Here is a 113,422-nt window from a genome sequence, read left to right on the forward strand (position 1 = left end):
AACCGGGGTGATGGCGCCTGCCACCTGGCTGACGCCGGCGTAGTCCACATCGCCGCAAAGCTTGCCAGCGTCATTGCGGTTCATGCCCACGTCGAGCACGATGGCGCCGGGCTTGACCATGTCAGCCGTCAGCACATTGCGCTTGCCCACAGCCGCCACAATCACGTCGGCCTGCAGCGTCATGGCCTTGAGGTCCGCCGTGGCACTGTGGCAGATGGTGACGGTGGCGTTTTGCGCCAGCAGCATCATGGCCATGGGCTTGCCCACGATGTTGCTGCGGCCGATCACCACGGCGTGCTTGCCGCGCAGGTTATAGCCAATGGACTCCAGCATCTTCATGCAGCCATACGGCGTGCAAGGCCAGAAGCCTGGCTGGCCGACCATCAGCGCACCGGCGCTGGAGACATGGAAGCCGTCCACATCCTTGGCAGGCGAAATGGCTTCAATCACCTTGTGCGCGTCAATGTGGGCGGGCACCGGCAGCTGCACCAGGATGCCGTGGATGCTTTTGTCATTGTTGAGGGCATCAATGCGGGCCAGCAGCTCGGCTTCCGTCATGGTGGCGGGGTAGCGCTCCAGCACCGAGTGCAGACCCGCATCGCCACAGGCCTTGACCTTGTTGCGCACATACACCTCGGAGGCCGGGTTCTCGCCCACCAGCACCACGGCCAGGCCGGGGGTGAGGCCGCGGGCGCTCAGCAGCGCAGTGCGACGTGCCACATCCGCACGGGTGTGGGCGGCCAGGGCGTTGCCGTCGATGATGGTTGCGGGGTGCGTTGTTGCAGGCATGCTGTGGATCTCCGGTAATGAAAATGCCCGCAGCTTCGCAGGTGCGGGCAAGGGGCTTAAATGAGGTTGAGATTCAAACTTTGGGAGCGTTTTGCCCAAGGGCAATCTTGAGCAGATCGGCCACGGTGTTGGCGCTGAGCTTTTCCATGATGTTGGCGCGGTGCGCTTCCACGGTCTTGATGCTGATGCCCAGATCGTCGGCAATCTGCTTGTTCAGGCGACCGGCCACGATGCGCTCGAGCACCTGCGACTCGCGCAGCGTCAGTTTGGAGAGCAGGGCGTCGCGGTTGATGGCGAGCTGGTAATCAGAGAAAGAATCCTTGGCGTGGTCCAGCATGCGCTCCACCAGGCTGACCAGTTGGTCTTCCTTGAAGGGCTTCTGGATGAAGTCCATGGCGCCCTTCTTCATGGTGTCCACCGCCATGGGCACGTCGCCGTGGCCGGTGATGAAGACGATGGGGAGGGGCGAGCGGCCTTCGATCAGGCGGTTTTGCAGCTCCAGCCCTGTCATGCCGCCCATGCGGATATCGGCAATCAGGCAGGCGACTTCGCGGGCGTCGTAGCGGCTGAGAAAAGACTCGGCAGAATCGAAGCAGCGCACCCGGTAGCCCTTGCCTTCCAGCAGCCACTGCAGGGAATCACGCACGGCCTCGTCGTCATCGACGACGTAGACCGTCCCTTTTTTTGGTATCAGGCTCATTCAATTATCCAGACGATTATGTGCTTGGGGATGGCGCTTCAAGTGCGAGTGTGCCGATGTCAGCGACAGGAATCCAGAAGGAAAACCGGCAACCTGCCACCTCGGCGCCATTGTAGATGTTCTCGGCAGTCATCCGTCCCAGGTGCGATTCGACGATGGACCGGCACAAAGACAGGCCAATGCCCATGCCGTCTGCTTTGGTGGAGAAGAAGGCCTCATACAGGCGCGCCATGACCTCGGGTGCCAGCCCCTTGCCGGAGTCGCGCACCGAGAAGTCGATGGCTGACTGGCCTTCGATGCGGGTGGGCACCACGCGCAGTTCCACCAGCCGCTGCGCCGTGGGGCGCTGTGCGGTGTCGATGGACTCGGCCGCATTGCGCAGCAGGTTGACCAGCACCTGTTCGATCAGGATGGGGTCTACCAGCATGGTGGGCAGTCGCGCGGCCACATAGTGGTTGAGCCGCACATTGCGCCGGCGCAGTTCGATGTCGGCCAGCTCGATGGCTTCGCTGACCATGACACTGACGTCCGAGGGCGTGCGGTTGGGTTCGCTGCGTTTTACAAAGGAGCGTATGCGCTGGATGATCTGGCCGGCGCGCTGGGCCTGGCGCGCGGTCTTGTCCAGGGCGCCCAGCAGGTCTTCCTCGGTGATCTGCTTGGACTTGATGCGCGAGACCATGCCGTTGCAATAGTTGTTGATGGCGGTGAGCGGCTGGTTGAGCTCATGGGCCACGCTGGAGGCCATCTCGCCCATGGTGATCAGGCGGCTGGAGTTGGCTGCGCGCTCGGACTGGGTGGCGGCCTGCTCTTCGGCCAGGCGCCGGCTGGTGATGTCGGTGGCAATCACCATTTGCGCCAGGCGCCCGTCCACCCAGCTCAGGTAGCGGGTGCGCACCTCGAGCCACTTGCCCAGGGCGCTGTCATAGATTTCGCCACTCTCGGTTTCGGTGTCGGCAATGGCGTCGGTGGGCAGGCCGGCCAGCGAGTCCACGCTGTCGTCAGAGTCGTCGGTGGTGGGGCTGCTGGGCACACCGGCCTCGGCCACGAGTTGCAGGTGGCCATTGGCCTGGGTGCCAAACCACTGGCGGTAGAGTTTGTTGGCAAACAGCAGTTCGTCGCTGCCCAGGGGCGCCACCGAGATGGAGGCGTCCAGCGCCTCCAGCACGGCGGTAAAGCGCTGGTGCGAGGCCGAGAGCTGTTCGCGCACACGGTTGGGCTCGGTGATGTCGGTCATGGAGGTGACCCAGCCGGTTTGCGTGCCCATGGCGTCAATCAGGGGGGCCACATACAGGCGTGCATCAAAGGTGCTGCCATCGCGGCGCTTGACGCGCACCTGAAAGCCGCCCGGCGTGAATTTGCCGGAGAGCTCTTCCTCCAGCTTGGAGGCCAACAGTTCGCGATCCGACTCGGGCCAGTAGGGGAAGGGCGCAGAGCTGCCGATCAGCTCGGACTCGTGCCAGCCCGTCATCTGGCAGAAGGCCGCGTTCACATAGGTGATGCGGCCCTGCAAGTCCATGGCACGCATGCCGGTGAGCATGGAGTTTTCCATGGCGCGGCGGAAGTTGGTTTCGGCCACCAGCGCCTGCTGCGCCTGCAGCCGCCTGCGCGTATGGCGCCAGTTGGCGATCAGCATCCAGGCAGTCATCACGCTCAGGGTGCCCACCAGCCAGAACAGGCCGCTGCCAATCACGCCCAGCGAGGCGCGGTAGGCCTGGCCACGCACCAGCAGGCCGCTGCCCACAGGAGACACCGGCATGGAGTAGGCGTTGTTGCGGGTGGTCCAGGGCAACCAGTAGCTCGACACTTTGCGGGTTGGGATGACGGTGCCGGCCAGCAGCGCGCCATTGGCGTCCAGCAGCGAGATGGCATAGCGGGCAGTGACTTCGTCGGGCACGCCGTAACGGTACAGGCCATCCACCGACAGTTCAGCCAACAGCACGCCAGAGAAGCGGTTGCGCTCGTTGAGGGGAAAGTAGATTTGCATCAGTGGCGCAAATTCACTGTCGCGCAGGCGCTGCAGATAGATCGGCTGGTTGCTGAGTTTGGCGCTGGCATAGGCCCTGTCATTTTCCAGATGCGGTGACTGGTCAGCCGGTGCGCGGGAGACAGCTGCCGGATGAATCGCCGTGCCGGTACCTACACGCACGCGGTGCCGCTCGTCGATCCAGGCCAGGCCCTGAATCTCCGGGTACTGGTTGAGCATGGACGCAGCGCGCGACCGAAAGTCTTCGATGTCCAGCTCGCGGTTGGAGACTTCGCGGGCCAGGCGGGTGAGTTGTTCCTGGCGTTCCAGCAGGCGCAGGCGCTGTTGGGTGTACTCCACATCGCGCTGCACCGCCTCTTGCTCGCGGTCGAATTCCTCAGCACGCAGGTAGCCGAAAGCGGTCACGATGGCTGCAAAAAACAGCAGCACAGCGACCAGCGGCGCCAACATGGCCAGCCGGTCCTGGCGGTGCGGGTGCTGGCGCTTCCACCAGTGCTTGGCTTGCTCAACCGGGGGCAGCGACAGGGCACTGGGCAGGGAAATCAGGTCGGTCAGGGGCATGCCTTGAGTGTAGGCCACGGCCTATGCTGCACTGCGCTAAAATTTCATAATATGAATTCAATAAGCACTACTTGAAATTCCAAATAAAATATGAGAAACTTCGTCGGTCGAATGCGAGGCGTACTAAATTACGTTCGCGACACCCCTATAAGTAACCAGGAGACAAGAATGTCAGCAGTTCCCCAAAGCCCCGCGAGCAGCCAAGACGCAGACAGCCAGGAGACCCGTGAATGGATGGATGCGTTGTCCGCTGTGATAGAAAAAGAAGGCCCTGAGCGCGCGCACTACCTGCTGGAGCAACTGCTCTCGCATGCGCGCCAGAACAGCCTGGACATGCCGTTTTCGGCCAACACCGCCTACGTCAACACGATCGAGAAAGACCAGGAAGAAATCTGTCCCGGCAACATCGAGATTGAAGAACGTTTGCGCGCCTACATGCGCTGGAACGCCATGGCCATGGTGGTCAAGGCCAACCGCCACCACCCCATTGACGGCGGTGACCTGGGCGGCCACATCGGCTCGTTTGCCTCGCTGGCCCATATGTTTGGTGCCGGCTTCAACCACTTCTGGCATGCCGAGAGTGAGAACCACGGCGGCGACTGCCTCTACATCCAGGGCCACGTGTCGCCCGGCGTGTATGCCCGCGCCTACATGGAAGGCCGCCTGACGGAAGAGCAGTTGCTCAACTTCCGCCAGGAAACCGGTGGCAAGGGCCTGTCGAGCTACCCGCACCCCAAGCTGATGCCCGAGTTCTGGCAGTTCCCCACGGTGTCCATGGGTCTGGGCCCGTTGATGGCCATCTACCAGGCACGCTTCCTGAAGTACCTGCACGCCCGTGGCATTGCCAACACCGAGAACCGCAAGGTCTGGGTGTTCTGCGGCGACGGTGAGATGGACGAGGTGGAGTCGCTGGGCGCCATCGGCCTGGCCGCACGCGAGAAGCTGGACAACCTGGTGTTTGTCATCAACTGCAACCTGCAGCGCCTGGACGGCCCGGTGCGCGGTAACGGCAAGATTGTCCAGGAACTCGAAGGCGAGTTCCGTGGCTCCGGTTGGAACGTTATCAAGCTGCTGTGGGGCAGCGAGTGGGATCCCCTGCTGGCGCGCGACAAGGACGGTGCCCTGCGCAAGGTCATGATGGACACGCTGGACGGCGACTACCAGGCCTTCAAGGCCAATGACGGCGCCTTCGTGCGCAAGAACTTCTTCGGCCGCACGCCCGAGACCCTGGAAATGGTGTCCAAGATGAGCGACGAAGCCATCTGGGAACTGCGCCGCGGTGGCCATGACCCACAAAAGGTCTATGCGGCTTACGCTGCGGCTGTGAAGCACAAGGGCCAGCCCACCGTGCTGCTGATCAAGACCGTCAAGGGCTTTGGCATGGGCAAGTCCGGCGAAGGCAAGAACAATGTGCACCAGACCAAGAAGCTGACTGACGAGGACATCAAGGCCTTCCGCGACCGCTTCAACATTCCTGTGCCGGACAGCCAGATTGCCGACATTCCCTTCTACAAGCCGGCCGATGACACCCCGGAAATGAAGTACCTGCACGAGCGCCGCAAGGCCCTGGGCGGCTACCTGCCTCACCGCCGCACCAAGGCCGACGAGAGCTTTACCGTGCCTTCGCTGGACACCTTCAAGTCGGTCATGGAAGCCACGGCCGAAGGCCGTGAAATCTCCACCACCCAGGCCTATGTGCGTTTCCTGACGCAGCTGCTGCGTGACCAGGCCCTGGGCCCACGCGTGGTGCCCATTCTGGTGGACGAGGCGCGTACCTTTGGTATGGAAGGCCTGTTCCGCCAGATCGGTATCTACAACCCCGCAGGCCAGCAGTACACCCCGGTCGACAAAGACCAGGTGATGTACTACAAGGAAGACACCAAGGGCCAGATCCTGCAGGAAGGCATCAACGAAGCCGGCGGCATGGCCAGCTGGATTGCAGCAGCCACCAGCTACTCCACCAGCAACCGCATCATGGTGCCCTTCTATGTGTACTACTCGATGTTCGGCTTTCAGCGCATTGGCGATCTGGCCTGGGCTGCGGGCGACATGCAGGCACGCGGCTTCTTGCTCGGCGGCACCTCGGGGCGCACCACGCTCAATGGCGAAGGCCTGCAGCACGAAGACGGCCACAGCCACATCATGGCCGGCACCATTCCCAACTGCATCAGCTACGACCCGACCTTTGCCCATGAAGTGGGCGTAATCCTGCACCATGGCCTGAAGCGCATGGTCGAAAAGCAGGAAAACGTTTTCTACTACCTGACCCTGCTGAACGAAAACTACGCCATGCCCGGCCTGACCGCCGGCACCGAAGAGCAGATCATCAAGGGCATGTACCTGTGCAAGCCCGGTGACGCCAAGGCCAAGCAGCGTGTACAACTGCTGGGCTCAGGCACCATCCTGCGCGAAAGCATTGCTGCGCAAGAGTTGCTGGAAAAAGACTGGGGCATTGCTGCCGACGTCTGGAGCTGCCCGAGCTTCAACGAGCTCACCCGCGACGGCCAGGACGCCGAGCGTTGGAACCTGCTGCACCCGCTGGAGACAGCGCGCGTGTCGTTTGTGGGCCAGCAGCTCGCAGCCCACGCCGGCCCGGTGGTGGCGTCGACCGACTACATGAAGGCCTATGCCGAACAGATTCGCCCCTTCATCCCTGCAGGACGCGTCTACAAGGTGCTGGGTACCGACGGCTTTGGCCGCAGCGATTTCCGTAGCAAGCTGCGCGAGCACTTCGAGGTGAACCGCCACTACATCGTGCTGGCCGCGCTCAAAGCATTGAGCGAAGACGGCAGCGTGCCGGTTGCCAAGGTGGCAGAGGCTATCAAGAAATACGGTATCAATACCGACAAGATCAATCCCCTGTACGCCTAAGCGCTGGAGACAAACAATATGGCACTCGTAGAAGTAAAAGTCCCGGATATCGGCGACTTTGATGAAGTCGCGGTTATCGAAGTCATGGTCAAGGTGGGTGACACCGTCAAGGCCGAACAAAGCCTGATAACCGTGGAGTCCGACAAGGCCTCCATGGAAATCCCCTCCAGCCATGCTGGTGTGGTCAAGGAGATCAAGGTTGCTGTGGGCAACAAGGTCAAGCAAGGTTCCACCGTGTTGATGCTGGAAGTGGAGGGCGCTGCTGCATGCGCTCCCGCTGCTGCAGCGCCTGCACCGGCTGCTGCTGCACCTGCAGCCGCTCCCGTGGTTGCAGCAGCGCCCGCTGCTGCCCCCGCAGCCTCTGGCCCGGTAGAAGTGCGCGTACCTGACATCGGCGATTTCAAGGACGTCACCGTCATTGAAATGCTGGTCAAGGTGGGCGACAGCATCAAGCTCGAGCAGGGTCTGATCACTGTGGAGTCCGACAAGGCCTCCATGGAAATCCCGTCCAGCGTGGCGGGTGTGGTCAAGGAACTCAAGGTCAAGCTGGGTGACAAAGTCAACATCGGCGATCTGGTGGCGATTCTGGAAGGCTCGGCACCTGCTGCAGCCTCTGCTCCTTCCGCTGCTCCCGCAGCAGCTGCCAGCGCACCGGCTGCGGCACCCGTGGCTGCTTTGGCCTCCGCTCCCGCTGCCCCGGCCGCTGTGGCAGCGCCGGCCCATGTGCCTGGCGCAGCGCCCGTGGGCTTGCCCCACGCCTCGCCCTCGGTGCGCAAGTTCGCCCGCGAACTCGGTGTGCCACTGGGTGAAGTCAAGGGCAGTGGCCTCAAGGGCCGCATCACCGACTTGGACGTGCAAGCCTTTACCCGTTCGGTCATGAGCGGCGCGGTGCAGACCATGGCTGCTGCAGCACAGGCCAAACCCGCATCGGGTGGCGACGGTGCTGGCCTGGGCCTGATCCCCTGGCCCAAGGTGGACTTTGCCAAGTTCGGCCCGGTGGAACGCAAGGAGATGAGCCGCATCAAGAAGATCAGCGGCGCCAACCTGCTGCGCAATGCCATCATGATTCCGGCCGTCACCAACCACGACGACTGCGACATTACTGACCTGGAAGCCTTCCGCGTCTCCACCAACAAGGAGAACGAGAAGAGCGGCGTCAAGGTGACCATGCTGGCCTTCCTGATCAAGGCCTGCGTGGCCGCGCTCAAGAAATACCCCGAGTTCAACAGCAGCCTGGACGGCGACGCCCTGGTCTACAAGAACTACTGGCACATCGGCTTTGCTGCCGACACCCCCAATGGACTGATGGTGCCTGTCATCAAGGACGCCGACAAAAAAGGCATCTTCCAGATCTCGCAAGAGATGGGTGAGTTGGCCAAGAAGGCGCGTGACGGCAAGTTGAGCCCGGCAGAAATGTCGGGTGCGACCTTCACTATTTCCAGCCTGGGTGGCATTGGTGGGCGTTACTTCACGCCCATCATCAACGCACCTGAAGTGGCGATTCTGGGCGTCTGCCGCTCCACCATCGAGCCCAAGTGGGACGGCAAGGCCTTCCAGCCGCGCCTGACCCTGCCGCTCTCGTTGACTTGGGACCACCGCGTCATCGACGGTGCCGCTGCCGCACGTTTCAATGTGTACCTCGGCCAAATCCTCGGCGACTTCCGCCGTGTGCTGCTTTAAGGAATCAAGATGGCAAACATAGACATCCAGGTTCCCGATATTGGTGACTTCGACGAAGTCACCGTGATTGAGCTGATGGTCAAGGTGGGCGATACCGTCAAACCCGAGCAAAGCCTGATCACCGTGGAGAGCGACAAAGCCTCCATGGAAATCCCCTCCAGCCACGGCGGCGTGGTGAAGGAAATGAAGGTCAAGCTGGGCGACAAGGTGAAGCAAGGGACCGTGGTGCTGGTGCTCGAAGGCGAGGGCGGTGCTGCTGCACCCGCATCGGCGCCTGCACAAGCTGCTGCGGCCCCCGCTGCAGCGCCGGTTGCTTCCGCTCCTGCGGCTCCCGCACCCACAGCGTCGAGCTTCGCCGGCACGGTCGATCTGGACTGCGATCTGGTGGTGCTGGGCGGTGGCCCTGGCGGCTACTCGGCTGCTTTCCGCGCCGCCGATCTGGGCCTGAAGGTCGTCATCGTGGAGCGCTACGCGACCTTGGGCGGCGTCTGCCTGAACGTGGGTTGCATTCCTTCCAAGGCGCTGCTGCACGTGGCTGCCGTCATGGACGAGGTGAGCCACATGGCAGCTCTGGGCGTGGACTTCGGCGCGCCCGTGGTCAACATTGACAAGCTGCGTGGGCACAAGGAAAAGGTCATCGGCAAGCTGACCGGCGGCCTGGCCGCCATGGCCAAGATGCGCAAGGTCACCACCGTGCGTGGCTATGGCTCCTTTGTGGGTGCCAACCACATTGAAGTGGAAGAAACCAGCGGTACGGCGCAGGAGAAGACCGGCACCAAGAAGGTCATCGCGTTCAAGAAGGCCATCATCGCGGCCGGCTCCCAAGCCGTGCGCCTGCCCTTCATGCCCGAAGACCCGCGCGTGGTGGACTCCACCGGTGCTTTGGCGCTGAAGGAAGTTCCCAAGCGCATGCTGATTTTGGGTGGCGGCATCATCGGCCTGGAAATGGGCACGGTGTACAGCACCCTGGGCGCCCGCCTGGACGTGGTGGAGATGCTGGACGGCCTGATGCAAGGCGCAGACCGTGACCTGGTGAAGATCTGGCAGAAGATGAACGCACCGCGCTTTGACAACATCATGCTCAAGACCAAGACCGTCTCCGCACGCGCCTTGCCTGAAGGCATTGAGGTGACGTTTGCGTCCGCTGAAGAAGGTGGCACCGCCCCCGCGCCGCAGGTCTATGACCTGGTGCTGCAGGCTGTGGGCCGCACGCCCAATGGCAAGAAGATTGCCGCCGACAAGGCCGGCGTGGCCGTGACCGACCGCGGCTTCATCAATGTGGACATCCAGATGCGCACCAACGTGCCCCACATCTTCGCCATTGGCGACGTGGTGGGTCAGCCCATGCTGGCGCACAAGGCGGTGCACGAGGCGCATGTGGCAGCGGAGGTCATTGCCGGGGAACTGCTGGGCAACAAGGAGTTGGCATCTGCCGCCTTCAACGCCCGCGTGATCCCCAGCGTGGCGTACACCGACCCCGAGGTGGCCTGGGTGGGCCTCACCGAAGACCAGGCCAAGGCGCAGGGCATCAAGGTCAAGAAGGGCCTGTTCCCCTGGAACGCCTCTGGCCGCGCCATCGCCAATGGCCGCGACGAAGGCGTCACCAAGCTGCTGTTCGATGATTCCCCCGAGGCCCACGGCCACGGCAAGATCCTGGGCGGCGGCATGGTCGGCACGCACGCTGGCGACATGATTGGTGAAGTGGCACTCGCTATCGAGATGGGTGCCGACTGCATCGACATCGGCAAGACGATTCACCCGCACCCCACGCTGGGTGAGTCCATCGGCATGGCAGCGGAGATTGCCCACGGCAGTTGCACCGACGTGCCTCCGGCGCGCAAGTAAGAGTGGAAAAACGCTGAACCTCTGATGGTTCAGCAGAAGGCCGCGCGGTTTTTGAGAAGACTGCGCGGTTTTTTTTACATTTTCCAGTGCTTGCCCGGCATGGGCTTTCCATCTCAGCAGGGCCGAGGCGTCGAACTCGAACGTCCTGCGCGATCTTATCTGCGGATTTCGTAGATGACTTCACCCTGCTCAGTCCCGGGGAAGGCCGCTGCATAGTGCGGGAAAACCGTTCGGGCCAGGTGAAGGCCAGCCTTTTCCAACACCCGGCGCGAGGCCTGGTTGGCGGCCATCGTTTCGGCCTGAACCCGGTCAAAGCCCAAGGTATCGAACGCCGCCTGTATCAGGCCGCTGACCCCTTCGGTGGCATAGCCCTTGCCCCAGGATGCACTGGACAGGCGATAGCCGATCTCCGCCGTGCGAAGTTCGTCCACCAAGCCATCGTCAAACAATGCAAACCAGCCGATGAAGGTGCCGCAGTTGCGGCCGTGGGCAGCCAAAACGTCGGGCTCGTTGCCACGAGGTGTCAGGAAATCCGCATCGGACAAGCCCGCCTCGGGCACGGGCTGTCCGCCGTTCAGATAGCGCATGACCTGTGCGTCCGCTTCCAGCGCTATCAGATCCGCGCGGTCTGCGATGCAGACCGGTCGCAGACACAGGCGCGTGGTGGTGAGGTAAAGGTCGGGAGGCACGGGCAGAGTTTGCATACCGGCCACCCATAGGTCAAACAAAAGGTGATCAACCCATGGCTTGGCGAAGCCGCTTGGCGCATTGCCGTTCGGGCAACTGCGCTACCAACTTCCAATTATTTCGCCACCACCTCAACGCGGCGTGCTTCGCTGGCAGGGCCTTCGGCCATGGTTTGTTCTGGCTTCTTCAGTTCCACTTTGTCCTCGGCCACTCCAAGGGCCTTGAGGGTGTCGCGCACGCTCAGTGCGCGTTGTTTGGCCAGTTCGGCATTCATTGCGGGGTCGCCCGATGCGTCATGGAAGCCACTGACTACCAGGGTCTTTCCCGCTGCGGCGGCTTTCACCACTTCGCCCAGCGCTTCGTTGGCGCCGGCTGCCAGTTCAGCCTTGCCGGAACCAAAGTAGAACTTCACCACACCGTCCACCACTTTGACGCTGGCACCATCCTCGGCTGCCATGGGAGCCGTAGCGGCCGCGGGAGTGGCGGTCAGGTTGGTCTGGTAAATGCTCACGCCAATCACCAGGGCGATCACCAAGGCGATCAGGCCAAACACCACACCCAACACCAGACCCTGGTTGTCATCATCCTGAGAAAACATCGTAAGCACTCCAAATAGTTAGTGGATTTGATTATAAGGACCCGATTTTTCGGGGCACTGTGCAGCCGTGGCCACCTTGCATGGTGCAAGTTCTCGGGAGTGCGTTATTGCTCCTGTCTTGCGGCCATTGCCCTGAGCTTGTCTTTTTTGCTGGGGCGCTTGCCTTTGACGCCGCCGTTGTTCAGTGGGTCCAGATTGGCTGGCGCAGCAGAAGGGCCTTGCGTTGGATCGATTGGGTCCACTGGCGCTTCCGGCTCAAAACCCTCCACCACCTCCATCGGCACTTCCAGGCCGTGGCGCTTTTCAATCAGGCGGAAATGGGCCTCGGTGTCGTGGCTGACAAAGCTCACAGCCAGGCCGGCTTCGCCCGCACGGCCGGTGCGGCCGATGCGGTGGGTGTATTCGGTGGCCGAGCGCGGCAGGTCGTAGTTGACCACCACCGGCAGCTGCGTGATGTCCAGGCCGCGCGAGGCCATGTCGGTGGCAATCACCACCTTGAGGCGTGAGGCCTTGAAGTCCGACAGCACTTGGCTGCGCTTGCCCTGGCTGAGTTCACCGTGAAAAGGCTCGGCGTAAATGCGCGCCTTGCGCAGCTTGTCCGCCACGATTTCGGCTGCATGCTTGGTGGCTACAAACACCAGCACGCGTTTCCACTTCTGGGTGGTGATCAGGTGGCGCAGCAACTGGGTGCGTCGGGGCGCGTCCACCAGAATGGCCTGTTGGGCAATGTCGGGCTTTTCCTGGTCGGTGGCGCCGATGTCAATCTGCACTGGCTCTTGCAACATGGACTGCGCCAGTGCGGAAACCGCAGGCGCGAAGGTGGCCGAGAAAAACAGGCTTTGGCGCTCTTGTGGCAGAAGGGCCAGCAGCCGGTTCAGCTCGGCCTCGAAGCCCAGGTCCAGAAGGCGGTCGGCTTCGTCCAGCACCAGTATTTGGGTTGCTGAGAGGCTCAGGGCGTTGTGCTGCACCAGGTCCAGCAAGCGGCCGGGCGTGGCCACCACCACGTCGGTGCCGCCGCGCATGGCCAGCATTTGCGGGTTGATGGAAACGCCGCCAAACACCACGCTGATGCGTATGGCCTGGGGCAGCTGGTTGGCCAGGGCGCGCAGGGTTTCGCCCACCTGCACCGCCAGTTCGCGCGTGGGCACCAGCACCAGGGCGCGCACCTGGCGCGGGTTGTTGGCAGCCTCAAGGGCCAGCTTGTGCAGCAGGGGCAGGCCATAGGCCAAGGTTTTGCCGGAGCCGGTTTGGGCCCGCACCATGGCGTCATGGCCGGTCAGTACGGCTGGAATGGCCTGGAGTTGAACCTTGGTGGGGGCGAGGAGTTGCTGGCGCTCAAGGGCGCGCAGCAGTGCGGGCGACAAGCCCAGCGAAGAAAATTGCATGCAGCAGTTTACTGCTGCTGGGGAACGCTGGCGCTGGCATCTGCCGGTACACGGCGTGCGCCATCAAATCGCTTGGCCCAGTAAGAGGCGCCCATGTCTTCCACGCGGACCTCGCCACCGGGTTTGGGCGCATGGATGAACTTGCCGTTACCCACGTAGATGCCCACATGGCTGAAGGCGCGACGCATGGTGTTGAAGAAGACCAGATCGCCCGGCTTGAGCTCGTTCTTGTCAATCGTCTCTGTGGCGGCAGCCTGTTCGGCGGCGCGCCGTGGCAGAAGCAGGCCAGCGGTTTGCTGGTAGATGGCGCGCACAAAGCCGCTGCAATCAAAGCCGGATTCGGCGGTATTGCCGCCACGGCGGTAGGGCACACCCAGAAAGCCCAGGGCCCCCACCACCAGCGCCGAGGCCTTGGCTTCCACCCGGTTGCTCACGTCGCCAATCCGGTCCAGCAGGTTGCCATCCGTGAGTAAACGGCCCACTTCATCGGTCGACTCCAGCGGCCCGGCATGGGACACCGTCACGGTAAACAAGGACCAAAGCAGAGCCAACAGAGTCAAAAAACGCATAGGGGCAGAGCATAGCGTGGCAATGGCCAGCAAGTCAAACCAGGTAATGCATGAACAAAGCCTTGTAACTATATGAATTTAAACAAATTTATTCCCATATCACGATGCGGCATGTAAAGTTCTTACACTTTGCCGCCCGATGTGCACGTCAAGGCTTGGTACTGCTGCGCAGGGTTGGCCCAGGCTGGTTATGCTTGCAGCCACGAAAAACGAAAGCCATCCATGCTGCTAGAACTTGAATCCTCCCAATTGGTACTGGTCGACTACCAGATCCGCCTGATGCCCGCCCTGTTGGAGTCCGACGCCGTGCTGCAAAACGCCGTACGCCTGGCGCACATGGCGGCAGCCTTGTCGGTCCCCTGCTTTTATACCGAGCAAAACCCTTCCAAGCTGGGCGAAACCGTGCCGGTCTTGTTGGACGCCCTGAAGACTGCCCGCGCCCGCTCGCTGGCCAAGATGCAGTTCAGTGCAGTAGAGGAGGGTCTGGGCGACATGCTGCGTCCGCCCCCGAAGCCGGTACAAGGCAATGCCCGCAGTCTGCCCAAGCATCTGCAAAAGTCGTCTGCCGGTGAAGAGCGCGACACCATCGTGCTGGCTGGCTGCGAAGCCCATGTGTGCCTGCTGCAAACCGCTCTGGATTTGCTGGAGGACGAGTTCGATGTCTGGGTGGTGACCGACGCCTGCAGCTCGCGCAGCGAGCGCAACCGCGACGCCGCTTTTGACCGCCTGGCCGGTGCCGGTGTGGAACTGGTGACCACCGAGATGGTTGCTTTCGAGTGGCTGCGCAGTGCGGAACATCCAGCGTTCCGGCAGGTGCAGGGGCTGATTAAGTAGGGCGTCAGGCTGGCCCTTGGTGGGCTTGCGGGGTTCCGGAATTGTGTCGGTGGCTGGGCCAAAGTCAGCTTGCAGCAAGTTGCTTGCTCATAATTATGAATTCAGTTTCAGCCCCACAAACTACAAGGTTCCGGAGACCCGCCCATGACTTCTTACGCAGACTTTCATCGCCGTTCCATTGAAGACCGCGACGGCTTCTGGACCGAGCAGGCCCAGCTGATTGACTGGCAAACCCCGTTCAACCAGGTCTGCGACTACAGCAAGCCCCCTTTTGCCAACTGGTTTGCCGGTGGCAAGACCAATCTTTGCTACAACGCGGTGGACCGCCATCTGGCGACCCGCCCCGACCAGAACGCGCTGATCTTCGTCTCCACCGAGACCGATATCGAGAAGGCCTACAGCTTCCGTGAACTGCATTCTGAGGTGCAGCGCATGGCCGCCATCCTGAAAGACCTGGGTGTGTCCAAGGGCGACCGGGTACTGATTTACATGCCCATGGTGGCCGAAGCCTGTTTTGCCATGCTGGCCTGCGCCCGCATAGGCGCCATCCACTCGGTGGTGTTCGGCGGCTTTGCCAGCCACAGCCTGGCCAGCCGCATTGAAGACGCCAAGCCCGTGGCCATCATCAGCTCGGATGCCGGCATGCGCGGCGGCAAGGTCGTGCCCTACAAGCATCTGCTGGATGAAGCGGTTTCACTCAGCGCCCACAAGCCTTCCAAGGTCTTGATGGTGGACCGCGCTTTAAGCGACTTCCCCAAGGTGGCCGGCCGTGACGAAGACTACGCCACTCTGCGCGCCAAGCACATGGACACCCTGGTGCCCTGCGAGTGGGTGGACTCTAGCCACCCCAGCTACATCCTCTACACCAGCGGCACCACCGGCAAACCCAAGGGCGTGCAGCGCGACACCGCAGGCTACGCCGTGGCCCTGGCAGCGAGCATGAAGCACATCTACATGGGCGTGCCCGGCGAGACCTATTTCTCCACCTCCGACATCGGCTGGGTGGTGGGCCACAGCTACATCATTTATGGCCCGCTGATTGCCGGCATGGCCACCATCATGTACGAGGGCCTGCCCATTCGTCCGGACGCTGGTATCTGGTGGAAGCTGGTCGAGAAGTACCAGGTGAGCGTGATGTTCAGCGCGCCCACGGCGGCGCGCGTGCTGCGCAAGCAGGACGAGTCTTTCCTCACCAAGTACGACCTCTCCAGCTTGAAGGCCTTGTTCCTGGCCGGTGAGCCGCTGGACGAGCCCACCGCCACCTGGATTTCGGGTGCCATCAACAAGCCCATCATCGACAACTACTGGCAGACCGAAACCGGCTGGCCCATCATGGCCATCTGCAACGGCGTGGAGCCGGCAGCCACCAAATTTGGCTCACCCGGCAAGGCGGTCTATGGCTTCGACGTGCGCCTGATCGACGAGACCACGGGCGAAGAAATCCATGAGGCCAACAAAAAGGGCGTGATCGCCGTGGAAGGCCCGCTGCCTCCCGGCTGCCTGCAAACCATCTGGGGCGATGACGAGCGCTTTGTCAAAACCTACTGGTCCAGTATCCACAACCGCGTCATGTACAGCACCTTTGACTGGGGCGTGAAGGACGAAGACGGCTACTTCTTCATCCTGGGTCGCACCGATGACGTGATCAACGTGGCCGGCCACCGCCTGGGCACCCGCGAAATCGAAGAGAGCATCAGCAGCCACACCAATGTGGCCGAGGTGGCCGTGGTCGGTGTGGCCGACCAGCTCAAGGGCCAGGTGGCTGTGGCCTTTGTGGTCCTGAAAGACCCGAGCGTGGCCAACACCGAAGCCGATGCCAAGAAGGTGGAAGCCGCCATCATGAAGGTGGTGGACGAACAGCTCGGCGCCGTGGCCCGACCGGCCCGTGTGCGCTTTGTGCACGTGCTGCCCAAGACGCGCAGCGGCAAGTTGCTGCGCCGTGCCATCCAGGCGGTGTGCGAAGGGCGTGACCCTGGCGATCTGACCACCATGGAAGACCCGGGCGCCTTGCAACAAATCAAGGACTCGGTCGTCAGCTAGCTGTCAGACGTTTTAGAAGGGCTGGATTAGTGCCAATGAACCTCCAATTCAGTGGCACAATCCAGTCCGCAACGAAGGTCCTTCCCATGCCACAGTCGCATCCGCCAATCGGTTCAGCCGTGTCGCGGAAGGTTAATCAATCCAGCTTTAACCAGCTAATGTTCCCTGAAGGGGAACGGAGGTCAGCGCTTTATGAGTGATTCCGTGTCGTCTGTTTACCAGGCGTACCAAAACAATACCTACCTGTTTGGTGGCAATGCCCCGTATGTCGAAGAGATGTACGAGAACTATTTGGCCAACCCGGGAAGCGTTCCCGATTCCTGGCGTGAGTATTTCGATGCCCTGAGCCATGTGCCCGCAGTCGACGGCAGCAATGCCAAGGACGTGCCCCACATGCCGGTCATCAACGCCTTCGCCGAGCGCGCCAAGGCCGGTGGCACCAAGGTCGTTATGGCCAGTGCCGACGCCGAAATGGGCCGCAAGCGCACAGCAGCCCAGCAGCTCATCGCCGCCTACCGCAATGTCGGTCAGCGCTGGGCCGATCTGGATCCGCTCAAGCGCACCGAGCGCCCCGCCATCCCCGATCTGGACCCGGCCTACTTCGGTTTTACCGACGCCGACCAGGAAACCGTGTTTGACACCAGCAACACCTTCTTCGGCAAGAACAGCATGTCGCTGCGCGAGCTGCTCAATGCGCTGCGCGAAACCTACTGCGGCACCCTGGGCGCCGAGTACATGTACACCACCGACCAGGCCGAAAAGCGCTGGTGGCAGCAAAAGCTGGAAGCCATTCGCAGCAAGCCCAATTTCACCTCCGACAAGAAGAAGGCCATCCTCGAGCGCCTGACCGCAGCCGAAGGCCTGGAGCGCTTTTTGCACACCAAATTCGTCGGCCAGAAGCGCTTCTCCCTGGAAGGCGGCGAAAGCTTTATCGCCGCCATGGACGAGCTGATCCAGGGTGCTGGCGCCAAGGGCGTGCAGGAAGTGGTGATCGGCATGGCCCACCGCGGCCGCCTCAATGTGCTGGTCAACACCATGGGCAAGATGCCCAAGGATTTGTTTGCCGAGTTCGACCACACCGCCCCCGAAGACCTGCCCGCTGGTGACGTGAAATACCACCAGGGCTTCAGCTCGGACCTGTCGACTGCAGGCGGCCCGGTGCACCTGTCGCTGGCCTTCAACCCCTCGCACCTGGAAATTGTGAACCCGGTGGTGGAGGGCTCGGTGCGTGCCCGCATGGACCGCCGCGGCGACATCAAAGGCGCGCAAGTGCTGCCCGTGCTGGTGCATGGCGACTCCGCTTTTGGCGGCCAGGGCGTGAACCAGGAAACCCTGGCACTGGCCCAGACCCGTGGTTACACCACGGGCGGCACGGTGCACATCATCATCAACAACCAAATCGGCTTCACCACCTCGGACCCGCGCGACATGCGCTCCAGCGTGTACTGCACCGACATCGTCAAGATGGTGGAAGCCCCGGTGCTGCACGTCAACGGCGATGATCCGGAAGCCGTGGTGCTGGCCACCCAGCTGGCGCTGGAATACCGCATGACCTTCCAAAAGGACGTTGTGCTGGACATCGTCTGCTACCGCAAGCTCGGCCACAACGAGCAGGACACCCCCGCTCTGACCCAGCCGCTGATGTACAAGAAGATTGCCCAGCACCCCGGCACCCGCAAGCTCTACGCAGACCGCCTGGCCTCGCAAGGTCTGGGCGAGGCCCTGGGCGACGACATGGTGAAAGCCTACCGTGCCGCCATGGATGCGGGCAAGCACACGGCCGACCCGGTGCTGACCAACTTCAAGAGCAAGTTCGCTGTGGACTGGGCTCCGTTCCTGGGCAAGAAGTGGACCGACGCCGGCGACACCGCCGTGCCCATGGCCGAGTGGAAACGCCTGGCCGAGCGCATCACCAGCATCCCCGCCAGCGTGACGCCGCACAACCTGGTCAAGAAGGTGCTGGACGACCGTGCCGCCATGGGACGTGGCGACATTCCGGTGGACTGGGGCATGGGCGAATCCATGGCCTTCGCCTCGCTGGTGGCTAGCGGCTACCCCGTGCGCCTGTCGGGTGAAGACAGCGGACGCGGCACCTTTACCCACCGCCATGCCGTGATCCACGACCAGAACCGCGAGAAGTGGGACACCGGGACCTATGTGCCCCTGTCCAACGCGGCCGACAACCAGGCCCCGTTCGTGGTCATCGACTCCATCCTGTCTGAAGAAGCCGTGCTGGCCTTTGAGTACGGCTACGCCTCCAACGACCCTAACACCCTGGTGATCTGGGAAGCGCAGTTTGGCGACTTCGCCAACGGCGCCCAGGTGGTGATCGACCAGTTCATCGCCTCCGGCGAAGTCAAGTGGGGCCGCGTCAACGGCATCACCCTGATGCTGCCGCACGGCTACGAAGGCCAGGGCCCCGAGCACAGCTCGGCTCGCCTGGAGCGCTTCATGCAGTTGGCGGCCGACACCAACATGCAGATCGTGCAACCGACGACTGCCAGCCAGATCTTCCACGTGCTGCGTCGCCAGATGGTGCGTAACCTGCGCAAGCCGCTGGTCATCATGACGCCCAAGTCGCTCTTACGGAACAAGGACGCCACCTCCACGCTGGCCGAGTTCACCAAGGGCGGCTTCCAGACCATCATCCCCGAGCAAAAAGAGCTCAAGGCTGACAAGGTCAAGCGCCTGGTGGCCTGCTCCGGCAAGGTCTATTACGACCTGGTCAAGAAACGTGAAGAGAAGGGCCATGACGACGTCGCCATCGTGCGCGTCGAGCAGCTCTACCCCTTCCCGCACAAGGCCTTCTCCACCGAGCTGAAGAAGTACCCGAATGTGAGCGAAGTGGTGTGGTGCCAGGACGAGCCACAAAACCAGGGCGCCTGGTTCTTTGTGCAGCACTATTTGCACGAGAACATGATCGAAGGCCAGCGTCTGGGTTACTCCGGCCGCGCCGCCTCGGCATCCCCTGCAGTGGGCTATGCCCACCTGCACCAGGAACAGCAAAAGGCGCTGGTCGAAGGTGCATTCGGCAAGCTCAAGGGCTTTGTCCTCACTAAATAAAAACGGAAAGAATTGATATGGCTATCGTAGAAGTTAAAGTCCCCCAGCTCTCGGAATCCGTCGCTGAGGCCACCTTGTTGCAGTGGAAGAAGAAGGTCGGTGACCTGGTCACTGCCGATGAAACCCTGATCGAAATCGAGACCGACAAGGTCGTGATGGAAGTCCCCGCGCCGGCCTCCGGCGTGCTGATGGAATTGGTCCAGGCCGACGGCGCCACGGTGGTAGCCGAACAGCTGATCGCCCGCATCGACACCGACGGCAAGGTGGGCGCAGTCGCTCCCGCCGCTGCTGCGGCAGCACCTGCAGCCGCCGCTGCCCCCGCTGCGGCCCCCGCTGCAGCCGCTTCCAGCAACAGCAAGGCCGGTGTGGCCATGCCCGCTGCCGCCAAGCTGATGGCCGACAACAACCTGGCCTCCGGCTCGGTGGGCGGCACCGGTAAAGACGGCCGCGTCACCAAGGGTGATGTGCTGGCCGCCGTTGCGGGTGGTGTTGCGGGTGGTGTGCAATCCACCGCTGCTGTCATCCCCACCGGCGTGCCCACCAAGGTGCTGCCGCAAGTGGCAACACCCAAGGCACCCAGCCTGGGTGACCGCCCGGAACAGCGCGTGCCCATGACGCGTCTGCGCGCCCGCGTGGCCGAGCGTCTGCTGCAATCGCAATCCACCAACGCCATCCTGACGACCTTCAACGAAATCAACATGGCCCCGGTCATGGACATGCGCAAGCGCATGCAAGAGCGATTCGAGAAGGAACACGGATGCAAGCTGGGCTTCATGAGCTTCTTCGTCAAGGCCGCAGTGCATGCCCTGAAGAAATTCCCGGTGCTCAACGCGTCGGTGGACGGCAATGACATCGTCTACCACGGCTACTTCGACATCGGTATCGCTGTCGGCTCGCCCCGTGGCCTGGTGGTGCCCATTCTGCGCAATGCCGACCAGATGAGCTTTGCCGAGATTGAAAAGAAGATTGCCGAGTTCGGCGTCAAGGCCCGTGACGGCAAGCTGGGCATGGAAGAAATGACCGGTGGCACCTTCTCCATCTCCAATGGCGGCACCTTCGGCTCCATGATGTCCACCCCCATCATCAACCCGCCCCAAAGCGCCATCCTGGGCGTGCACGCCACCAAGGACCGCGCCATGGTGGAAAACGGCCAGGTGGTGGTTCGCCCCATGAACTACTTCGCCATGTCCTACGACCACCGCATCATTGACGGCCGCGAAGCCGTTCTCGGATTGGTGGCGATGAAAGAAGCGCTGGAAGATCCAGCCCGCCTGCTGTTTGATATCTAAGCGCCTGCGCTATTGAACCTGTCTGTCCGGTCTGACTTATGGTCTTGCTGGACGGCAGGTTTTCTTCCATTCACCGTTAGGAATTCCCATGACAAAACAATTTGACGTCGTCGTGATCGGCGCCGGCCCCGGCGGCTATATCGCCGCCATCCGCGCAGCCCAGCTGGGCTTTAACACCGCTTGCATCGACGAGTGGAAAAACGAAAAAGGCGGCCCCGCACCTGGCGGCACCTGCACCAACGTCGGCTGCATCCCGTCCAAGGCGCTGCTGCAGTCCAGCGAGCACTTCGACCAGGCCAACCACCACTTTGCCGAGCACGGCATTGAGGTCAAGGGTGTGAGCATGGACGTGGCCAAAATGGTTGCGCGCAAGAACACCGTGGTCAAGCAAAACAACGACGGTATCCTGTACCTGCTGAAGAAAAACAAGATCACCTTCCTGCACGGCCGTGGCTCCTTCGTGAAGTCGACGGATGCAGGTTACGAGATCAAAGTGGCCGGTGCCGCCGAAGAAACCATCGTTGGCAAGCACATCATCATCGCCACCGGCTCCAACGCCCGTTCGCTGCCCGGCGTGCCTTTCGATGAAGCCAATATCCTGTCGAACGACGGTGCCCTGAAGATGGGCGCTGTGCCCAAGAAGCTGGGCCTGATCGGCTCCGGCGTGATCGGTCTGGAAATGGGTTCCGTGTGGCGCCGCCTGGGCTCTGAAGTCACCATCCTGGAAGGTCTGCCGACCTTCCTGGGCGCGGTGGACGAGCAGGTCGCCAAAGAGGCTCACAAGGCCTTCACCAAGCAGGGCCTGAAAATCGAACTCGGCGTCAAGGTCGGCGAGATCAAGTCCGGCAAGAAGGGTGTTTCGGTGGCCTACACCAACGCCAAGGGTGAGGCTGTTTCGCTGGACGTGGACAAGCTCATCGTCTCTGTGGGCCGTGTGCCCAACACCATCGGCCTGGCAGCGGACGCCGTCGGCCTGGCGCTCGACGAGCGCGGTGCCATTGTGGTGGACGGCGACTGCAAGACCAGCCTGCCCAACGTGTGGGCCGTGGGTGACGTGGTGCGCGGCCCCATGCTGGCGCACAAGGCCGAGGAAGAGGGCGTGGCTGTGGCCGAACGCATTGCGGGCCAGCACGGCCACGTGAACTTCAACACCATCCCTTGGGTGATCTACACCAGCCCCGAAATCGCCTGGGTGGGCCGCACCGAGCAGCAACTCAAGGTCGACGGCGTGGCCTACAAGGCGGGATCCTTCCCCTTCCTGGCCAATGGCCGCGCGCGTGCCCTGGGTGACACCACTGGATTTGTGAAGTTCCTGGCTGATGCCAAGACCGACGAAATCCTGGGCGTGCACATCGTGGGACCGCAGGCCAGCGAGCTCATTGCCGAAGCCGTGGTAGCCATGGAATTCAAGGCCAGCGCCGAAGACATCGCCCGCATCTGCCACGCGCATCCGTCCTTGAGCGAAGCCACCAAGGAAGCGGCACTGGCCGTGGACAAGCGCACTTTGAACTTCTAATAACGGTTCATACCAATAGTGCAACTGAGCGTCAAACAGACCTACGAAGCGGAACTGGCCGCCCGTGGGTACCAGGCCGACCCGGCACAGCTGCGCGCCGTGGACGCACTGGAGCGCTGTGCCAAGGAGTGGGCGGCCTACAAGGGCAAGCGCTCCAACACCTTCAAGAAGCTGATCAACCATCCGGACATTCCGCGCGGCGTGTATATGCACGGCGGAGTAGGGCGTGGCAAGAGCTTCCTGATGGACTGCTTTTTCAACGCCGTGCCCTTGAAGCGCAAGACGCGCCTGCACTTTCACGAGTTCATGCGCGAGGTGCACCGCGAGCTGGCTGACCTGCAGGGCACGGTCAACCCGCTGGACGAACTGGCCCGGCGCATGGCGCTGCGCTACAAGCTGGTGTGCTTTGATGAATTCCATGTGGCCGACATCACCGATGCCATGATCCTGCACCGCCTGCTCTCGGCCATGTTCGAGAACGGCGTGGGCTTTGTCACCACCTCCAACTTCAAGCCCGACGATCTGTACCCCGGCGGCCTGCACCGCAACCGCATCCTGCCTGCCATCGATCTGCTCAACAGCAGCATGGAAGTGCTCAGCGTGGACAACGGCACCGACTACCGCCAGCGCACGCTCGAAGCCCTCAAGCTCTACCACTGTCCGCTGGGCCCTGAGGCCGACGCAGCCATGATGGAGGCCTTCAATGCACTGGCTGAACAGGCCGATGAAGACCCGGTGCTGCATATCGAGTCGCGCCAGATCCATGCCTGGCGCAAGGCCGGCGGCATTGTCTGGTTCAACTTCAAGACCCTGTGCGGCGGCCCGCGTTCGCAGAATGACTACCTGGAAATTGCCTCGCGTTTCCACACCGTGTTTCTGAGCGATGTGCCGCGCATGTCGGTGCGCCTGGCGTCTGAAGCGCGCCGCTTCACCTGGCTGGTGGACGTGCTGTATGACAGGCGTGTCAAGCTGGTGCTGTCGGCCGAGTGCCAGCCCGAGGAGCTGTACACCGAAGGCCCCATGTCGCATGAGTTTCCACGCACCGTGTCGCGCCTCAATGAGATGCAATCCAAGGAGTACCTGGCGCTGGAGCGGCGCGTGGTGGACACGGGGCTGACATGAGGTCGCTGCTGCCATGCCTGCTGGCTCTGCTTTGCGTCTATCCCGTGTGGGCACAAGACGATGGGCCTCAGGGCGCGAAGGCAGTTGAATGGGAAACAGCGGAGTTCCAGCGCATTGAGGCCACCCGCGTGCGCGAAACAGCGGCCATGGATGCCGAAGAGGCCGCTTGTTACAAGCGCTTTGCCGTGAGCAGCTGCCTGAACGGGGTGCAGTCCAGACGCCGCGCCATGCTCGCCAACCTGCGACGCCAGGAGGCCACGCTGCACGAGAGACAGTTTGCCGCTCAGGGTGCGGAACAACTGCGACGCAACCAACAGAAGGCCAGGGAAAGAGCGCAGCAGGAAGCCGACCAGCGCGCTGAAACAGCAGACGGCAGCCGTGCCGACAGGCTCCAGGCACAGCGGGACAAACAGGCGGAACATACGGCCAGGAAGTCGACATCCGCAGCCAGCGCCCCAGCCCTGCGTGCCCCACTTGCAGGCCCCACACCGGCAGAGCAGGCCACCAACCGCGAGAATTTCGCGCGCAAGCAGGCAGAGGCGCAAAAGAAACGGGAAGACAACGCCAGGCGCCAGGCTGAAAAAGGCGGCAAGCCTGCAGCCCCCTTGCCGATACCCCGGTAGGTTCAGTCCAACGCTTCGAGTTTGACAACCACGATGGACAGGTTGTCGCCGCCGCCACGCGCACGGGAACGGGCTTTTTCAATCAGGAATTCGGTGGCTTCGCGGGCCGACAAGGTGGACAACACGGAGCCGATTTCGCTGTTCTTGAAGTAGTGCCAGACGCCGTCACTGCAGACCATGAGTGAATCACCGGCCCGCAGTTTGCTGATGTAGTGGCGCTCCACCGGTGGATCACTCTCGGTGCCCAGACAGCCCATCAAAATGTTGGACTGGGGATGCACGGCTGCCTGCTCTTCGGTGATCTCACCTTTGTTGACCAGGGCCTGCACGTAGGAGTGGTCGGTGGTGCGCTTGACGAAGGTGGCTCCGCGATAGTGGTAAATACGAGAGTCGCCAGTGTGTGCCCAATGGCAGTCACCGCCGGCGTTGATGATGAAGGCCGCCAGGGTGCTGTGCGGTTCCTGCTCGGATGAAATGGCCGTGAGCTTGATGACCAGGTGCGCTTCCTTGATGATTTGCGCCAGGATGGCCGATGCCTCTTCGGTGGACGGGTCATAGCGGTCAAACAGCTGTTTGGCCGTCATCATGACCTGGTCTGATGCCTTGCGCCCACCGCTGCGCCCGCCCATGCCGTCGGCCACCACGGCGAGCACGCAGCCATTGATGCGCGGGTGCTGCAGCAGCGCTACCTGGTCCTGCTGGTATTCACGATCACCCTTGTGGATGCCAGTGGATGCGGTGAGTCGGTAACCGGTTGTTGCCATGTTCGTTGCGCGGTGAAGCGATACTTGTCTTGAAGTCCCTGATCAGCCGTATTATCGAGCCAGCGGACGCGATTTGCCCGCCCGCCTTCTGCAAACTTTTACCAAATCCCTTTGACACTCAATTTGAATTCCCCGCAGTGGCGCCTGATCGCCCTGCGCATGGAACATGGTGATCTGGACGCTCTGATCGACCAGGCCTCTGAAAAGTCCCCGCAGGACGAACTGATGATGCGACGCCTCAAGAAAAAGCGCCTGGCCCTGCGCGATGAAATCGCCCGGGTCGAGCTTGAGCTCTCACCCGACGAGCCTGCGTAAATGCCGTTGACGCAAGCGGTTGCTGCGGCGTTTGCCCCCACAGGGCTACTTTCCCAGGCGGTGCAGGAGTACCGCGGCCGCCCCGGCCAACTGCAAATGGCCCAAGCCGTGGCCGAGGTGATAGAGCAGGGTGGCATGCTGGTGGTGGAGGCCGGAACCGGTGTTGGCAAGACCTATGCCTACCTGGTGCCTGCCCTGCTGTCCGGTAAAAGGGTGCTGATATCCACCGCCACCAAGGCCTTGCAAGACCAGTTGTTTGGCCGCGATATTCCGCATTTGCGCGAGCTCCTGGGCCTGCCCCTGCGTGTGGCCCTGCTCAAGGGGCGCGCCAGTTACCTGTGCCTGAACCGCCTGGAGTCGGCGCGCCAGGACTGGCGCATGGACGAGCGCCTGGCAGCGCTGCACCTGGCGCGCATTGAAAGCTGGGCGCACTCCACCCAGAGTGGCGACATGGCCGAGGTGGAGGCACTGGATGACAGCTCCCCCTTGATGCCCCTGGTGACCTCCACCCGTGAGAACTGCCTGGGTGCGCGCTGCCCGCAAGCCTCCAGCTGCTTCGTCAACCGGGCACGGCGTGAGGCCCTGTCCGCCGATCTGGTGGTGATCAACCACCACCTGTTTTTTGCCGACCTGAATGTGCGCGAATCCGGCGTGGCCGAGCTGCTGCCTTCGGTGCACGCAGTGGTGTTTGATGAGGCCCACCAGCTCAACGAAATTGGCGTGCAGTTTTTAGGGCGGCAGCTTGGCACCGGGCAACTCAGCAACTTTGCGCGCGATCTGGAGCAGACGGCCCAGGCCCACGCGCGCGGCCTGGCGCCCTGGGCTGAGCTGGCGGCCAGCCTGGAGCACAGTGCCGAAGCCATGCGCGCACGCTTTCCCGAAAGCGAACGTGTGGAGCGCCTGGACTGGGCTGCAGCCGGTTCGCGCTGGCCCCAGTTGATCGAGGCGGCCTTGCTGGCGCTTGGCAACACGCAGGCGGCACTGGTGCTGGTGGCCGAAATGGCGCCGGAGTTGCAGTCGCTGCAAAGCCGTGCGCAGGATTTGATGGAATTGCTGAACCTGTTTTTGCTGCCAGTGCCCGATGACGCGGTGCGCTGGCTGGAACTGGGCCGTCAGGTGCGCATGTTGCAGTCGCCGCTGGATGTGTCGCAGGCCATGCAGACGCGCGTCTTGCCACCACAGGGCGAGGCTGGTGGCGGCAAGTCCTGGGTCTTTACCTCGGCCACGCTGGGGCACGATGCGCAGTTGAGCTGGATGGTGGAGAGTTGCGGCCTGGAAGGTGCCCGCATCCTGAAAGTCCCCAGCCCCTTTGACTACGCGCAGCAGGCCGCGCTCTACGTCCCCAAGGTCTTTCCCAAACCGTCAGAGGCCAGCCACAGCGACGCCGTGGCGGCGCTGGCCTTGCAAGGCGCCTTGGTGCTGGGTGGCCGCACCCTGGTGCTGACCACCACCTTGCGCGCCATGCGCAGTATTGGTGACCGCCTGGCCATGGAACTTCAGGGTCGGGACGATATCCAGGTGCTGGTACAGGGCGCCATGCCAAAGCGGGAATTGCTCGCACGCTTTTTGCAGGCGGGCGATGCACAGGACGGTGGTGCCATCCTGGTGGCCTCGGTCACCTTTTGGGAGGGCATCGACATGCCGGGTGCGGCTTTGCAATTGCTGGTGATTGACAAGCTGCCCTTCACACCGCCGGATGACCCGGTGCTGCAGGCGCGCTCCAAAGCGCTGGAGGGTGCTGGCAAAAGCCCCTTCAAGCATTTGCATCTGCCGCAGGCCGCCGTGGCCCTGCGGCAGGGGGCAGGGCGTTTGATACGCCGCGAGTCCGACGAAGGGGTGCTGGTGATTTGCGATGTACGGCTCAACCAGATGGGCTACGGCCGCCAGCTGCTGGCAGCCTTGCCGGCCATGCGCAGGCTGGGCAGCGAACAGGAGTTCGCTCAGGCGCTGGAGGCGCTTACCAGACCTGCCACCAGGGATCGTTCTTCGAACGTGCTCCCTTGGTGAGAAATTCGGACTGCGGATAGCTGGTTTCCAGAACGCGCTTGGCGTCATCGCGCAGCTGTGTCATGCCCAGTGCGTCATAGGATTTGTAAATGATGAAGAGGGCCTCTTCAAGAGCCGGCACATTGCGGTAATCGGAGATCGCGGCCTGTGCCCGGTTGATAGCGGCCAGGTAGGCTGCGCGCTTGTAGTAATAGCGGGCCACGTGCACTTCGTATTGCGCCAGGGAACTCACGATGTAGTTCATGCGCTGCGCGGCGTCCGCCGCATAGCGTGAGTCCGGAAAGCGTGCCACCAATTCCTTGAAGGACTCAAAGGCTTCCTTGGACGCCTTCTGGTCCCGTTCTGACAGGTCCTGACGGGAAATGCCCGAAAAAAGGCCCAGGTCGTCATTGAAGTTCACGATGCCCTTGAGGTAGAGCGCGTAGTCCAGGGCGGGGCTGGCCGGGTGCAGCTTCATGAAACGGTCCAGTGTGGCGATGGCCTGGGCAGGCTCCGACGTCTTGTACTGGGCGTAGGCCTTGTCGAGCTGTGCCTGCTGGGCCAGCGGTGTTCCGGCAGCGCGCGCTTCCAGTTTTTCAAACAGGGGAATGGCTTTGTCGTACTGGCCGGCATCCATGGAGTCCTTGGCGTCCGCATAAATGGCGTTGGGGCTCATGCCAATGGTCTTGTCCACCGGGGCGGTAGAAGCGCATCCCGCCAACCCTAAGGCCACGGTTATCAGCCCCAGGGCACAAACAACCGATAATTTGACTCGCAACATTGTGGGAAACCTTCTTGAAACAGACCGACGCGATTATATCGGCCACCCCCTTGGGACTTCTTGCCGAAGAGGGAGAGGAACCTGGCCCCGAATCGGACATCCGCGTTCTGGAGGTGCAGGCAGACCAGCATGGTGAGCGATTGGACAAGGCACTGGCCAGTGGCGTGAGCGAATTCTCACGCAGCTATTTGCAGCAATTGCTGGAAACCGGCCTGGTTACGCTCAACGGCAAGCTCTGCACCAAGGTCTCGCAAAAGGTCAAGGCGGGCGACCGCATCAGCCTGGAACTTCGGCCCACGCCGCAAAGCCAGGCCTTCAAGCCCGAGGCCGTGGCCTTCGGTATTGCCTTTGAGGACGCGCACCTGCTGGTGGTCAACAAGCCCGCCGGCCTGGTGGTGCACCCGGCTCCGGGCAACTGGAGCGGCACCCTGCTCAACGGCCTGCTGGCGCACGACCCGTGTTTTCTGCTGGTGCCGCGCGCGGGCATCGTGCACCGCCTGGACAAGGACACCAGCGGCCTGATGGTGGTAGCCAAGACCCGCGAAGTGATGGACGCCCTGGTCAAGGCGATTGCCGCGCGCGAAGTCAGTCGCCAATACCTGGCACTCGCGCACGGCGCCTGGGTCGGCTCCAGGAGCCGCACCGTGGATGCACCCATAGGACGCGACCCGCGCAACCGCCTGCGCATGGCCGTGGTGGATCTGGCCAGCCAGTCCGGCAAGACTGCGCGCACGGACTTTGAGCTGCAGGCCAGCGATGCCAGCAGCTGCTTTGTGCGCTGCATTCTGCACACCGGCCGCACCCATCAGATCAGGGTGCACATGGCCTCCATAGGCCATCCCCTGGTGGGCGACAGCGTGTATGGCGGCACGGCGCAGTTTGGCCTGAGCCGACAGGCACTGCATGCCACGCGTCTGGCTTTCGTGCATCCGGTGACAGGGAAGCAGTTGCAATTCGATGCGCCGCTTGCGCCCGACATACAGCAGGCGATTGCCCATTTGGGGCCTGCGGTACAATCCGCCAAAGCCTGAAGGGCTGTTGACCTCCCGCTGAGTTGAGGTCGCCACGGGGTCTGCTCCCCGTTGGATATCCGAAGAAACCCCATTGATGTGTCGCCGTGAGGGCGATGTTTTCCGGAAAATGCCTGACTATGAATTTGGCGGACGCAAAGCGGGTCCTTGAGACCGCGCTAATTTGCACTCAACAACCGATGCCCGTGCGTGATATGCGTGCCCTGTTTGGCGACGCGTTGGGTGTCGACACGCTCAAAACTTTGTTGGCTGAATTGCATGACGACTGGGCGGGCAAGGGCGTGGAACTGGTGAACGTGGCCAGTGGCTGGCGCTTCCAGAGCCGCCCTGAAATGCGCGAATACCTGGACCGCCTGCACCCCGAGAAGCCCCCGCGTTACACCCGGGCGACGCTGGAAACGCTGGCCATCATCGCCTACCGCCAACCGGTCACGCGTGGCGATATGGAAGACATTCGCGGCGTGACCATCAACTCGCTGCTGATCAAGCAACTCGAAGACCGCGGCTGGGTGGAAGTCATTGGCCACCGCGAAGCCGCCGGCCGACCGGCCCTGTTTGCCACGACCAAGCAGTTTCTGGATGACCTGGGGCTGGCGTCGCTGGACCAGTTGCCCTTGCTGGACAGCCCGGAGCAGGCCTCGCAGGCCTTTGAGTCGCTGGTGTCGCTGGAAGAAGAATTGCCGGTGCCGCTGCCGACTGAACCCAACCCGGCCGAGCCGGAACTGCAAATGAACATGCCCCTGGACGCCCCTGATACGGACGCCACCCCACCAATGGACGGAAACCTGATATGAATGAAAACGGCGCAACGCCTTCCCCGGACGATGAAGAGTCCCCTCGGGACGTGGCCCCCGTCGTCTTTACGGTCGCACCGGCTGAAGAGACCCAGCCCGCAGCCAGCGGCGCAGCCACCCGCTTTGACGACATCCTCTCGGGCCAGTTTGATGCCGATGAAGAAATCATCGAACTGGCACCGCCCAAGCGGGTGCTGGCACCCATGGCCGAGACGCCCAAGCTGCACAAGGTGCTGGCCCAGGCCGGCATGGGCTCGCGCCTGGAGATGGAGCAACTGATTCTGGAAGGCCGCATCTCGGTCAACAACGAACCAGCCCACATCGGCCAGCGCATCCAGTTCGGCGACAGCCTCAAGGTCAACGGCAAGCCGATCCGTGTACGCATAGACCCGCCTCCGGCGCGCGTCATCGCCTACCACAAGCCCATTGGCGAAGTGGTGACCCATGACGACCCGCAAAATCGCCCCACCGTGTTTCGCAAGCTGCCCAAGCTGCCGCAGGGCAAGTGGCAGTCGGTGGGTCGCCTGGACTTGAATACCGAAGGCCTGTTGCTGTTCACCAGCTCGGGTGAGCTGGCCAACAACCTGATGCATCCGCGCTTTGGCCTGGAGCGCGAGTACGCTGTGCGCGTGCTCGGCGCCCTGACCAAGGATGAAAAGCAGCTGCTGCTCAGCGGCGTCAAGCTGGATGACGGCATGGCCCAGTTCGGCTCGATTGAAGACGGCGGCGGCGAAGGCTCCAACTGCTGGTACCGCGTCACCATCTCTGAAGGCCGCAACCGCGAAGTGCGCCGCATGATGGAGGCCGTGGGCCACGCGGTCAGCCGCCTGATCCGCATCCGCTACGGCGCCATGCTGCTGCCCCGCGGACTCAAGCGCGGCGCCTGGATGGAGCTTGATGATGCCGACATCCGGGGCCTGATGCAGGCTGCCGGCGGTGTGCGCCCGCCTGGTGAACGCAATGAACAGTCCCAGCGCGAAGGCGGTGGTGGTGGGAATGGCCCGGGCAACCGTGGTCCCCGTGGCAACCGGGGTCGCTCCGGCGGCCCACGTGGCAACACCGATACAGGTCCTGGCCGCAATGCCCAGGGACCCAATGGCGCCGGTCGTGGTGCTCGCCCGGCGCGCTCCAATGATCGCCCCGCAGCCAACGCCCAGCCCGATCCGATGAAGACTTCAGTGGGATATATCGGTGCCGACAGCCTGAGCCGCCAGCGCCAGGAACGCGGTCAGCGCCCCGGTGGCAATGGCGGTCCGCGCCGTGGTGGTCGAGGCCGCCCGGGCTGATGTCCCAATGCTAAAATGACAGGCTTTGCTCCATTGGGCAAATTAATCAACCCAGATCAGGAATTTCCATGACTATCGAACGCACTCTCTCCATCATCAAGCCTGACGCCGTTGCCAAAAACGTGATCGGTCAAATCTACGCCCGCTTCGAAGCTGCTGGCCTCAAGGTGGTTGCCTCCAAGATGGCCCACCTGTCGCGCGGCGAAGCCGAAGCGTTTTACGCCGTGCACGCAGCCCGTCCTTTCTTCAAGGATCTGGTCGACTTCATGATCTCCGGCCCGGTGATGATCCAGGCCCTGGAAGGCGAAAACGCCATCCTCAAGAACCGTGACCTGATGGGCGCTACCGACCCCAAGAAGGCGGCTCCCGGCACCATCCGCGCTGACTTCGCTGACAGCATTGATGCCAACGCAGTACACGGCTCGGATGCTGCTGAGACGGCTGCGAATGAAATCGCATTCTTCTTTGCCGGCATGAACGTGTATTCCCGCTAAGTTCTATCCGAACAAGCATGCAATGACGGCCAACCTGCTCGAGTACGACCTTGACGGATTGGCCGCATTCTGCGAGCGGCTGGGTGAGAAGCGTTTTCGCGCCACCCAGCTGTTTCGCTGGATCCATCAAAAAGGCGCTGCCCAATTTGATGACATGAGTGACCTGGCCAAGTCTTTGCGCGAAAAGCTCAAGACCACGGCACACATCCAGGCACCGACCGTTCTCTCCCAACATATTTCCTCGGACGGCACCATCAAGTGGCTGTTCGACGTCGGCGGTGGCAATGCCATCGAGACGGTATTCATCCCGGAAGACGACCGCGGCACGCTCTGCGTGTCCTCGCAAGCCGGTTGCGCCGTGGGCTGCCGCTTTTGCTCCACCGGACACCAGGGCTTTAGCCGCAACCTGACAGCAGGCGAAATCGTTGGTCAACTTTGGTTTGCAGAACATTTCCTTCGAAAACATCTGGGCGTGTCGGAGCGCGTCATCTCCAATGTGGTGATGATGGGCATGGGCGAGCCCCTGCAAAATTACCAACCCCTGGTGCAAAGCCTGCGCGTGATGCTGGACGACCATGGCTACGGCCTGTCGCGCCGCCGTGTGACGGTGTCCACCTCGGGTGTGGTGCCCATGATCGACCGTCTGGGCCAGGATTGCCCCGTGGCACTTGCCGTGTCCCTGCATGCCTCCAATGACGCTCTGCGCGACAACCTGGTGCCGCTGAACCGCAAGTACCCGCTGGCCGAACTGCTGCAGGCCTGCCAGCGCTATCTGGAATTTGCGCCGCGCGACTTCATCACCTTTGAATACTGCATGCTCGACGGTGTGAACGACACGCCTGCCCACGCCGAAGAGCTGGTGCGTCTGGTCAAGGCCCAGTCGGCCAAGGCCTGGTGCAAGTTCAACCTGATTCCCTTTAACCCGTTTCCTGCGTCCGGCCTCAAACGCTCCAACCACGCGGTGGTGCAGGCGTTTGCCAAAATGCTCACCGATGCGGGCATCGTCACGACGGTGCGCAAGACCCGGGGCGACGATATTGACGCTGCCTGTGGGCAACTGGCCGGTGATGTGCAGGACCGCACATCCGTGGACAAGCGCATAGCCAAGCAACGCACGATCATGTTGACCCAAGAGAAGTTGAATCATGAATAAAACGCAGTCTTTGCGAGTGGCTTCATTTCTTTACTTGGGCAGCGTCTGTGCGGCCTTGCTGCTGGCCGGCAGCCTTGCGGGTTGCGCAGGCGGCGGGTCGGCCGCCACAGCAACACCGCAAACGTTTACCGATTCGGATGAGCCCGAGTCGCGCAAGCGTGCCACCAACCGGCTCAAGCTGGCGGTGCTGTATTTTCAGGATGCCAAGTACAACTTTGCGCTGGACGAGGTCAAGCAGGCCATCGTCACCGACCCCAACTGGTTTGAGCCCTATGCCATGCGCGGTCTGATCTTCCTGCAAACTGGCGATTACGCACAGGCAGAAGCCAGCTTGCAAAAGGCGCTGGCCATCAACCCCAATGCGTCTGACGTCAAGCACAACTACGGTTTCCTGTTGTGCAAAATGAAGCGCCCGGTGGAGGCGACCAAGTACTTCCGGGCCGCACTGTCAGATCCAACGTATGCCCAGCGCGCCAAGACCTGGGCAGAGCAGGGCAATTGCCAACTGGCCAACGGCCGCAAGGGCGATGCCGAGGCCAGTTTCATGCACGCTTACGAACTCGATGCGGGCAATGCGGATACCGGCTACAAGCTCAGCAACCTGTTGTTTCAGCGCGGGGAACTGGTCAAAGCGCAGTTCTATACGCGGCGTATCAACAACAGTGAACGCGCCTCGGCCGAATCCCTGTGGTTGGGCATCAAGATCGAACGCAGTCTGGAAAACCAGGACGCGCAATTGCAGCTCGAAGCACAGTTGCGCCGGCGTTTTGCGCAGTCCCCTGAGGCAATGGCATTAGAGCGTGGAGCATTCAATGAGTGATGAAGCGGTTGTGGTCCCCAGTACGGTCTCAGGCGGTCTGACGGCCGGCATGTTGTTGCGCCAGGCCCGCGAAGCTACTGGCTTGCATATTGCTGCCTTGGCTGTTTCGATGAAGGTGCCGGTAAAGAAGCTGGAAGCGTTGGAGGCTGATCGCCTGGAAGAATTGCCGGATGCTGTGTTTATCCGTGCATTGGCCAGCAGCGTGTGCCGCACGCTCAAGGTGGATCCGGCACCGGTGCTCAGCAAGTTGCCGCAATCTGCAGTGCCGAAGCTGGACAAAAGCGACCGGGGTATCAGCATGCCCACCCACGGCTCACAGTTTTTGACGGGCAATTCCCTGATGTCTGTTGCCACCAAGCCCGCGGTGTTGGCGGTGGTGGCCTTGTTGCTGGCCGCATTGGCTGTCGTTTTGTTTCCGGAAGCCCGCAACACGGTAGGTACTGCAGAGCCGGGCAAGCCGGTGCCGGATGAAGCCGTGGCAGCAGCGCTTGCCAAGGATGTGGCACCGGTGGCTGCGCCTGCAGTTGCGCCAGTAGTTGCCGAGAAGCCGCCCGCGGCTGCGCCCGGTCCGGAGCTGCCTGTGCAAGCTGCCGCCGCCGTGACCGAACAGGTGCAGGTCACTGCTTTGGCACCTGTTCCTGCTGCAAACAAAGCCGTCTTGGCTGCCTCGGAGGCGGGTGCCGCAACTTCCGGCCTGCTGGTGTTCAAGGCCTCAGCCACATCCTGGGTCCGCGTGAGCGATAGCAAAGGCTCAGTGAAGTTTGAAAAGACCCTGGCGGCCGGTGAGACCGCCGTGGCCACGGGGGTGCCGCCCCTGTCCGTGGTGGTGGGCAATGTGGCCGCCACCGAGGTGCTGCTGCGCGGCCAGCCATTCACGATGCAAGACCTGAACCAGAACAATGTGGCCCGTTTTGAGGTGAAGTGATGCAAGAACCAAAACCGATTGAATTGGCGCTGCCGCGCGTACGCGAGTCCCTGCGTTCTGAAGTGGTGTGGGGTAGCCGTGTAGTGGCTGTGGGCGGCGGTGCGCCGGTGGTGGTGCAGTCCATGACCAACACCGACACCGAGCAGGCCGTGGAAACCGCACTGCAGGTGAAGGAGCTGGCGTTGGCCGGCTCCGAGATGGTGCGCATCACCGTCAACACACCAGAAGCCGCCAAGGCCGTACCGTATATCCGCGAGCAGCTAGACCGCATGGGCATTGACGTGCCCCTGATTGGCGACTTTCACTTCAACGGCCACCGCCTGCTCACCGAGTTTCCGGACTGCGCCCAGGCCCTCTCTAAATACCGCATCAACCCCGGCAACGTGGGCAAGGGTGACAAGCACGACCGCCAGTTCGGCCAGATGATTGAAGCAGCAGTGCGCTGGAACAAGGCCATCCGCATCGGCGTGAACTGGGGCAGCCTGGACCAGGAGTTGCTGGCCTCCATGATGGACGAAAACAGCCGCCGCGCGGTGCCCTGGGATGCCAAGCCGGTGATGTACGAGGCGCTGATTGCCTCGGCCATAGGCTCGGCCAAGCTGGCGGAATCCATGGGAATGCCCGCTAGGCAAATTGCGCTGTCCTGCAAGGTCAGCGGCGTGCGTGACCTGATTGCGGTGTACCGCGAACTGGGCCGGCGCTGCAACTACCCGCTGCACCTGGGCCTGACCGAAGCCGGCATGGGCACCAAGGGCACCGTGGCCTCCAGCACCGCCCTGGGCGTGCTGCTGCAAGAAGGCATTGGCGACACCATCCGTGTGTCGCTCACCCCCGCACCGGGCGAGTCGCGCACCCAAGAGGTGGTGATTGCCTCCGAGATCCTGCAGTCCCTGGGCCTGCGCACCTTTGTGCCCAGCGTCACCGCCTGCCCGGGGTGCGGCCGCACCACCAGCACCACCTTCCAGGAACTCACCCAGCAGATTGACGACTTCCTGCGCGCGCAGATGCCGGTCTGGCGTGTGCGCTACCCCGGCGTGGAGCACCTCAAGGTGGCCGTGATGGGTTGCATCGTCAACGGCCCCGGCGAGAGCAAGCATGCCGACATCGGCATCAGCCTGCCCGGCACCGGCGAGGCGCCCGCAGCGCCGGTATTCATCGACGGTGAAAAGCGCATGACCCTGCGCGGCGAAAACATCGCCACCGATTTCCAGAAAGTGGTGGAAGACTACATCGCGCAGCGCTTCACCGCTGCCCCTTCCGCTGCCATCTCCGCATAAAAATACAGCAGGCATGAACGAGAAAATTGCGCCACGCAAAGTGGAAAAACTGGTTGCCGTCAAAGGCATGAATGACATCCTGCCGCCGGACTCGGCACGCTGGGAAGCCCTGGAAGACAAGGTGCGCAGCCTGATGCAGCGCTTTGCCTATGAGAACGTGCGCACCCCCATCGTCGAGCCCACCGCGCTGTTTGTGCGTGGCCTGGGCGAGGTGACCGATATTGTCGAAAAAGAGATGTACTCCTTTGAGGACAGGCTCAACGGCGAGCAGCTCACCCTGCGTCCGGAAAACACCGCCGGTGTGGTGCGCGCGGCCATTGAGCATTCGCTGCTCTACAACGGTGGCAAGCGCCTGTACTACATGGGCCCCATGTTCCGCCATGAGCGCCCGCAGCGCGGCCGTTACCGCCAGTTCCACCAGATTGGCGCCGAGGCCCTGGGCTTTAGCGGCGGCGAGGTGGATGCCGAACTCATTTTGATGGCCAGTGCGCTGTGGAAGGAACTGGGCCTGGATGACGTGGCCCTGCAACTCAACAGCTTGGGCCAGCCCGAAGAGCGCAACCAGCACCGTGCCGCACTGATTGCCCACTTTGAGGCGCACCACGACGCGCTCGACGAAGAGGCCAAGCGCCGCCTGCACCTCAATCCCTTGCGCCTGCTCGACAGCAAGAACCCGGCCATGCAGCCGGTGATCGAAGCCGCACCGCGCCTGCTGGACTTTCTGGGCGAGGCCTCCAGGCGCCACCTGCAAAGCGTGACCGACGTGCTGGACGCCAACGGGGTGGCTTACACCATCAACCCGCGCCTGGTGCGCGGCATGGACTACTACAACCTCACCGTGTTCGAGTTTGTGACCACCCGGCTGGGCTCGCAGGGCACGATCTGCGCCGGTGGCCGCTATGACTACCTGTTCGAGCAAGTGGGCGGCAAGCCGACCCCGGCGGTAGGCTGGGCCATTGGCATCGAGCGCGTGCTGGAGTTGCTCAAGGAGCAGGGCGCTTTGCCCGTGGCCCCGGCCGTGGATGCCTATGCCGTCGTGCCGGATGTGGCGTCACTGCCCGCCGTCATGGCCTGCCTGCAAACCCTGCGCGCCTCTGGCACCTCGGTGCTGATGCACGCCAGCACAGCCGAAGGCATGGCCAGCATGAAGTCGCAGTTCAAGCGCGCTGACGCCTCGGGCGCCCGCTTTGCCCTGGTCTTTGGCGCCGATGAAATGGCCCAGGGCCAGGTCACCGTCAAGGCCTTGCGTGACGCCAGCATCCCGCAGCAGACCCTGGCATTGCCAGAGGCGGCCCAATGGGCCAAGAGCCTACAATCCACCGCTTAACTCCCAAGTCCCATGGCAAAACATCTAGACCTCGAAGAACAAGAACAGCTTGATGAAATCAAGCATTTTTGGAAGCAATACGGCAACGCCATCACCTGGGTTCTGATCGCTGTGCTGGGCGCGTACGCCGCCTGGAATGGCTACCAGTACTGGCAGCGCAGCCAGGCGTCCCAGGCGGCTGCGATGTACGATGAAGTCGAGAAAGTGTCCCGTGAGGGCGATGCCGACAAGCTGCAGCGCGCCTTTGACGACATGAAGTCGCGCTTTGCCTCTACCGCCTATGCACCGCAAGCCGGCCTGCTGGTGGCCAAGACCCTGTACGAGTCGGGCAAGGTCGACGGCGCCAAGGCAGCCCTGACCTGGGTAGCAGAAAAATCCGCGGACGCCGGTTACGCCTCGGTAGGCCGTCTGCGTCTGGCGGGCTTGCTGATGGACAGCAAGGCCTATGACGAAGCCCTGAAGGTGCTGGACACCGGCATGACCGAAGAATTCGCCGCGCTGCAGGCCGACCGTCGGGGCGACATCCTGTTGGCGCAGGGCAAGAAGCCCGAGGCCAAGGAACAATATCTCAAAGCCTTCAAGGCCTTTGACGATCGCACAGATTACCGCCGTCTGGTGATGGTCAAGCTCAACAGCCTGGGTGTGGACCCGCTGGCCGATGCCGCTGCACCCGTGGCTGCAGACAAAGGCGCTGCGTCCAAGTGAGTGATTTAACCGTTCGGAGCAAGCCGGTCATGCGCAGTCTTTTTGCAATGCTGTTGGTCTCCCTGTTGGCAGCTTGTGCCGGAGTCGACAGGCCCAAGCCAGCCCCCTTGCCGGAAAACGTTCCCCTGCTGGGCGTGCGCGCAGTCTGGTCTGTGGCGATTGGCTCGGTCGACTTTCCCCTGGATGTGCGGGTGGTGGACGGACGCGCCTACCTGGCTTCTACCGACGGCACCGTGGCGGTGCTGGACGCGCAAACCGGTGCCGACGTCTGGCGCACCAAGCTCGATACCCCCTTGAGTGCCGGGGTGGGTAGTGATGGCCGCTACGCCGCTGTGGTCAGCCGCACCAGTGAACTGCTGGTGCTGGACGCAGGCAAGCTGGTGTGGAAGCAAAAGCTCAAGGCGCTGACCCTGACCGCACCCCTGGTTGCGGGTGGCCGGGTCTTTACGCTGTCGGCCGACCGAACCGTCGTGGCCTTTGATGCCGCCAGTGGCCAACGCCTGTGGCAGCAACAAAAAGCGGGCGACGCCCTGGTGCTGGGACAGTCCGGCCTGTTGACTGCTGTGGGTGACACGTTGGTGGTGGGCTATGGCGGCCGGGTGGCCGGCCTGAACCCTCTGACCGGTGCCACGCGGTGGGAAACAGCGGTTGTGAGCGCGCGCGGGACCAATGAAGTCGAACGCTTGGTGGATGTGGTCTCCGGCTACAGCCGTGAAGGCAACCAAATCTGTGTACGGGCCTTCCAATATGCCGTGGCCTGCCTGGATGCTTCCACCGGAAAATCGCTCTGGAGCAAACCGGCCAACGGCAGCACGGGTGTGGCGGGCGACGCCAGCATGGTGTACGGCACAGAGGCCGACGGCAAGCTTTCAGCCTGGAATCGCAAGGACGGCGAGAAAGCCTGGACGCTGGACCGCTACCGTTTCCGTGTGCTGAGCGCACCGCTGGTGGCGGGCCGCTCCCTGCTCTTTGGCGATGACGCCGGCAATCTGCATGTGCTGTCCAAGACCGATGGTGCCCCCTTGAACCGGATCAAGACCGATGATTCCGGCCTTTCCGTGGCACCTGTACTGGCTGGCAAGACTTTGCTGGTGGTGAGTCGCCGCGGCACTGTTTACGCGTTCCGGCCTGAGTAGGCCCTTTTAAGCATTCATGAAACCCGTAATAGCGCTGGTGGGCCGACCCAATGTCGGCAAGTCCACCCTTTTCAACCGCCTGACCAAAACGCGTGATGCCATTGTGGCGGACTACGCCGGGCTGACGCGGGACCGCCACTATGGCAATGGTGCCCAGGGCAAACACGAGTACATCGTGATTGACACCGGCGGTTTCGAGCCCGATGCCCTGACCGGCATCTACAAGGAAATGGCCAAGCAAACCCGCCAGGCTGTCGCCGAAGCCGATGTGGTGGTGTTTGTGGTGGACGCTCGCGCTGGCGTGTCGGCACAAGACCACGACATTGCCAAGTACCTGCGCAAACTGGGCAAGCCCTGCCTGCTGGTGGCCAACAAGGCCGAGGGTATGACGCAGGGCATTCAGTTGGGCGAGTTCTTTGAGTTGGGCCTGGGTGAGGTGGTGCCTGTATCTGCCTCGCACGGCCAGGGCATCAAGGCCCTGGTGGACATGGCACTGGCACCCCTGCACCTGCCCGAAGACGGCGAGCCCGAGCCCGAGCAAGACCCCGGCGTCATCAAGCTGGCCGTGGCGGGCCGCCCCAATGTGGGCAAGTCCACGCTGATCAACACCTGGCTGGGTGAAGAGCGCCTGGTGGCCTTTGACATGCCGGGCACAACGCGTGACGCCATCTCGGTGCCGTTTGAGCGCAATGGCCAACGTTTCGAGTTGGTGGACACGGCTGGCTTGCGTCGCAAGGGCCAGGTGTTTGAGGCCATTGAAAAATTCTCGGTGGTCAAGACCCTGCAGGCCATTGAATCTGCCAGCGTCGTGCTGCTGTTGATCGATGCCACGCAGAGCGTGACCGATCAGGATGCCCACATTGCGGGCTACATCCTGGAGTCGGGCCGCGCCGTGGTGATTGCCATCAACAAGTGGGACGCCGTGGACGAATACCAGCGCGAGTTGGTCAAGCGCGCCATGGAAACCCGCATGGGCTTCCTGAAATTTGCCACCGTGCACTACATCTCGGCCCAGAAGCGCCAAGGCCTGGGGCCGGTGTGGGACTCGATTGCCCAAGCCCACCGCTCGGCCAACTGCAAGATGCCCACGCCGATGCTCACCCGCCTGCTGCTCGAAGCCGTGCAGTTCCAGACGCCCAAGAAGACCGGCATGTACCGCCCCAAGATGCGTTACGCCCACCAGGGTGGCATGAATCCGCCCATCATCGTGATTCATGGCAACTCGCTGGAGCATGTGACCGAGACCTACAAGCGCTTTCTGGAAGGGCGCTTCCGCAAGGAGTTCGATCTAGTGGGCACACCCCTGCGCATCCAGATGAAGAGTGCGTCCAACCCCTACGCCGACAAGGATTAGCCGGCGCTTTTCTTTACAGCTAATTTATGACCGCCTTGCGGCGGTTCTCTTTAACTGTGCTATCTTCAGCGCTTATCAATTTTTTCGAACACGGAAAATATCGTGAATAATAAAGGCCAACTCCTTCAAGACCCCTTCCTGAACGCATTGCGTCGGGAGCATGTGCCGGTGTCCATTTACCTGGTCAACGGTATCAAATTGCAGGGTCAAATCGAATCGTTTGATCAATACGTGGTCTTGCTGCGCAACACCGTCACCCAGATGGTTTACAAGCATGCCATCTCCACCATCGTCCCCGGCCGTGCTGTGTCATTCAGTGCAGGCGGTGAAGAGCAAGCCCCTGCGGCCTGATCTGACGGCCCATTCAGGGGTGGGCGCTCTGGCGCTCTGGTTGTCCCATTGACCGCGCACGCACAAGCCAAGGCCAACACCATCCTGGTCGGTGTGGATTTGGGCCTTCCCCATTTCGACGGCGAACTCGAAGAGCTGGGCCTCTTGGCCCAGACGGCTGGCATGCATCCTGTGGCCAGGGTCACCTGCAAGCGCCGCGCGCCTGACGCCGCCCTGTTCATAGGCTCGGGCAAGGCCGACGAAATCAAGATGCTTGCAGCCCAGGTGGGTGCCACCGAGGTGCTGTTTGACCAGTCGCTCAGCCCCGGCCAGCAGCGCAATCTGGAGCGGCATCTGGAGATGCCGGTCAATGACCGCACCTTCCTGATCCTGGAAATCTTTGCCCAGCGCGCCCGCAGCCACGAGGGCAAGTTGCAGGTGGAGCTCGCCCGTCTGCAATACCTCAGCACACGCTTGGTGCGGCGCTGGTCGCACTTGGAGCGCCAGAGTGGCGGCATCGGCATGCGTGGCGGCCCGGGCGAGGCACAGATCGAGCTGGACCGGCGCATGATCGGCGAGACCATCAAGCGCACCAAGGAGCGCCTGTCCAAGGTCAAGAAGCAGCGCCAGACCCAGCGGCGCCAGCGCGAGCGGCGCGACGCCTTCAACATCTCGCTGATTGGCTACACCAACGCGGGCAAATCCACGCTGTTCAATGCGCTGGTCAAGGCCCGCGCCTATGCGGCCGACCAGCTGTTTGCCACGCTGGACACCACGACCCGACAACTTTACCTGGGAGACGCGGCGCGCTCTGTGTCTCTCTCTGACACCGTGGGTTTCATCCGCGACCTGCCGCACGGACTGGTGGATGCCTTCCAGGCCACACTGCAGGAAGCCGTTGACGCCGATCTGCTGCTTCATGTGGTGGACGCCTCCAATGCCGACTACGTGGAGCAGATCGCCCAGGTGCAGCGCGTGCTGACAGAAATCGGTGCCCAAGACATTCCGCAACTGCTGGTGTTCAACAAGACCGATGCTTTGTCCCCGGACCAGCAACCGCTGCGGCTGGTGGATGAGTATGAAATCGATGGTGTGCAAACACCACGGGTCTTTGTAAGTGCCAGGAACGCGCAAGGCCTGGCCGAGTTGCGGCAGACCCTGTCAGCTTTGGTAGCCGCCGCGAAGCCTGCGGACAATCTGACGGACTATGCCCCTGAGAATGGCGGGGCTGCAACGTGATTGGGCACAATCGGTTCAAAGCCATATAAGTTGAAACAATGAAATCACTACCTACCCGGTTCGACTGGAGCATGCCCATGCAGGGACTCAAGCGCGTCTTCAATTTGAATGATTCCCGCTGGGGTCGCAGTGGCGAGAAGTCTGATGAGGCTGGCAAGCCGGCGGACGGAACTCCTGACAGCGAGCCTCCCAAGCAGCCCGCGCCAGACCGGCGCCCCCAGAACACCAATTCCGGCCCGCCGGATCTGGATGAGCTGTGGCGCGATTTCAACCGCAAGCTCGGCAGCCTGTTTGGCAACAAGCCCGCGGGCTCTCAGGGCGGTGGCACGGGCGGTGCAGGCGGCAACGGTGGATTCCAGCCCGACATGAAGACGGCCGGTGTGGGCATTGGCCTGATTCTGGGTGTGCTGCTGTTGATCTGGTTGGGCACCGGCTTCTTCATCGTTCAGGAAGGCCAACAGGCCGTTATCACCCAGTTTGGCCGCTACAAGTCCACAGTGAACGCCGGTTTCAACTGGCGCCTGCCGTACCCCATACAGCGCCACGAACTGGTGTTTGTGACGCAGATCCGCTCGGTGGACATAGGCCGCGACACGGTGCTCAAGGCCACCGGCCTGAAAGAGTCGGCCATGCTGACCCAGGATGAAAACATTCTGGACATCAAGTTCGCGGTGCAATACCGCCTGAACGATGCGCGCGCCTTCTTGTTTGAGAGCAAGAACCCCACCGACGCCGTGGTGCAGGCGGCTGAGACTGCTGTGCGCGAAGTCATAGGCCGCATGCGCATGGATGCTGCCCTGTCTGAAGAGCGCGACCAGATCGCCCCCCAGGTCCGCACTCTGATGCAGGCGATTCTGGACCGTTACAACGTGGGTATTGAAGTGGTGGGCATTAACCTGCAGCAGGGCGGCGTGCGTCCGCCTGAGCAGGTGCAGGCCTCGTTTGACGATGTGCTCAAGGCCGGGCAAGAGCGTGAGCGTGCCAAGAACGAAGCGCAAGCCTATGCCAACGATGTGATTCCCCGCGCCGTGGGTTCCGCCTCGCGCCTGAAGGAAGAGGCCGACGCTTACAAGGCACGGGTGGTAGCCCAGGCCCAGGGTGATGCCCAGCGTTTCCGCTCGGTGTTTGCCGAATACCAGAAGGCACCCCAGGTAACCCGTGACCGCATGTACCTGGACACCATGCAGCAGATCTACACCAACGTGACCAAGGTGGTGGTGGAGTCCAAGCAGGGCTCCAACATGCTGTATCTGCCGCTGGACAAGGTTTTGCAGATGAATGGTGCCTCTGCCGGATCGGCCGATGCCGCCACCAGTGCGGCTGCCAGCACCACGGTGTTGCCTGCCGTGCCTGCCGCCAACAACAATGCCTCGGACGCCCGGGCCCGCGACGCTGCTCGCACCCGTGACCGTGACGTTCGCTAGGAGCACGCTATGAACCGTATTGGACTTATTCTTTCCTCCCTGCTGGTGCTGTTGGTGCTGGCCAGTTCCACCTTGTTTGTGGTCGACCAGCGCCAGTTTGGCGTGGTCTATGCCCTGGGTCAGATCAAGGAAGTGATCACCGAGCCTGGCCTCAACTTCAAGCTGCCGCCGCCGTTCCAGAACGTTTCCTACATCGACAAGCGCCTGCTCACGCTCGACAGCTCCGACTCCGAGCCCATGCTCACGGCCGAGAAGCAGCGCGTGGTGATTGACTGGTATGTGCGCTGGCGTATTACCGGCCCCACCGAGTACATCCGCAACGTGGGCCTGAATGAGGGCGCTGGTGCCCTGCAGCTCAACCGCGTGGTGCGCAATGCCTTTCAGGAAGAGATCAACAAACGCACGGTGAAGGAGTTGCTGTCCCTCAAGCGCGAAGCCCTGATGGAGGATGTGAAGGCCGAGGTGCTGGACAAGGTGCGCGGTGCTAAACCCTGGGGCGTGGACGTGGTGGATGTGCGTATCACCCGTGTGGACTATGTGGAAGCCATTACCGAGTCGGTCTATCGCCGCATGGAGGCCGAGCGCAAGCGTGTGGCCAACGAGCTGCGTTCCACCGGTGCGGCCGAAGGTGAAAAAATCCGCGCTGATGCCGACCGCCAGCGCGAAGTGACGATTGCCAATGCCTACCGCGACGCCCAGAAGATCAAGGGCGAGGGTGATGCCGAAGCCGCGCGCATTTACGGCGAATCCTTTGGAAAGGACCCGCAGTTTGCCCAGTTCTACCGCAGCCTGGATGCCTACAAGGCCAGCTTTGCCAACAAGAGCGACGTGATGGTGCTGGACCCGACCAGCAGCGAGTTCTTCAAGGTGTTCCGCAATGGCGGCGCGGGTGGCAACAGCGCGCCCGCCAAAAAGTAGCCGCGGGTCTCACAAAGTGGATAGCGATACCCTGTGGATGGCGTTGGCCCTGGTGCTGGTTATTGAAGGGCTGTTCCCCTTTATCTCACCGGCCAACTGGCGCCGCACCTTCGCCCAGCTGCTGCAGCTCTCGGACGGGCAAATCCGGACCTTCGCCATGGCCAGCATTTCGGTGGGCTTATTGTTGATTTGGATGCTGGCGCCCTGAAATACGGCCCCGAGGCCGGTAAAATCCCTGTTTTAACAGCCTCCCTCAAATCCATGTCTGCTTGGGTCCTGCCGGATCACATTGCCGATGTGCTGCCTTCCGAGGCCCGCCACATCGAAGAAATACGTCGAGACTTGCTGGACATGGCGCGTTGCTATGGCTACGAGCTCGTCATGCCCCCGCTTCTGGAACACCTGGAGTCGCTGTTGTCTGGCACTGGCGAGGCGCTGGACCTGCAAACCTTCAAACTGGTCGATCAACTCTCGGGCCGCATGATGGGTCTGCGTGCTGACAGCACACCCCAGGTTGCCCGCATTGATGCCCACTTGCTCAACCGCCGCGGCGTGGCGCGCCTGTGCTACTGCGGCCCGGTGCTGCATACCCGCCCGGGTGGCCCACACGCCAGCCGCGAGCCACTGCAGTTTGGCGCCGAAATCTATGGCCATGCCGGGCTGGAAGCCGATCTTGAAATCCTGACTCTGGCACTCGATGCCCTGCGTTCAGCCAATGTCGGGCCCCTCACGGTGGACCTGGCCAACGCCCGCATCGTCAGTGCCCTGCTCAAGGCGTCGGGTCTGACCGCTGCCGAGCAGGACTTGGTGCATGCAGCACTGGCTGGCAAGGACGCCTCCGAGTTGCGCGTGCTGACCCGCCAATGCCCGCCCGACATTGCCATCGCCATCCAGAGCCTGGTAGAGCTGTATGGTGACGCCCGGGTGCTGGATAAAGCCGCACAACGGCTGCCGGCCCTGCCCGAAGTGCAGCAGGCCCTGTCTGAGCTGCAGTGGCTGGGCAAACACATCGCCAGCGCGTTTGATGATGTGTCGGTCAGCTTTGACCTGGCCGACCTGCGTGGCTACGCCTACTACACCGGCACCCGTTTCTCCATCTACGCGCCGGCCGCGCACGACGCCCTGGCGCGTGGTGGCCGCTACGACGAGGTGGGCTCGGTGTTCGGGCGCAAGCGCCCGGCCGTGGGCTTCAGCCTGGACGTGAAGGAACTGGCCAGTGCGGCCCAGCTGCGGCCCCTGCGCGCTGCCATCCGCGCCCCTTGGGGTGAGGATGCGGCCCTGCGCTTGGCCATCGCCGCGCTGCGTCAACAGGGCGAAACAGTGGTCTGCGTGCTGCCAGGGCACGAGAGCGAAGTAGACGAATTCCAGTGTGACCGCGAGCTCAAGGAGCAAAGCGGTCAGTGGTCTGTGACAGCAATTTAAGAGACATTCATGAATACAACCAAAGGTCGAAATGTAGTGGTGGTCGGTACCCAATGGGGCGACGAAGGCAAGGGCAAGCTGGTCGACTGGCTCACCGAGAGCGCCCAGGGCGTGGTGCGCTTCCAAGGCGGCCACAACGCAGGCCACACCCTGGTCATCAATGGCGTGAAAACCGCCTTGCACCTGATCCCCAGCGGCATCATGCGCCCGGGCGTGAAGTGCTACATCGGCAACGGTGTGGTGCTGTCAGCGGCCAAGCTGTTTGAAGAAATTGAGGGCCTGGAAAAAGCCGGTGTTGAAGTGCGCTCGCGCCTGCGCGTGAGCGAAGCCTGCCCGCTGATCCTGGCCTTCCACGTGGCCCTTGACCTGGCCCGCGAAGTGGCGCGCGAAAAAGGCAGTGGCGCCAAGATCGGCACCACGGGCCGTGGCATTGGCCCGGCCTATGAAGACAAGATTGCCCGGCGCGCCCTGCGCGTGCAAGACCTCAAGCACCCCGAGCGTTTTGCCACCAAGCTGCGCGAGCTGCTGGACCTGCATAACCACGTGCTCACGTCCTACCTGGGTTCCGAGGCCTTTGACTTTGGCCCCCAACTCGCACCCTTTATGGAAAATGGCCGCGTGCTGTTCGAGCCGGTGTTTGCCCAAGCCATGCAGCATGCCGAGTTGCTCAAGCCCATGATTGCCGACGTCTCGCGCGAACTCAACGAAGCCAACCTGCACGGTGCCAATTTGCTGTTTGAAGGCGCGCAGGGCACCCTGCTGGACGTGGACCACGGCACCTATCCGTATGTCACCTCCAGCAACTGCGTGGCCGGCAATGCCGCGGCCGGCTCCGGCGTGGGCCCGGGCATGCTGCACTACATCCTGGGCATTACCAAGGCCTATTGCACCCGCGTGGGCGGCGGCCCGTTCCCCACCGAACTCGAGTGGGAAAAAGAAGGCACCCCCGGCTACCACATGAGCACCGTGGGCGCCGAGAAGGGTGTGACCACCGGTCGCTCGCGCCGCTGCGGCTGGTTTGATGCGGCCCTGCTCAAGCGCTCGGCCCAGGTGAACGGCCTCTCGGGCCTGTGCATTACCAAACTCGACGTGCTCGATGGCCTGAAAGAACTCATGCTCTGCACTGGCTACGAGATGGACGGCCAGACCATTGACATCCTGCCCATGGGCGCGGACGACATTGAGCGCTGCACGCCCATTTATGAGGTGATGGACGGCTGGAGCGACAGCACCGTGGGTGTGACGCAATACGACAAGCTGCCGGTGGCCGCGCGCCTGTATTTGCAGCGCATTGAGCAGGTGACCGGTGTGCCCATCCACATGGTGTCCACCAGCCCGGACCGCGACCACACCATCATGATGCGCCACCCCTATCTGGCTGACTGAACTGCATTGACCCCCCACGAATACACAGGAGCACACCCATGTTGACTGAAGACGGCAAGCACCTTTATGTGAGCTACGACGAGTACCACAACCTGATTGAAAAACTGGCCATCAAGATTTTTCAGTCGGGCTGGGAGTTCGACACCATCCTGTGTCTGGCGCGCGGCGGCATGCGCCCCGGTGACATCCTGTCCCGCGTCTTCGACAAGCCGCTGGCCATCATGTCCACCAGCTCCTACCGGGCCAACGCGGGGCTCACGCAGGAGAACCTGGACATTGCCCACTACATCACCACTCCCAAGGGCGAGATCGCCGGGCGCGTGCTGCTGGTGGATGATCTGGCCGATTCCGGCGTCACCCTCGAGGCGGTGATCAAGCAGCTCAAGACCAACTACAAGCCCATCACCGAGCTGCGCAGCGCGGTGATCTGGACCAAGGCCCTGTCCAAGTTCACGCCCGATTACCAGGTGGAGTTTTTGCCGACCAACCCCTGGATCCACCAGCCTTTCGAGAGCTACGACGCACTGCGTCCCCAGCAGCTCATCGAAAAGTGGAGCGTCTAGAAGTAAAAAAGCATGGCACATCCCGTCACCGACCTGATCCACCACAGCTACATACCGCCTACGGGGTTTGAGGCGCCGCAGCCCGGCGTGTTCAAGGCCTCCACGGTGATCTTTCCGAGCGTGGCTGCCATGCGCAGCCGCGAGTGGAAGGACAAGTCGGCCTACACCTACGGCCTGCACGGCACGCCCACTTCCTACCAGTTGGAAGAGCGCCTGTGCACGCTGGAGGGTGGCCAGCAGTGCCTGCTGGTGCCCAGCGGTCTGGCGGCTCTGGCGCTGGTGTCGCTGTCGCTGCTGAAGGCGGGCGATGAGGTGCTGCTGCCTGACAACGTCTATGGCCCCAACAAGAGCCTGGTGGAGGGCGAGCTCATGCACTGGGGCATTTCCCACCAGTACTACGACCCGATGGACCCGCAGGACCTGGAAGCGCAGATCTCCAGCCGTACCAAGCTCGTCTGGTTGGAAGCTGCCGGTTCGGTCACGCTGGAGTTCCCCGATCTGTTGTCCCTGCTGCGCATCTGCAAGCAGCGCAAGGTGCTCACTGCGCTGGACAACACCTGGGGCGCGGGCCTGGCGTTCAAGCCCTTTGACCTGGTGCCCGATGAGTCACCCGCGCTGGGCGTGGACATCACCGCGCACGCCCTGACCAAATACCCCAGCGGCGGTGGCGATGTGCTCATGGGCAGCGTCATCACACGCGATGCCGGTCTGCACATGCGCCTCAAGCTCACCCACATGCGCCTGGGCCTGGGTGTGGGCATGAACGATGTGGAAGCCATCCTGCGTGGCCTGCCCAGCATGGCCTTGCGTTACCGCGCGCATGACGAAGCCACGCGCGCATTGGCCCTGTGGGCCGACAGCCAGGCCGAGTTTGTGCAGGTGCTGCATCCTGCACTTCCCGGCTCACCCGGCCACGCGCACTGGAAGGAGCTGTGCGTGCACACCTTTGGCGGCGCTGCCGGCCTGTTCAGCGTGATGCTGGACGAGCGCTTCACGCGTGACCAGACCGACGCCTTTTGCGACGCCCTCAAGCTCTTCAAGCTGGGCTACAGCTGGGGCGGCCCCATGAGCCTGGTGGTGCCCTACGAGCTGGCCCAGATCCGCAGCAACTGGCCCAGCTATTTGGAGAAGGGCACCTTGGTGCGTTTCTCCATTGGCCTGGAAGCCGTGCAGGATTTGCAGGCAGACATCCACCAGGCCTTGGGCGTCCTGCGCTAGCACCCTGGCCTGGCAGCGCTTTGTGCGCCAGGGTGTTCTGGTTTACCTGAGTAGTCAGGCGGCTTGACACGCGGTAGTCTGGCGGAATGAGTTCCTTGCCCGATTACGAAGCCCCACCGCCCTACATTCCTCCCCCCTCAGACGCACCTGCCAAGACCATCCGGGTGCTGGGTTTTGGCGCACCCTTCCAGTGGTTGCGCGCCGGTTGGGCCGACATGCGCGCCCACCCCGGCATCAGCGGTTTTTATGGCGTAGCCTTCTGGCTGATGGCCGTGATCTTGGGGGCGGTGTTCCGCTCCAGCCCCGAATACACCATGACCATTGCCTCGGGCTGCCTGCTGGTCGGTCCGTTTTTGGCCATGGGCCTGTATGAGGTGAGCCGCAGGCGCGAGGCCGGGCTGGTGCCCGACCTATCCTCGTCCATCACCTGCTGGGACAGCCACATCAAAAGCATGGGCATGCTGGTGCTGGTGCTTATCGTCATGGAGCTGCTGTGGGGCAGGGCCTCGCTGGTGGTGTTTGCGGTGTTCTTCAATACCGGCATGCCGTCCACCAGCGGGGTGATGCAGGCCATCTTCAACCCGCAGAACTGGGAGTTTGTGGCAGCCTATGCGGTGGTGGGGGGGGCGTTTGCCATGCTGGTGTTTTCCATCTCGGCGGTCTCCATCCCCATGATCCTGGATCGCGACACCGATGCCATCTCGGCCGCCATCACCAGCCTGGAGGTGATGTTCCACAACACCGCCGTCATGCTCCTCTGGGGTGCGCTGATTGCCGCCCTGATAGGCGCCTCCCTGGCCCTGCCCTGGGGTGTGGGCCTGCTGCTGACCGGGCCCCTGCTGGGTCACGGCACCTGGTACGCCTACCGGGGCGCGGTGCAATGGCCGCAGGATGTTACAGTCCCATGAATTAACGAAAGCATATCTTGGCAACTCCCAACTACGGTTACGAAAAGCGTCAGAAAGAACTGGCCAAAAAGAAGAAGAAAGAAGAGAAGCTCAAGGCCAAGTCCGAGCGCAAGGTGGGCGATACCGGCACTGACGATTCCGGCCAACCGGAAACCGATGCCACCGACACACCTGCACCTGATTCCGGTACCCCAGCCTGACCTTCCGGGCATCCAAGGCTTTAGCTACAGCAGCTTCTTCACCGAAGGCCACAGCGTATTGAGAATCAAAGGGTGCGCTGCGGCCACCGGGTGGATGCGGTCAGCCTGAAACCACTTCATGGCATCCGGCGCATCTGCCACTCCCTTGAGCATGAACGGCACCAGTGCCACCTGCTGCGCTTTGGCTACCTGGCCAAAGGTGTCGGCAAACTGTTTGCCATAGCTTTGCCCGTAATTGGGCGGCAGCTGCATGCCCACCAGCAGCACCCGGGAGCCCGCGGCCTTGGCGGCTTGCACCATGGCCTGCAGGTTGTCCTGCGTCATCGCCACCGGCAGGCCACGCAGCGCGTCATTGGCGCCCAACTCCACAATCACCACGCTAGGCTTGTGCTGGGCCAGCAGGGCGGGCAGGCGGCTACGCCCGCCGGAGGTGGTGTCGCCGCTGATGCTGGCATTGATGACGGTGGCCACCATCTTTTCCTGCACCAGGCGCGCCTGCATCAGCGCCACCCAGCCCTGGCCGCGCTGCAAACCGTATTCGGCACTCAGCGAATCACCCAGCACCAGGATGGTGGCCGGGCGTTTGGGTGCGCTGTCTTGCGCCAGACTTGGCCCCGCAAAAAGAGCTGTTAACACAAGCAGGCTAAAGTGGCGTCGTACCAAAGAGAGATTCATGTCAGATTCAATTATTTCCGTAGAGCATGTTTTCAAGGCCGTGACCGATTCCACCGGCACGCTGGAGATCCTGTCCGATATCGATTTTGCGCTCAAGCGCCAAGAGACCGTGGCCATTGTGGGTGCTTCCGGTTCTGGCAAGAGCACGCTGCTGTCCATCATGGCCGGTCTGGACACACCCAGCAGCGGCACCGTGCGCCTGGCAGGGCAGGATCTGTTTGCCATTGATGAGGATGCCCGCGCCGCCCTGCGCGCACGCCAGGTGGGCTTTGTGTTCCAGAGCTTTCAGTTGCTGGGCAGCCTCACCGCCCTGGAAAACGTGATGTTGCCGCTCGAATTGGACGGGCGCAAGGACGCGCGCAGTGCTGCCACCGAGATGCTGGGCCGTGTGGGCCTGTCGCAGCGCCTCAACGCCTACCCCAAGGTGCTCAGTGGCGGCGAGCAACAGCGCGTGGCCCTGGCGCGGGCCTTTGTGGTCCACCCGGCCGTGCTGTTGGCCGACGAGCCCACCGGCAGCCTGGACTTTGCCACCGGCGAAAAAATCATGGAGCTGATGTTTGACCTGAACCGTGAGCAGGGCACCACACTTGTATTGGTGACCCACGACCGCGCCATTGCCGCACGCTGCAGCCGCAGCATCACTATTGAGGCCGGGCGCGTGCTGATGGAAGCCCTGGTGGAGTCGTAAGTCGTGACTCGGGCAGTGGCTTGGCGTTTCTGCCTGGCGCAGAGGCCTTAAGCAGCAGGTGGTGTGTACGGCACGTGTGGCTTGGCATGCCGCGCGCGGGTGTCGGCGTCCAACAATGCGCGTATCTGCTGCAGCAAGGGGTGTGCGCCCATGTACTTCTGGCCATAGTCCAGGTTGAAGCCGTAGTCAAAACCGGGCGGGTTGATGCCTTGGTTGTGCTGCAGAATCGTCTCCAGCTTGTCCAGCCCCTTGACGATAAGCGCCTCCGGGCTGGTGGCGTTTTCGTACTCTTCCCACAGCGCCATAAACTCCGCCGCCAGCGCGCGGGGCAGGGTCTGCATGAGGGTTTGCAGGTCGGCACGTTCAATGGCGGACTTGTTGGGGTTTTGCTCCAGTGCCACCGCAGGCACGTCGCCATGCAAGGCTTCGCCCAGGTCATGCAGCACGCACAGCTTGAGCAGCCGGGCCATATCCAGGCGGGCAAATTCCGATTCGAACACCATGGCCATCAGGCACAGGCGCCAGCTGTGCTCGGCCGTGCTCTCCTGCTTGCCGGTGGTGGTGTAGGCGCTGCGCAGCACGTTTTTCAGACGCTCGGCCTCGCGCAAAAAGGTCAGGCAGCCTTGCAGGTTCTCGGGTGTCATGTGGCCATTTTGCCAGTGCCATCTGCCCATGCCTGGGGTGGGGGCGTGGGGCTTTGCGTTTTATCGTGCGGCGCGTGCAACCTGGCGGAAGTGCGCTGCCACCTCGCCAACAGATGTCCGGAAGTCGCGGCCGTTGTAGGCCACCCCGGCTTTTGCCAGCGTGTGCTGCACCACAGGCTGCACCTGGGCGAGGCGGATGGAAGGCACCTGGGGGAACAGGTGGTGCTCAATCTGGTAGTTCAGCCCGCCAAAAAACCAGTCCATGGCGCGCGGGCTGAGCACGGTGCGTGAGGTAGCGGTCTGGTGCTCCAGAAAGCTGATGGATTGCCCCGGGCGCACCAGCGGCATGCCGATGTGGTTGAGCCAAAAGATGGTGGCTAAATAAGGACCCAGGACAAACAGCGGCACGGCATAGACCAGCAAAGCCCGGCTGGCATCCACCTGCAGCACCCAGCAGGGCAGGCCAAACCACAACAAGCCGTGCAGCACCAGCACGGCCAGATCGCGCCGGTAGTGCAGTGGCTGCTTGAGCACGCCCCACTGCGACAAATGCCGCTGGCTGTGGGCAAACAGCAGCGACAAAAACCACACATGCCAGTGCTGCAGCCGCGCGCACAGGCGCGCCAGGCCCGTGCGGCCTTTCAGTGCGCCTTCGGTAAGCGACACCACCACGCTGACCTCCATGTCCGGGTCTTTTTGTTCGTTCTGGCAGTGGCTGTGGTGGGCGGCATGCCGCTCAAACCATTCTTCAAAGGCCATGCCGGTTGCCACCGTCATGCAGGCCTGTCCCAGCAAGCCGCGCCACAGGCCGCTGCGGTGCACGGCGCGGTGTCCGGCGTCGTGGCCCAGAAAGGCAAACTGGGCCAGCACCAGCGCAATCGGCAGGCTGCAAAGCAGGGCGTAGGTAGTGGAGGGCGTCTGCCAGGCAAAGCCCAGGCACAGGGCCAGGGCCGCTGATAATGCCAGCAGCCGCAGCCAGGCCCACGCCGGGTGCAGCACCGTGCGGCCCTGGGCCGCGAGTTGCGCCTGCATCTGCTGCCACAGCGCACGGGAGTGCGCATCGTTGAGCGTGGGTGTGTGAAAGGTCTGCACGTTCTGGAACTCCCTTGGGAAATCTTCTGTGTTGATGAATCGCATTGTCACCGTGTTGGAAGCGCTGGGCATGCTGGCCTGCCTGGGCCTGTTGCTGCGCGGCTTTCAGGAGCTGGGTTTTGCACAGGGTTGGTGGGGCCTGTTCTGGTGTCTGCTGGCACTGCCCATGGGCTACTACTGTGCCGACCTGTTGTCCGGCCTGATCCACTGGGTGTGCGATTCGTTTGGCGATTCCCATACGCCGCTGTGGGGACCCATGCTGGTGGCGCCCTTTCGGCGTCATCACAAGTCGCCGGGGGACATCACCCAGATCAGCCTGACAGAAAACCTGGGCTCCTCGGCCATTGCCGGTGCCGTCGTGCTGTGGCTGTGGTCACCAGACTTTGCCCGGCCGGCTTCCAATGGGGTTCTGCTGGCGCGACTGGTAGGCCTGTGGTGCGTGGCCTTTGCCGTGCTCTCCAACCGCTTTCACCGCTGGGCCCATTTGCCCACGGCGCGCAGGCCGCGCTGGATGCAGCGCCTGCAGCACTGGCGCATCATCCTGCGGCCGCAAACCCATGCGCTGCACCACCGCAAACCGCACCGCGGCAACTACTGCATTCTGAGTGGCTGGGCCAACCCGCTGTGCAACCGCGTGCCCTGGGCGCGCGTGGAGGCAGGGCTGCTACGGCTGGGCATCCGCACCAACTTTGACTGAAGGCCGGGCTTTGCCAAACGGAAAAATAAACTGCTTCCAGAAGCCCTGCGGCACATAGTCGCCACGCACGCCGTAGCGCTGGGGCCAGGCCTTGTCAGAGCGCACGGCGGTGCCAAACAGGTGGTCCAGAAAGGCAAACTGCCCGGCGTAGTTGCGGTCCAGGGCCTCGCTGTCCTGGGAGTGGTGCCAGTGGTGGAAGTTGGGCGTCACCAGCACATAGCGCAGCGGCCCCAGACGGATGTTGACATTGGCATGGTTGAGCACCGCCTGCGTGCCCACAATGACGATGTAAATGTCGATGGCCTCCTTGGAGAAGCCCAGCACGTAGATGGGTGCCAGCACCAGGGTACGCATCAGTAGCACCTCCACAATATGCAGGCGCGAGCCGGCCAGCCAGTCCACCGTGGTGATGCTGTGGTGCACCGCATGCACCCGCCACAGGAGCGGCACCTCATGCAGGGCACGGTGCACCCCGTACTGGATCAGGTCGGCCACCAGCATCAGCAGCAAGACTGCGGCCACCAGCGGCAACTGCTGCACCCACAGCTGCACGCCGCCCTGCACGGCCCAGCCAAAGAAGCGGTGCACCATCAGGTTGGTGGCCAGCAGCACAAAGCCCACACCCAGGTGGTTGACGATGAAGTACTGCAAGTCGGTCTGCCACTGGTCGCGAAACACCGGCTGCTCGCGGCGCAAGGGGAACAGCTTCTCAATGCAGATGAAGACCAGCGTGGAGCCCAGCAGGTCCAGCACCAGCCAGTCCAGCCCGACATAGAGCTGGGGCTGCGCAAAGTCTTTCACAGGCACCTTGTGGCCACCCAGCAGGGCCGCGGCCGTCACGCACACGAAGGTCACGCCCGACAGCCAGCGCGCCCGGTTGAGCAGGGTGTTGGCCAGGGCCAGCGCGCCGCTCAGCACCAGGGACCAGAACAGCAGCTGGCGCAGCACCGCCACGTCATACGACTGGCGCAATTGCGGAGTGGTGAGGTACTGCGGAAAGTGAAACGCCAGTACCGCCATCAGGCACAGCACGCCCAGGGCCAGCGCAATCACCCCGCTGACCAGGCCGGTGCCGCGGCGCAGCGGGCCTGTGGAGGCGGTGAGGTGGTGCAGTTTTTTCAGCATGGGGGGTGGCTTGCCGGTGTGGCCCCATTATGTCGGGAAGGGTGGCTATGGCGGGGAGGTCGCCAGCACCGATAATCGCTGCATGTCATCACCCAAAGTTCTGTTCGGCTTCCATGCCGTGGGCGTGCGCCTGAAAACCGCGCCGCAATCGATTGTTGAAATCTACTACGAGCCCACCCGGCGCGACGCGCGCATGCGCCAGTTCCTGGACAAGGTAGCCGAGCACGGTGTGCGCCTGATCGAGGCCGACGGCATGCGCCTGGCCAAGCTCGCCGGCAGCCACGGCCACCAGGGCGTGGCCGCGCGTGTGCAAGAGATCAAGCAGGTGCATTCGCTCGACGAGCTGCTGGAAAACCTGGAAGCCAGCAATGCCGAGCTGCCGCCTGCCGAGCGCATACAGCCGCTGATCCTGGTGCTCGATGGCGTGACCGATCCGCACAACCTGGGCGCCTGCCTGCGCGTGGCCGACGGTGCCGGGGCCCATGCGGTGATCGCCCCCAAGGACCATGCGGCCGGCATCAATGCCACCGTGGCCAAGGTGGCCAGCGGTGCGGCCGAGACCGTGCCCTACTTTATGGTGACTAACCTGGCGCGCACCCTGGGGGAGCTCAAGGAGCGCAACATCTGGGTCATTGGCACCAGCGACCAGGCCACCCAGACCCTGTACCAGGCCGACCTCAAGGGTCCGGTGGCCCTGGTGCTGGGCGCCGAGGGCGACGGCATGCGCCAGCTCACCGCCAAGACCTGCGACCAACTGGTCAGCATCCCCATGCTGGGTGCGGTGGAGAGCCTGAATGTGTCGGTGGCCAGCGGCATCTGCCTGTACGAGGCGGTGCGCCAGCGCAGTTGAGCGATCGGGTATATGAAATCCCCGCTTCAGCACAGCAAAGGCGCACAAGTGGCGGTCGCCGTGATGGTTGTGCTCGGCTTGCTGGGTGGCTGCCTGATCGTGGCGCATTCAGGTTTCGGCACATCGCCGCGCCGAGGAGGGCCGTCCATATTCGTGCCAGTACCCCAAGCCTATGTGCTCGCATTCACCATGTTTGGCATGTCCATGCTGGGTCTGCTTGCCCTCTTGCAGGGCCGAAGGGTCTCACGCACGGCAAGCGCGCTTGCTGTGGTCCTTTATGCGGTCGTTGTGACGTTTCTCACCACAGCGCTTGCGCCATCGGCTCTTTAAACCAAGCCCCACCACCCCAGCAGCCCACCCGCCGCCAGCAGCCACAGCAGGTGGATGCGGGTACGCCAGACCAGCACGGTCACCACGGCGGTGAGCAGCCACAGGCGCCAGTTATCGGTGGCGCTGCCCTGGCTGGCGGAGAGTATCCAGCCTGTGGCCCCCAACAGGGCAATGACAATGGGCGCCATGCCGGTCTTGAAGGCTCGCACGCCCAGCCGCTCGCGGTTTTTGTGGCCCCAGCGCGCGGCCGCCAGGGTCAGCGTGGTGCTGGGAATCAGGATGCCCGCCATGGTGACACAGGCACCCAGCACGCCCCAGCCCCAGGCAACTGCGCCCGCGGCCAGGCCGCCGGCTGCATTCAGGCCCACATTCCAGCCCAGCAGGGCGATGAACAGCACGTTGGGGCCAGGGGCTGCCTGGGCCAAGGCGATGCTGGCGGTGAACTGGCTGTCTGTTAGCCAGTGCTGCTCCACCACCAGGTAGCGGTGCATATCGGGCGCGGTGGTGATGGCGCCGCCAATGGCCAGCAGCGACAGGGTCAGGAAATGCCCCAGCAGGTGCAGCCAGTCCAGCACGGCCATGGTGATGCTCATGGGTTATTTTCCTGCTGGGCCTTGCGCTCTGCCTTGGCTTGCAGGGTCCGGTAGGCGTAGACGCAGGCTGCACCCCCCACTCCCAGCAGCACCCAGGCCAGCGGCAGTCGCAGGATGGCGATGGCCACAAAGGTGAGGGCGGCCAACACCCAGCAAACGTCCAGCCCCATGGGATTGCTGCGCAGGGCGGTGATCAACTGGAGCCCGGTGGCCGTGATCAGGCCCGCCGCGACCGCACCCATACCACGCAGGGCGCCTTGCACCTGGGGCAGATCGGCCACACCCGAGAAGGCTGCCGCCAGCGCCAGCACAAGCAGCAGGGGAAACAGCAGCATGCCCGCCAGCGCCAGCAGCGCGCCAGGAAACCCGTAGTAGCGGTCGCCCAGCATCAGCGACAGGTTCACCACATTCGGGCCGGGCAGAATTTGCGCCACCGCCCAGTCTTCCACAAACTCCTCGCGCGTGAGCCACTGCTTTTTCTCGACCAGCTCGCGCTGCACAACCGCCAGCACGCCGCCAAAGCCCTGCAGGGCCAGCCAGGAAAAAGAACAGAACAGATCCGACTTGGAAGTAGGGCGCATGGCCGACCAGCTTACCCCAGCGCCAACTGTGCGCAGACCCATTGGCGTACGTCTGCATCGGTGCACAACTGCAGGTGGCCGCGGCCTTCAAACACTGTGGGTGTGATGCCCTGCAAGGTCTGCGCGCGCTGCGGGTAGACGATGTTGTCCTGCGGCGTGAGGGCAATGCGCAGCAGGCTGCGGGTGGCATCCGTTTCTGACGCTGCAAGTTCCTTGAGCCAGTCGCTTTGCCAGCCCATTTGCACGCCGTTGGCGGTGCTGACCATGGCCTTGGCCTGTGTGCCCGCATGCGGTGTGCCCAGCGTGATGGCGCGTGCCACCTGCGCCGTGCCGAAGCGGCGCATCCATGCGCGTATGGCCAGGCCACCCATGCTGTGGCCCACCAGCGCCACCTGGTTTTGGCCAGTCTGCTGGCGCAGCGTTTGCACGGCCTGTTCGATCTGCGCTGCGTAGTCGTCAATCGAGCAGAACAGCGGCTCCAGGTTGATCGCAAGCACCGTGTGGCCCTGTGCTTGCAGGGTCGGCGTCAGCGCCTTCCATACGCGGTGGTTGCAGACAAAGCCGTGCACCAGCAGAACAGGTATGCGCGCCTGGCTGCCCGTAGCGGGCCGCAGCACCGGTGGCGCAAAAGCCCAGGGCTGGCGCAGCAGAAAGAATCGGGCGCTGGCCATGGTTTCACCCAGCAGGGCACGGCCCCACAGAGCCGCAGGTTCCTTTGCGCGGGACTTGAAAAAGCTCAGCACGATGGTGATGGTGTTGCCAACCAGAGGCGCAGCCATGGCCACCAGCAACATGCCGGGCAGCTTTCCGACGAGGCCCGCATTGCCGTCCGTCAGCCAGTAACCCAGTGCTGCGCCAAACAGCATTTGCATGGCAATGGTGATTCTCAGCATGCGGGCAAGCATCAGTGGCTCCTTGTGGGTTTGGCTGCGGCCAGCAACTCCGCAATCTGCGCATCCTTGTCCCGCCACACCTGCTGCACCCAGGCCGAGAAGGCTTCGCGGAAGGCCGGGTCGTTGCCATAGTCGCCTTGCAGCAGCGCGCTCGGAATGGGCAGGCTGCGCACGCGCACGATCACGCGGCGCATGCCCCCGCACAGAAAAGTCCAGAAGCCGGGGATGCCGTCGGGGTAGACGATGGTCACAGCCAGGATGGAGTGGAACTTGTCGCCCATGGCGTTCAGGGCCAGGGCCACGCCGCCGGCCTTGGGCTTGAGCAGGTAGCGGTAGGGGGACAGCTGGCGCGCATGTTTGGCCGGCGTGAAGCGGGTGCCCTCCATGAAGTTGGTCACGCTGGTGGGGATGAGGGCGAACTTGGCGCAGGCGCGGCGCGTGGACTCCTGGTCTTTGGCACGCATCTCGGGATGCTTCTTCAGGTAGGCCTCGCTGTGGCGGCGCATGAAGGGAAAGTCCAGCGCCCACCAGGCCAGGCCAATGACGGGCATCCAGATCAGCTGCTGCTTGATGAAAAACTTCAACAACGGGATGCGGCGGTTGAGCAGGTGCTGCAGCACAAAGATATCGGCGGCGCACTGGTGGTTGCTGTTGACCAGGTACCAGTCATCGGGCCGCAGGCCTTCAATGCCCTGCACATCCCACTGCGTGCGATGCAAGTGGGTCATCCAGGCGCTGTTGCTGGCAATCCAGGTCTCGGCTATCCAGACCAGCACAGGGTCCAGCGCTTGGCGCACGCCACGCATCGGCAAGACCAGTTTGATGGCCGCAAACACCAGCAGGATGGGCACCCAGAACAGGGTGTTGGCCAGCAGCAGGGCAAAGGTCACGAAGCCCAGAAGCGGCGCTGGAAAAGCTTTCAACATAAAGGCAATGGCTGGCAGTGCAGGCTTGGAAAATTCCACCGGCTCGGCAGGACAGGCAGGTTCGGCACGTTTTCGCTGACCTGGGCCGTTACTTCAAGCTGCCTGAGAGAAACTGTGCCAGCCTCTCACTCTTGGGATTGGCCAGCACGGTTTGCGGGTTGCCTTCTTCTTCCACCAGGCCCTTGTGCAGAAAGATCAGGTGGTTGGCCACCTCGCGGGCAAAACCCATTTCGTGCGTCACCACCACCATGGTGCGGCCTTCCTGGGCCAGGGTCTTCATCACCTTGAGCACTTCGGACACCAGCTCGGGGTCCAGCGCGCTGGTGGGTTCGTCAAACAGCATCACCTCGGGCTCTACGGCCAGCGCGCGGGCAATGGCCACGCGCTGCTGCTGGCCGCCACTCATGTGCGCGGGGTAGCGGTCTTCCACGCCCGAGAGGCCCACCTTGGCCAGGTACTTGCGCGCGGTCTCTACTGCCTCGTCCTTGGGCACGCCCAGGATGTGCACCGGTGTTTCGATGATGTTCTGCAGCACCGTCATATGGGCCCACAGGTTGAAGTGCTGGAACACCATGGCCAGCTTGGTGCGCAGGCGCTGCAGCTGCTTGGGGTCGGCGGCTTCGAGCTCGCCGCTCTTGCCCTTGACCAGCAGCAGCTTTTCACCGGCCACTTCAATGCGGCCCTGGTTGGGCTTTTCCAGCAGGTTGATGCAGCGCAGAAACGTGCTCTTGCCCGAGCCGGAGCTGCCGATGATGCTGATCACATCGCCCGCATGCGCGGTGAGGGACACGCCCTTGAGCACCTCGTTGGGCCCGAAGCTTTTGTGGATGTTCTCGACCTGGAGTTTGAGTGCGGTGTTGGACATGGTGTGTGCAATAAAAAGGTCAGTTGCCCAGCAGCGAGCCGGTTCTGAAAGGGGTGGCGCCCGCAATCTTGCCGACTTCGCAACCGGCAGTCACGTAGCGGTTGAGGATGCGGGCATAGAACACGCCGTCCACCCCGGCCAGCACGCGCTCGGCCACGCCATCCAGGGGGTTGATGACCTCGGCCACCAGCTCGCCGGTCTTCATGGTCTGGCCCGGCTGTGCGGCATAGACCACCACGCCAGAGCCTGTGGCGCGCAGTGTCTCGGAGCCGGCCAGCGGCGTGGGCTGGCACAGGGCTGCAGGCACGGCTGGCGTGTTGCCAGTGGCCAGCACGCCCAGGTGCTCCAGGTAGCTGAAGATGGAGCGCGCGTCCTGCATGGCATAGGCATGCGTCACATCCAACTCGCCGCGCAGCTCGATGGTGGTGGTGCAGCAGCCCTGGGGCAGGGGATGGTCCAGGCCTTGGTGCTTCAAGGCCTCGGCCAGGCGCCACCAGGTGCCCGACAGGGCTTCGTCAATTGGGCCGCCACCCGAATCCTTGGCCAGCAAGATGGCCTGGCTGCCCATGAAGTGGGCAATGGGGGCGAGTTGCGGCCAGCAGCTTTCTTCGCAATAGAAATGCATCACGCCTTCGCAGTCGCAATGCAGGTCCAGCACGATGTCGGCATCAAAGGCCAGGCCCAGCAGCGTCTGGCGCAGGCTTTGCAATTCGGTGGCAGGTTTCAAACTGGCCAGGTGTGCGGCCATGGCCTGGCGCACCATGCGCACATTGGCGGCAGGGTCCGCGCCCAGCTTGTCTGTCAGTGCAGGCAGCACGGCCTTCGCAAAGTCGGGGTAGTTGCGGTTGAAGTTTTCCGAGCTGTCGAGCTCAAAGCGCCCCATGGGCTTGTGGTCCAGGCGCTGTGACAGGCCAATGGGGTTGCTCACCGGCACCAGCACCACTTCACCCACCACCTGGCCTGCGGCCTCGGCGGCTTCGAGCAGGGGGCGCAGGTGGTAGGCCACCAGCATGCCGGGTAGCTCTTCGGCGTGCAGGCTGGCCTGGATATAAATTTTCAAGCCACTGCCAGCTTTTCCAAAGTGAAAGCTGGTCAGCGTCTTGTGGCTGCCCAGGCTGGGTGACAACAGGGGGTGGTCTATGCGTTGCATGGCATTCAGTTTTTGCGCGGTGCCAGATGGGCCAGGAAGTGCCGCTCGGCCAACCGGAACACCGCAATCAGGCAGAAGGAGGCCACCAGATAAATGGCAGCTGCGGCAATGTAGGCCTCAAAGGGCAAATAGAAGTCGGAGTAAACGCGGCTGGCCGCAGCGGTGACGTCCAGCATGCTGGGCACGGCACTGGCCAGGCTGGTGCTTTGCAGCATCATCACCACCTCGTTGCTGTAGGCGGGCAGGGCGCGGCGCATGGCGCTGGGCAGCACGATGCGCAGCATCACCTTGAAGCGGCTCATGCCAAAGGCCTGGGCGGCCTCGATCTCTCCGGCATTGGTTTCGCGGATGGCACCGGCCAGCATCTCGGCGGTGTAGCCCGCAGTGTTCAGGCTGAAGGCCAGCAGGGCGCAGAAGAAAGGTTCCTTGAAGTGCGTCCAGGGCCAGACGTCATCCCAGCGCGCCTGTATCCATTCCAGCTGGCCCAGGCCGTAGTAAATCAGGTAGACCTGAATCAGCAGCGGTGTGCCGCGAATCACATAGGTATAGGCGCCCACCACCCAGCGCAGCGGCGCCCAGGGGCCGGTGAGGGCCAGGGCAAAGAGCAGCGCCAGCACCGCGCCAATGCCCAGGGAAGAAAACAGCAGACCCAGCGTGGTGAGAATGCCTTCGCCATACAGCGCCAGGTTTTCTGGCTGGAAAATGACAGACCATTTCATAGCGTTCCCCGTTTGGCGCCCAGGCTGTAGCGGTCATTGAGCTTGCGCAGCGCATACAGGGAGACCGATGTGTAGACCAGAAACAGGGCGGCCGTAAACAGAAAGAAGGCAAAGGGCGAACGCGTGGCGGCACTGGCCTGCTTGGCCAGATACGTCATTTCCTTCAGGCCAATCAGGCTGACCAGGGCCGTGGCCTTGATCAGCACCAGCCAGTTGTTGGTAAAGCTGGGCAGGGCGTAGCGCACCATTTGCGGCGCGGTAATGCGCACAAAGGTCTGCGTGCGGCCCATGCCAAAAGCCCAGGCCGCTTCCATCTGCCCTTTGGGAATACTCAGGATGGCGCCGCGGAAGGACTCGGTCATGTAGGCGCCGTAAATAAAGCCGATGGTCAGCACCCCGGCAAAGAAGGGGTTGATGTCAATATTGCCCTTGCTGCCCATGGCGGTCAGCAAATGGTTCAGGCCAATCGTGCCGCCGTAAAACACCAGCAGCATCACCACCAGGTCGGGGATGCCGCGTATCACCGTGGTGTAGGCCGTGCCTATTGCCACCAGAATCTTGTTGCCCGAGAGCTTGGCCGCAGCGCCCAGTAGCCCCAGCACAATCGACACCAGCAGCGCAAGCAGGGACACGCCCACCGTCAGCAGTGCGCCGTGCAGTATCGAAAAGTAGTAACCGTTCATAGTGCGCCCGATTGTCTGTGAAGCTGACAAACAAAAACGACAGCGGGCATTGTCTGCACGCTGTCGTTCTGTTGTGGGACCGGCTTATTGGCCGTAGACGTCGATGTTGTACTTGGCGAAGTACTTGTCGGCAATGGTCTTGTAAGCGCCCGATGCACGGATGGCCTTGATGCCTTCGTTCAACTCGCCCTTGAGCTTGTCTTCACCCTTGCGCAGGGCAATGCCGGCGCCGTAGCCGTAGTACTTGGGTTCCTTCAGGTCTTCGCCCACCAGTTGGTAGTTGGCGCCTTCGGGCTTGGAGAGGAAGCCGCCGGTGACTTCCATGAAGTCAGCCACGGTGCCGTCCAGACGGCCGGACTTGATGTCCAGGTAGACCTGGTCCTGGGCTTCGTAAGAGTTCACCACCACACCGGCGGTCTTGAGTTCACCCATGGCGTACTTCTCTTGCGTGCTGCCCTTCAGAACGCCGATTTTCTTGCCCTTGATGGACTTGATGTCGGTGAACTTGATGCTCTTCTTCAGCACGATGCGGCTGGGGGTGTTGTAGTACTTGTCGGTGAAGTCCACTTCCTTCATGCGGTCATCGGTGATGGACATGGAGGAGATGATGACGTCGTACTTCTTGGCGTTCAGGCCGGGGATCATGCTGTCCCAGACTTGTTCGACAAACTCGCACTTGCGCTTGATCTGCTCGCACAGGGCGTTGGCGATGTCCACGTCAAAGCCGGTGGGCTTGCCGTCGGCGGTCTTGAAGGTGAAGGGCTCGTAGGTGGGGTCGATGGCGACCATCAGCGGAGCTGCTTCGGCTGCGGGTGCGGGTGCAGAGGCAACCGGTGCCGCAGCAGGGGCAGCCGCAGGCGCGGGCTCTTCCTTTTTGCCGCATGCAGCGAGCAGGGAGACAGCAGCCAGCGTCAAAAGCAGTTTCTTCATGTTGGGTTTCCTAAGGGGTGCCTGCAGCGTGCTGCAAGGCGGGTTGATCGGGTTGAAATTTCATTCTACGGCTCAAAGCACGCAATATTGGTGCCTGTTTCAACTAAGGCCTTGGGGTTTGTACGGTGCCACTGGCCTGCCGAAGTAGCCTTGTTTGGGGGCTGGACATGCGCAAAACCTTACACTCAGTGCTTATCTCCCCCCGGTATCCCTGATGAACGCCCCCCTAGACGTCTCTTTTTTCGCGCGCGCCGCAAAACCGCTTTCCAGCTACCGCAAGTACTGGGCGAGCCGCTTTGGCACGGCCCCCTTCCTGCCCATGAGCCGCGCCGAGATGGACAAGCTGGGCTGGGACAGCTGCGATGTGATCCTGGTCACGGGCGACGCCTATGTGGACCACCCCAGCTTTGGCATGGCCGTGATCGGCCGCATGTTGGAGGCGCAAGGCTTTCGCGTGGGCATCATCGCCCAGCCCGACTGGACCAGCGCCGAGGCTTTCAAGGCATTGGGCAAACCCAATCTGTTCTGGGGTGTGACCGCCGGCAACATGGATTCCATGATCAACCGCTACACGGCTGACCGCAAAATCCGCACCGATGACGCCTACACCCCCGGCGACGTGGCCGGAAAGCGCCCGGACCGCGCAGCCATCGTCTACAGCCAGCGCTGCCGCGAGGCCTACAAGGACGTGCCGCTGATTCTGGGCGGCATCGAAGGCAGCCTGCGCCGCATTGCCCACTACGACTACTGGAGCGACAAGGTGCGCCGCTCGATTGTGGTGGACGCCAAGTGCGACCTGCTGCTGTACGGCAACGCCGAGCGCGCCCTGGTGGAAATTGCGCACCGTTTGGCGGCACGCGAGCCCGTGCTGTCCATTACCGACGTGCGGGGCACCGCCTTTGTGCGTAGGCCCGATGACGAGACCGGGCGCGACTGGTTTGAAATCGACTCCCGCAGCGTGGACGAGATCGGCCGCGTGGAAGCCCACGTCAACCCCTACATGACCACCAGCGAGCAGGCGGCAGAGCAGGGCGCCACCTGCGCCAAGGAAGACGAGGCCAAAGCCGTGGCACAGGCTGCAGAGAGCGCAGGCGCGTCTTCGGCCAGCGTGGCGGCCAAGCCCCAAGCGCCTGCCGCCCCTGCGGTGTCGCCCATTACCTTCCACGCCAACCCCGCGCTCAAGGGCAAGCTCAAGGTGCCGCCGCGTGACCGCTCGGTGATCCGCCTGCCCAGCTACGAGCAGGTCAAGAGCGACCCGGTGCTGTACGCCCACGCCAACCGCATCCTGCACCTGGAGACCAACCCCGGCAACGCCCGCGCCCTGGTGCAGGCGCATGGCGAAGGCGTCACAGCGCGTGACGTGTGGATTACCCCGCCCCCCATCCCGCTCACCACCGCCGAGATGGACCTGGTGTTTGACCTGCCCTACGCACGCAGCCCGCACCCCAGCTACGCGGACGAGAACGGCAGCCATGACGGCGCCACCAAAATCCCGGCCTGGGAGATGATCCGCTTCTCCATCAACATCATGCGCGGCTGCTTTGGTGGCTGCACCTTCTGCTCCATCACCGAGCACGAGGGCCGCATCATCCAGAGCCGCTCGGAAGACTCGGTCATCAAAGAGATCGAGGACATCCGCGACAAGGTCAAGGGCTTTACCGGCACCATCTCGGATCTTGGCGGGCCCACCGCCAACATGTACCGCCTGGGCTGCAAGAGCCCCGAGATCGAGGCGGCCTGCCGCAAGCCCAGCTGCGTCTACCCCGGCATCTGCTCGAACCTGGGTACCGACCACGGCCCGCTGATCAAGATGTACCGCCGTGGCCGCGCGCTCAAGGGCATCAAGAAAATTCTGATTGGTTCGGGCCTGCGCTACGACCTGGCCGTCAAAAGCCCCGAGTATGTGAAAGAGCTGGTGCAGCACCATGTGGGCGGCTACCTGAAGATTGCGCCCGAGCATACCGAGCAGGGGCCACTCACCAAGATGATGAAGCCCGGCATCGGCTCGTACGACAAGTTCAAGCAGCTGTTCGAAAAGTTCTCACTGGAAGCCGGCAAGAAGCAATTTCTGGTGCCATACTTCATCGCCGCCCACCCCGGCACCACCGATGAAGACATGATGAACCTGGCCATCTGGCTCAAGAAGAATGGCTTTAGAGCCGACCAGGTGCAGACCTTCTATCCCAGCCCCATGGCCACGGCCACGGCCATGTACCACAGCGGGCGCAATACCCTGCGCAAGATCCACCGCACCGCCGAGAGCGACGACGAAACCGTGGACATCGTCCGCGGCGAGAAACGCCGCCGCCTGCACAAGGCTTTTCTGCGCTACCACGACCCCAAGAACTGGCCGCTGCTGCGCGAAACCCTCAAGGCCATGGGCCGTGCCGACCTGGTGGGCAATGGCAAGCACCACCTCATTCCCACCTTCCAGCCGCTCAACGACGGCGCGTATGAGAGTGCGCGCAAGAAGAACTCGACGCCAGTGGCGGCCAAGACGGGTATTGCTAGCAAGGCTTCGGGTCAGCCGGTTAAAGGGCGCATGTTGACCCAGCACACCGGGCTGCCGCCCAGGGTGACGGGGGCTGCAGGGTCTGCCGCTGCGGGCAAGGGTGCTGGGCGCAAGGCGCGTTGAGTAGGGCTTGCTTTAACGCTGCGGCCGTCTTCGTGCGCTGCGGGGGTCGGGTGGCCACTATTTGAACGCTACGGCTCCGGGTGGCTGTGCGGGGTTTCCCGGCCAACCCGTTCTAGTCGAAAGAAAGTGGCCGCGTGAACTGCTAGCCCCTTATTGCCTGCATAAGGGCACCAAAATATTCCGCCTTCCCTGTCTTGTAAAGACCGTACCACGCGTCAAGCACCTGAGAAGAGTACAGATTTAGTTTTTTAAATATGTGCTGGGCAAAGTCGATCGGTGCCAGACCTGATGCAGTTATCAGGTCGCCATCGGTGACTGCCAGTGAATCGTCGCAGACGTAGAACGCTTTTCCTTGGTATTGGGTAGCCGCCAAATACTCACGCGCGTTGCTTGTGTGCCGCCGTGTGTCGAGTAGTCCACCTCGGGCAAGCGCTGCAGTTGCACCACATATTGCGGCCACCGGTAAACCCGCCTTCAGGAAGGCTTCGGCCACATCAACTGCCTCTCTATTTGCGCCTGCATCCCAGGACTCTCCGCCGGGCAATATCAACATCGCGCTCTGTGCTGGATTCATGTTGTCCAGTGACATGTCTGGCTCAATGCGCACACCGCCCATGGTGACAACGGATGAACGTTGAAGCGCAACAGTCCTTATGCGAAAGCCTCCGGGGTTCAGTTGAAACCTTGGATTGTTGATTCCAGCAACGGCATAACCAGGTTCCCAATCCGCCAAGCCATCAAAAACGAATAAGTGCACATCCTGTTGCTTCATTTGATGCTCCTTGCCTGGAATATTCACTTTGAATAGTGAAAACCTATGCATATGAAAGGCAATGAGCGGAGCTTCATCGTTGTGTCTGTTTTGTAGATGAACCCGCTCTTCGTCTCAGTGTGATTGACTGCAAGCTGACCACATTGAGGTACCTCAAAAAGTGGGACTGTCTTGGCCAAGTTTTCTCAGTTTTTTTGAATCCCATCGCTGGTTATCGCCTTCGTTCGCAGCAACCGATCCGGGTGGTAACCAGGGCTCGAGTGTGGTGCGGCGGCAAGACAAATATCAAACCCCCCAGCCCAGCACCCTGGCCAAATGCGGCTCTGCAAGCTGGCCTGCGCGGCTTGCAACGCTTGCGTTCAGTCCAAGCCCTCATCACAAGAAAAGGAGCACCACGTGAACCCCTTGCAAAACCCCTTGCGCAGGTCTGCGAGCCTGCTGCTTGGTGCCCTGCTGGTACTTGCCGCGTGGCTGGTCACGGCCTGCGGTGGCGGTGAAAAATTGGATGTAGGCGGTACCGTTTCCGGCCTGGGGACGGGGCAATACGTCGTCCTCCAAAACAATGCCAACAGCGCGCAGGACGCCATCACCATCAAACGCAACGGCAGCGCGGTATGGTTTGAAGTGGCCAGGAAGGGCAGCTTCGCGGTCACGGTGGCCAGCCAGTCCAGCGACTTGGTGTGCAGCGTTGTCAATGGCACAGGCAGCAATGTCAAAGCCAAGGTAAGCGACATCACGGTTACCTGCGCGCCGGTTCCCGTTTATGTGGCGGTGGGCGGCAGCGTCAGCGGTCTGGCAACGGGTGCCACGCTGGGCCTGGTGAACAATGGGGACACGGCCAACGCGCTCAGTGTCAGCGCCAACGGCAGCTTCAGCTTTGCGCAGAAAGTTCTAGCTGGCAGTGGCTATGCGGTCACCATCAGCCAGCAGCCCAGTGGCCAGTTGTGCACGCTGGCCGATGCTTCTGGCACGGCCAGCGCAGATGTGAGTACGGTGAGCGTGGTGTGTGCGGCCACCCCGGTCAGCAACAGCGGCTTTACCATCAGCGGCACGGTGGCGGGCCTGTCTGCAGGCAAGAGGTTGACGCTGCTGAACAATGGCGACACCAAGAGTCCTGCCACGGTTTCTGCCAACGGCAGCTTCAGCTTTCCTGCGGCCGTGGCGGATGGCGGCAGCTACGCTGTCACGGTGTCTGCGCAACCCTCCGGGCAAGTGTGTGGCACCAACTCGGCTGGCAGCAATGTGCACGCCAATGTGACCAGCATCCAGGTGAACTGCATAGGCTTGGGTGGCATTGCCGTGGCGCCCATTCCCCTGTCAGCGCCGCTGTCGGGTGCCGGTACACCCGCTGCCGTGTCAGGCGTGGGCGTGACCACGATAGCGGGTGGCGGCAGCGTGACGGGTGATACGCCTGTGGGCACCGACGCGCTGTTTGTCAGCCTGATCGCCACCATGACCAGTGACGGCGCCAACCTGTATTTCCCCGATATCTATTCCGCGCACGTTGTGATGCGCAAGGTGTCGCTGACGCCGCCCTATGCGGTGACCACGCTGGCCGGTACTTCCAAGCCTGGCAGCAATGGCGCGGTGATCCCCACCGACGCGCCCAATGGTGCCGATGCCGTGTTTGGTGCCATACGCGGCATCACCACCGACGGTGCCTACCTGTACTTCAGCGACAAGACAGCGCACGCCATTCGCAAGATGTCGCTCACGCCGCCCTATGCGGTCAGCACCATTGTCAGCGACAGCACGGCTTTCCCCGAGCCCTATGGTGTGGCCATCAGCCCCGATGGCAGCACCCTGTATGTGTGCGATGCCACGGCGTCCGTCATTCGCAAGGTGGTCATCGCCACCGGTGCTGTAAGCACCTTTGCCGGTGACGGAACCGGCGTGGAGAAAGAGGGCGTGGGGACTGCTGCGGGCTTCATGCAGCCTGCCTACATTGTGATGAACCCCGCTGGCACCACGCTCTACCATGTGGGGTTTTCGGGTGACATCATCAGCGCCATCGATGTGGCCAGCGCCAAGGTCAGCACCATTGCCGGGGTGATCGGCAAGAACAGCGGCAGCTATCCGGCAGCTGGCAGCCAGCAACCCGCAAGCCCCTTGCCGGCCAAGCTGTTTGGCATCACCACCGATGGCAGCAACCTGTACTTCATGGCAGGGGAGGACACCACCCTCAGGGCCCAGTCACTCATGCAGATGTCGCTGGCAAGCGGCGTGGTGACCAATCTGGTGGGCAGCAAGATCGGCTCTGCACAGATCAGCAACACCACCGCGCCCAGCACCACCAGCACGCCCAATGCGGGGCTGCACTTCAATTTCGTATTTGGTGCTCTGGCTTCAGACGGTACCAGCTTGTATGTGATGGATGGGCTTGCCGATGTGTTTGTCAAGGTGCATTGAGGCGCAGCCTGTGCCGCGCAGCATGTCCCCTGACGGGGCTATGTTTCGCGCGGCCGGTCTGGCAACCACGGTGCCTCGGCCGGGCGGCCCACGCCGTTGACCATGAGGACTGGCTCGGCCCGGTAGTCCAGGCCCAGCTTGTCTTCAAACAGTTCGTCCCGCAGCGCAGCCGTGGTGAAGGGGGCCAGGCCCAGCCAGGTGGATACCAGTGCGAAGCTTTGCCCCAGGTGCCCGGTGTCGAGCAACGTGGCGCGAAAGCCGCGGCTGAAGGCGTATTTCCAGGCCAGGCGTTTGACGTTGTAGGTAGAGAGAAAGACCGCTGCGGCATCGGCAATCCAGGTCTGGTCGCCGCAGGCGGCGGCTATCCAGGGGCGGGGATCTTCTTGTGACAACAGCACCAGGCCGTGGCGCCTTACCGAGTAGTGGTACAGGCCCGGCGCATAGCCCTCCACGTTCATCAGGATGGGGTACACCTCGGCCCCTTGCAGCGAGCCACCGGCCGGTGCTGTCTTGTGCAGGAACACATCACCCAGGTGGTTGCGTTGCACGCAGGTGGCGCCCCACACGTAGTACAGCAGCGCCGAGAGTTCGTTGGCACGCAGCGGCTCCGTGGTGAAGGCCCGCAGGGAGCGCCTGCGCAGCAGCACGTCCAGAAAGCCCGATGCGGCCTCGGGCGTGGGGGTGTCTTGCAGCGGGTTGGGCAGCGCAAAAAAGGGGTGCGCGTTGTAGTCCTTGTAGGCAGAGGGCTGCGGGCGGTCATGGGCCTTCTCGGTCAGCGCCTCGTCCATCTCGGTCAGCGAGTTGAAGACGGTTTGCTTGCGTGTGCGGGTGGCCAGATAGAAGTCCAAAGCCGAGTCCCACTGGCTCCAGACTTCGTTGGTACTGGCGTCCGGGTTGCTGGCCTGGTCTGGCTGCGTGGATTGCACGGGGGCGAGCACACCCAGGTCAATAAGCTCGCGCGCTGTGGCGGCGGCTTGCAGCATGGCCTGGGGTTCTTCCAGTCCGGGGGCGAGCAGGGCGCTGGCCAGCGTTTGGGGCGTGGCAAAGTGGCCCAGCAGGGGCAGGCTGTGCGGGGCCGCTTCCAGCAGCAGGCCCGCCGTGCCGCCAGTGACCTTGACGCAGCCATCCCGCAAGGTCACAGCCACGCCGGGCGCCAGGCAGAACAGGGGCTCTTGCAGTTGGGGCGCGGCACCGATGTGCACGCTGCGCACGGGCTTGTGCTGCAGGTGGTCTTTGAGTTCGCGCACCATCTTTTCCAATGCTTTGCTGTGCAGCTTGCGCGCGCCCCAGCCCAGGGTGATGGCGCGCACCGGTGCATCGCACAGCACCTGCCAATACAGCGCGCGGTCGGCCACCGGGTTGTGCACATGGATTTCCACCGTGCGCTCCAGGGGCAGGCTGTCTATGTAGCTGCGCAGGTCCACCCCTTTGGCGCGTGCCGTCGCGCGTGCGTTGTCTATGTCGAGGATGAAGCCCGCGTCGGCCCCGTTCACCACATCGCGCATGAAGTCGGCCTCGGGCGCGTCGCCGGGCAGTTCCACCACCAGGGTTCGGGGCGCGTTTTCCAGCAGCACGGGCAGGCCGCTGCGCTGGTGCAGGGTGCGCGCGTTGGCGATGATGGTGTCGCGCACTTCGTCCCCCAAAAACGGCAGCACGAAGTGGCGGGTGTCGCCGCCCGAAAATCGGTTCCACGAAATATGTTCGCCAAACCACGGGGTCTGGGTCTGCCGCAGGAGGCGGCAGGTCAGCGCCAGAAACTCCGGGTCCATGGGGATGCCGATGCTGCCCAAGGACAAGTCGGAGGAGTGCAGCAGCGGCCGCGCATGGCCCAATGCGCCCAACAGACCCGGATCAAAAATCAGATGCGGCGGCTGGATTTCCACATAGTCAAACAGCGCGGGCACGGCCAGCTGGTCGGTGCGCGGGTTGTGGGTGTCGGCGTGGTATTCCAGCCCCACGCCTAGCGGGGCGATGGCACTCGGGTCAAACATGTCAGGCCATGTCTGCGCTGTGGCGCGCGGCTATGGCAAAGATCTCGGCCTTGAGTTGTTCAAACAGGGTGCGCCCTTGCGCGGTCAGCCCGGTGTCGGCTTCAAAGTCTGGCACGGCCGCCACCAGCCCGCGCACGATGTGGTGCAGCCGGTCTGTGGCACGCCGCGCTTCGTCTTCCTTGCGCGATGCCGCCACCCGCTCCAGGTAGCGCGCCAGAATCACATAGATAAACAGGGCATGAAAGTAGCCGTAGATGTCACGCACCTGGGTGGACCACGGCAGTTTGTAGTTGCCTTGGGCGTCTTCCTTGCAGACCGGTGCGATTTCAACCATGGCGTACAGCAGCTGGTGCCCGGCTTCATGCACGATGGATTCTTCCAGGTCCAGGATGGAGCCGTCGCGGGCGGACAGCAGTATCAGCCCGGTGTAGCGTGAGGCCGAGCAACTGCGAAAGTTGCCATCCGGCAAATACGCAATGCTGCCCACCAGCTCTGCCACCAGACTGCGGGCCACGGGCCAGCAGGCCTCTATGCGTTGCAGCGCCACAGCCACTACGTTCCTGAAAAATCCCAAGGGGTGTCCGGCCTGCCGTGCGGCCTCCAGGGCTGCGGGTTCGGTCGGCATGTCATAGCTGGGTGGCAGCACGCGCACCAGCAAAGGGTCCAGGTCAAGCCGGTAAAAGGTGGGCCTAGGGCCGCGCGCCAGGTCGGCGCGCACGCGGTCCACCATGCGGGGGAACTCCAGCAACAGGTCCGTCAATGCTTGTGTGTCTGCGGTGCGGCCTATGAAGAGCAGGTTCATTTCACGCAGCGTCAGCGCCACCCAGGCCCGGAACACGGGATGGTTCACGATCAGACCGCGCGTGTCGTCCTCCAGGCAGGCTACATCGCTTGCGTGGTACAGAAAATTGCTGTGCCTGCAGGGCTCGGAGTGTAGTGAGAGCAGCTCGGCCTGCAACGCCAAAAAGGTGGTGAAGCGCAGCGTGGCAGTGCGCTCCAATATGTTCTGCATGTGCAGGCGGGAATTCCATGGCAGTGCCTCTGCCTGTTCCTGTTCCGGGCTGTGTACAGAGATGGTTGGCGTGGAAGTTGTCACGGAATTCACTCCTGCGTGGCGTTGCGAAATCAGTCCATGCGGGCTTGTTGTTGCTGCTGGTCCAGCAGGGCCTGGGGGCCGAGCTTGTTTCTGATCAGGCTTCCAGTTTGCTGGAGCTGCGTCATGTCGACGTGCTTGAGCGCCGTAACCTGGGCGGTGCTCAAATGGATTCCAATGGACTTGGCCGCAGCCGCCGGATCCGCCTTGAGCTGATCCGAAAAATGGGCGTCCACCATGGCGTGGCCCAGCACGCGCGCAATTGCATCACGGTTCATAACGAGTACTCCAAAAAGTTGATGAGCAAAGGGTCTACATGGCCGGTGCACGGTGCCTGCGTATCACGCAAGCAACCACGCTGATCAGCCATGTGATCGCATTCTTTCAGTCGGGCTTTGGAGGGGATTGCGAATTCGCAATCGATGAAATGGCGGCCCAAGCAGCGTGGGCAAGTGCAGTGTTCGCAGTGGCTGTCGCCGGGCTTACTTCAGCGTATGTAGCGGTATGTCTTTGGCCAGCGCCAGCGCATCGAGCTGCTTGCGCGTCTTGCCTGCCACAAAGGCGGCCACGGCTACTTGCGTCTCGGGCCGCAGCATGGCTTGCAGCGAGGCATCGGCCAGACCCATGGCGGCGCCCAGGGCGGCCGCAAAATGCGGCTCCAGCGCGGCCAGGGCCACGCGGCCGTCTTTGCAGGGGTAGATGCGGTAGCCGGCGTGGCCGCCGCCCACCATGGACGTGGGCGCCATCAGGCCCCAGCTGCGGGGCAGGCCCAGCCAGGCAGCCGCGTCCGAGAGCGAGACCTCCAGGCGCACGGCGCGTCCTTTTTGCAGCTGCTGCAGGCGCGCTTGCAGCACGGCTTCGCTGACCAGGAGCGAGCCACCCATGTCGGCATACAGCGTGGCCGGCAGGTCCAGGCCGGTGAGCAAATCGTTTTCGGCCTGGTAGGTCAGGTCATGGCCGGGCTCTTCGGCCAACGCGCCGCTGCCGCCAAAAACCGCCACCACATTGAGTTGCGGGTAGGCCTTGTGCAGCGCCTTCCAATCCAGGCCCAGCTTGGTCAGGGCCGAGGGGCGAAACGAGGTGATCAGCACATCGCTGCGTTGCAGTTCGCGGTGCAGCGCGGCGCGGCCCCGGTCGGTCTTCAGGTCGGCCACCAGCATCTTCACACCCTGGTGCATGGCGTCGTAGGCGGTGCGCATATAGACGGACATGGGGTCGCCGGTGGTGCCCTGGGGGGCAGCGGGGTGGGGCGGCGGCTCCAGCTTGACGCACCGGGCACCCATGGCGCGGCAGCGCATCAGGCCCGCGGGGCCGGGGAGATTAAGCGCCAGGCTTAGGATGCGAACGCCCTTGAGGGGTTGCAGGGGTTTTGCTGGAGTGGCTGGCATCGGGTTCCTGGTGGGCTGTGTGGGGAGTGGTGAAGATGATAGAGGCAATAATGTGGTCCACCGCGCGCCACAGCGCTGCGCCCTGGCGCGCCAACCCGAAGAGGTTTCCTTGATCACACCACCTGTCGCACTCGAACTGTTCCCTGAGTTGCCGCCCGGCGCACCGGCACCGCGTGCGCGCAATCGGCGCGTGGAGCGGCCCCAGGCCGCACCGCAGCCCACGCAACCTGCACTGCCAGTGGTCGAAGAGGCAGCACTTGTCAGCGCAACCGTCGCCACACCAGCCGCGCAAGTGCCACCCCTTGCTGTCGATGCAGAAGCCATGGCGCAGGCGCTGGAAGTACATGGCGACTACCGGGTGCAGCGCCGCCTCAAGCCCACGCTGCAGTGGCCTGGCACTGCAAGTGGCGCCATCACCCGCGTCATCGTGCTCGATACCGAAACCACCGGCCTGGACCAGAGCAAAGAACTGATCATCGAGCTGGCCCTGCTGCGTGTGGACATCGACAACGCCACCGGCCTGCCCGTGGGTGAGGTGCAGGTGTATGACGGCCTGGAAGACCCGGGCAAACCCATCCCGCGCGAGGTGGTGGCGCTCACCGGCATTCAGGATGCCGACGTCAAAGGCCAGACCCTGGACGCCGCGCGCGTGGCCGAGTTGCTGGACGGCGTGGACCTGGTGATTGCCCACAACGCCGGCTTTGACCGCCCCTTTGTGGAAGGCCGCTTCAAGCAGTTTGCCCAGCTCACCTGGGCCTGCTCCTTTGCCGATATTGACTGGAAGGCCCAGGGGCGCGGCTCGGCCAAGCTGGAGAGCCTGGCGCATGCCAATGGCTGGTTCTATGACGCCCACCGCGCCGAGATGGACTGCCACGCCCTCTTGGCCGTGCTGGCGCAAAAGCTGCCCGAAGCCGCCCACACCGGCCTGGCCCAGCTGCTGCTGGCCGCAAGCCAACCCAGCTACGCGCTGCAGGCCACCAATGCGCCGTTTGAAGCCAAGGACAAGCTCAAGGCCCGTGGCTACCGCTGGCATGCCGAGCAGCGCGTCTGGCACACCCGCCTGAAGAGCGATACCGAGCTCAACGCCGAATGCGAGTGGCTCAAGGAAAACGTCTACGGCCAGCGCCGCGCCATGGTGCAGATTGAGAAGCAGGACGCCCGCGTGCGCTTTTCCAGCCGGGCCGGTGTGGTGACACAACAGCAGCTATGAGCAGCACAAAAGTTCTTCAGCTGCTGGGCGTGCAGGTGGGCCAGGCGCGCAAGGCCCTGATTGGTGGGCGCGCTGTGCTCACCGCCATCCGCAAGACGGCTGTGCAGGGCGCGGTCACCGTCAAGCCTTTGGGCCTGGAAGGCGACGAGCAGGCCGACCTCAGTGTGCATGGCGGTCTGGAAAAAGCCATCTATGCCTACCCCAGCGAGCACTACGCCTTCTGGCGCGCGCAGCGGGCCCAGGCCGGGCTGGATGGCATTGATGACCAGCTGGCCTTCGGCGCCATGGGCGAAAACCTCACCCTCTCGGGGCTGCTGGAGAGCGATGTCTGGGTGGGCGACGTGCTGGAGTTTGCCCACTGCACCCTGCGGGTGGACCAGCCGCGCGAACCCTGCTTCAAGTTCAACGCCGCCATGGGCTACAAGACGGCGGTCAAGGACATGGCGCAAAGCGGCTTCTGCGGCTTTTACCTGAGCGTGGACACGCCTGGACAGCTGCAGGCAGGCGAGCCCTTTGTGCTGCACCCTGGTCCACGCAGAATCGGCATCCCCGAGCGTTTTAACGCCAAGATGTTCAAGCATTTGCGCTAAAGGCCGGTCTGCCTCCGTTATGCTGTGCCATAACAACAATCCATTCAGGGGTTTGGGGACATGGCATCTATGAAAACCGCGGAACAGGAAATTGAAGAGCGCAGCAAGCTCGCCGGTAGCAACCAGTTCGAGCTGCTCCTGTTCCGCTTGGGCGAGTCCCGCAACAACGGCCAGCGCGAGCTGTTTGGCATCAACGTCTTCAAGGTGCGCGAGGTGCTGGTGCTGCCGCACATCACCGAGCTGGCGCAGGCCCATGAGCACATGCTGGGTGTGGCCAACATCCGCGGCCAGATCATTCCGGTCATCGACCTGCCCGCCGTGGTGGGCTGCAACCCCAAGAAGGGCCGCACCATCCTGATGGTGACCGAGTACGCCCGTACCGTGCAGGCCTTTGCGGTGGAAGAGGTCAACGAAATCGTGCGCCTGGAGTGGAACCAGGTGCTGCCCGCCGATGCCAGCCAGGGCGGCGCCCTGATCACCGGCATCGCCCGCCTGGACGGCGAGCGTGCCGACACCCGTCTGGCCCAGGTGCTGGATGTGGAGCAAATCCTCAAGAACGTCATGCCCAGCACCGCGCAGGAAATCAACCGCGAAGCCGTGGGCCCGGAAGTGGTGCTGCCCGAAGGCACCTGCCTGCTGGTGGCTGACGATTCGGCTGTTGCCCGCTCGGTCATCGAGCTCGGCCTCAAGGCCATGGGCGTGCCCTACATCATGACCAAGTCCGGCAAGGAAGCCTGGGACAAGCTGGGCGAATTTGCCGCTGACGCCAAGGCCCAGGGCAAACACGTCAAGGAAAAGATCTGCCTGGTGCTCACCGACGTGGAAATGCCCGAGATGGACGGCTTCACGCTCACCCGCAACATCAAGGCCAGCCGCCAGTTTGACGGCATCCCGGTGGTCATCCACAGCTCGCTCACGGGTGCGACCAACGAGAACCTGGTCAAAAGCGTGGGCGCCGATGCCTACGTGGCCAAGTTCCAGCCGCGCGAGTTTGCGGCGGCGATTCGCGGGGTGATGGAGAAGGTGCGGGGCTGACAACAGGGCGCATAACCCTTGGCACCCCGCCAAGCTGCAATTCCCTACCAGCCCGAGCTGCCCGGCCCACCCTTGAACGGCCCGGCCAAGTCCGGCGTGATCCAGCCGCCATAAAAGCTGCCCGCTTGGGGCACGACCTCGGCACCGCCCACGGTGCAATGCAGATCGTGGGCATAGAAAGCAATGCATTCAGCCAGAGGCTCGGCTCCGGCCAGGGGCTGCGGGTAGCTCCAGGCTACTTGCGCCAGGCCTTGGTCACCCTGCACCAGGTCCCAGTAGCGGGCCGGGCCCTTCCATTCGCAGACGGAGCCGCCGCCCACAGGGCGCAACAGGACTTGCTGCACATCGCACAGCGGCAGGTAAAAGGTGGGCGGGTGGGCCGTCTCCCGCACGGCCCAGGCGCCGCGCGTGCGTGCCACCTCAAGTACACCCCAACGGACCACGATCTCCCGCTCTTCACGCACCAGCTCCGGGGGCCGGGGAAAGTCCCACACCGAGACCTGGCCGGGCGCGGTGGGCTCGGCGAAAGCCGGCCGGTCATTGCCGCGCCAACGCCACTGCGAGCGCGCCATTTCCAATTGATCCCATTCGTCTTGTGTCATGTGGGCGATGGTAATCATGCCGCCCCATGCCCCTCACAGCGGAGCGGGCTTTAGGTCATGGCCGTCCAAAGACTCCTGAAGTTTCAGAAAATACTGAAAATTCAGAAAGACCGAAACAATGAACCTGCCACCCTTGAGCCAACGCTTCGTGCTGCACTTCGGAGAAATGGGCAGCCGCTGGGGCATCAACCGCACCGTAGGCCAGATTTACGCCCTGTTGTATGTCTCGCCCAAGCCCCTGAATGCGGATGAAGTGGGGGATGCGCTGGGCTTCTCCCGCTCCAACGTGAGCATGGGCCTCAAGGAGCTGCAATCCTGGAGCCTGGTCCGGCTGATCCACCAGCCCAATGACCGGCGCGAGTACTTTCAGGCGCCGGAAGACGTGTGGGCGATTTTCCGGACACTGGCAGCGGAGCGGCGCAAGCGCGAGATTGACCCCACGCTGTCCATGCTGCGCGACGCCCTGATGGAGCAGCCCAGTGTGGAGGCCGACATCCACGCGCAGCAGCGCATGAAGCAGATGCATGGCTTCATCGAGCTGATGACCGACTGGCTGGATGACGTGCAACACATGGACTCGGCCACGCTCACCAGCCTGATGCAAATGGGCTCCAAGGTGCAAAAGCTGCTGCTGATCAAAGACCGGGTGAAACAGGTATTCACCGGCAAGCCAAACGCCGCAGCGGCGGAACCGGCCGCCTTGCCATCCGACGGAGAAGACCATGGAAAACTTTGACCCGGTGGTTCTGGCGCGCATCCAGTTTGCCGCCAACATGAGCTTCCACATTCTGTTTCCCACCATCAGCATCGGCATGGGCTGGGTGTTGCTGTTCTTCAAAACCCGTTTCATCGCCACCAAGCAGCCGCATTGGATGGACGCCTACCAGTTCTGGGTCAAGGTGTTTGCACTGACCTTTGCCCTGGGCGTGGTGAGCGGCATCACCATGAGTTTCCAGTTCGGCACCAACTGGCCGGGCTTCATGAACACGGTGGGCAATGTGGCTGGGCCTCTGCTGGCGTACGAGGTGCTCACAGCCTTCTTTCTGGAGGCCACCATGCTGGGCATCATGCTGTTTGGCCGGGGGCGCGTGAGCGAACGGGTGCACACCACGGCCACGTTCCTGGTGGCCTTTGGCACGACCATGTCGGCCTTCTGGATACTGGCGCTGAACTCCTGGATGCACACGCCAGCGGGCTTCGTGATGATTGACGGCAAAGCGCACGTGACCAGCTGGATGGCGGTGATCTTCAACCCGTCGTTTCCCTACCGGTTCACCCACATGCTGATCGCCTCGGGCCTGACCGTGGCCTTCCTGCTGGCCGGCTTGTCGGCTTACCGCTGGCTCCTGGGTGACCGCAGCCGCTCGGTACAAGCGGCCTTGCGCACCGGTGTGTATGTGGCGGCTTTCCTCATCCCGGTACAGATCGTGGTGGGGGATCAGCATGGCCTGAACACGCTGGAACACCAGCCCGCCAAGATTGCCGCCATGGAGGGCATTTGGGAAACCCAGCAGGGCGCACCGGCGGTGCTGTTTGCCCTGCCGGACAAGGCCACGCAGACCAACCGGTATGAAATTGCCATCCCCAAGCTGGCCTCGCTGTACCTCACCCACGACTGGAATGGCGAGATCAAGGGCATCAAGGAATTCGGCGCGCAGCACCCGCCGGTAGCTCCCGTGTTCTGGGCCTTTCGCATCATGGTGGGTGTGGGCCTGCTGATGCTGGCTGTGAGCTGGCTGGGCAGCTGGCAGTTGCGCAAAAACGCACTGCAACCCTGGCTGGCCCGGGTGCTGGTGGGCATGACCTTTGCCGGCTGGGTGGCCTTGCTGGCCGGCTGGTACACCACGGAAATCGGCCGCCAGCCCTGGCTGGTGCAAGGTGTGCTGACCGCGGCCCAGGCCGCGTCCCAGGTGCCTGCCAGCAACATCGCCTTCACCCTGGCGCTGTACCTCAGCACCTACGCCATGCTGCTGTTTGCCTATGTGCGCGTGGTGTTTCACCTGGCGCGCAAGGCGGCGCAGGCCGCCATGGGGCAGGGCGTGGATGGGATGAAAGATGCACCGTCGGTTGCCATCACCCAAGCGGGAGTCGCCCATGCTTGAGTCGTCCAGCCTGTTGGTCTTGCCAGACCTCACCCAGCCGACGGGCTGGCTGCCCCTGGCCTTTGCCCTGGTGATGGCCCTGGCGATGCTGGCCTATGTGATCCTCGATGGTTACGACCTGGGCGTGGGTGTGCTGCTGCGCCGGGCCGAGGGCGATGCGCAAAAGGACACCATGATCGCCAGCATCGGCCCGTTTTGGGATGCCAATGAAACCTGGCTGGTGCTGGGGGTGGGCGTGTTGCTGGTGGCCTTTCCGATGGCCCACGGCGTGATCCTGGGCGCCCTGTACCTGCCGGTGGCCCTGATGCTGTTGGGGCTCACGCTGCGCGGGGTGGCCTTCGACTTTCGCGTCAAGGCGCGTGCCGAGCACAAGCCGCTGTGGGACCGCGCGTTTTATGCGGGCTCCCTGTTGGCGGCCTGGTCACAGGGCTTCATGCTGGGCGCTTTGGTCACCGGCTTCGCCGATGACTGGGCCAGCCAGGTCTTCCACGCCGTGCTTGGTCTGTGCCTGGTGGCAGCGTATTGCCTGCTGGGAGCGGGCTGGCTCATCATGAAGACCGAGGGCGCACTGCAAGAGAAGGCCGTTGCTTGGGCCCAGGGCAGCTTATGGCTGACCGCCGCAGGCATTGCTGCGATTTCCGTGGCGACGCCGTGGGTGAGCCCGCGCATTTTTGAGCGCTGGTTCAGTTTTCCCAACGTGGTGCTCTTGCTGCCGATACCCGCTGTGACGCTGGCGTTGTTTGTGGTGATGGCACGCAGCCTCAAGCGCCTGCCCACGCGCCTGGCCGAAAACAACCAGTACGGCGCCGCCGTGCCCTTTGCCTGCACCGTAGGCATATTTCTGCTGGCGTTTTATGGCCTGGCTTACAGCCTGTTTCCCTGGCTGGTGGTGGACAGGCTGACGGTCTGGGGCGCCGCGAGTTCGCCCGAGGCCTTGCAGGTGATTTTTTACGGTGTGGTGGTGGTCCTGCCGGTCATCATCGGCTACACGGTATTCGCCTACCGCGTGTTCTGGGGCAAGAGCACGGCCCTGCAGTACTGAGTCGCCGGGTGCGAAGAATGGGGCTTGGCTACCCCGCCAGCCCCTGCGTCAACGACAGCGTACGCGCCGCCTGGCTGAGCAGCTCACGCGCCTGGCGCAGGTCCGGTCCCTTGTGCGTATCGATGCGCCGAATGTAGGGGCAGGTGAGGGCCGCAAGGGCAGTGTGGTCTGGCCCAAGGATGGGGAAAGAGATGTCCACCACGCCGAAGGACTGCTGGCTGTCGCGCTCCAGGTAGCCCAGCGTGCGGATGCCCTCCAGCGTGGCCTGCAGCTTCTTCTCGGTAATGGGCACTTCGCCGTCCACCGCCGTGTGCTCGGCGCGCATGCGCAGGGCATTGGCAGCGTCGCTGAAAGCCAGCAGCACATGGCCCGAGGCCGTGTCCATCAGGCCTACGCGTGCGCCGCGGTGCAATGAAAAACTCCAGCCGCGCGGGCTGTTGATCTGCGAGGTGATCAGCACATTGCCGCGGTCATACACACCCAAGTGACAGGACTGTTCGGCTTGCCGTGCAAAGGCATCCATCACCGGCAGGGCCTGGTTGATCAGGCGGTTGAGCGGCGGGTGCATATTGGCCAGCGCAAACAGTTTCAGGCTGAGCGCATAGCGGTCGCCCGCCACCGAGCGGGTCACGTACTGGCGCGCCACCAGGCGCTCCAGCATGCGGTAGATCTCGCTGGCGCTGCGGTCCATTTCCTTGACGATCTCGGCGCGTGTGAGGCCCTGCGGCTGTTGGGCCAGCAACTCCAGAATGTCCAGGCCCTTGTCCAGAGCAGGCGCGCGGTAGCGGTCGTCAGCGCCTGTGCTGGAGGCGTCTTCAGCCGCTTGGGTCTTGGTCTTTTTGGCGGGACCGTGGGGTTTGCTGGTGGCTTGCATTCATTGATACCAATGGAGGTTGCTTAGGGTAAACGCTTAGCGTTTGGCGTTGTTGCGGTGGCTATCATCAGGCTTCATATATGAATCATATGTTCATAAATGAATTATTTAAACGGAGTTTGGAACATGCGTCAAGGTCGATTGGAAGGCAAAACAATACTGATTACGGCTGCAGCCCAAGGCATGGGCCGCGCCTGTGCCCTGGCCTGTGCCGCAGAGGGCGCGAAGGTGATTGCCACTGATATTGACGCAGCCCACCTGGCCTCGCTGGCCCAGGAATCCAGCGCCATCCAGACCGAACTGCTGGACGTGCGCGACGCAGCCGCTGTGCAGGCTCTGGCCGCACGCACACCGGCGCTGGATGTGCTGTTCAACTGTGCCGGCATCGTGGCCAATGGCACCGTGCTGGACTGCACCGAGGCCGATTGGGACCGCAGCTTCGAGATCAACGTCAAAAGCATGTTCCAGATGACCCGGGCCTTTTTGCCCGCCATGCTGGCGCACGCCAAGGCGGATGGCGGCAGCGTCTCCATCATCAACATGGCTTCCATGGCGTCGAGCATCAAGGGCTTTGCCAACCGTGCGGCTTATGGTGCCACCAAGGCCGCGGTGATTGGCCTGACCAAGTCCATCGCGGCAGACTTCATACGCCAAGGCGTGCGCTGCAACGCGCTGTGCCCTGGCACGGTGGACACGCCGTCATTGCGTGGCCGTATTGCCAGTGCCGCTGACCCGGTGCAGGCCGAAAAAGACTTTATTGCCCGCCAGCCCATAGGCCGCCTGGCCACGGTGGATGACATCACGCCGCTGGTGATTTATCTGGCCAGTGACGAGTCGCAGTTTGTGACCGGGCAGGCCCTGCTGGTGGACGGCGGCGTCACTATCTGAAGCCCAGCCCATGACCGCACTTATCGCCGTCAAGAATCTCAGCAAGTCCTTCCCCGGTGTGAAGGCCTTGCAGGACGTGCAGTTTGATCTGCAAGCCGGAGAGGTGCACGCCCTCATGGGCGAGAACGGCGCAGGCAAGTCCACGCTGATGAAGATCCTGGCCGGTGTCTACACGCGTGACAGTGGCGAGGTGCTGCTGGACGGCGCGCCGGTGGAGATCACCAGCCCGGCCCACGCGCAGTCGTTGGCCATTGGCATCATCCACCAGGAGCTGTATCTGATGCAGCACCTGACTGCCGCACAAAACATCTTCCTGGGCCGCGAGCCCAAGGGCCGGATGGGCCTGTTCCTGGATGAAGACCAGCTCAACCGCGACACGCAGGCGCTGTTTGACCGCATGCACCTGCCTCTGCCGCCGCAGACCCGCATTGGCGATCTGACGGTGGCAGCACAGCAGATGGTGGAGATTGCCAAGGCCCTGTCGTTCAAGAGCCGCGTGCTCATCATGGACGAGCCTACGGCTGCGCTCAACAACGCCGAGATCGAAGAGCTGTTTCGCATCATCCGCCAACTTAAAAGTGAGGGCGTGGGCATCGTCTACATCTCGCACAAGATGGACGAGATCCAGCGCATTGCCGACCGCATCACCGTGATGCGCGACGGCCGCTACATCGATACCGTGCCGGCGCAGACGCCCATGGCCGAGATCATCGCCATGATGGTGGGCCGCAAGCTCGAGGCCAGCCAGAAGACCATCCCAGACACCAGCGCCAACGAGGTGCTGCTGGAGGTGCGCGGCCTGAACCGTGGCCGCGCCATCCGCGATGTGAGTTTCACCGTGCGGCGTGGCGAGATATTGGGATTTGCCGGGCTAATGGGAGCCGGGCGCACCGAGGTGGCCCGCGCTGTGTTCGGTGCCGACGCCATCGATTCCGGCGAGGTGCGCGTGCACGGCAAGCTGCTGGCCCTCAAGGCACCGCGCGATGCGGTGCAGGCCGGCATTGGCTATCTGTCTGAAGACCGCAAGCACTTTGGCCTGGCAACCGGCATGGACGTAGAGTCCAACATCACCCTGCCCAGCCTGAGCCGCTGGCTCAAGTGGGGCATGTTCCTGAACCGTCCGGCCATCCACACAGTAGGCCAGGAGATGGTGGACAAGCTGCGCATCAAGACCCCGTCGCTCACGCAAGTGGCGCGCCTGCTGTCGGGCGGCAACCAGCAAAAAGTGGTGATTGCCAAGTGGCTGGTGCAGGACTGCGATGTGCTGATTTTTGATGAGCCCACGCGCGGCATTGACGTGGGCGCCAAGAGCGAAATCTACAAGCTGGTGAACGACCTGGCCGCACAGGGCAAGGCCATCATCGTGATCTCCAGCGAACTGCCCGAAGTGCTGCACCTGAGCCACCGCATTCTGGTGATGTGCGAGGGCCGGGTCACGGGCGAGGTGTCCGGTCTGGAGGCCACGCAGGAAGGCCTGATGGCACTGGCCACGCGCCGCGAATCGCAAGAAGCCGTGCTGCACTGACACAGCGACTACAAGAAAATACAAGGAAACACCCATGTCCGACGATAGCCAAAAAAGCCTCTGGGCCCGCCTCTCGGGCGGCCAGGCCAAGCAAAAGCTGCTGGCCTTTGCCAGCCTCTTGGCGCTGATACTGATCTTCACCGCCCTCAAGCCCGATGCCTTCATGACGCAGGACAACATCATCGGCATCCTGCAAAGCACTACGGTGATTGGCGTGCTGGCCATTGCCAGCACCTTCATCATCATCACCTCAGGCATTGACCTGTCAGTAGGTGTGCTGATGACCTTTTGCGCGGTGATGAGCGGCGTGTTCCTGGTCAACTGGGGTTTGCCGTTGCCGCTGGGCGTGCTGGGCGCTATTGTGGTTGGCGCGCTCACCGGCACCGTGTCAGGCTTGGCGATCACCCGGCTCAAGGTGCCCCCCTTTATTGCCACCCTGGGCATGATGATGCTGCTCAAAGGTGTGTCGCTGCTGATTACCGGCGCACGCCCGATTTACTTCAACGACATCGAAGGCTTTGACCAGATTGCACTGGGCTCGCTGATTGGCGATATTTTTCCTGCGCTGCCCATTCCCAACGGCGTGCTGATCCTGTTTGTGGTGGCCGCCGTGTGCGCCGTCATCCTTAACCGAACGGCCCTGGGCCGCTACACCTTTGCTCTGGGCAGCAACGAAGAAGCGGTGCGCCTGTCGGGTGTGGATGTGAACCGCTGGAAGGTCATTATTTATGCCTTCAGCGGCGGCATCTGCGGCGTGGCCGGCCTGTTGATTGCCTCGCGCCTCAACTCTGCACAACCGGCTCTGGGCCAGGGCTATGAGCTCGATGCCATTGCCGCCGTGGTGATTGGTGGCACGTCGCTCAGTGGTGGTGTGGGCACCATTCTGGGCACCATCATCGGCGCCTTCATCATGAGCGTGCTGATCAACGGCCTGCGCATCATGTCGGTGGCGCAGGAGTGGCAAATGGTTCTCACCGGTCTCATCATCATCCTGGCGGTTTACACCGACAACCTGCGCCGCGCCAAGAAGTAGGGCGCAGGGCAAGCCTATATTTATCCACCCCATTTTTTTTCAGGAGAGCCACGCACACGCCTTTTAACGCAGCCCGTATTTCTGTACTTTGCAGCATGAGTTTCATTTCCATTTTTTCGTTCGTTGATTTTTATAAACAGGAGACACACCATGAACATGAAGAGAAAACTGTTGGCCCTTTCCGCCGGCCTGGCCCTGGCCGGATTCAGCACCTTTGCCAGCGCACAGGAGATCTACATCCCCCTGATCTCCAAGGGTTTCCAGCACCAGTTCTGGCAAGCCGTGAAGCAGGGCGCTGACCAGGCCGCCAAGGACTACAAGGTCAAGGTCACCTTCGAAGGCCCCGAGACCGAGCAGCAGGTGGACAAGCAGATCGACATGCTGTCGGCTGCTCTGGCCAAGAACCCCAAGGCCATTGGCCTGGCTGCACTGGACAGCAAGGCTGCCATTCCGCTCCTGAAAAAAGCCCAGGCCGCCAAGATCCCCGTGATCGCGTTTGACTCGGGCGTGGACAGCGACATCGTGCTCACCACTGCGCAAACCGACAGCAAGGCTGCTGCCGCATTGGCCGCTGACAAGATGGCCGAGAAAATTGGTGGCAAGGGCGAAGTGGCTGTGATCGGCCATGACCAGACCAGCACCACCGGCACCAACCGCCGCGACGGTTTTGTGGACCAGATCAAGGCCAAGTACCCCAACATCAAGGTGGTGGACATCCAGTACGGCGGTGGCGATCACCTGAAGTCGGCTGAAATTGCCAAGACCCTGGTGCAGGCGCACCCCCAGCTCAAGGGCATCTTCGGTACCAACGAAGGTTCGGCCATTGGTGCGGGCAAGGGCCTGAAGGAAGCCAAGAAGACCGGCGTGGTCATCATCGGCTTTGACTCGGGCAAGGCGCAAAAAGACATGATCAATGACGGCACCATTGCCGGCGCGATCACGCAAAACCCGGTGGGCATTGGCTACAAGACCGTGGAAGCGGCTGTGAAGGCGCTCAAGGGCGAGAAGCTGCCCAAGATCATCGACACCGGCTTTTACTACTACGACAAGTCCAACATGGCCGATCCCAAGATCGCTGCTGTGTTGTATGACTAAAGTCTGATGGCGTGGGGCCGGGCCGTGTGGCCTGCCCCCTTTTTTTGTTGTGTGTTTTTAAGGAAGAGAAAAGTGAAATTGCTGCGTTTTGGGTCGCCCGGTCTTGAGAAGCCCGGTGTTTTGGACACTGCGGGTCGCGTGCGTGACCTCTCGGGCCTGATTGAGGATGTGGGCGGCACAGCCTTGTCACCCAACAGCCTGGCGCGTTTGCGCGGCATTGATATCAACACCCTGCCGCTGGTGGCCGGTGTGCCGCAAAAGGACTTGCGCCTGGGCGCCTGTGTGGCGCAGATTGGCAAGTTCATCTGCATTGGCCTCAATTACGCCGACCATGCCGCCGAGTCCGGTGCGCAGGTACCGCCCGAGCCGGTGGTGTTCAACAAATGGACCAGCGCCGTGGTGGGCCCGGATGACAATGTGGAGATTCCGCGCGGCTCGGTCAAGACCGACTGGGAAGTCGAGCTCGGCGTGGTCATCGGCAAGGGCGGGCGCTATATCGAAGAGGCCGATGCGCTCTCGCATGTGGCCGGTTACTGCGTGATCAACGATGTGTCCGAGCGCGAATACCAGTTGGAGCGCAGCGGCACCTGGGACAAGGGCAAGGGCTGCGACACCTTTGGCCCCACCGGCCCCTGGCTGGTCACAGCCGACGAAGTGCCCGACTCTGACAACCTCAAAATGTGGCTGGAAGTGGATGGCAAGCGTTACCAGAACGGCAGCACCTCCACCATGGTCTACAAGGTACCGTTTCTCATCAGCTACCTCAGCCGCTTCATGAGCCTGCAGCCAGGCGATGTGATTTCCACCGGCACCCCGCCTGGCGTGGGCCTGGGGCAAAAGCCGCCGGTGTATTTGCGCGCCGGCCAGGTCATGCACCTGGGTATTGAAGGCCTGGGCACGCAGACCCAGACCGTGGTGCAGGCCTGATACCAGGCCAGCGCAGCAACGCCAAGCAACAACAACGCAACGCCATTTCTTTTTACTGAAGGTCCGCGATGACAGTCATTACCTCCCTGCGCGTCGTGGACGTGCGCTTTCCCACGTCCCAACATCTGGATGGCTCGGATGCCATGAACCCGGATCCGGACTATTCGGCCGCCTACGTCATCCTGGGCACAGATGCGCCCGGCACAGAGGGCCACGGACTGACCTTCACCATTGGCCGCGGCAACGAGATCTGCTGTGCCGCCATCGAGGCCCTGAAGCCCTTGGTGGTGGGCCTGGATATGCAGTGGGTGGCCGAGGACATGGGCCGCTTTTGGCGCCACATCACTTCGGACAGCCAACTGCGCTGGATCGGCCCGGACAAGGGCGCCATCCACCTGGCTACGGGTGCCGTGGTCAATGCCGTGTGGGACCTGTGGGCCAAGCTGGAGGGCGTTCCGGTGTGGAAGCTGGTCTCGCGCATGAGCCCTGAAGAAATCGTCAAACTGATCGACTTCCGCTACATCACCGACTGCATCACGCCCGAAGAAGCGCTGGCCATGCTCCAGGCGCAGGAACCCGGCAAGGCCGAGCGGCTGGCCACGCTGGAGCGCGAGGGCTACCCCTGCTACACCACGTCTGCCGGTTGGCTGGGCTATGACGACGCCAAGCTGCGCCGCCTGTGCCAGGAGGCCATTGATGCCGGCTTCAACCACGTGAAGATGAAGGTAGGCCGCGACAAGGCCGACGACATCCGCCGCCTGACCATTGCCCGCGAGGTGCTGGGCCCGGACCGTCACCTGATGATCGATGCCAACCAGGTCTGGGAAGTGAACCAGGCCGTGGAGTGGGTGAACGACCTGGCGTTTTGCAAGCCCTGGTTTATTGAAGAGCCCACCAGCCCCGATGACATCGAAGGCCACCGCGTGATCCGCGAAGGCGTGAAGCCCGTGAAAGTAGCCACCGGCGAGATGTGCCAGAACCGCATCATCTTCAAGCAGCTCATCATGCGCGGCGCCATTGACGTGGTGCAGATCGACTCCTGTCGCCTAGGGGGAGTAAACGAAATCCTGGCCGTGATGCTGATGGCCGCCAAATACAAACTGCCGGTGTGCCCGCACGCCGGTGGCGTGGGCCTGTGCGAATACGTGCAGCACCTCAGCATGATTGACTACCTGTGCATTGCCGGCACGCGCGAAGGCCGGGTGATTGAATTTGTGGACCACCTGCACGAGCACTTCATAGACCCCTGCGTGATCCAGAACGCTGCCTACATGCCACCCACGCTGCCCGGTTTTTCGATCGAGATGAAGCCGCAATCGTTGGTGGACTACACCTTCAAACGCAAGTGAATCCAACGGCCTGAAGACCTGCGCCCATGAAGATCGACACGCACCAGCATTACTGGCGCTATGAGGCGCAGGACTTCCCATGGATCAGTGACGCCATGCCCAGCCTGCAGCGCGACTGCCTGCCCGCCGATGTGGGACCTGCGCTGCACAGTGCCGGGGTGGACGCGGTGCTGGCCGTGCAGGCGCGCAGCCGCGAGGACGAGACCGACTACTTGCTGGGCCTGGCCAAGACCAACCCGCAGATTGTGGGCGTGGTGGGCTGGATCGATTTGTGTGCTGCGGACGTGTCGGACAAGCTGAGCCGCTATGCCGACCAGCCCCTGCTCAAAGGCTTTCGCCACATTCTGCAAGACGAGCCGCAACTGCCCGCGCTGCTGCGCAACCCGGACTTCAACCGGGGTATGAAAGCGGTGCAAAAGCGTGGCCTGGTGTACGAGGTGCTGGTGTTTGACCGGCAAATGTCCTCGGTGCTGGAATTTTGTGGCCGCCACAACGCGCACTGGCTGGTGCTGGACCACGTGGGCAAGCCCTGCATACGCGATTGGATGACAAAGGCCGAAGTGCCCGGACGCTGGCTGGCCTGCATGCGTGCACTGGCCGCCATGCCGCATGTGGTGTGCAAGCTTTCCGGTCTGGTGACCGAGGCCGATTGGAGCCAGGGCCACGGCGTGCAGCCGCAGGACAGCCGCACCATGCTGGAGTGCTTTGACCGCGCCCTCGACCTGTTTGGCCCCAACCGCCTTCTGTATGGCTCCGACTGGCCGGTGTGCCAGCTGGCCGCCCCCTATGCCGAGGTGCACAGCCTGGCCCAGCGCTGGGCCAGCACGCGCCTGACCCAACACGAACAGGACGCCTTCTGGGGCGTCAATGCACAGCGCTGTTATGCGCTGGCAGCTGCAGACCAGTAACCACATCAAGCAACACCCATGGACCTCCACTTAAAAGACAAAGTCATCATCGTCACCGGCGGTGCCAGCGGCATTGGCGCGGCCATCTCGCTCACGCTGGCAGAGGAGGGCGCCATTCCGGTGGTGTTTGGCAAGAGCCCGCTCACTGCGGAGTTCGAGCAGGCCCTGCGCGCATTGCAGCCGCGTTTTCTGTTTGTGCAGTTGGAGCTGTCTGATGACGCCGCCTGCGGTGCGGCAGTTGCCCAGGTGCATGCGCAGTTCGGCCGCATCGACGGTCTGGTGAACAACGCCGGCATCAACGACGGCATTGGCCTGGAGGCAGGGCGCGATGCCTTTGTGGGCTCGCTGGAACGCAACCTCATCCACTACTACAGCATGGCGCATTACTGCCTGCCGCACCTGAAGGCGAGCCGGGGCTCTATCGTCAACATGTCGTCCAAGACGGCTGTCACCGGCCAGGGCAATACCAGTGGCTACACCGCGTCCAAAGGGGCGCAGCTCTCGCTCACACGCGAGTGGGCGGCCAGTCTGCTGGAGTTTGGGGTGCGCGTGAATGCGGTGATTCCGGCCGAGGTGATGACACCTTTGTATGCCCGCTGGATCAACAGCTTTGCCGACCCCCAGGCCAAGCTCGACGACATCACCCGCAAAATCCCTTTGGGCAAGCGCATGACCACCGCCGAAGAGATGGCCAACACCACGGTGTTTTTGCTCTCAGACCGGTCTTCCCACACCACGGGGCAGTGGATCTTTGTGGACGGTGGCTATACCCACCTGGACCGGGCGCTGTCCTGAGCCGAACTTAGCGCCAATGACGGTGGTGTCCGTAGCCGCCACCCCAATAGCCAAACCCGAACTGGAGTTGCACCGGCGGGTAGTAGCTGCGGGGGTAGTACACCGGGTAGGGCTGGGTTATCACCACCGGTGCGGGCTGCACATACACAGTCTGCGGCTGGATGTATGGGGGCGGCGGTGCTGCGCTGATGGGCTCCTGGTCTTCGTAATCCCTGGCACCCACGGGTCCAATTTGCAAAGCCAGCTTGGGGCCCGGGTCATGCGGCATTTGCACCGCGTACTGTTTGCCCGCGTATTCATACACCACGTTGTAGGCCACGGCACGGTTTTCATAGGTGGTTTGGGTGCCGCACTGGCGCACGGTGCGCAGCTCGGGTTCGGGCGAACCCTCTATGCGGTCACCCAGCACGGCGCCACCAATGGCACCAATGACGGTGGCCGCTGCCCGGCCGGAGCCACGCCCACCCGAGGCACTGCCCAGCGCACCACCGGCAATGGCGCCTATGGCGGCACCGGCGCCTGACTTGGGTTGCTGCACTTCCACCTGCTGGTCGCTGCAGACTTGCTGGGGTACGGCCACTTGTTGCATGACAGGCGTGGCCGAGAGCACGCGGCCAAACTCCACAGCCAAGGCCGACCCACTGACCCCCAGGCCCAGCAGACCGGATAACAGGCCACCCAGCAGGCCAAGCCGCAGGGCAGGGGAGTGTTTTACAAGAGGTGCATGCATGGCGAGATTCCCTTCAAAGGCCTGCCCGGATGGGGTAGCTATCCGTCTGTAACGCCCGGAGCAGTCAGCGTGCCGACGGTCTTTACACCCGGTATCACTTTAGCCTTTTTCAAGGCCGCTATCACTATCAGTTATCCCAATCGCCGCCGCCACCACTGTCGGACGAACCGGCATCGTCCCAGCCGGTGTCGCTGATGCCGAAGTTGCTGCCGCCCATGTCGGCGTTGCTGTTGCCGATGGGCTCGTAATTGTTGCTGCCGCTGTTTTCGGCAGCCTTGGCTCCCGATTCATGCTCGCCACTCAGGCTGCGTCCAATGGCTTGAGCCGCCATCACACCCGCGCCCACGGCCAGGCCGGTAGCCACGCCACCCATGATGCGTCCACCCAGGCCGCTGCCTGCGGGCTGTCCATACCCCGGTTGACCGGTTTGGCCATACAGGGGTTGTTGGCCATAGCCGCCCTGCATGTTGGGTTGCATGTTGCCGCTGCCAAAACCCTGTGGGCCGCTCAGGCCGCTGCCCGCGTAGGCGGCATTCGGGTCAAAGGTCTGTGCCGGTTTGCGGCGGAAGATGAAGTAGGCAGCGGCAATCACGCCTGCGGCCAGCAGGGCGGGCAGCAACCAGGAGCCCGAGGGCTTGTTGTCCGGGGCTGCGTTGTTGCTGGTGGCTACATGGGCCGGTGCCGCGGTGGCTTTGGCAGCCAGCTGGTTTTCCAGGGCGCTGACGGCTTCGGGTTTGGCAAAAGGCAGGCCGGGTGCCAGGGATTGGGCAGTGCTCAGCGCTTCACGCGCCTTGGGCAGATTGCCCTGGCGTGCGTACAGCTCACTTTGCACAAAGTGCGCCTTGGCGCTCTTGGGGTGGGCTACCAGCACTTGCTGCACCATCACCTGGGCCTGGTCCAGTTTGCCGGACTGGGCTGCCGCATAAATCTGGTTCATGGTGGGCTCCTGCTGGGCCATGGCCAGCCCGGCACTCAGGAAGCTCGCCACCAGCAGCCAGCGAAGGGCGCTTGTAAACAGGGACATATAACGCATGGATAAAGCCTCAAATGGAAAAAAGGAAACAAGGACATGATGATGCCGGGCGGTGTTTTTTCAAGCGGAAGTGTGTGACAGCCAGGTAAAGCCCCCGCTTTTTCAGGGGCGCGTTGCATGGCAGTGCGCTCCCGAAGCTATTGCCGCACGCGTACCATCGTTGCATGACAGCCAATGCTCCCGTACTTTTTCTGGATGGCCTGAACCCCGACCAGCAGTCCCGCCTCTTTGCACTGGACGCCCAAGCCATGCATTCTGCACCCCCTGGTTGCATGCGCTGGCGCTGTGGTGATCAACATCTGGGCCTTGTGACTCTGCCCCGGGCGCAATGGCTGGCGCAGTATTTGTCCCCTGCCAATCTGGGGCCGCAAGGGCTGGTGTGGGACGCAGCCCACTGGAGCGAGGCCCAACGCAGCGAGCGCCTGCAAGCCACGCTGCTGGCCGCCCGCGCCCAGGGTCTGATGCCCGGTTGGCGCGATGAGCGCTTCAGCTACTGGCAGGCAGACTGCTGCACGCCCAACCCGGAGCGCGCAGCCCTGTTCCATGCCGAGCGCTCGGGCTTTCGCTTCCTGGGCCTGCTGAGCCATGCCGTGCACGTGAACGGCTTTATGCCCGATGGCCGGCTGTGGTGCGCACGCCGCGCCTACAGCAAGGCAACCGACCCTGGCATGCTGGACAACGTCACCGCAGGGGGCTTGCCCATGGGTGAGACGGTGCACACCTGCCTGCAGCGCGAACTGGCCGAAGAGGCCGGCCTGTTCAGCCTGCAGGGCCACGGCCTGCAGGCCGCAGGCAGCGTGCGCACCAGCCGCATGGAGCCCGAGGGTTGGCACGACGAAATCGTGCACGTGTTCAACCTCAGCCTGCAGGCCGGTTTTGCACCGGTAAACCAGGATGGTGAGGTGGCCGCCTTCATTTGCCTGGAGCCCACTGAAGTGCTGCAGCGCATGGAGGCTGGTGAGTTCACCGTGGATGCCGTGCAGACCCTGGTGCAGGGGCTGCGCCGGACGCGCTGAAACGCTGACCTCAATACGCCGAACTGGCCTGGTACAGCGGAGCATGGGCTTGCAGCCACTGCTCCAGCACCATCAGCAGCCAGACCATTTCGCCGTAGTAGCCCGGATGCTGGTGCAAATGGTGTTTGAGCAGCATGGAGATGAAGTCGCGTCGCACAATGCCGCGCTCGCCCAGGCTGCGCAGTGAGTCGGTGGCCAGTCTGCGCAGACCCGTGTGCTGGCAGACCCACAAGCCAAAGGGCAAGCCTGTGCCCTGTTTCCTGTTGCGCAGAACGGCTTCCGGCAAAAATCCCTTGAGGGCTTCCTTGAAGAAGCCCCGCAGCTTCAAACCTTTGGCGTTGCAGACCGAGGGCAGACGCAGTGCGAAATCCAGCAAGCGCTGGTCCAACAGCGGAAAGCCCACGTCCACGCCAGCCAGGGCACCGGTGCCGCAGACCTTGGGCAGTTCGCTGTCGGCCAGGGCCTGTTGCCAGTCCATCGCTGAACTGTGTTGTGGCGCGCTGGTGGGGTAGTCGCCTTGCCAGCTTTGCCACTGCCGGTTGGGTGCCGCCATGGGGTCGACCATTTGCAAAAAGTCGGGCACGAACACGCGCTCCATGCCCAGGCGGTTCAGCAGTCTGTACAGGTTCTGTCGCTCTGGCATGGCCACGCGCCAAGGATCTACCGCGCGTGCTGTCCCGTGCCTGTGTGGCTTGCAACTGGCAGCAGGGTGGATGGTGGCCGGCGCAGGCTCCATTGTCTGCGTGCACAGCATGCCAGGAAGGACTCCGTACCAGCCCAGCACACGCTGGCGGGTCCGACCCAACGATTGGCCAAACAGTGCGCTGCCCCCGTCGCCGCACAGGATGCGGGTCACACCATCAGAGCGTGCCATGGCCGCGCAGTGGTAGGCGGGCAGGGCAGAAGAATGGCCAAAGGGCTGGTCGTAGTGGCTGGCCAGCCCGGGGAGGCTGCGCACCAGGTCGTCGGGCGTCAGGTAGTGGGACTGGTGCTGTGTGCCCAAGTGCGTGGCGGCTACTTGTGCGGCTTCGATGCCGCCGTAGTCACTGGCGGCAAAGCCGATCGAATACGTCGTGGCAGGCTCTCCCGACACCGCGCCTATCATGCCGGCCACGGTGGAACTGTGGGTGCCGCCACTCAGAAAGCAGGCCGGCTTTTCGCCCGCCATGTGGGCCGCTACTGCGCCGCGCAGCAGATGCCGGAATTCTTCGTGCACATCGGACAGGTGCGCGCGGGGTGTGTCCTCAACCGCAGGTGCCCCATAGGGCGCCACTGCCAGCGTTCCATTTTTATAGTCGGCACAGTGCGCAGGCGGCAGGCGGTAGATGCCCTTGTAAACCGTGCGCGGCGAGGGAATGGTGTGGAAGAACAGGTAGTCGAATATCGCCTGCGGATCGATTTCGGTGTGGCGGTCGGCCAGCGCATCGGCACGCGGGGCAAAGTGCAGCGCCTTGTTCTGTACCTTGTAGCACAGGGAGTGGATGGCAAAGCGGTCTACCGCCAGCGAGGTGCGGCCCAGTCCGTCAGAAACCGCCACAGAAAATGCGCCCGATGCCTGGGATGCCGCCGCCGCAATGCCGCCCTCAAAGCAGGCGGCACGCCAGGCGATGTCGGAGCCAAAGTTTGAAGCCAGCCGGGACAGATGGGGTGCTGCAAATGTCGCAGCCCCGCTAAGGGATACACGCGGCGGGTCTTGGGGATTCACACTGCTTTGCATGGAGGGTCCTGTCTCAACAGTCTCACGGGGCATGGATGAAGGGGCCTTGCCTGCCTGACCAGCGGCATTCTGGGTGGTCAGCAAGCCAGGGCACTGCGTTTTCTCAAGGGCTGCGGCAGGGGCGGGGTGCTGCCTGCAGTGCTTGATATTTCGCAAGCAGGTACACTTTTTTGAGGTTTTATTCACACCTTTACAGGGCTGGCCAATTTCGCTAAAAGATCCAAATGGACGCACCCCGAGAAACTTCCCTGAAGCGCTTGCAGGCTGGCTACCGCCAGCTCTTTGAACGCTATCCCCTGCCGATGCTGGTGGTTGACCTTGCAACGTTGCGCCTGATGGCGGCCAATGACGCGGCCGCGCGCTGCTATGGCTACACCATCCAGCAGCTCACAGGCATGCACCTGCCCGACATTTACTTTGAGGAAGACCACCACCTGCTGCCCGCCTACATGCGGCTGTCACCCAAGGACCGCTCCATGCAGCGCACGTGGCGCCACAAGGGGCTGGGGGGCCGGGCGATTGCTGTGGAGCTGGATGCCGAGGACATGGAACTGCATGGCCTGCCAACCCGCATGCTGCTGGTCAGCGAGCTTCCCGCCGCAGGGCCTGTGCCCAGCACACGCAATGTAGCGGCAAGCCATGTGCCCGACAGGGTGCAGCCCTTGGATGATGGTTTCTTCATGCTGGACCACGAAGCGCGCTTCAGCGCGGTCAACCAGGCTGCCTGCGCGCTGCTGCAGACAGGGCAGGACAGCCTGATTGGAAAGACGCTGTGGGAGAGTTGCCCCCAATCCGAGAGCTCAGCCTTTCGCACCCAGTACGAGGCCGTGGCGCTGCATAAACAGGCCATACGCTTCGAGTTCTATTTGGAGGCGCGGCAGATCTGGCTGGAGGTGCGGGCCTTTCCCTGCAGCGATGGTGTGGCGGCCTACTTCCGCGATGTCACCACGCAGCACGAAGACAGCCGTCGCCTGCAGCAGGAGCGCGAAAGGCTTAACGCCATCGTCAACGCCTCCAGCGAGGCCATCATCACCGTCGATACCTGCGGGCGGGTGCAAACCTTCAGCCCCGGTGCCGAGCGTGTATTTGGATACGCCAGTGCGCAAATTTTGGGAGAGAACCTGAGCCGGCTCATGCCCGAGCGCTTCCGTACTGGCCATGTGCAACACCAGGCCCAGTTTGCCGCCAGTGAAGAGCCTTCACGCGCCATGGCCTTGAACCACGTGAAGGGCCTGCATGCCGATGGACACGAAATGGATATGGAGGGTTCCATTTCGCAGGTCACCGTTGGCCACAAGAAGGTGCTCATTGCCACCTTGCGCGATGTCACCGAACGCAACCTGGCTGATGCCGAGCGCCAGGCCGCGCGCGCGCAACTGTCTGACCTGGCGCGCAAGCTGATGTCGCAGGAGAAAGACCTGGTCAAACGGATCGCGCAGGCGCTGCATGACCAGTTGGGGCAGACCACTGCGGCCATTCGCATCCTGCACGACACCATGGGCGTGTTACGCAAAGGCAAGGAGTCGCGCGAGTACCTGCGGCTTGATTTGCAACTGGGCAAGCTGATTGACCAGGCCACGCGCCAGGTGCGTATGGTGCTGATCGACCTGCACCCGCCCTTGCTGGACGAGCACGGCTTGGCAGCAGCCCTGGACAATGAACTGCGCAGCCGCGCCCTGAGCCAGAAGGCCATGAACTTTGTATTGAACGTGCCGCCCGAGGTGCTGGAATACCGCTGGCCTTCGGCGGTGGAGTACGGCGCCTTCATGATCGCCCGCGAGGCCATAGAGAACGCACTGCGCCATTCACAGGCCACGGTGGTTACGGTGAACCTGGGCGGTGACACCCGGCGCATCGAGCTGGAAATTGCCGATAACGGCCAGGGCATTGCCCCAGCCGCGGGTACCAAGCCGGGGCACTTGGGCATTGCCGGCATGCTGGAGCGTGCCCACTCCATTGGTGGGGTGGTGAGCGTCGCTCCCAACCCAGGTGGCGGCACCTCGGTGGGCTTGCGCTGGAGCCATGTGGAATGACGCGCCTCTACCTGGTGGATGACCACCAAATCATGCGAGAGGGTCTGCGGGTGCTGATGCAGGCCTGGAACTACAAGGTGGTGGGCGAGTCGGCAGACACCACAGAGGCTCTGTCCGAGATTCGGCGTTTGCGCCCGGATGTGCTGCTGCTGGATTTGCACCTGGAAGGGCGCTCCGGGCTGGAGCTGTTGGCCGACCTGCGCCGCTACGATTCGCAGACGCGCTGCGTGGTGCTGACCATGTCGGCCCAGCCACGCATGGTGGCAGAAGCCCTGCGTATGGGGGCCCTGGGCTATGTGCTCAAAGGCTCGCCCGGGCAGGAGCTGGCCAATGCCATTGAAGCCGCGGCACAAGGGCGGCGCTATCTGGGCTCCAACGTGGCCGAACTGGCGGTGCAGTCCTTTACCCAGGGCGACGCGCAAGACCCGATTGGCAGCCTGTCGCCGCGGGAGCGGCAGACCATCGCCATGGTGGTGCGGGGCCTGTCCAGTACCGAGATCGGCAAGCAGCTGCACTTGTCCCCCAAAACCGTGGCCACCTACCGCAGCCGCCTGATGGCCAAGCTGGGCGTGGGCGATGTGCCGGCCCTGGTGCGCCTGGCTATTCGCTACAAACTGGTGGAGCCCGACATGCCTTGAAATGGGCGTGCATGACCGTACAGGTGTCGACCGTGGCCGACACAAGGTGTCAAGAACTCCCTACAGACGTAGGGCAGCGCCGCATCTAAAGTTCAGGCAATGCATTGAGAGATGTGCCCGTCGGGCGCCCGGTGCAATTGGGGGTACCAGCGTGCAAGTTCAAACCAACAACACAGCCGGCCTGGCACCGGGTGCCTCGGTGTTTTCGCCAGCCCTGCAACCGGTTCGCTACCAGCGCCATGTGTGTGAGTCCTCCAGCTTGAGCGAGGTCATGGCCCTGTTGCGGTTTGACGGCGCCCCGTCGGCGGCCGCTCACAACCATGTGTTTCGCCACCAGCGGGTGCGTTCCGGGCAATCTGTGTTCGCCATGGGACAGTCGTTCAATGGCCTGTATGTGGTCCGGTCCGGCGCCTTGAAGTCGGTGGTCATGCACGATGACGGCAATGACAACGTGATCTCGTTTCATATGAAGGGCGATTTGCTGGGCAGCGATGGTGTTTACAAAAAGCACTACGGGAGTGAGGCGGTGGCACTCACCGACTGTGAAGTGATCCGTTTGCCCGGGGAGGACTTCTTTTCGCCCAGCCGCCGCTGCGATGACATGGAGCACATGCTGTACTGGGCCATCAGCCGCGAGATCACGCGGGAGCAGATGTCTTACACGGTGTCGCATGCACCCCGCTCGGAGGTGCGCGTTGCGCGCTTTTTGCTGCAGCAATCCGAGAGCTTTGCCGCCATGGGCTGTTCACCGAGGCGCTTCTCGCTGACCATGACGCGCCGTGATATCGGCAACTACCTGAGCGTGACTTTGGAGACCGTAAGCCGCGCGCTGTCCCTTCTGAACCATCTTGGAATTATTGAAATTTCGAACCGCGACGTTACACTGATTGATACAGAAGCCTTGCGCATGTACGAAGGCTAGCGAACCTGCTATTCACAATGATAAAAAGAACGGATCAGCATGGGCTACAAGGTCAACCCCCCCAGCACCGACGAACTGCGCCAGATGGCGGTGCAACGCCTTGGAGCGTCGGTTGCCCAGAGTGGCACCCCTCTGACTGCAGACCAGGCCAAGAAGCTGCTTGAGGAATTGGCCATCAGCAAGGTGGAAGTCGAAATACAGAACGTGTATTTGCAAGACACCTGCGCCCGCCTCGATGTGGCCCTTAACGAGATCACCGACCTGTATGACTTTGCCCCCGTGGGCTTCGTCAGCACCGATGCAAGCGGAAAAATCAACAAGCTGAATCTGGCAGGCGCAAGCCTGCTGGGCGCAGATCGCAACACGCTGATGGGGCGCAAACTGGCTGACTTGCTGTTGCCGCAGCAGCGGGATTGCGTGCAAGCCCTGATGCGCCGGGCAGCGGCCAGCAGCGAAGACCAGTGCGGCGAAGTGATGATTGGACAGAGCGATGGTGTGGACCAGCATGTGCTGCTCTCACTCGCACCCCTGAGCACAGGCCAGGGCTTTCACATGGTGCTGACCAACATCAGCGAGCGCAAGGCACAGGAAGTGGCACTGCTTGCCACCGGGACGCGCTGGAAACTCCTGCTGGAGGCCAATGGTGACGGGGTCTGGGATTGGGATGTGCAAGCCGATGTGCTGCACTATTCCAACAGCCTGGCCCAGCGCTATGGTGTTCCAACGGAGCCGCTGGGCGGCACCATGGAAGGCTGGCGCGCACACGTGCACCCGGACGACTGGCCCACCCTGCTCAAACAGATACAAAGCTGCCTGGGCGGGCAGCAGGTGCACTTCAGCACCGACCACAGAACACGGGCAGCCGATGGTCGCTGGGACTGGGTGCGCTGCCAGGGCGTGGTCTGTGGGCACGACGAGGCGGGCAAGGTCACACACATGGTGGGCGTGTTGACGGACATCGCTGAACAAAGGCAGATGGAGGAAGACTTGCGCGAGGTGCGTGGCATCCAGCAAGCCTTGTTCGAGCTGTTGCCCCAGTACCTGGCCGTGCTGGATGGCAAGGGCCGTGTGCTGCAAACCAATGCCATGTGGAATGCCTACGGTCTGGCCAGTGGACACACCTACCGCAATGGATTTTTCCAATCGCCCTATGCCGAATTGCTGGATGCGGTGACAGGGTCAGACGGTGATTCCAAAGCATCCGCCCTGTGCGGCATTGCGGACGTGCTTGCCGGCAAGGTTCCGAGCTTTCAGCTGGAATATTCCTATGTGTCCGATGCGGGCAGGCGCTGGTTCATCATGCTGGTCATGGCAGTGCAGGGCGAACGCGCCCGGGCGGTGGTCAGCCATCAGGATGTGAGCCGCATCAAAAACCCGAGCGCCCTGCTATCCACGCTCTAACCGCAAGGAGCCCCCGCGATGACCTTGCCACCCAACGCACTGCCCATCATCCCGGTCCGCAACATGGTGCTGTTTCCCGGCATGGTGGTGCCCATCTCCATCGGGCGCAAGAGTTCCATCGAAGCCGCTGAACTGTCGGTACAGGGTGAGCGCCCCATTGGCATCCTGCTGCAGACCGACCCCTCGCACGAGGCACCAGGGCCTGCCGACATGGCGCCTGTGGGCTGTGTGGCGGCCATCCTGCGCTTTGTCACCACGCCCAATGACGAGCGCTACATCATCTGTCAGGGGCAACAACGGTTTCGCGTGCGCGAGCATCTGCCGGGGCTGCCCTATATGGCTGCCGAGGTGGACTACCTGAGCGACCCGCAGGCCACGCAGGACAAGGAGGTCGAAGCCCGCCACCTCCAGCTCAAGGAGCGCGCTGTGGAAGCACTGCAACTGCTGCCGCACGTGCCCGAGGAAATGGTCAACGCCATACAGGCCACCGACGCGCCGGGCTTGCTGGCCGATCTGGTGGCAGGCCATCTGGACATCAAGCCCCAGGAAAAGCAGGCCCTGCTGGAAGACATTGCGCTCAAGGACCGGCAGGACCGCCTGCTGGGGCTGTTGTCACACCGCATTGAGGTGATGCAGATCTCGCGCGACATTGGCCAGCGCACCAAGGCCAGCATGGGCCAGCGCGAGCGCGAGTTCCTGCTGCGCGAGCAGCTCAAGGCCATCCAGAAAGAACTGGGGCAGGACGAAAGCGAGGCGCTGGAAGTGGAAGAACTGCGCCACCAGATCGAGGCCTCCGCCATGCCGCCGGACGTTGCGGCGCAGGCCCACAAGGAACTGGGGCGCCTGCAGCGCATGTCCGATGCTTCGGCCGAGTACTCCACCGTACGCACCTACCTGGAGTGGCTGGTGGAGATGCCCTGGCGCGCACCCGAGCCGGGTGACATCGATGTGCCGCACGCCCGCGCGGTGCTGGAGGATGACCACTTCGGTCTGGAGAAGGTCAAGAAGCGCATTCTGGAATACCTGGCGGTGCGCAAACTCAACCCGGCAGGCCACGGCCCCATTCTGTGCCTGGTGGGGCCGCCCGGCGTGGGCAAGACGTCCCTGGGCCAGTCGATTGCGCGTGCGCTGGGGCGCAAGTTTGTGCGGGTGTCTTTGGGCGGTGTGCATGACGAGGCCGAGCTGCGCGGCCACCGCCGCACCTATGTAGGGGCCTTGCCGGGCAACGTTATCCAGGCCATCCGCAAAGCCGGCAGCCGTGACTGCGTGATGATGCTCGACGAGGTGGACAAGGTGGGCAGCGGCGTGCACGGCGACCCGGCCGCTGCCTTGCTGGAGCTGCTGGATCCGGAACAGAACAACAGCTTTCGCGACAACTACCTGGCCGTGCCTTTTGACTTGTCGCAGGTGATGTTCATTGCCACGGCCAATATGCTGGACACCATCACCGGCCCGCTGCGCGACCGCATGGAGGTGCTGCAGCTCAGTGGCTACACCCGCGAAGAAAAATTTGCCATCGCCCGCAAATACCTGGTGGCGCGCCAGCGTGACGCCTGCGGTCTGCAGGCCACGCAATTCACGCTGGACGACGGGGCCGTGGCCAGCATCATCCGCGACTACACGCGCGAAGCGGGCGTGCGCGGGCTGGAGCGCCAGATCGCCGCCGTCTGCCGCCACGCCGCCATGCTGGTGGCCGATGGCCAGGCCACACAGGTGCAGGTCACGGCCGCGGACCTGCCCGGCATCCTGGGCCCTGCACTGTTTGAAGACGAGGTGGCGCTGCGCTCCGGCGTGCCCGGTGTGGCCACGGGTATGGCGTGGACGCCGGTGGGTGGCGACATCCTGTTCATTGAGGCCACGCGCACGGCGGGCAACGGCCGGCTCATTCTCACAGGCCAACTGGGCGATGTGATGAAAGAGTCGGCACAGGCCGCACTCACCTTGCTCAAGGCCCGTGCTTCGGGGTTGGGACTGGCGGCTGTGGAGTTCGAAAAGGCCGATGTGCACGTGCACGTGCCCGCCGGTGCCACGCCCAAGGATGGCCCCAGTGCCGGGGTCGCCATGTTTGTGGCACTGGTCTCGCTGTTTCTGAACCGGCCGGTGCACAGCTATGTGGCCATGACCGGCGAGATCAGCCTGCGCGGCCTGGTGTTACCCGTGGGCGGCATCAAGGAAAAGGTGCTGGCCGCCGCAGCCGCGGGCATACGCCAGGTGCTGCTTCCTGCCCGCAACAAGCGCGACCTGGATGACCTGCCCGCCTCGGTGCGCGAGCAATTGGCGTTTGTGCTGCTGGACGATGTAGACCAGGCCCTGCAACACGCCATGCCCCTGGGCAGCCATATGGACAGCCCAGGCTGAGTTCTGGCCTCCATCTCTTTTCACAAAGGATACGTTCCCATGCCACACACCTGGATACTCGTTGCCAACGGCCAGAGGGCCCGTTTTCTTCAGCATGACAGGGCCCAGGGTGGCTTTGCCGAACTGGCCGATTTTGTCTACCCCTATGCACCTACGTCCACGCATTCTGCGGCCGCTCACCCGCACGGCGAGCAGGGCAGAGGCCACGGCAGCGCAGCCCATGGCGGCACGCAGTTTGAGCCGCAGACGCCGGACCACGAGAAGGCCCACACCCGCTTTGCCCGCCAACTGGCCGACTATGTGAACAAGGGGGTGGAGGGCCAGCAGTGCGACCGTATCGCCCTGATTGCCAGCAGCCCCATGCTGGGTGCCCTGCGGCCGCTGCTGAGTGCGTCAGCGCAAGAGAAGGTGCTGCGCAGTGTGGACTCCGATTTCACGGTGTACCAGGGCCATGAACTCCAGCAGCGCGTGCAGGAGGCGCTGGGGCCTGGGATGTGAGGGGCGAAAAATCGCCCGGCAACCGCAGTTTGCCGCTTATGCGGCGGTACTTGCGGTGTGAGGACAGTCCACCCAGGGCAGGGCGTTGCAGCCGCAGTGCGCAACCATGGTGGTGGGCTTGGTGATCACGCCACTGGATTGCCTGGCCACAGCCTTTGCAGCGGCGGGTGCTGCGGCACCTGCCGGGCTGCTGGCGTCTTCCGTGGCCGCCTGCAGGTCTGGTATCCAGCGCATGAAGGGGATGAGGTCCGGCACATCGGTGATGTACCAGATCTTGCGGGCCGCATCCCAGCGGGCACCCAGTGCTTTCACTGCGTCTTTTTCTGCGAAGGGCGTCTTCAGGTTGATGCGCATGGCGAACGCTCAGCCTTCTTTCAGGGCCTCTTCAAACTCGGCCAGCTCTTGCGCAATGGCCGCGTATTTTTTGGACTTGGCCTTGTTCTCTGCCCAGTTGATGGTGGCGGATTCGAGATCGGCCTTGAAGTGGGCCAGGGCCGCGTCTTTGAGGGCCTGGGTTGCAGCGGGGTCTTCGCTTACCCAGAACTCGATCAGGTCGGACAGGCCGTTGTCAAATTCGTCATAGGTTTCGAGGTGGGTCCACTTGCCGGCTTTGTCAAACATGTTTTCTTTCGGAAATAAGGCCTGAGCATACACACTGGGCTGTGCCTTTTATGGCACGCCCCTGAACCGCAGCGCCTGCTTGCCCAGTTCGGGGAGCAGCCGGTTTGCCAGGCGCAATTGGGAAAGCAGCAGGCTCTGGATCGGCGTGGAAACATCCACCTCCACCGGGCTGCCACTGGCGTCGCGTCCCGACACGACGGGCATGCGCCCCTGGGACTGTTCCAGCAGATGCGACAGGCTTTTGAGTCCCTGCAGCAACTGGTCAGCTGCCTGACGCGCCAGCGGGTCCGGCGTACCGACCTCGATTTCGCCCCGGTGCGCCCCCAGTGCCGATAGGAAGTTCAGCAGCATGTGCGACAGCACCACAAACTGGCCGCAGGCGGCTTCGTTCAAGCGCGTGCTCGGTGGCTCCAGGCACATGGCCCCAAAGGCGTTGGCCAGCGCGGCATCGGCATTGTGGGCGTTGCGCCGGGCCAGCCGATAGGCCAGGTGATCCTGCTTGCCGTTCTGGTACTGCAGCAGGATCTCAACCAGATACCCGGCCTGCGCGCGCAGTGCCTGCGCTGCGATTTGCGGCAACTGGCGCGCATGCCAGTTGGGCAATACCAGCCAGGCGGCCAGGGCAGAGATGGCACTGCCCACTGCCGCATCCAGCAAGCGGGCCGGAATCACGCCTTGGGACATGCCCATCTGGTGAAAGCTCAGCAAGACCAGCGCGGTGATGGCGCCTGCCGCCGTGCGCAGGTCGGTCTGGCGTTTGCCGATAAACAGCGCGCCGGCCACCACCATGCAGACCGCTTGCATAAGCGCCCCGGGAAACAGCCGTATCAGTGCCCAGCCCACAGCCAGGCCAAGCACCGTGCCAACCGCCCGTTGCACCGCGCGGCTCAGCGTGGCTGCATAGTGCGGCTGGCTGGTGAACAGCACCGTGAGCAGGATCCAGTAACCGTGCGGATCATGGGTGGCCCACATGACGGCGTAGGCCGCCACCAGCGCCAGGGCCAGGCGCAGGGCATGGCGCATGAGTGAGGAGCCCAGCGTGAGCTGGGCGCGCACGCGGCCCCAGGCTTCGCGCAGAGTCTGGGGTTGGCGGTCAAACAAGGACAGGTCGGGCGCGGTGCCGCCGTGGCGCATGGCGTTGGCAAAGACGCTGGCCAGGCGGGTCAGGTTGTCACCCAGGGCATGCATGGCGCGCAGTGGTCTTTGCAAGGCGGGCCCGGTTTGCGTGGTGTCCAGGTGGCGAATGGCGGCTTGCATGTCATCAATGGCCCGGGCCGTGGTGCCGGCATGCTGCGCCTCGGTCCGGTCGCGTATGGCGCGGGCAAACTTGTGCGCCTGCTCGCCCAGCAATCCCAGCACCCGCTGGCAGCGGTAGAGCGCATCGGAGCGCGGGAATGCTTCGGCCAGAACGGCATAGCTCTCGTGTGAGGAGCTCACGCGCTCGTGAATGTCCTGAGCGGCCAGGTATTGGCGCATGGCCTCCTGCATCCAGGCAGAGGGCGTGCCAGAGCCCAGGCGGCTGAACAGGCTGTCCTTGGTGCTGTTGAGCGCATCCACCACGCGGCCGTTGTGCAGCGCGAGTTCCAGTCGGCGGCCGGACAGGTCCATGTCACTCACCGGCTCCAGCAGCTGGGATTTGAGCCGCAGGTATTCACCCAGCAGGGCATACAGGCGCGACAGCCGGTGCCGCACCGTGGGGCGTGGCCAGGCGGCAGCCCAGCACAGCGACACCAGTCCATACCAGGCTGCACCGCCCAGCAGATAGGGCGCCACTTCCAGCGCGTGGTCGCGCCGGTTTTGCGCGGACAGCGCGGTGTAGATGAACAGCACCAGCGCGCCAAAGGCAATGGCCCGGTAGCGCTCACCCAGGGCGCCCAGCATGGTGAGCACAAAGGCGCACAGTGCCAGCACGGCAGCCAGCGTCAAAGGTGAGGGCAGGGCGGCCCAGACTGCTGCGCTCACCAGGGCAAAGGCGCCGAGTGCCAGCAGCTGCGCCTTCAGGCGTCCGCTCCAGTTGTCATCAGTTTCCGTAAACGCGCTGGCCAGCACGCCCAGCACCACGGGCATCAGTTCTTCCTGCCATTCGGCCTTCCAGCCAAGGGCCAGTACGCAGCCCAGTGCCAGCAGGGCCTGCGCCCCACGCGTCACGCCTTCGTGGTTGAGGGTTCGCTTCCAGTTTGCAATCCAGTTGTCGTTCACGCTGTGGGGGCCTCTTGCTGTTGTGTCGGTCCAACCTTACCAGCAAGATCGGTGCCGTAAACAGTGCCGACTTGCGCGGCCCGGCGCGCAATGCGCGGTGGCACACAGACGGTCCAGCTGCCTGCCTCGATGATGAGGAGCACATGTTTCATCCCACACCCTCAAAGCCAAGCCCCGAGCCCTGTCTGCAGCGCCTCAAAAACGAAACCCGTGCCCGCCACGGCGCACTGGAGTCGCGCTCGGTGTTGTTGGACCCTGCTCTCTCACGTGAGCGCTACCTTGATTGCCTGTGCCGCTTCTATGGCTATTACGCCCCGCTGGAGCTGCGCCTGCGCGGCTCACCGGGCTGGGCAGAAGCGGGCTTTGCCTATGCTGCCCGCTACAAGTCCGCACTGCTGGCGCAAGACCTGCTGGCCCTGGGCCTCTTGCCAGCGCGCCTGCACGGCCTTCCATCCTGCAGCGCGCTGCCCACGGTGGAGACCACAGCACAGCTGTTTGGTTGCCTGTATGTGCTGGAAGGCGCCACCTTGGGCGGGCAGATCATCACCCGGCACCTGCAGGCAAGCCTGGGCCTGACGCCAGAGTCCGGCGCGGCCTTCTTTGCCGGTTATGGCGCGCAGACCGGCTCACGCTGGAAGGAATTTGGTGCCCACCTGACTGCCTTTGCCCTGCAGTCGGGCGCTGGCGACGCCATCGTTGCCAGCGCCAACAGCACCTTTGAAACGCTTGACCACTGGCTCTATCCGGAACGCATTACTGCGCAATGGGTGCCAGCCCCTCTACAGGCCACTTACCCAGTGCCATCACCAGACAGCCCACGCCATGCAGCAGCCAGCAGCCCCTAAGCCCACACCACCCTGGGGCCTCGGCCCCTACAGCACCAAACGCCACGGAACCACGCTGGAGAGTTGCGAGAGCGAACCAGTGCAGACCCCGGGCTGCATCCAGGCCCATGGGGCCCTGCTGGTGCTGCGCCTGGGCGACCTGCGCATCCTGCAGGCCAGCGAGAACACGCTGCAGCACCTGGGCTTGGCGGCTGCAGAACTATTGGGGCAACCCGTAGCCTGTGTAGTGGGCGCAGTGGCACAGGCACGCCTGCATGAGCTGCTGGCACGCGAGGCACGCGGGCGCGGTGCGGTCTATGCCTTCACGCTGCCAGCGCGCGCCGCAGGGCCGGCACTGGATGCCTGCGTGCACATCAGCGAGGGTGTGGCGGTGCTGGAGTTCGAGGCCAGTGGCCGTGCAGACCTGCATGCCGATGGCGACTTCTTCCTGCTGGTGAAGGCGGCCGTTGCGCGCCTGCAGAATGCCGACAATGTGCGCGATTTTTGCCAGCAGCTGGTCGAGGAAGTGCGCGCCCTCACGGGCCTGGACCGGGTCATGGCCTACCGCTTCCATGCCGACCAGCATGGCGAAGTCATTGCCGAAAGCAAACGCGAGGCGCTGGCACCCTGGCTGGGGCTGCACTACCCGGCCGCCGACATCCCGCAGCAGGCGCGCGATATGTACAAGCTGCTGTGGATCCGGCCTTTGCCGAATGCAGCGGGCCCGTTGGTGGAACTGCTGCCGCTGGCCAACCCGGATACCGGCCTGCCGCTGAACATGACGCATTGCGCCCTGCGCGGCGCCTCGGTGATGTACACCGAGTACCTGGCCAACATGGGCGCTGCCGCCTCGCTGACCATGCCTATCCTGCGAGATGGCGAGCTTTGGGGCCTGATCGCCTGCCAGCACAACAGCCCTACGCATTTCCCCTATCCGGTGCGCGCAGCCTGCGAGCTGCTGGCACAGGTGGCCTCCCTACAACTCAAATCGGCCGAGCAGGCAGAGCAATTCGCCTACCGCCTGAAGATGGAGGATGTGCACCAGCAGCTGGTGGCGCGCTCTGCCCGTGATGGTGACCTGCTGGCCCTGACGGCCTTCCAGCCCTCCTTGCTGGACGCCATGGAGGCGGGCGGCGCAGCACTCTGCCATGAGGGTGTGTGGTCTTGCGTGGGCCGCGTGCCCGTGGTGGCGCAGCTCGATGCCCTGGCGGACTGGTTGTACCAGCAGCCCTCGCTGGATTCGACCACGCGCCCGGTCTTCGTCACGGAGGCGCTATCCAGCGTGTGTCCGGCAGCCATCGGGCTGGAGGCGATTGCCAGCGGGCTGCTGGCGGTTTCGCTGTCGCGCCAGCGCCGCGGCTTGCTGCTCTGGTTTCGCCCCCAGACCGAACAAACCATCGCGTGGGCGGGCAAGCCCACGGGCAAGCAGCCCCGCCTGGGCCCGCACGGCGCACGGCTCACGCCGCGCATGTCGTTCGAGCTGTTCCTCGAATCGGTGCGCGCCCGCTCGCTGCCCTGGTCGGGCATCGAGGTGGATGCGGCGCTGCGCCTGCGCCTGCTGGTGCTGGAGCGGGTGCTTGCCCGCGATGCGCAGCTGGCCGAGCTCAACGCCGACCTGACCCGCAGCAACGAAGAGCTCGACGCCTTCGCCTACGTGGCCTCGCATGACCTGAAGGAGCCGCTGCGCGGCATCCACCGTTATGCGCACCAGTTGCTGGACAGCGCCATCGAGATCGACGGCGACAACCGCCAGCGCGTGCAGAGCCTGATGCGCCTGACTTTGCGCATGGACAGCCTGCTTGACTCCCTGCTGCACTTCTCGCAGGTGGGGCGCATGGAGCTGGAGTTTGAGACGGTCGACCTGAATCTGCTGCTTGAGGAGGCCATCGAGATGGTCGGTGCGCGCCGAACGGGCAGTGCCTGCCGCCTCACGCTGCCACGCCCCCTGCCGAGCCTGTTGTGTGACCCTTTGCGGGTGCGCGAGATCTACAGCAACCTGCTGTCCAACGCGATGAAATACAAACGCGGCGACGAGGCCCGCATCGAGGTGGGCTACATCGCCGCTGACGAGCAGGCGGTGCGCCCCAGAGTCCCGCTGGAGGCCGCTGGCCACACCATTTTCTATGTCAGTGACCAGGGCATCGGCATCGAGCCGCGGCACCACGAGCAGGTGTTTCGCCTGTTCAAGCGCCTGCACGGGCGTGATGAATATGGCGGTGGCGCGGGCGCGGGCCTGACCATCGTGCAAAAGCTGGTGCAGCGGCATGGCGGCAGCGTCTGGCTGGAATCAAGCCCGGGTGTGGGCAGCAGCTTCTACTTCACCTTGCCCGGCATGCCGGGCAGCCAATAGCCGTGCATAAGCGGTCCATTCTGGTGGTCGAAGATTCCGATGAAGACTTTGCCACCGTGCAGGATGCCGCACGGCGGGCGGGTCTGACCCAGACGGTGGTGCGCGCCACCTCCGGCGACGCCTGCATGCGTCTGTTGCGTGGTGAAATGCGGGGCCGCACGGCTGCACCGCTGCTGGTGCTACTGGACCTGAACACGCCGGGCGACGATGGCCGCGAGGCCCTGCGGGAAATCCGCCGGGATCCGGCCCTCAAGACCATGCCTCTGGTGGTGCTGAGCGGATCCGCCAACCCGCGCGATCTGCAGTCCTGCTACGCCAGCGGCGTCAACGCATACCACGTCAAGCCGGTGGACCATGCCCTGCATCTGCAGGTGTTGCAGCAAATTTTCACTTACTGGCTGTGCAGCGTTGCGCTGCCGGGCTGAACCTGTTTACTTACCTATGAAAAGACCGACCCTGCACATCCTGCTGATCGATGACAACGCGGATGACTGCGCCGATCTGCGCCAGATGCTGCTGCAAAGCGGCCGGCGCCGCTTCCAGTTCAGCCAGGCCGCGCTGGGTGCTGATGGCGTGCGCATGGTGTTGGCCCCGGAGCACGGCGCGGTGGACTGCGTGCTGCTGGACTATGCCCTGCCTGACATGAATGCGCTGGAAGTGCTCGCCGCCTTGTGCCAAGGCAGCGACCTGCCGTGTTGCCCTGTGGTGGTGGTCACGGGCGCTTCGGTGGACGAGGGGCAACAGCTGCTGGGTGCCGGTGCGCAGGACTACATCGGCAAGCGCTGGGCCAGCACCGACAGCCTGACGCGGGCGATTGAAAACGCCATCGACCGCTTCTCGCTGCTGCTTGAGCGCAAGCGCATCGAGTCAGCCCTGGTGATCGCCAAGGCCGAGGCCGATGCGGCCAACTTGGCCAAGACCGAGTTCCTGCTGCGCATGAGCCATGAGTTGCGCTCGCCACTGAATGTGATACTGGGCTTCACCCAGCTGATTGAGACAGGCCAGCCACCACCCACCCCGGGACAGCAAAAAAGCGTCAAGCAGATTCTGCAGGCGGGGTGGTACCTGTTGGGTCTGATCAATGAAATCCTGGAGCTTTCCGCCATCGATTCGGCCAGCATGGTGCTTCTGTCGCAGGAGGTGTCCTTGGGCGAGGTGCTGGCCGACTGCAATGCCATGATCCAGCCGCTGGCGCTGGCGCGCGGCATTGATCTGCACTTTCCGGTCTTTTCGCAGCCATGCATGGTGCAGGCTGATCCGGTGCGCATCAAACAGGTCCTGCTCAACCTGCTGACCAACGCCATCAAATACAACCGCAGCGGCGGTCGCATAGACGTGCGCTGCACAGCCGAAGACGGGGCGCTTGTGCGCGTCAGCGTGGAGGACACCGGCCTGGGTCTGTCAGAGGCGCAACTGGCACAACTCTTTCAGCCCTTCAACCGCCTGGGCCAGGAGGCGGGCACCATCACCGGTACCGGCGTGGGCCTGGTGATCAGCAAGCGACTGGTGGAAATGATGGGCGGGCACATGGGCGTCCAAAGCACCGTCGGCGTGGGCAGCTGCTTCTGGTTTGCGCTTGAGGCGGTGGCACTGCCCGCGTGAAGTATGCGATCGGTCTGTCAGTGGTGGGTCAAATGGTCAATGACCACTGGTGGGCGGTTTGGGAACTGCGCTACAAGCTCCAAAGTCCCACCCATGCCTTCTATATAACGGCGCAAGGTGGAAAGCAGCATATCGCTGCGTTTTTCAAGACGGGAAATCGTGTCCTGTCCAACACCGAGCGCAAGCGCCAGATCCTGCTGGGTCTGTTCCACCGCGATGCGCAAATCCTTCAAAGTGGCCAGGTTGTCTGCACGCACCTCAATCGCAGCACGGCGCTTCGCTGGCAGGCCAGCCAAAACTTGATCAAGATTTTTTGCCATGTTGGCGCTCCTTCTTTGACATTTTCAGTGTTGTCAGGTGTTCATCAAATCGTTCATCGGCCACCGCGATCAGCCGTTTATAGAACCGACGCTGGTCTGCGCCACCTTTGTCGCCGCCGACCAGCAGAATCGCTTTACGTTCAGGATCAAACGCGAACGCAACACGCCAGACCTCTCCAACCCACGCAAACCGCATTTCCTTCATGTTGGTGTGCTTCGAGCCTTTCAGCGTGTCTACTGTTGGACGTCCAAGCGTGGGACCAAAGTCCCGTAGCAACAGGGCATGCGCCAGCAATTCATCCTGCAAAGATTCGTTCAATGCATCGAATTCGGAGGCAAAAGCGTCGTGGAAAAGGATGTCCCAAGCCTTGCAGAATTATGCATTTAAAGCCATATTTTTCAAGGCTTGCCGGGGTGAACAGAAGATGCTGCGTTTTGGGCCCCCAGAAAAGACAAAAGCCCCGCACTTTCGTGCGGGGCTTTATCAATTTGGCTCCTCGACCTGGGCTCGAACCAGGGACCTACGGATTAACAGTCCGGCGCTCTACCAACTGAGCTATCGAGGAATATTGCATTGTTTGCAGCCTCAAATTATAGCGTAACTTTTTAGGGCTTTTGGACGGGCCCTGAAGAATCTACGCCGAGCAATGCATGCAGCCGCGTGCTGGTGGTGGTGTACTGCAGCAGCACGCGCTTGTCGGGAAACACGATGGCGCTTGCGCCAAAGGCGGCCAACACGCATTCGTGGAAGCCGCACAGGATGAGTTTCTTTTTGCCGGGGTAGGTGTTGATGTCGCCCACGGCGAAGATGCCGGGCTGGTCGGTGCCATAGGTCTCGGTGTTGACCTTGATTTGGCGGCGCTCCATGTCCAGGCCCCAGTGCGCCACCGGCCCGAGCTTGGGGGACAGGCCCAGCAGCACCAGCAGTTCATCCACGGGCAGGGCTTGTTGTGCGCCTGCTGCATCAAGGTAAAGGGCTGCGGTGAGGCGGCCTGCGGCTTCTTCCATGCCCGTAAGTTGCCCGGCCACAAACTGAATGCGGCCCGCAGCCACCAGGGCGTTGAAGCTGGCGATGGTGTCGGGTTCGGCCACAAACACATTGCGCCTGTGCATCAGACTCACGGACTTGGGTGGGGCTGTTTGTTCTGCCAGAGAGATGGCGGCCTGCAATGCCGTGTCGGAGTCACCCAGCACCAGCACATCGCGGTCTGCCCACTGTGCGCCTTCTGGCAAGCCCAGGTGCACCTGCTTGTCCGTGTGCGCAGCCAGCCCCTCCACATTGGGCATGCGGGCCTGGAAGGCGCCCACACCGGCGGCAATGAACAGGGTCTTGGCAAGAAAGGTGGTGCCGGTGCTGGTGGCCACCCGCAAGCGGCCATCGCTCTGGCGCTCGACGCTGCTGACGAGTTGGCCCAGGTGCAGGGTGGGCTTGAAGGGCGCTACCTGCTTCTGCAGGCTTTCAATCAGCTCGCGGCCGGTGCAGACCGGCACGCCAGGAATGTCGTAAATGGGTTTGTCGGCATACAACTCCACACACTGACCGCCCACGTAGGGCAGGGCGTCCACCATGTGCGAGGAGATTTCCAGCAGGCCGAGCTGGAAGGCCTGGAACAGGCCGACCGGTCCGGCGCCGATGATGAGGGCGTCGGTCTCGATCATGGCCAGCCTTAGCGAATCAGCTGCGAGAGCTTGTCGGTCTTGTCTTTCCACTCATCGGCATCGGGCAGCGGCGCCTTGCGCTTGGTGATGCTCTTCCAGGAGGGCAGCAGGGCCAGTTCGGCGTTGAGCTTGATCATGTGCTGCTGGTCGCGCGGTGCGTCCTCTTCAGCGTAGATGGCGTTCACCGGGCATTCGGGGATGCAGACCGCACAGTCGATGCACTCATCGGGGTCGATGGTGAGGAAGTTGGGGCCTTCGCGGAAGCAGTCCACAGGGCACACATCGACGCAGTCGGTGTATTTGCACTTGATACAGGCTTCGGTGACGATGTGGGTCATTTTGGAATTTCGGACAAAAGTTGGACACAGGGGGTGCACACAGGAATCAGTCCGTGCACCGCAGCCCCCGATTTTATTGGCAAAAGCTGACAACCCTGGCATCAGGGTTACCAAGCTTGCTCTGAGCGTTGCGCTGAATCAATTCAGCAGCAGTGCGCCCGAGGTCTTGTGGCTGGCCGTATCCACCAGAATCAGCGAGCCCAGCACGCGTGAGGTCTTGTAGGGCACGGCGGCAATGGCCTCCTGCAAGGCAAGCTCGATGTGGCCAATGGCGTTGGGCAAGATCTGGGTTGCCTCGTGCTCTTCCAGGGTGTTGATGTCCAGGCTGTGCACGATGCGCTTGATCTTGGCCTTGATCCAGCGGTGGCCGTGCAGTGCCCAGTAGACACGTCCAGCCACCAGGGGCTCGTCGTCCATCCAGGCCACGGTGGCGCTGATTTCACGGGTGGGTTCGAAGTGCTTGGGTGCATCGACAGCGGCCAAGAGCCAGTCGCCGCGCGACACGTCCACTTCGCGGTCCAGGATGATGCCGGCGCCGTGACCGGCCAGCACATTGCCGGGCACGCGTGCATGGTTGAGCACCTGGGCCACCGTGGCGGTCTGGCCGCTGGGCAGAATGGAAATTTGCTGGCCGGGCTGCACGCTGCCGGTGGCCACACGGCCCCAGAACACACGGCGACCCTGGCTGGTGTCGCTGCTGGCGGAGAATTTTTCCACCCACTGCACCGGGAAGGCAAACGGCACTTCAGTTTCTGGCGCCGTGACAGGCAACTGCTCCAGGATGGTCAGCAGGCTCGGGCCGGTGTAGCCACACCAGCCCGCAGAGGCGTGCACCACGTTGTCACCCTTGAGGGCCGAGATCGGCACGATGGCGGTGATAGTGATGCCTGCGTCCTTGGCAAACTGCTCCAGTGCTTCCTTGATCTTCTGGAAGGCCTTAGCCGCGTTGCCCAATGTTTCGGGCTTGTCGGCGGACTCCAGCGCGTCGAGCTTGTTGACGGCAAACACAATGCCGGGCACGCGCAGCAGGTTCACCAGCAGCGAGTGGCGGCGGGTCTGCGGCAGCAGGTCCAGCACGCCCTCGGTCTGCCATTTCAGCTTGGTGGCATCCACCAGCACCACGGCGGCGTGGGCGCTGCTGGCAGCGGTCACCATATTGCGGGTGTACTGCTCGTGGCCGGGCGCGTCACCAATGATGAACTTGCGCGCCGGTGTGGCGAAGTAGCGATAGGCCACGTCAATGGTGATGCCCTGCTCGCGCTCGGCGCTCAGGCCATCGGTGAACAGGGCCAGGTCGGCCTCGCCACTCTTGGAGACATTGGCCAGTTGGTCCAGCAGCACCGAGCGGCTGTCCACCAGCAGGCGACCAATCAGCGTGCTCTTGCCATCGTCCACCGAGCCGCAGGTGATGAAGCGCAGGGCGGAAGAGATGTCGCCGTGTTCCGCAGAGGCAGACGGGGAGAGGGTTGTAGTTGCGGTGGTCATTTCAGAAGTACCCATCTTTTTTACGTTTTTCCATGGAGGCTTCGGAGGTCTTGTCGTCCATG

Annotated in this window: 106 protein-coding genes, 1 tRNA gene and 1 pseudogene (2 of these 108 only partly in view); 66 read left to right on the forward strand and 42 right to left on the reverse strand. The window is 62.9% G+C overall.

Going from position 1 to position 113,422, the window contains the following annotated elements:
- The 3 genes from folD to DIC66_RS00805 form a co-directional block, all read right to left on the reverse strand.
- On the reverse strand, positions 1-789 hold the 5' portion of the coding sequence (gene folD / locus DIC66_RS00795; RefSeq protein ID WP_117173092.1) for a bifunctional methylenetetrahydrofolate dehydrogenase/methenyltetrahydrofolate cyclohydrolase FolD. 93 nt of this gene lie to the left of the window's left edge; the window shows 789 of its 882 coding nt (coding positions 1-789); the start codon lies at positions 787-789; its stop codon lies off the left edge, out of view.
- Between the two features lie 73 nt (positions 790-862).
- Positions 863-1,489, reverse strand: a complete 627-nt coding sequence (locus DIC66_RS00800; protein WP_117173094.1) for a response regulator transcription factor — start codon at positions 1,487-1,489, stop codon at positions 863-865.
- 16 nt (positions 1,490-1,505) lie between these two features.
- Positions 1,506-4,034: a PAS domain-containing sensor histidine kinase gene (locus DIC66_RS00805; protein ID WP_117174083.1), complete on the reverse strand. Its 2,529-nt coding sequence runs from the start codon at positions 4,032-4,034 to the stop codon at positions 1,506-1,508.
- A 168-nt stretch (positions 4,035-4,202) separates the two neighbouring features.
- Here DIC66_RS00805 and aceE point away from each other — a divergent pair, with 168 nt between their 5' ends.
- Genes aceE through lpdA (DIC66_RS00820) form a run of 3 tightly spaced genes read left to right on the forward strand, consistent with a single transcriptional unit; the run spans position 4,203 to position 10,430 of the window.
- Positions 4,203-6,905: a pyruvate dehydrogenase (acetyl-transferring), homodimeric type gene (gene aceE, locus DIC66_RS00810; RefSeq protein ID WP_117173096.1), complete on the forward strand. Its 2,703-nt coding sequence runs from the start codon at positions 4,203-4,205 to the stop codon at positions 6,903-6,905.
- Between the two features lie 18 nt (positions 6,906-6,923).
- Positions 6,924-8,585, forward strand: coding sequence for a dihydrolipoyllysine-residue acetyltransferase (gene aceF, locus DIC66_RS00815; protein WP_117173098.1), 1,662 nt, complete (start codon positions 6,924-6,926; stop codon positions 8,583-8,585).
- A gap of 9 nt (positions 8,586-8,594) precedes the next feature.
- Positions 8,595-10,430, forward strand: coding sequence for a dihydrolipoyl dehydrogenase (gene lpdA / locus DIC66_RS00820; protein ID WP_117173100.1), 1,836 nt, complete (start codon positions 8,595-8,597; stop codon positions 10,428-10,430).
- A gap of 155 nt (positions 10,431-10,585) precedes the next feature.
- On the opposite strand, the gene DIC66_RS00825 is transcribed toward lpdA (DIC66_RS00820), so the two are convergent.
- From DIC66_RS00825 to DIC66_RS00840, 4 genes are all read right to left on the reverse strand, one after another.
- Positions 10,586-11,134, reverse strand: coding sequence for a GNAT family N-acetyltransferase (locus DIC66_RS00825; RefSeq protein WP_117173102.1), 549 nt, complete (start codon positions 11,132-11,134; stop codon positions 10,586-10,588).
- A 98-nt stretch (positions 11,135-11,232) separates the two neighbouring features.
- Entirely contained in the window at positions 11,233-11,715 is a 483-nt protein-coding gene (locus DIC66_RS00830; protein ID WP_117173104.1) for an OmpA family protein, read from the reverse strand.
- A 104-nt stretch (positions 11,716-11,819) separates the two neighbouring features.
- Positions 11,820-13,100, reverse strand: coding sequence for a DEAD/DEAH box helicase (locus tag DIC66_RS00835; RefSeq protein WP_117173106.1), 1,281 nt, complete (start codon positions 13,098-13,100; stop codon positions 11,820-11,822).
- Positions 13,101-13,108: 8 nt separating this feature from the next.
- Positions 13,109-13,669, reverse strand: coding sequence for a C40 family peptidase (locus DIC66_RS00840; RefSeq protein ID WP_117173108.1), 561 nt, complete (start codon positions 13,667-13,669; stop codon positions 13,109-13,111).
- A 222-nt stretch (positions 13,670-13,891) separates the two neighbouring features.
- On the opposite strand from DIC66_RS00840, the gene DIC66_RS00845 reads away from it, so the two are divergent.
- From DIC66_RS00845 to DIC66_RS00875, 7 genes are all read left to right on the forward strand, one after another.
- The gene (locus DIC66_RS00845) at positions 13,892-14,503 is read left to right on the forward strand and encodes an isochorismatase family protein (protein WP_117173109.1); all 612 of its coding nucleotides are present in this window, start codon (positions 13,892-13,894) and stop codon (positions 14,501-14,503) included.
- 144 nt (positions 14,504-14,647) lie between these two features.
- The gene (locus tag DIC66_RS00850; protein ID WP_117173111.1) at positions 14,648-16,543 is read left to right on the forward strand and encodes a propionate--CoA ligase; all 1,896 of its coding nucleotides are present in this window, start codon (positions 14,648-14,650) and stop codon (positions 16,541-16,543) included.
- Positions 16,544-16,735: 192 nt separating this feature from the next.
- Complete coding sequence (locus DIC66_RS00855; protein ID WP_117173113.1) at positions 16,736-19,606, forward strand: 2-oxoglutarate dehydrogenase E1 component; 2,871 nt, start codon at positions 16,736-16,738, stop codon at positions 19,604-19,606.
- A 17-nt stretch (positions 19,607-19,623) separates the two neighbouring features.
- Entirely contained in the window at positions 19,624-20,895 is a 1,272-nt protein-coding gene (gene odhB / locus DIC66_RS00860; protein WP_117173115.1) for a 2-oxoglutarate dehydrogenase complex dihydrolipoyllysine-residue succinyltransferase, read from the forward strand.
- An 88-nt stretch (positions 20,896-20,983) separates the two neighbouring features.
- On the forward strand, positions 20,984-22,411 hold the full coding sequence (gene lpdA / locus DIC66_RS00865) for a dihydrolipoyl dehydrogenase (RefSeq protein ID WP_117173116.1): 1,428 nt from the start codon (positions 20,984-20,986) through the stop codon (positions 22,409-22,411).
- A 24-nt stretch (positions 22,412-22,435) separates the two neighbouring features.
- Complete coding sequence (gene zapE / locus DIC66_RS00870) at positions 22,436-23,533, forward strand: cell division protein ZapE (RefSeq protein ID WP_117174085.1); 1,098 nt, start codon at positions 22,436-22,438, stop codon at positions 23,531-23,533.
- Positions 23,530-24,156: a hypothetical protein gene (locus tag DIC66_RS00875; RefSeq protein ID WP_117173118.1), complete on the forward strand. Its 627-nt coding sequence runs from the start codon at positions 23,530-23,532 to the stop codon at positions 24,154-24,156. Before zapE ends, DIC66_RS00875 begins: the two co-directional genes overlap by 4 nt.
- Before the next feature lie 2 nt (positions 24,157-24,158).
- On the opposite strand, the gene DIC66_RS00880 is transcribed toward DIC66_RS00875, so the two are convergent.
- Positions 24,159-24,920, reverse strand: coding sequence for a PP2C family protein-serine/threonine phosphatase (locus DIC66_RS00880; protein ID WP_117173120.1), 762 nt, complete (start codon positions 24,918-24,920; stop codon positions 24,159-24,161).
- 111 nt (positions 24,921-25,031) lie between these two features.
- Here DIC66_RS00880 and DIC66_RS00885 point away from each other — a divergent pair, with 111 nt between their 5' ends.
- The gene (locus DIC66_RS00885) at positions 25,032-25,235 is read left to right on the forward strand and encodes a YdcH family protein (protein WP_117173122.1); all 204 of its coding nucleotides are present in this window, start codon (positions 25,032-25,034) and stop codon (positions 25,233-25,235) included.
- The gene (locus tag DIC66_RS00890; protein WP_117173124.1) at positions 25,236-27,242 is read left to right on the forward strand and encodes a DNA repair helicase YoaA; all 2,007 of its coding nucleotides are present in this window, start codon (positions 25,236-25,238) and stop codon (positions 27,240-27,242) included. It abuts the gene before it with no gap.
- On the opposite strand, the gene DIC66_RS00895 is transcribed toward DIC66_RS00890, so the two are convergent.
- Positions 27,193-28,002, reverse strand: coding sequence for an outer membrane protein assembly factor BamD (locus DIC66_RS00895; protein WP_117173126.1), 810 nt, complete (start codon positions 28,000-28,002; stop codon positions 27,193-27,195). The genes DIC66_RS00890 and DIC66_RS00895 overlap by 50 nt on opposite strands.
- 14 nt (positions 28,003-28,016) lie before the next feature.
- On the opposite strand from DIC66_RS00895, the pseudogene DIC66_RS00900 reads away from it, so the two are divergent.
- The 23 genes and pseudogenes from DIC66_RS00900 (at position 28,017) to DIC66_RS01010 (ending at position 49,912) form a co-directional block, all read left to right on the forward strand.
- Positions 28,017-29,055: pseudogene (locus DIC66_RS00900) on the forward strand (RluA family pseudouridine synthase).
- Between the two features lie 97 nt (positions 29,056-29,152).
- Positions 29,153-29,827 (forward strand): SMC-Scp complex subunit ScpB, encoded by a 675-nt coding sequence (gene scpB / locus DIC66_RS00905; protein ID WP_117173128.1) that lies wholly within the window; start codon positions 29,153-29,155, stop codon positions 29,825-29,827.
- The gene (locus DIC66_RS00910; protein WP_117173130.1) at positions 29,824-31,113 is read left to right on the forward strand and encodes a pseudouridine synthase; all 1,290 of its coding nucleotides are present in this window, start codon (positions 29,824-29,826) and stop codon (positions 31,111-31,113) included. The genes scpB and DIC66_RS00910 overlap by 4 nt, the downstream gene beginning before the upstream one ends.
- Positions 31,114-31,181: 68 nt before the next feature.
- The gene (gene ndk / locus DIC66_RS00915) at positions 31,182-31,607 is read left to right on the forward strand and encodes a nucleoside-diphosphate kinase (protein WP_117173132.1); all 426 of its coding nucleotides are present in this window, start codon (positions 31,182-31,184) and stop codon (positions 31,605-31,607) included.
- Positions 31,608-31,629: 22 nt separating this feature from the next.
- On the forward strand, positions 31,630-32,760 hold the full coding sequence (rlmN, locus tag DIC66_RS00920; RefSeq protein ID WP_117173134.1) for a dual-specificity RNA methyltransferase RlmN: 1,131 nt from the start codon (positions 31,630-31,632) through the stop codon (positions 32,758-32,760).
- Positions 32,753-33,580 carry a type IV pilus biogenesis/stability protein PilW gene (gene pilW / locus DIC66_RS00925; RefSeq protein WP_117173136.1) on the forward strand — a complete coding sequence of 276 codons (828 nt, stop codon included), beginning with the start codon at positions 32,753-32,755 and terminating at the stop codon, positions 33,578-33,580. The genes rlmN and pilW overlap by 8 nt, the downstream gene beginning before the upstream one ends.
- A complete protein-coding gene (locus tag DIC66_RS00930) occupies positions 33,573-34,505 on the forward strand; it encodes a helix-turn-helix domain-containing protein (RefSeq protein WP_117173138.1) in 933 nt (310 codons plus the stop codon). The genes pilW and DIC66_RS00930 overlap by 8 nt, the downstream gene beginning before the upstream one ends.
- A complete protein-coding gene (gene ispG, locus DIC66_RS00935) occupies positions 34,505-35,782 on the forward strand; it encodes a flavodoxin-dependent (E)-4-hydroxy-3-methylbut-2-enyl-diphosphate synthase (protein WP_117173140.1) in 1,278 nt (425 codons plus the stop codon). Before DIC66_RS00930 ends, ispG begins: the two co-directional genes overlap by 1 nt.
- Before the next feature lie 40 nt (positions 35,783-35,822).
- Positions 35,823-37,109 (forward strand): histidine--tRNA ligase, encoded by a 1,287-nt coding sequence (hisS, locus tag DIC66_RS00940; protein ID WP_117174089.1) that lies wholly within the window; start codon positions 35,823-35,825, stop codon positions 37,107-37,109.
- 12 nt (positions 37,110-37,121) lie between these two features.
- Positions 37,122-37,814, forward strand: coding sequence for a YfgM family protein (locus DIC66_RS00945; protein ID WP_117173142.1), 693 nt, complete (start codon positions 37,122-37,124; stop codon positions 37,812-37,814).
- 29 nt (positions 37,815-37,843) lie between these two features.
- On the forward strand, positions 37,844-38,950 hold the full coding sequence (bamB, locus tag DIC66_RS00950; RefSeq protein WP_117173144.1) for an outer membrane protein assembly factor BamB: 1,107 nt from the start codon (positions 37,844-37,846) through the stop codon (positions 38,948-38,950).
- 16 nt (positions 38,951-38,966) lie between these two features.
- Entirely contained in the window at positions 38,967-40,304 is a 1,338-nt protein-coding gene (der, locus tag DIC66_RS00955) for a ribosome biogenesis GTPase Der (RefSeq protein WP_117173146.1), read from the forward strand.
- 102 nt (positions 40,305-40,406) lie between these two features.
- Complete coding sequence (gene hfq, locus DIC66_RS00960; RefSeq protein WP_420820468.1) at positions 40,407-40,655, forward strand: RNA chaperone Hfq; 249 nt, start codon at positions 40,407-40,409, stop codon at positions 40,653-40,655.
- Between the two features lie 48 nt (positions 40,656-40,703).
- Positions 40,704-41,873, forward strand: a complete 1,170-nt coding sequence (gene hflX, locus DIC66_RS00965; RefSeq protein WP_233505735.1) for a GTPase HflX — start codon at positions 40,704-40,706, stop codon at positions 41,871-41,873.
- A gap of 38 nt (positions 41,874-41,911) precedes the next feature.
- Entirely contained in the window at positions 41,912-43,297 is a 1,386-nt protein-coding gene (gene hflK / locus DIC66_RS00970; protein WP_233505736.1) for an FtsH protease activity modulator HflK, read from the forward strand.
- A 9-nt stretch (positions 43,298-43,306) separates the two neighbouring features.
- Positions 43,307-44,215, forward strand: coding sequence for a protease modulator HflC (gene hflC / locus DIC66_RS00975; protein ID WP_117173152.1), 909 nt, complete (start codon positions 43,307-43,309; stop codon positions 44,213-44,215).
- 16 nt (positions 44,216-44,231) lie between these two features.
- Positions 44,232-44,423 (forward strand): DUF2065 domain-containing protein, encoded by a 192-nt coding sequence (locus DIC66_RS00980; protein WP_117173154.1) that lies wholly within the window; start codon positions 44,232-44,234, stop codon positions 44,421-44,423.
- A gap of 53 nt (positions 44,424-44,476) precedes the next feature.
- Positions 44,477-45,637 carry an ATP phosphoribosyltransferase regulatory subunit gene (locus DIC66_RS00985; RefSeq protein ID WP_117173156.1) on the forward strand — a complete coding sequence of 387 codons (1,161 nt, stop codon included), beginning with the start codon at positions 44,477-44,479 and terminating at the stop codon, positions 45,635-45,637.
- A gap of 9 nt (positions 45,638-45,646) precedes the next feature.
- Entirely contained in the window at positions 45,647-47,023 is a 1,377-nt protein-coding gene (locus tag DIC66_RS00990) for an adenylosuccinate synthase (RefSeq protein ID WP_117173158.1), read from the forward strand.
- Between the two features lie 38 nt (positions 47,024-47,061).
- Positions 47,062-47,586 (forward strand): phosphoribosyltransferase, encoded by a 525-nt coding sequence (locus tag DIC66_RS00995; protein WP_117173160.1) that lies wholly within the window; start codon positions 47,062-47,064, stop codon positions 47,584-47,586.
- Positions 47,587-47,598: 12 nt separating this feature from the next.
- Complete coding sequence (locus tag DIC66_RS01000) at positions 47,599-48,804, forward strand: PLP-dependent transferase (protein ID WP_117173162.1); 1,206 nt, start codon at positions 47,599-47,601, stop codon at positions 48,802-48,804.
- Positions 48,805-48,890: 86 nt separating this feature from the next.
- The gene (locus DIC66_RS01005; RefSeq protein ID WP_117173164.1) at positions 48,891-49,712 is read left to right on the forward strand and encodes a DUF2189 domain-containing protein; all 822 of its coding nucleotides are present in this window, start codon (positions 48,891-48,893) and stop codon (positions 49,710-49,712) included.
- Between the two features lie 17 nt (positions 49,713-49,729).
- Positions 49,730-49,912 (forward strand): hypothetical protein, encoded by a 183-nt coding sequence (locus tag DIC66_RS01010; protein WP_117173166.1) that lies wholly within the window; start codon positions 49,730-49,732, stop codon positions 49,910-49,912.
- A gap of 24 nt (positions 49,913-49,936) precedes the next feature.
- On the opposite strand, the gene DIC66_RS01015 is transcribed toward DIC66_RS01010, so the two are convergent.
- Positions 49,937-50,587 (reverse strand): arylesterase, encoded by a 651-nt coding sequence (locus tag DIC66_RS01015; RefSeq protein ID WP_117173168.1) that lies wholly within the window; start codon positions 50,585-50,587, stop codon positions 49,937-49,939.
- Between DIC66_RS01015 and DIC66_RS01020 the strand changes: the two genes are divergently transcribed.
- Positions 50,586-51,275 carry an ABC transporter ATP-binding protein gene (locus DIC66_RS01020; RefSeq protein ID WP_117173170.1) on the forward strand — a complete coding sequence of 230 codons (690 nt, stop codon included), beginning with the start codon at positions 50,586-50,588 and terminating at the stop codon, positions 51,273-51,275. The two genes, DIC66_RS01015 and DIC66_RS01020, sit on opposite strands and share 2 nt — an antisense overlap.
- A 47-nt stretch (positions 51,276-51,322) precedes the next feature.
- On the opposite strand, the gene DIC66_RS01025 is transcribed toward DIC66_RS01020, so the two are convergent.
- Both DIC66_RS01025 and DIC66_RS01030 read right to left on the reverse strand, forming a co-directional pair.
- Positions 51,323-51,919, reverse strand: a complete 597-nt coding sequence (locus DIC66_RS01025; RefSeq protein ID WP_117173172.1) for an HD domain-containing protein — start codon at positions 51,917-51,919, stop codon at positions 51,323-51,325.
- A gap of 60 nt (positions 51,920-51,979) precedes the next feature.
- Positions 51,980-53,011: a fatty acid desaturase family protein gene (locus DIC66_RS01030; protein ID WP_158558816.1), complete on the reverse strand. Its 1,032-nt coding sequence runs from the start codon at positions 53,009-53,011 to the stop codon at positions 51,980-51,982.
- A gap of 34 nt (positions 53,012-53,045) precedes the next feature.
- Between DIC66_RS01030 and DIC66_RS01035 the strand changes: the two genes are divergently transcribed.
- The gene (locus DIC66_RS01035) at positions 53,046-53,708 is read left to right on the forward strand and encodes a fatty acid desaturase CarF family protein (protein ID WP_117173176.1); all 663 of its coding nucleotides are present in this window, start codon (positions 53,046-53,048) and stop codon (positions 53,706-53,708) included.
- Here the strand turns inward: DIC66_RS01035 and DIC66_RS01040 are convergent.
- Positions 53,676-54,833, reverse strand: a complete 1,158-nt coding sequence (locus tag DIC66_RS01040; RefSeq protein ID WP_117173178.1) for a sterol desaturase family protein — start codon at positions 54,831-54,833, stop codon at positions 53,676-53,678. The two genes, DIC66_RS01035 and DIC66_RS01040, sit on opposite strands and share 33 nt — an antisense overlap.
- 82 nt (positions 54,834-54,915) lie before the next feature.
- On the opposite strand from DIC66_RS01040, the gene rlmB reads away from it, so the two are divergent.
- A complete protein-coding gene (gene rlmB / locus DIC66_RS01045) occupies positions 54,916-55,683 on the forward strand; it encodes a 23S rRNA (guanosine(2251)-2'-O)-methyltransferase RlmB (protein WP_117174092.1) in 768 nt (255 codons plus the stop codon).
- Between the two features lie 12 nt (positions 55,684-55,695).
- Entirely contained in the window at positions 55,696-56,013 is a 318-nt protein-coding gene (locus DIC66_RS01050) for a hypothetical protein (RefSeq protein WP_147321213.1), read from the forward strand.
- Here DIC66_RS01050 and DIC66_RS01055 read toward each other — a convergent pair.
- From DIC66_RS01055 to DIC66_RS01095, 9 genes are all read right to left on the reverse strand, one after another.
- Positions 56,010-56,606, reverse strand: a complete 597-nt coding sequence (locus DIC66_RS01055) for a chromate transporter (RefSeq protein WP_117173182.1) — start codon at positions 56,604-56,606, stop codon at positions 56,010-56,012. The genes DIC66_RS01050 and DIC66_RS01055 overlap by 4 nt on opposite strands.
- Positions 56,603-57,187: a chromate transporter gene (locus DIC66_RS01060; protein ID WP_233505737.1), complete on the reverse strand. Its 585-nt coding sequence runs from the start codon at positions 57,185-57,187 to the stop codon at positions 56,603-56,605. Before DIC66_RS01060 ends, DIC66_RS01055 begins: the two co-directional genes overlap by 4 nt.
- 11 nt (positions 57,188-57,198) lie before the next feature.
- Complete coding sequence (locus DIC66_RS01065) at positions 57,199-58,092, reverse strand: esterase/lipase family protein (RefSeq protein WP_117173186.1); 894 nt, start codon at positions 58,090-58,092, stop codon at positions 57,199-57,201.
- Positions 58,092-59,006 (reverse strand): acyltransferase, encoded by a 915-nt coding sequence (locus DIC66_RS01070; RefSeq protein WP_117174094.1) that lies wholly within the window; start codon positions 59,004-59,006, stop codon positions 58,092-58,094. Before DIC66_RS01070 ends, DIC66_RS01065 begins: the two co-directional genes overlap by 1 nt.
- A gap of 88 nt (positions 59,007-59,094) precedes the next feature.
- The gene (locus DIC66_RS01075) at positions 59,095-59,871 is read right to left on the reverse strand and encodes an ABC transporter ATP-binding protein (RefSeq protein WP_117173188.1); all 777 of its coding nucleotides are present in this window, start codon (positions 59,869-59,871) and stop codon (positions 59,095-59,097) included.
- 19 nt (positions 59,872-59,890) lie between these two features.
- The gene (locus tag DIC66_RS01080; protein WP_117173190.1) at positions 59,891-61,021 is read right to left on the reverse strand and encodes a succinylglutamate desuccinylase/aspartoacylase family protein; all 1,131 of its coding nucleotides are present in this window, start codon (positions 61,019-61,021) and stop codon (positions 59,891-59,893) included.
- A 5-nt stretch (positions 61,022-61,026) separates the two neighbouring features.
- Positions 61,027-61,740 carry an ABC transporter permease gene (locus DIC66_RS01085; RefSeq protein ID WP_117173192.1) on the reverse strand — a complete coding sequence of 238 codons (714 nt, stop codon included), beginning with the start codon at positions 61,738-61,740 and terminating at the stop codon, positions 61,027-61,029.
- Complete coding sequence (locus tag DIC66_RS01090) at positions 61,737-62,423, reverse strand: ABC transporter permease (protein ID WP_117173194.1); 687 nt, start codon at positions 62,421-62,423, stop codon at positions 61,737-61,739. The genes DIC66_RS01085 and DIC66_RS01090 overlap by 4 nt, the downstream gene beginning before the upstream one ends.
- Before the next feature lie 84 nt (positions 62,424-62,507).
- Positions 62,508-63,353 carry a transporter substrate-binding domain-containing protein gene (locus tag DIC66_RS01095; RefSeq protein WP_117173196.1) on the reverse strand — a complete coding sequence of 282 codons (846 nt, stop codon included), beginning with the start codon at positions 63,351-63,353 and terminating at the stop codon, positions 62,508-62,510.
- Between the two features lie 214 nt (positions 63,354-63,567).
- Here DIC66_RS01095 and DIC66_RS01100 point away from each other — a divergent pair, with 214 nt between their 5' ends.
- Positions 63,568-65,988 (forward strand): YgiQ family radical SAM protein, encoded by a 2,421-nt coding sequence (locus DIC66_RS01100; protein ID WP_117173198.1) that lies wholly within the window; start codon positions 63,568-63,570, stop codon positions 65,986-65,988.
- 142 nt (positions 65,989-66,130) lie between these two features.
- Here the strand turns inward: DIC66_RS01100 and DIC66_RS01105 are convergent, their stop codons facing one another.
- A complete protein-coding gene (locus DIC66_RS01105; RefSeq protein WP_117174096.1) occupies positions 66,131-66,760 on the reverse strand; it encodes a type 1 glutamine amidotransferase family protein in 630 nt (209 codons plus the stop codon).
- A gap of 396 nt (positions 66,761-67,156) precedes the next feature.
- On the opposite strand from DIC66_RS01105, the gene DIC66_RS01110 reads away from it, so the two are divergent.
- Positions 67,157-69,169 (forward strand): NHL repeat-containing protein, encoded by a 2,013-nt coding sequence (locus DIC66_RS01110; protein WP_147321214.1) that lies wholly within the window; start codon positions 67,157-67,159, stop codon positions 69,167-69,169.
- 38 nt (positions 69,170-69,207) lie between these two features.
- On the opposite strand, the gene DIC66_RS01115 is transcribed toward DIC66_RS01110, so the two are convergent.
- The 4 genes from DIC66_RS01115 to DIC66_RS01130 form a co-directional block, all read right to left on the reverse strand.
- Positions 69,208-71,160 carry a multinuclear nonheme iron-dependent oxidase gene (locus DIC66_RS01115; RefSeq protein WP_117173202.1) on the reverse strand — a complete coding sequence of 651 codons (1,953 nt, stop codon included), beginning with the start codon at positions 71,158-71,160 and terminating at the stop codon, positions 69,208-69,210.
- 1 nt (position 71,161) lies between these two features.
- On the reverse strand, positions 71,162-72,172 hold the full coding sequence (locus DIC66_RS01120) for an aKG-HExxH-type peptide beta-hydroxylase (RefSeq protein ID WP_117173204.1): 1,011 nt from the start codon (positions 72,170-72,172) through the stop codon (positions 71,162-71,164).
- Positions 72,173-72,285: 113 nt separating this feature from the next.
- Positions 72,286-72,531, reverse strand: a complete 246-nt coding sequence (locus DIC66_RS01125) for an Os1348 family NHLP clan protein (protein ID WP_117173206.1) — start codon at positions 72,529-72,531, stop codon at positions 72,286-72,288.
- A 204-nt stretch (positions 72,532-72,735) separates the two neighbouring features.
- Positions 72,736-73,641, reverse strand: coding sequence for a CoA transferase (locus tag DIC66_RS01130; RefSeq protein ID WP_117173208.1), 906 nt, complete (start codon positions 73,639-73,641; stop codon positions 72,736-72,738).
- A 109-nt stretch (positions 73,642-73,750) separates the two neighbouring features.
- Here DIC66_RS01130 and DIC66_RS01135 point away from each other — a divergent pair, with 109 nt between their 5' ends.
- From DIC66_RS01135 to DIC66_RS01145, 3 genes are all read left to right on the forward strand, one after another.
- Positions 73,751-74,851, forward strand: a complete 1,101-nt coding sequence (locus DIC66_RS01135) for a 3'-5' exonuclease (RefSeq protein WP_233505738.1) — start codon at positions 73,751-73,753, stop codon at positions 74,849-74,851.
- Positions 74,848-75,441 carry an MOSC domain-containing protein gene (locus tag DIC66_RS01140; protein WP_117173212.1) on the forward strand — a complete coding sequence of 198 codons (594 nt, stop codon included), beginning with the start codon at positions 74,848-74,850 and terminating at the stop codon, positions 75,439-75,441. The genes DIC66_RS01135 and DIC66_RS01140 overlap by 4 nt, the downstream gene beginning before the upstream one ends.
- A 69-nt stretch (positions 75,442-75,510) precedes the next feature.
- Entirely contained in the window at positions 75,511-76,476 is a 966-nt protein-coding gene (locus DIC66_RS01145) for a chemotaxis protein (RefSeq protein ID WP_117173214.1), read from the forward strand.
- A 44-nt stretch (positions 76,477-76,520) separates the two neighbouring features.
- Here the strand turns inward: DIC66_RS01145 and DIC66_RS01150 are convergent, their stop codons facing one another.
- Positions 76,521-77,096, reverse strand: a complete 576-nt coding sequence (locus DIC66_RS01150; protein ID WP_199534635.1) for a DUF427 domain-containing protein — start codon at positions 77,094-77,096, stop codon at positions 76,521-76,523.
- A 100-nt stretch (positions 77,097-77,196) separates the two neighbouring features.
- Between DIC66_RS01150 and DIC66_RS01155 the strand changes: the two genes are divergently transcribed.
- Genes DIC66_RS01155 through DIC66_RS01165 form a run of 3 tightly spaced genes read left to right on the forward strand, consistent with a single transcriptional unit; the run spans position 77,197 to position 80,222 of the window.
- Positions 77,197-77,814 (forward strand): GbsR/MarR family transcriptional regulator, encoded by a 618-nt coding sequence (locus tag DIC66_RS01155; RefSeq protein ID WP_158558817.1) that lies wholly within the window; start codon positions 77,197-77,199, stop codon positions 77,812-77,814.
- Positions 77,801-79,180, forward strand: a complete 1,380-nt coding sequence (locus DIC66_RS01160) for a cytochrome ubiquinol oxidase subunit I (protein ID WP_117173215.1) — start codon at positions 77,801-77,803, stop codon at positions 79,178-79,180. Before DIC66_RS01155 ends, DIC66_RS01160 begins: the two co-directional genes overlap by 14 nt.
- Complete coding sequence (locus tag DIC66_RS01165; protein WP_117173216.1) at positions 79,173-80,222, forward strand: cytochrome d ubiquinol oxidase subunit II; 1,050 nt, start codon at positions 79,173-79,175, stop codon at positions 80,220-80,222. Before DIC66_RS01160 ends, DIC66_RS01165 begins: the two co-directional genes overlap by 8 nt.
- 28 nt (positions 80,223-80,250) lie before the next feature.
- On the opposite strand, the gene DIC66_RS01170 is transcribed toward DIC66_RS01165, so the two are convergent.
- Positions 80,251-81,096, reverse strand: coding sequence for an IclR family transcriptional regulator (locus tag DIC66_RS01170; protein ID WP_117173217.1), 846 nt, complete (start codon positions 81,094-81,096; stop codon positions 80,251-80,253).
- Positions 81,097-81,222: 126 nt separating this feature from the next.
- Between DIC66_RS01170 and DIC66_RS01175 the strand changes: the two genes are divergently transcribed.
- The 8 genes from DIC66_RS01175 to DIC66_RS01210 all read left to right on the forward strand — a co-directional run bounded on the left by DIC66_RS01175 (position 81,223) and on the right by DIC66_RS01210 (position 89,616).
- Entirely contained in the window at positions 81,223-81,984 is a 762-nt protein-coding gene (locus DIC66_RS01175) for an SDR family oxidoreductase (protein ID WP_117173220.1), read from the forward strand.
- Positions 81,985-81,994: 10 nt separating this feature from the next.
- Positions 81,995-83,509 (forward strand): sugar ABC transporter ATP-binding protein, encoded by a 1,515-nt coding sequence (locus tag DIC66_RS01180; RefSeq protein WP_117173222.1) that lies wholly within the window; start codon positions 81,995-81,997, stop codon positions 83,507-83,509.
- Positions 83,510-83,543: 34 nt separating this feature from the next.
- On the forward strand, positions 83,544-84,542 hold the full coding sequence (locus DIC66_RS01185) for an ABC transporter permease (RefSeq protein WP_117173224.1): 999 nt from the start codon (positions 83,544-83,546) through the stop codon (positions 84,540-84,542).
- 150 nt (positions 84,543-84,692) lie between these two features.
- Positions 84,693-85,637, forward strand: a complete 945-nt coding sequence (locus tag DIC66_RS01190) for an ABC transporter substrate-binding protein (RefSeq protein WP_117173226.1) — start codon at positions 84,693-84,695, stop codon at positions 85,635-85,637.
- Between the two features lie 72 nt (positions 85,638-85,709).
- Entirely contained in the window at positions 85,710-86,564 is an 855-nt protein-coding gene (locus tag DIC66_RS01195) for a fumarylacetoacetate hydrolase family protein (RefSeq protein ID WP_117173228.1), read from the forward strand.
- A 68-nt stretch (positions 86,565-86,632) separates the two neighbouring features.
- Positions 86,633-87,913 carry an L-fuconate dehydratase gene (locus DIC66_RS01200; protein WP_117173230.1) on the forward strand — a complete coding sequence of 427 codons (1,281 nt, stop codon included), beginning with the start codon at positions 86,633-86,635 and terminating at the stop codon, positions 87,911-87,913.
- A 26-nt stretch (positions 87,914-87,939) separates the two neighbouring features.
- Positions 87,940-88,821 (forward strand): L-fucono-1,5-lactonase, encoded by an 882-nt coding sequence (locus DIC66_RS01205; RefSeq protein ID WP_117173232.1) that lies wholly within the window; start codon positions 87,940-87,942, stop codon positions 88,819-88,821.
- Between the two features lie 18 nt (positions 88,822-88,839).
- Entirely contained in the window at positions 88,840-89,616 is a 777-nt protein-coding gene (locus DIC66_RS01210; RefSeq protein ID WP_117173234.1) for an L-fucose dehydrogenase, read from the forward strand.
- 7 nt (positions 89,617-89,623) lie between these two features.
- Here DIC66_RS01210 and DIC66_RS01215 read toward each other — a convergent pair whose 3' ends face one another.
- Both DIC66_RS01215 and DIC66_RS01220 read right to left on the reverse strand, forming a co-directional pair.
- Complete coding sequence (locus DIC66_RS01215; protein ID WP_117173235.1) at positions 89,624-90,346, reverse strand: glycine zipper 2TM domain-containing protein; 723 nt, start codon at positions 90,344-90,346, stop codon at positions 89,624-89,626.
- 127 nt (positions 90,347-90,473) lie between these two features.
- Complete coding sequence (locus tag DIC66_RS01220) at positions 90,474-91,379, reverse strand: tetratricopeptide repeat protein (protein ID WP_117173237.1); 906 nt, start codon at positions 91,377-91,379, stop codon at positions 90,474-90,476.
- Between the two features lie 164 nt (positions 91,380-91,543).
- On the opposite strand from DIC66_RS01220, the gene DIC66_RS01225 reads away from it, so the two are divergent.
- Entirely contained in the window at positions 91,544-92,395 is an 852-nt protein-coding gene (locus tag DIC66_RS01225; protein ID WP_117173239.1) for an NUDIX hydrolase, read from the forward strand.
- Positions 92,396-92,405: 10 nt separating this feature from the next.
- On the opposite strand, the gene DIC66_RS01230 is transcribed toward DIC66_RS01225, so the two are convergent.
- Complete coding sequence (locus DIC66_RS01230; RefSeq protein ID WP_117173241.1) at positions 92,406-94,112, reverse strand: asparagine synthetase B family protein; 1,707 nt, start codon at positions 94,110-94,112, stop codon at positions 92,406-92,408.
- Positions 94,113-94,336: 224 nt separating this feature from the next.
- Between DIC66_RS01230 and DIC66_RS01235 the strand changes: the two genes are divergently transcribed.
- The 6 genes from DIC66_RS01235 (at position 94,337) to DIC66_RS01260 (ending at position 101,962) form a co-directional block, all read left to right on the forward strand.
- Positions 94,337-96,145: a sensor histidine kinase gene (locus tag DIC66_RS01235; protein WP_117173243.1), complete on the forward strand. Its 1,809-nt coding sequence runs from the start codon at positions 94,337-94,339 to the stop codon at positions 96,143-96,145.
- Entirely contained in the window at positions 96,142-96,783 is a 642-nt protein-coding gene (locus tag DIC66_RS01240; RefSeq protein ID WP_117173245.1) for a response regulator, read from the forward strand. The genes DIC66_RS01235 and DIC66_RS01240 overlap by 4 nt, the downstream gene beginning before the upstream one ends.
- Positions 96,784-96,934: 151 nt before the next feature.
- Positions 96,935-97,705, forward strand: coding sequence for a Crp/Fnr family transcriptional regulator (locus DIC66_RS01245; protein ID WP_158558818.1), 771 nt, complete (start codon positions 96,935-96,937; stop codon positions 97,703-97,705).
- Between the two features lie 39 nt (positions 97,706-97,744).
- The gene (locus DIC66_RS01250) at positions 97,745-99,106 is read left to right on the forward strand and encodes a PAS domain-containing protein (RefSeq protein ID WP_117173249.1); all 1,362 of its coding nucleotides are present in this window, start codon (positions 97,745-97,747) and stop codon (positions 99,104-99,106) included.
- Between the two features lie 18 nt (positions 99,107-99,124).
- A complete protein-coding gene (gene lon, locus DIC66_RS01255) occupies positions 99,125-101,464 on the forward strand; it encodes an endopeptidase La (RefSeq protein WP_117173251.1) in 2,340 nt (779 codons plus the stop codon).
- 39 nt (positions 101,465-101,503) lie between these two features.
- A complete protein-coding gene (locus DIC66_RS01260; protein ID WP_117173254.1) occupies positions 101,504-101,962 on the forward strand; it encodes a host attachment protein in 459 nt (152 codons plus the stop codon).
- A gap of 36 nt (positions 101,963-101,998) precedes the next feature.
- Here the strand turns inward: DIC66_RS01260 and DIC66_RS01265 are convergent, their stop codons facing one another.
- Genes DIC66_RS01265 through yccS form a run of 3 tightly spaced genes read right to left on the reverse strand, consistent with a single transcriptional unit; the run spans position 101,999 to position 104,782 of the window.
- The gene (locus tag DIC66_RS01265; RefSeq protein ID WP_117173256.1) at positions 101,999-102,316 is read right to left on the reverse strand and encodes a DUF5710 domain-containing protein; all 318 of its coding nucleotides are present in this window, start codon (positions 102,314-102,316) and stop codon (positions 101,999-102,001) included.
- A gap of 9 nt (positions 102,317-102,325) precedes the next feature.
- On the reverse strand, positions 102,326-102,583 hold the full coding sequence (locus tag DIC66_RS01270; protein ID WP_117173258.1) for a hypothetical protein: 258 nt from the start codon (positions 102,581-102,583) through the stop codon (positions 102,326-102,328).
- Between the two features lie 48 nt (positions 102,584-102,631).
- Positions 102,632-104,782: a YccS family putative transporter gene (yccS, locus tag DIC66_RS01275; RefSeq protein ID WP_117173260.1), complete on the reverse strand. Its 2,151-nt coding sequence runs from the start codon at positions 104,780-104,782 to the stop codon at positions 102,632-102,634.
- Between the two features lie 143 nt (positions 104,783-104,925).
- Between yccS and DIC66_RS01280 the strand changes: the two genes are divergently transcribed.
- The 4 genes from DIC66_RS01280 to DIC66_RS01295 are packed head-to-tail and all read left to right on the forward strand — an operon-like array spanning position 104,926 to position 109,558.
- Positions 104,926-105,627, forward strand: coding sequence for a biliverdin-producing heme oxygenase (locus tag DIC66_RS01280; RefSeq protein ID WP_147321215.1), 702 nt, complete (start codon positions 104,926-104,928; stop codon positions 105,625-105,627).
- Positions 105,605-107,956 carry an ATP-binding protein gene (locus tag DIC66_RS01285; RefSeq protein ID WP_117173264.1) on the forward strand — a complete coding sequence of 784 codons (2,352 nt, stop codon included), beginning with the start codon at positions 105,605-105,607 and terminating at the stop codon, positions 107,954-107,956. The genes DIC66_RS01280 and DIC66_RS01285 overlap by 23 nt, the downstream gene beginning before the upstream one ends.
- Before the next feature lie 2 nt (positions 107,957-107,958).
- Positions 107,959-108,381, forward strand: a complete 423-nt coding sequence (locus DIC66_RS01290; protein ID WP_158558819.1) for a response regulator — start codon at positions 107,959-107,961, stop codon at positions 108,379-108,381.
- Positions 108,382-108,397: 16 nt separating this feature from the next.
- A complete protein-coding gene (locus DIC66_RS01295; protein WP_158558820.1) occupies positions 108,398-109,558 on the forward strand; it encodes an ATP-binding response regulator in 1,161 nt (386 codons plus the stop codon).
- Positions 109,559-109,575: 17 nt separating this feature from the next.
- Here DIC66_RS01295 and DIC66_RS01300 read toward each other — a convergent pair whose 3' ends face one another.
- The 7 genes from DIC66_RS01300 to cysD form a co-directional block, all read right to left on the reverse strand.
- Positions 109,576-109,878 carry a helix-turn-helix domain-containing protein gene (locus tag DIC66_RS01300; protein WP_117173270.1) on the reverse strand — a complete coding sequence of 101 codons (303 nt, stop codon included), beginning with the start codon at positions 109,876-109,878 and terminating at the stop codon, positions 109,576-109,578.
- The gene (locus tag DIC66_RS01305; protein WP_233505739.1) at positions 109,862-110,197 is read right to left on the reverse strand and encodes a type II toxin-antitoxin system RelE/ParE family toxin; all 336 of its coding nucleotides are present in this window, start codon (positions 110,195-110,197) and stop codon (positions 109,862-109,864) included. Before DIC66_RS01305 ends, DIC66_RS01300 begins: the two co-directional genes overlap by 17 nt.
- A 171-nt stretch (positions 110,198-110,368) precedes the next feature.
- Positions 110,369-110,444, reverse strand: a tRNA-Asn gene (locus DIC66_RS01310).
- 40 nt (positions 110,445-110,484) lie between these two features.
- Positions 110,485-111,537: an NAD(P)/FAD-dependent oxidoreductase gene (locus tag DIC66_RS01315; RefSeq protein ID WP_117173274.1), complete on the reverse strand. Its 1,053-nt coding sequence runs from the start codon at positions 111,535-111,537 to the stop codon at positions 110,485-110,487.
- Between the two features lie 8 nt (positions 111,538-111,545).
- Positions 111,546-111,875 (reverse strand): ferredoxin FdxA, encoded by a 330-nt coding sequence (gene fdxA / locus DIC66_RS01320; RefSeq protein ID WP_117173276.1) that lies wholly within the window; start codon positions 111,873-111,875, stop codon positions 111,546-111,548.
- A gap of 138 nt (positions 111,876-112,013) precedes the next feature.
- On the reverse strand, positions 112,014-113,360 hold the full coding sequence (locus DIC66_RS01325; RefSeq protein WP_233505740.1) for a sulfate adenylyltransferase subunit 1: 1,347 nt from the start codon (positions 113,358-113,360) through the stop codon (positions 112,014-112,016).
- A gap of 1 nt (position 113,361) precedes the next feature.
- On the reverse strand, positions 113,362-113,422 hold the 3' end of the coding sequence (gene cysD / locus DIC66_RS01330) for a sulfate adenylyltransferase subunit CysD (RefSeq protein ID WP_117173280.1). The gene runs 872 nt beyond the window's last position; only the last 61 of its 933 coding nucleotides appear in the window; its start codon lies beyond the right edge, outside the window; it ends in the stop codon at positions 113,362-113,364.

Origin of the sequence: Rhodoferax lacus (assembly GCF_003415675.1) — a bacterium.
GTDB classification, from domain to species: domain Bacteria; phylum Pseudomonadota; class Gammaproteobacteria; order Burkholderiales; family Burkholderiaceae_C; genus Allorhodoferax; species Allorhodoferax lacus.

Excerpts from the sequence above, each read along its gene's own strand:
- DIC66_RS01075 (WP_117173188.1), bottom strand. The coding sequence starts at position 59,871 with ATGTCCAACACCGCACTCAAACTCCAGGTCGAGAACATCCACAAAAGC.
- DIC66_RS01210 (WP_117173234.1), top strand. The coding sequence starts at position 88,840 with ATGGACCTCCACTTAAAAGACAAAGTCATCATCGTCACCGGCGGTGCC.
- DIC66_RS01185 (WP_117173224.1), top strand. The coding sequence starts at position 83,544 with ATGTCCGACGATAGCCAAAAAAGCCTCTGGGCCCGCCTCTCGGGCGGC.
- aceE (WP_117173096.1), top strand. The coding sequence starts at position 4,203 with ATGTCAGCAGTTCCCCAAAGCCCCGCGAGCAGCCAAGACGCAGACAGC.
- DIC66_RS01090 (WP_117173194.1), bottom strand. The coding sequence starts at position 62,423 with ATGAACGGTTACTACTTTTCGATACTGCACGGCGCACTGCTGACGGTG.
- DIC66_RS01050 (WP_147321213.1), top strand. The coding sequence starts at position 55,696 with ATGAAATCCCCGCTTCAGCACAGCAAAGGCGCACAAGTGGCGGTCGCC.
- DIC66_RS01100 (WP_117173198.1), top strand. The coding sequence starts at position 63,568 with ATGAACGCCCCCCTAGACGTCTCTTTTTTCGCGCGCGCCGCAAAACCG.
- der (WP_117173146.1), top strand. The coding sequence starts at position 38,967 with ATGAAACCCGTAATAGCGCTGGTGGGCCGACCCAATGTCGGCAAGTCC.
- DIC66_RS01265 (WP_117173256.1), bottom strand. The coding sequence starts at position 102,316 with ATGCGCATCAACCTGAAGACGCCCTTCGCAGAAAAAGACGCAGTGAAA.
- DIC66_RS01005 (WP_117173164.1), top strand. The coding sequence starts at position 48,891 with ATGAGTTCCTTGCCCGATTACGAAGCCCCACCGCCCTACATTCCTCCC.
- DIC66_RS00850 (WP_117173111.1), top strand. The coding sequence starts at position 14,648 with ATGACTTCTTACGCAGACTTTCATCGCCGTTCCATTGAAGACCGCGAC.
- DIC66_RS01095 (WP_117173196.1), bottom strand. The coding sequence starts at position 63,353 with ATGAAGAAACTGCTTTTGACGCTGGCTGCTGTCTCCCTGCTCGCTGCA.
- DIC66_RS01280 (WP_147321215.1), top strand. The coding sequence starts at position 104,926 with ATGTTTCATCCCACACCCTCAAAGCCAAGCCCCGAGCCCTGTCTGCAG.
- DIC66_RS01240 (WP_117173245.1), top strand. The coding sequence starts at position 96,142 with ATGACGCGCCTCTACCTGGTGGATGACCACCAAATCATGCGAGAGGGT.
- hflK (WP_233505736.1), top strand. The coding sequence starts at position 41,912 with ATGAAATCACTACCTACCCGGTTCGACTGGAGCATGCCCATGCAGGGA.
- scpB (WP_117173128.1), top strand. The coding sequence starts at position 29,153 with ATGAATTTGGCGGACGCAAAGCGGGTCCTTGAGACCGCGCTAATTTGC.
- DIC66_RS00930 (WP_117173138.1), top strand. The coding sequence starts at position 33,573 with ATGAGTGATGAAGCGGTTGTGGTCCCCAGTACGGTCTCAGGCGGTCTG.
- odhB (WP_117173115.1), top strand. The coding sequence starts at position 19,624 with ATGGCTATCGTAGAAGTTAAAGTCCCCCAGCTCTCGGAATCCGTCGCT.
- DIC66_RS00835 (WP_117173106.1), bottom strand. The coding sequence starts at position 13,100 with ATGCAATTTTCTTCGCTGGGCTTGTCGCCCGCACTGCTGCGCGCCCTT.
- DIC66_RS00875 (WP_117173118.1), top strand. The coding sequence starts at position 23,530 with ATGAGGTCGCTGCTGCCATGCCTGCTGGCTCTGCTTTGCGTCTATCCC.
- lpdA (WP_117173116.1), top strand. The coding sequence starts at position 20,984 with ATGACAAAACAATTTGACGTCGTCGTGATCGGCGCCGGCCCCGGCGGC.
- ispG (WP_117173140.1), top strand. The coding sequence starts at position 34,505 with ATGCAAGAACCAAAACCGATTGAATTGGCGCTGCCGCGCGTACGCGAG.
- DIC66_RS01205 (WP_117173232.1), top strand. The coding sequence starts at position 87,940 with ATGAAGATCGACACGCACCAGCATTACTGGCGCTATGAGGCGCAGGAC.
- DIC66_RS00800 (WP_117173094.1), bottom strand. The coding sequence starts at position 1,489 with ATGAGCCTGATACCAAAAAAAGGGACGGTCTACGTCGTCGATGACGAC.
- DIC66_RS01040 (WP_117173178.1), bottom strand. The coding sequence starts at position 54,833 with ATGCTGAAAAAACTGCACCACCTCACCGCCTCCACAGGCCCGCTGCGC.
- ndk (WP_117173132.1), top strand. The coding sequence starts at position 31,182 with ATGACTATCGAACGCACTCTCTCCATCATCAAGCCTGACGCCGTTGCC.
- DIC66_RS01215 (WP_117173235.1), bottom strand. The coding sequence starts at position 90,346 with ATGCATGCACCTCTTGTAAAACACTCCCCTGCCCTGCGGCTTGGCCTG.
- DIC66_RS01270 (WP_117173258.1), bottom strand. The coding sequence starts at position 102,583 with ATGTTTGACAAAGCCGGCAAGTGGACCCACCTCGAAACCTATGACGAA.
- DIC66_RS01170 (WP_117173217.1), bottom strand. The coding sequence starts at position 81,096 with ATGCAAGCCACCAGCAAACCCCACGGTCCCGCCAAAAAGACCAAGACC.
- DIC66_RS01160 (WP_117173215.1), top strand. The coding sequence starts at position 77,801 with ATGGAAAACTTTGACCCGGTGGTTCTGGCGCGCATCCAGTTTGCCGCC.
- DIC66_RS01145 (WP_117173214.1), top strand. The coding sequence starts at position 75,511 with ATGAAAACCGCGGAACAGGAAATTGAAGAGCGCAGCAAGCTCGCCGGT.
- DIC66_RS01015 (WP_117173168.1), bottom strand. The coding sequence starts at position 50,587 with ATGAATCTCTCTTTGGTACGACGCCACTTTAGCCTGCTTGTGTTAACA.
- DIC66_RS01230 (WP_117173241.1), bottom strand. The coding sequence starts at position 94,112 with ATGCAAAGCAGTGTGAATCCCCAAGACCCGCCGCGTGTATCCCTTAGC.
- DIC66_RS00990 (WP_117173158.1), top strand. The coding sequence starts at position 45,647 with ATGAATACAACCAAAGGTCGAAATGTAGTGGTGGTCGGTACCCAATGG.
- DIC66_RS01080 (WP_117173190.1), bottom strand. The coding sequence starts at position 61,021 with ATGCAACGCATAGACCACCCCCTGTTGTCACCCAGCCTGGGCAGCCAC.
- DIC66_RS00945 (WP_117173142.1), top strand. The coding sequence starts at position 37,122 with ATGGCAAAACATCTAGACCTCGAAGAACAAGAACAGCTTGATGAAATC.
- DIC66_RS01235 (WP_117173243.1), top strand. The coding sequence starts at position 94,337 with ATGGACGCACCCCGAGAAACTTCCCTGAAGCGCTTGCAGGCTGGCTAC.
- DIC66_RS00995 (WP_117173160.1), top strand. The coding sequence starts at position 47,062 with ATGTTGACTGAAGACGGCAAGCACCTTTATGTGAGCTACGACGAGTAC.
- DIC66_RS01180 (WP_117173222.1), top strand. The coding sequence starts at position 81,995 with ATGACCGCACTTATCGCCGTCAAGAATCTCAGCAAGTCCTTCCCCGGT.
- DIC66_RS01260 (WP_117173254.1), top strand. The coding sequence starts at position 101,504 with ATGCCACACACCTGGATACTCGTTGCCAACGGCCAGAGGGCCCGTTTT.
- lon (WP_117173251.1), top strand. The coding sequence starts at position 99,125 with ATGACCTTGCCACCCAACGCACTGCCCATCATCCCGGTCCGCAACATG.
- DIC66_RS01085 (WP_117173192.1), bottom strand. The coding sequence starts at position 61,740 with ATGAAATGGTCTGTCATTTTCCAGCCAGAAAACCTGGCGCTGTATGGC.
- aceF (WP_117173098.1), top strand. The coding sequence starts at position 6,924 with ATGGCACTCGTAGAAGTAAAAGTCCCGGATATCGGCGACTTTGATGAA.
- DIC66_RS01020 (WP_117173170.1), top strand. The coding sequence starts at position 50,586 with ATGTCAGATTCAATTATTTCCGTAGAGCATGTTTTCAAGGCCGTGACC.
- DIC66_RS01055 (WP_117173182.1), bottom strand. The coding sequence starts at position 56,606 with ATGAGCATCACCATGGCCGTGCTGGACTGGCTGCACCTGCTGGGGCAT.
- DIC66_RS01325 (WP_233505740.1), bottom strand. The coding sequence starts at position 113,360 with ATGACCACCGCAACTACAACCCTCTCCCCGTCTGCCTCTGCGGAACAC.
- DIC66_RS01295 (WP_158558820.1), top strand. The coding sequence starts at position 108,398 with ATGAAAAGACCGACCCTGCACATCCTGCTGATCGATGACAACGCGGAT.
- DIC66_RS00830 (WP_117173104.1), bottom strand. The coding sequence starts at position 11,715 with ATGTTTTCTCAGGATGATGACAACCAGGGTCTGGTGTTGGGTGTGGTG.
- DIC66_RS00840 (WP_117173108.1), bottom strand. The coding sequence starts at position 13,669 with ATGCGTTTTTTGACTCTGTTGGCTCTGCTTTGGTCCTTGTTTACCGTG.
- DIC66_RS01315 (WP_117173274.1), bottom strand. The coding sequence starts at position 111,537 with ATGATCGAGACCGACGCCCTCATCATCGGCGCCGGACCGGTCGGCCTG.
- DIC66_RS00890 (WP_117173124.1), top strand. The coding sequence starts at position 25,236 with ATGCCGTTGACGCAAGCGGTTGCTGCGGCGTTTGCCCCCACAGGGCTA.
- DIC66_RS01155 (WP_158558817.1), top strand. The coding sequence starts at position 77,197 with ATGAACCTGCCACCCTTGAGCCAACGCTTCGTGCTGCACTTCGGAGAA.
- DIC66_RS01225 (WP_117173239.1), top strand. The coding sequence starts at position 91,544 with ATGACAGCCAATGCTCCCGTACTTTTTCTGGATGGCCTGAACCCCGAC.
- rlmN (WP_117173134.1), top strand. The coding sequence starts at position 31,630 with ATGACGGCCAACCTGCTCGAGTACGACCTTGACGGATTGGCCGCATTC.
- DIC66_RS01150 (WP_199534635.1), bottom strand. The coding sequence starts at position 77,096 with ATGATTACCATCGCCCACATGACACAAGACGAATGGGATCAATTGGAA.
- DIC66_RS00805 (WP_117174083.1), bottom strand. The coding sequence starts at position 4,034 with ATGCCCCTGACCGACCTGATTTCCCTGCCCAGTGCCCTGTCGCTGCCC.
- DIC66_RS01000 (WP_117173162.1), top strand. The coding sequence starts at position 47,599 with ATGGCACATCCCGTCACCGACCTGATCCACCACAGCTACATACCGCCT.
- DIC66_RS01250 (WP_117173249.1), top strand. The coding sequence starts at position 97,745 with ATGGGCTACAAGGTCAACCCCCCCAGCACCGACGAACTGCGCCAGATG.
- DIC66_RS00895 (WP_117173126.1), bottom strand. The coding sequence starts at position 28,002 with ATGTTGCGAGTCAAATTATCGGTTGTTTGTGCCCTGGGGCTGATAACC.
- DIC66_RS00845 (WP_117173109.1), top strand. The coding sequence starts at position 13,892 with ATGCTGCTAGAACTTGAATCCTCCCAATTGGTACTGGTCGACTACCAG.
- DIC66_RS01175 (WP_117173220.1), top strand. The coding sequence starts at position 81,223 with ATGCGTCAAGGTCGATTGGAAGGCAAAACAATACTGATTACGGCTGCA.
- DIC66_RS01165 (WP_117173216.1), top strand. The coding sequence starts at position 79,173 with ATGCTTGAGTCGTCCAGCCTGTTGGTCTTGCCAGACCTCACCCAGCCG.
- DIC66_RS00880 (WP_117173120.1), bottom strand. The coding sequence starts at position 24,920 with ATGGCAACAACCGGTTACCGACTCACCGCATCCACTGGCATCCACAAG.
- DIC66_RS00910 (WP_117173130.1), top strand. The coding sequence starts at position 29,824 with ATGAATGAAAACGGCGCAACGCCTTCCCCGGACGATGAAGAGTCCCCT.
- DIC66_RS01105 (WP_117174096.1), bottom strand. The coding sequence starts at position 66,760 with ATGAAGCAACAGGATGTGCACTTATTCGTTTTTGATGGCTTGGCGGAT.
- DIC66_RS01300 (WP_117173270.1), bottom strand. The coding sequence starts at position 109,878 with ATGGCAAAAAATCTTGATCAAGTTTTGGCTGGCCTGCCAGCGAAGCGC.
- DIC66_RS01120 (WP_117173204.1), bottom strand. The coding sequence starts at position 72,172 with ATGCAGAACATATTGGAGCGCACTGCCACGCTGCGCTTCACCACCTTT.
- DIC66_RS01065 (WP_117173186.1), bottom strand. The coding sequence starts at position 58,092 with ATGCTTGCCCGCATGCTGAGAATCACCATTGCCATGCAAATGCTGTTT.
- DIC66_RS01285 (WP_117173264.1), top strand. The coding sequence starts at position 105,605 with ATGCAGCAGCCAGCAGCCCCTAAGCCCACACCACCCTGGGGCCTCGGC.
- DIC66_RS01035 (WP_117173176.1), top strand. The coding sequence starts at position 53,046 with ATGAATCGCATTGTCACCGTGTTGGAAGCGCTGGGCATGCTGGCCTGC.
- DIC66_RS01060 (WP_233505737.1), bottom strand. The coding sequence starts at position 57,187 with ATGCGCCCTACTTCCAAGTCGGATCTGTTCTGTTCTTTTTCCTGGCTG.
- DIC66_RS01190 (WP_117173226.1), top strand. The coding sequence starts at position 84,693 with ATGAACATGAAGAGAAAACTGTTGGCCCTTTCCGCCGGCCTGGCCCTG.
- DIC66_RS01025 (WP_117173172.1), bottom strand. The coding sequence starts at position 51,919 with ATGACACCCGAGAACCTGCAAGGCTGCCTGACCTTTTTGCGCGAGGCC.
- rlmB (WP_117174092.1), top strand. The coding sequence starts at position 54,916 with ATGTCATCACCCAAAGTTCTGTTCGGCTTCCATGCCGTGGGCGTGCGC.
- pilW (WP_117173136.1), top strand. The coding sequence starts at position 32,753 with ATGAATAAAACGCAGTCTTTGCGAGTGGCTTCATTTCTTTACTTGGGC.
- DIC66_RS01140 (WP_117173212.1), top strand. The coding sequence starts at position 74,848 with ATGAGCAGCACAAAAGTTCTTCAGCTGCTGGGCGTGCAGGTGGGCCAG.
- DIC66_RS00825 (WP_117173102.1), bottom strand. The coding sequence starts at position 11,134 with ATGCAAACTCTGCCCGTGCCTCCCGACCTTTACCTCACCACCACGCGC.
- hflC (WP_117173152.1), top strand. The coding sequence starts at position 43,307 with ATGAACCGTATTGGACTTATTCTTTCCTCCCTGCTGGTGCTGTTGGTG.
- fdxA (WP_117173276.1), bottom strand. The coding sequence starts at position 111,875 with ATGACCCACATCGTCACCGAAGCCTGTATCAAGTGCAAATACACCGAC.
- DIC66_RS00855 (WP_117173113.1), top strand. The coding sequence starts at position 16,736 with ATGAGTGATTCCGTGTCGTCTGTTTACCAGGCGTACCAAAACAATACC.
- DIC66_RS00985 (WP_117173156.1), top strand. The coding sequence starts at position 44,477 with ATGTCTGCTTGGGTCCTGCCGGATCACATTGCCGATGTGCTGCCTTCC.
- lpdA (WP_117173100.1), top strand. The coding sequence starts at position 8,595 with ATGGCAAACATAGACATCCAGGTTCCCGATATTGGTGACTTCGACGAA.
- DIC66_RS01115 (WP_117173202.1), bottom strand. The coding sequence starts at position 71,160 with ATGTTTGACCCGAGTGCCATCGCCCCGCTAGGCGTGGGGCTGGAATAC.
- DIC66_RS01070 (WP_117174094.1), bottom strand. The coding sequence starts at position 59,006 with ATGTTGAAAGCTTTTCCAGCGCCGCTTCTGGGCTTCGTGACCTTTGCC.
- bamB (WP_117173144.1), top strand. The coding sequence starts at position 37,844 with ATGCGCAGTCTTTTTGCAATGCTGTTGGTCTCCCTGTTGGCAGCTTGT.
- DIC66_RS01125 (WP_117173206.1), bottom strand. The coding sequence starts at position 72,531 with ATGAACCGTGATGCAATTGCGCGCGTGCTGGGCCACGCCATGGTGGAC.
- DIC66_RS01200 (WP_117173230.1), top strand. The coding sequence starts at position 86,633 with ATGACAGTCATTACCTCCCTGCGCGTCGTGGACGTGCGCTTTCCCACG.
- DIC66_RS01220 (WP_117173237.1), bottom strand. The coding sequence starts at position 91,379 with ATGCGTTATATGTCCCTGTTTACAAGCGCCCTTCGCTGGCTGCTGGTG.
- DIC66_RS01130 (WP_117173208.1), bottom strand. The coding sequence starts at position 73,641 with ATGCCAGCCACTCCAGCAAAACCCCTGCAACCCCTCAAGGGCGTTCGC.